Annotated in this window: 73 protein-coding genes and 1 pseudogene; 36 read left to right on the forward strand and 38 right to left on the reverse strand. The window is 71.6% G+C overall.

Annotation, left to right across the window (positions count from 1 at the left end; genetic code table 11):
• Positions 1-179: 179 nt before the first annotated feature.
• The 4 genes from B207_RS0115445 to B207_RS0115460 form a co-directional block, all read right to left on the reverse strand.
• Positions 180-1,406: a CaiB/BaiF CoA transferase family protein gene (locus B207_RS0115445; protein WP_018637451.1), complete on the reverse strand. Its 1,227-nt coding sequence runs from the start codon at positions 1,404-1,406 to the stop codon at positions 180-182.
• Positions 1,407-1,669: 263 nt separating this feature from the next.
• Complete coding sequence (locus B207_RS0115450) at positions 1,670-2,461, reverse strand: enoyl-CoA hydratase (protein ID WP_018637452.1); 792 nt, start codon at positions 2,459-2,461, stop codon at positions 1,670-1,672.
• Positions 2,462-2,470: 9 nt separating this feature from the next.
• Positions 2,471-3,646 carry an acyl-CoA dehydrogenase family protein gene (locus tag B207_RS0115455; RefSeq protein ID WP_018637453.1) on the reverse strand — a complete coding sequence of 392 codons (1,176 nt, stop codon included), beginning with the start codon at positions 3,644-3,646 and terminating at the stop codon, positions 2,471-2,473.
• Positions 3,630-4,628 carry an acyl-CoA dehydrogenase family protein gene (locus B207_RS0115460; protein ID WP_018637454.1) on the reverse strand — a complete coding sequence of 333 codons (999 nt, stop codon included), beginning with the start codon at positions 4,626-4,628 and terminating at the stop codon, positions 3,630-3,632. The genes B207_RS0115455 and B207_RS0115460 overlap by 17 nt, the downstream gene beginning before the upstream one ends.
• Positions 4,629-4,955: 327 nt before the next feature.
• Between B207_RS0115460 and B207_RS0115465 the strand changes: the two genes are divergently transcribed.
• Positions 4,956-5,705, forward strand: a complete 750-nt coding sequence (locus B207_RS0115465) for a TetR/AcrR family transcriptional regulator (protein ID WP_051102546.1) — start codon at positions 4,956-4,958, stop codon at positions 5,703-5,705.
• On the opposite strand, the gene meaB is transcribed toward B207_RS0115465, so the two are convergent.
• Positions 5,683-6,555 carry a methylmalonyl Co-A mutase-associated GTPase MeaB gene (gene meaB / locus B207_RS0115470; RefSeq protein WP_035740827.1) on the reverse strand — a complete coding sequence of 291 codons (873 nt, stop codon included), beginning with the start codon at positions 6,553-6,555 and terminating at the stop codon, positions 5,683-5,685. The genes B207_RS0115465 and meaB overlap by 23 nt on opposite strands.
• Positions 6,556-6,758: 203 nt before the next feature.
• On the opposite strand from meaB, the gene B207_RS0115475 reads away from it, so the two are divergent.
• Entirely contained in the window at positions 6,759-7,523 is a 765-nt protein-coding gene (locus B207_RS0115475; protein WP_018637457.1) for an SDR family NAD(P)-dependent oxidoreductase, read from the forward strand.
• Positions 7,524-7,602: 79 nt separating this feature from the next.
• On the opposite strand, the gene B207_RS0115480 is transcribed toward B207_RS0115475, so the two are convergent.
• From B207_RS0115480 to B207_RS0115490, 3 genes are read right to left on the reverse strand one after another with little or no spacing between them, the layout of a single operon-like run.
• Positions 7,603-8,691: an acyl-CoA dehydrogenase family protein gene (locus B207_RS0115480; protein ID WP_018637458.1), complete on the reverse strand. Its 1,089-nt coding sequence runs from the start codon at positions 8,689-8,691 to the stop codon at positions 7,603-7,605.
• The gene (locus B207_RS0115485; RefSeq protein ID WP_018637459.1) at positions 8,678-9,628 is read right to left on the reverse strand and encodes an acyl-CoA dehydrogenase family protein; all 951 of its coding nucleotides are present in this window, start codon (positions 9,626-9,628) and stop codon (positions 8,678-8,680) included. Before B207_RS0115485 ends, B207_RS0115480 begins: the two co-directional genes overlap by 14 nt.
• Positions 9,606-11,009, reverse strand: coding sequence for a class I adenylate-forming enzyme family protein (locus tag B207_RS0115490; RefSeq protein WP_018637460.1), 1,404 nt, complete (start codon positions 11,007-11,009; stop codon positions 9,606-9,608). The genes B207_RS0115485 and B207_RS0115490 overlap by 23 nt, the downstream gene beginning before the upstream one ends.
• Positions 11,010-11,154: 145 nt before the next feature.
• On the opposite strand from B207_RS0115490, the gene B207_RS0115495 reads away from it, so the two are divergent.
• Positions 11,155-12,186 carry a ferredoxin--NADP reductase gene (locus tag B207_RS0115495; RefSeq protein WP_018637461.1) on the forward strand — a complete coding sequence of 344 codons (1,032 nt, stop codon included), beginning with the start codon at positions 11,155-11,157 and terminating at the stop codon, positions 12,184-12,186.
• 258 nt (positions 12,187-12,444) lie between these two features.
• Here B207_RS0115495 and B207_RS0115500 read toward each other — a convergent pair whose 3' ends face one another.
• The 9 genes from B207_RS0115500 to B207_RS0115540 all read right to left on the reverse strand — a co-directional run bounded on the left by B207_RS0115500 (position 12,445) and on the right by B207_RS0115540 (position 21,597).
• Positions 12,445-12,780 (reverse strand): helix-turn-helix domain-containing protein, encoded by a 336-nt coding sequence (locus tag B207_RS0115500; protein WP_018637462.1) that lies wholly within the window; start codon positions 12,778-12,780, stop codon positions 12,445-12,447.
• On the reverse strand, positions 12,777-13,148 hold the full coding sequence (locus B207_RS0115505; protein ID WP_018637463.1) for a type II toxin-antitoxin system RelE/ParE family toxin: 372 nt from the start codon (positions 13,146-13,148) through the stop codon (positions 12,777-12,779). Before B207_RS0115505 ends, B207_RS0115500 begins: the two co-directional genes overlap by 4 nt.
• A 28-nt stretch (positions 13,149-13,176) precedes the next feature.
• Entirely contained in the window at positions 13,177-14,229 is a 1,053-nt protein-coding gene (locus B207_RS0115510) for a CaiB/BaiF CoA transferase family protein (RefSeq protein WP_018637464.1), read from the reverse strand.
• Entirely contained in the window at positions 14,226-15,182 is a 957-nt protein-coding gene (locus B207_RS0115515) for an LLM class F420-dependent oxidoreductase (protein ID WP_018637465.1), read from the reverse strand. The genes B207_RS0115510 and B207_RS0115515 overlap by 4 nt, the downstream gene beginning before the upstream one ends.
• A 69-nt stretch (positions 15,183-15,251) precedes the next feature.
• Positions 15,252-15,653, reverse strand: coding sequence for a cobalamin B12-binding domain-containing protein (locus B207_RS0115520; RefSeq protein WP_018637466.1), 402 nt, complete (start codon positions 15,651-15,653; stop codon positions 15,252-15,254).
• Positions 15,653-17,230 carry a methylmalonyl-CoA mutase family protein gene (locus B207_RS0115525; protein WP_018637467.1) on the reverse strand — a complete coding sequence of 526 codons (1,578 nt, stop codon included), beginning with the start codon at positions 17,228-17,230 and terminating at the stop codon, positions 15,653-15,655. The genes B207_RS0115520 and B207_RS0115525 overlap by 1 nt, the downstream gene beginning before the upstream one ends.
• A 108-nt stretch (positions 17,231-17,338) precedes the next feature.
• Complete coding sequence (locus B207_RS0115530) at positions 17,339-18,772, reverse strand: FadD3 family acyl-CoA ligase (RefSeq protein WP_018637468.1); 1,434 nt, start codon at positions 18,770-18,772, stop codon at positions 17,339-17,341.
• Positions 18,769-19,947, reverse strand: a complete 1,179-nt coding sequence (locus tag B207_RS0115535) for an amidohydrolase family protein (RefSeq protein WP_026311088.1) — start codon at positions 19,945-19,947, stop codon at positions 18,769-18,771. The genes B207_RS0115530 and B207_RS0115535 overlap by 4 nt, the downstream gene beginning before the upstream one ends.
• Before the next feature lie 117 nt (positions 19,948-20,064).
• Positions 20,065-21,597 (reverse strand): AMP-binding protein, encoded by a 1,533-nt coding sequence (locus B207_RS0115540; RefSeq protein WP_018637470.1) that lies wholly within the window; start codon positions 21,595-21,597, stop codon positions 20,065-20,067.
• Positions 21,598-21,712: 115 nt separating this feature from the next.
• Between B207_RS0115540 and B207_RS0115545 the strand changes: the two genes are divergently transcribed.
• Positions 21,713-22,444, forward strand: coding sequence for an enoyl-CoA hydratase/isomerase family protein (locus tag B207_RS0115545; protein ID WP_018637471.1), 732 nt, complete (start codon positions 21,713-21,715; stop codon positions 22,442-22,444).
• A gap of 63 nt (positions 22,445-22,507) precedes the next feature.
• Here the strand turns inward: B207_RS0115545 and B207_RS0115550 are convergent, their stop codons facing one another.
• The gene (locus B207_RS0115550) at positions 22,508-23,716 is read right to left on the reverse strand and encodes a CaiB/BaiF CoA transferase family protein (RefSeq protein ID WP_018637472.1); all 1,209 of its coding nucleotides are present in this window, start codon (positions 23,714-23,716) and stop codon (positions 22,508-22,510) included.
• Between the two features lie 306 nt (positions 23,717-24,022).
• Positions 24,023-25,066, reverse strand: a complete 1,044-nt coding sequence (locus tag B207_RS0115555; protein WP_018637473.1) for an NAD(P)H-dependent amine dehydrogenase family protein — start codon at positions 25,064-25,066, stop codon at positions 24,023-24,025.
• A 531-nt stretch (positions 25,067-25,597) separates the two neighbouring features.
• Here B207_RS0115555 and B207_RS0115560 point away from each other — a divergent pair.
• The 6 genes from B207_RS0115560 (at position 25,598) to B207_RS0115585 (ending at position 32,599) form a co-directional block, all read left to right on the forward strand.
• Complete coding sequence (locus B207_RS0115560; protein ID WP_018637474.1) at positions 25,598-26,362, forward strand: SDR family NAD(P)-dependent oxidoreductase; 765 nt, start codon at positions 25,598-25,600, stop codon at positions 26,360-26,362.
• 364 nt (positions 26,363-26,726) lie between these two features.
• Complete coding sequence (locus B207_RS0115565) at positions 26,727-27,944, forward strand: CaiB/BaiF CoA transferase family protein (RefSeq protein WP_018637475.1); 1,218 nt, start codon at positions 26,727-26,729, stop codon at positions 27,942-27,944.
• Positions 27,945-27,976: 32 nt separating this feature from the next.
• The gene (locus B207_RS0115570; protein WP_018637476.1) at positions 27,977-28,804 is read left to right on the forward strand and encodes an SDR family oxidoreductase; all 828 of its coding nucleotides are present in this window, start codon (positions 27,977-27,979) and stop codon (positions 28,802-28,804) included.
• Between the two features lie 89 nt (positions 28,805-28,893).
• Positions 28,894-29,685, forward strand: coding sequence for a PaaI family thioesterase (locus tag B207_RS0115575; RefSeq protein ID WP_018637477.1), 792 nt, complete (start codon positions 28,894-28,896; stop codon positions 29,683-29,685).
• Positions 29,686-29,766: 81 nt separating this feature from the next.
• On the forward strand, positions 29,767-31,392 hold the full coding sequence (locus B207_RS0115580) for a thiolase C-terminal domain-containing protein (RefSeq protein ID WP_018637478.1): 1,626 nt from the start codon (positions 29,767-29,769) through the stop codon (positions 31,390-31,392).
• Between the two features lie 19 nt (positions 31,393-31,411).
• Positions 31,412-32,599 (forward strand): cytochrome P450, encoded by a 1,188-nt coding sequence (locus tag B207_RS0115585; protein WP_026311089.1) that lies wholly within the window; start codon positions 31,412-31,414, stop codon positions 32,597-32,599.
• Between the two features lie 76 nt (positions 32,600-32,675).
• Here B207_RS0115585 and B207_RS0115590 read toward each other — a convergent pair whose 3' ends face one another.
• The 5 genes from B207_RS0115590 to B207_RS0115610 form a co-directional block, all read right to left on the reverse strand.
• The gene (locus B207_RS0115590) at positions 32,676-33,569 is read right to left on the reverse strand and encodes an SDR family NAD(P)-dependent oxidoreductase (RefSeq protein ID WP_018637480.1); all 894 of its coding nucleotides are present in this window, start codon (positions 33,567-33,569) and stop codon (positions 32,676-32,678) included.
• A 78-nt stretch (positions 33,570-33,647) separates the two neighbouring features.
• Positions 33,648-34,553: an LLM class F420-dependent oxidoreductase gene (locus tag B207_RS0115595; RefSeq protein WP_018637481.1), complete on the reverse strand. Its 906-nt coding sequence runs from the start codon at positions 34,551-34,553 to the stop codon at positions 33,648-33,650.
• A 160-nt stretch (positions 34,554-34,713) separates the two neighbouring features.
• Positions 34,714-35,424, reverse strand: a complete 711-nt coding sequence (locus B207_RS0115600; RefSeq protein WP_018637482.1) for a response regulator — start codon at positions 35,422-35,424, stop codon at positions 34,714-34,716.
• 216 nt (positions 35,425-35,640) lie between these two features.
• Positions 35,641-37,113 carry an FAD-dependent monooxygenase gene (locus B207_RS34050; protein ID WP_018637483.1) on the reverse strand — a complete coding sequence of 491 codons (1,473 nt, stop codon included), beginning with the start codon at positions 37,111-37,113 and terminating at the stop codon, positions 35,641-35,643.
• A gap of 253 nt (positions 37,114-37,366) precedes the next feature.
• A complete protein-coding gene (locus tag B207_RS0115610) occupies positions 37,367-37,549 on the reverse strand; it encodes a lasso RiPP family leader peptide-containing protein (RefSeq protein ID WP_018637484.1) in 183 nt (60 codons plus the stop codon).
• A 364-nt stretch (positions 37,550-37,913) separates the two neighbouring features.
• Here B207_RS0115610 and B207_RS0115615 point away from each other — a divergent pair, with 364 nt between their 5' ends.
• A complete protein-coding gene (locus tag B207_RS0115615) occupies positions 37,914-39,440 on the forward strand; it encodes an NAD(P)/FAD-dependent oxidoreductase (RefSeq protein WP_018637485.1) in 1,527 nt (508 codons plus the stop codon).
• A gap of 79 nt (positions 39,441-39,519) precedes the next feature.
• Here B207_RS0115615 and B207_RS0115620 read toward each other — a convergent pair whose 3' ends face one another.
• Entirely contained in the window at positions 39,520-40,659 is a 1,140-nt protein-coding gene (locus tag B207_RS0115620; RefSeq protein WP_035740833.1) for a glycerophosphodiester phosphodiesterase, read from the reverse strand.
• Positions 40,660-40,831: 172 nt separating this feature from the next.
• On the opposite strand from B207_RS0115620, the gene B207_RS39790 reads away from it, so the two are divergent.
• From B207_RS39790 to B207_RS34060, 7 genes are all read left to right on the forward strand, one after another.
• Positions 40,832-40,993: a hypothetical protein gene (locus B207_RS39790; protein ID WP_018637487.1), complete on the forward strand. Its 162-nt coding sequence runs from the start codon at positions 40,832-40,834 to the stop codon at positions 40,991-40,993.
• Positions 40,994-41,000: 7 nt separating this feature from the next.
• A complete protein-coding gene (locus tag B207_RS0115630; RefSeq protein ID WP_018637488.1) occupies positions 41,001-42,116 on the forward strand; it encodes a hypothetical protein in 1,116 nt (371 codons plus the stop codon).
• Complete coding sequence (locus tag B207_RS0115635) at positions 42,113-43,765, forward strand: substrate-binding domain-containing protein (protein WP_018637489.1); 1,653 nt, start codon at positions 42,113-42,115, stop codon at positions 43,763-43,765. The genes B207_RS0115630 and B207_RS0115635 overlap by 4 nt, the downstream gene beginning before the upstream one ends.
• On the forward strand, positions 43,752-44,546 hold the full coding sequence (locus tag B207_RS34055) for a hypothetical protein (protein WP_018637490.1): 795 nt from the start codon (positions 43,752-43,754) through the stop codon (positions 44,544-44,546). The genes B207_RS0115635 and B207_RS34055 overlap by 14 nt, the downstream gene beginning before the upstream one ends.
• Before the next feature lie 309 nt (positions 44,547-44,855).
• Positions 44,856-46,781, forward strand: coding sequence for a DMT family transporter (locus B207_RS41490; RefSeq protein WP_018637491.1), 1,926 nt, complete (start codon positions 44,856-44,858; stop codon positions 46,779-46,781).
• Between the two features lie 222 nt (positions 46,782-47,003).
• Positions 47,004-47,630: a MarR family winged helix-turn-helix transcriptional regulator gene (locus tag B207_RS0115650; RefSeq protein WP_018637492.1), complete on the forward strand. Its 627-nt coding sequence runs from the start codon at positions 47,004-47,006 to the stop codon at positions 47,628-47,630.
• Entirely contained in the window at positions 47,627-49,576 is a 1,950-nt protein-coding gene (locus B207_RS34060) for an MDR family MFS transporter (protein WP_018637493.1), read from the forward strand. The genes B207_RS0115650 and B207_RS34060 overlap by 4 nt, the downstream gene beginning before the upstream one ends.
• Here B207_RS34060 and B207_RS34065 read toward each other — a convergent pair.
• The gene (locus B207_RS34065) at positions 49,555-50,370 is read right to left on the reverse strand and encodes a winged helix-turn-helix transcriptional regulator (protein WP_018637494.1); all 816 of its coding nucleotides are present in this window, start codon (positions 50,368-50,370) and stop codon (positions 49,555-49,557) included. The genes B207_RS34060 and B207_RS34065 overlap by 22 nt on opposite strands.
• Positions 50,371-50,560: 190 nt before the next feature.
• On the opposite strand from B207_RS34065, the gene B207_RS0115665 reads away from it, so the two are divergent.
• On the forward strand, positions 50,561-51,388 hold the full coding sequence (locus tag B207_RS0115665) for a class I SAM-dependent methyltransferase (RefSeq protein WP_018637495.1): 828 nt from the start codon (positions 50,561-50,563) through the stop codon (positions 51,386-51,388).
• Between the two features lie 139 nt (positions 51,389-51,527).
• Here B207_RS0115665 and B207_RS34070 read toward each other — a convergent pair whose 3' ends face one another.
• Entirely contained in the window at positions 51,528-52,100 is a 573-nt protein-coding gene (locus B207_RS34070) for a methyltransferase domain-containing protein (protein WP_084692166.1), read from the reverse strand.
• Between the two features lie 240 nt (positions 52,101-52,340).
• Between B207_RS34070 and B207_RS0115675 the strand changes: the two genes are divergently transcribed.
• Positions 52,341-52,736 carry a hypothetical protein gene (locus tag B207_RS0115675; protein WP_026311090.1) on the forward strand — a complete coding sequence of 132 codons (396 nt, stop codon included), beginning with the start codon at positions 52,341-52,343 and terminating at the stop codon, positions 52,734-52,736.
• Positions 52,737-52,864: 128 nt separating this feature from the next.
• Here the strand turns inward: B207_RS0115675 and B207_RS0115680 are convergent, their stop codons facing one another.
• Together B207_RS0115680 and B207_RS0115685 are read right to left on the reverse strand one after the other, a co-directional pair.
• Positions 52,865-53,629, reverse strand: coding sequence for an alpha/beta hydrolase family protein (locus B207_RS0115680; protein ID WP_018637498.1), 765 nt, complete (start codon positions 53,627-53,629; stop codon positions 52,865-52,867).
• A 274-nt stretch (positions 53,630-53,903) separates the two neighbouring features.
• Positions 53,904-54,932 carry an Lrp/AsnC family transcriptional regulator gene (locus tag B207_RS0115685; protein WP_230205040.1) on the reverse strand — a complete coding sequence of 343 codons (1,029 nt, stop codon included), beginning with the start codon at positions 54,930-54,932 and terminating at the stop codon, positions 53,904-53,906.
• 198 nt (positions 54,933-55,130) lie between these two features.
• Here B207_RS0115685 and B207_RS34075 point away from each other — a divergent pair, with 198 nt between their 5' ends.
• Both B207_RS34075 and B207_RS0115695 read left to right on the forward strand, forming a co-directional pair.
• Positions 55,131-56,708 (forward strand): MFS transporter, encoded by a 1,578-nt coding sequence (locus tag B207_RS34075; RefSeq protein ID WP_018637500.1) that lies wholly within the window; start codon positions 55,131-55,133, stop codon positions 56,706-56,708.
• A 248-nt stretch (positions 56,709-56,956) separates the two neighbouring features.
• A complete protein-coding gene (locus tag B207_RS0115695) occupies positions 56,957-57,625 on the forward strand; it encodes an HD domain-containing protein (protein ID WP_084692167.1) in 669 nt (222 codons plus the stop codon).
• A 99-nt stretch (positions 57,626-57,724) separates the two neighbouring features.
• Here B207_RS0115695 and B207_RS0115700 read toward each other — a convergent pair whose 3' ends face one another.
• The 5 genes from B207_RS0115700 to B207_RS0115720 all read right to left on the reverse strand — a co-directional run bounded on the left by B207_RS0115700 (position 57,725) and on the right by B207_RS0115720 (position 64,773).
• Entirely contained in the window at positions 57,725-59,074 is a 1,350-nt protein-coding gene (locus B207_RS0115700; RefSeq protein WP_018637502.1) for an AAA domain-containing protein, read from the reverse strand.
• The gene (locus tag B207_RS0115705) at positions 59,071-60,618 is read right to left on the reverse strand and encodes a hypothetical protein (protein ID WP_018637503.1); all 1,548 of its coding nucleotides are present in this window, start codon (positions 60,616-60,618) and stop codon (positions 59,071-59,073) included. The genes B207_RS0115700 and B207_RS0115705 overlap by 4 nt, the downstream gene beginning before the upstream one ends.
• Positions 60,615-61,844 carry a hypothetical protein gene (locus B207_RS0115710; RefSeq protein WP_018637504.1) on the reverse strand — a complete coding sequence of 410 codons (1,230 nt, stop codon included), beginning with the start codon at positions 61,842-61,844 and terminating at the stop codon, positions 60,615-60,617. Before B207_RS0115710 ends, B207_RS0115705 begins: the two co-directional genes overlap by 4 nt.
• A 94-nt stretch (positions 61,845-61,938) precedes the next feature.
• On the reverse strand, positions 61,939-62,235 hold the full coding sequence (locus B207_RS40670) for a hypothetical protein (protein WP_018637505.1): 297 nt from the start codon (positions 62,233-62,235) through the stop codon (positions 61,939-61,941).
• 108 nt (positions 62,236-62,343) lie between these two features.
• Positions 62,344-64,773 (reverse strand): MMPL family transporter, encoded by a 2,430-nt coding sequence (locus B207_RS0115720; protein WP_051102544.1) that lies wholly within the window; start codon positions 64,771-64,773, stop codon positions 62,344-62,346.
• 507 nt (positions 64,774-65,280) lie between these two features.
• Between B207_RS0115720 and B207_RS0115725 the strand changes: the two genes are divergently transcribed.
• Positions 65,281-66,210, forward strand: coding sequence for an aldose 1-epimerase family protein (locus tag B207_RS0115725; protein ID WP_018637506.1), 930 nt, complete (start codon positions 65,281-65,283; stop codon positions 66,208-66,210).
• 40 nt (positions 66,211-66,250) lie between these two features.
• Here B207_RS0115725 and B207_RS0115730 read toward each other — a convergent pair whose 3' ends face one another.
• Together B207_RS0115730 and ligD are read right to left on the reverse strand one after the other, a co-directional pair.
• The gene (locus B207_RS0115730; protein WP_026311093.1) at positions 66,251-68,344 is read right to left on the reverse strand and encodes a VWA domain-containing protein; all 2,094 of its coding nucleotides are present in this window, start codon (positions 68,342-68,344) and stop codon (positions 66,251-66,253) included.
• A 431-nt stretch (positions 68,345-68,775) separates the two neighbouring features.
• Positions 68,776-69,569 (reverse strand): annotated as a pseudogene (gene ligD / locus B207_RS42580) (non-homologous end-joining DNA ligase LigD).
• A gap of 341 nt (positions 69,570-69,910) precedes the next feature.
• Between ligD and B207_RS0115750 the strand changes: the two are divergent.
• From B207_RS0115750 to B207_RS0115760, 3 genes are all read left to right on the forward strand, one after another.
• Positions 69,911-71,167, forward strand: a complete 1,257-nt coding sequence (locus B207_RS0115750) for a cytochrome P450 (protein WP_018637513.1) — start codon at positions 69,911-69,913, stop codon at positions 71,165-71,167.
• A 290-nt stretch (positions 71,168-71,457) separates the two neighbouring features.
• Positions 71,458-72,996 (forward strand): bifunctional aminoglycoside phosphotransferase/ATP-binding protein, encoded by a 1,539-nt coding sequence (locus tag B207_RS0115755; RefSeq protein WP_026311094.1) that lies wholly within the window; start codon positions 71,458-71,460, stop codon positions 72,994-72,996.
• Between the two features lie 133 nt (positions 72,997-73,129).
• Positions 73,130-74,857 carry a sensor histidine kinase gene (locus B207_RS0115760; protein ID WP_026311095.1) on the forward strand — a complete coding sequence of 576 codons (1,728 nt, stop codon included), beginning with the start codon at positions 73,130-73,132 and terminating at the stop codon, positions 74,855-74,857.
• A gap of 223 nt (positions 74,858-75,080) precedes the next feature.
• On the opposite strand, the gene B207_RS0115765 is transcribed toward B207_RS0115760, so the two are convergent.
• Positions 75,081-76,646, reverse strand: a complete 1,566-nt coding sequence (locus B207_RS0115765; protein ID WP_026311096.1) for an ABC transporter substrate-binding protein — start codon at positions 76,644-76,646, stop codon at positions 75,081-75,083.
• Positions 76,647-77,479: 833 nt separating this feature from the next.
• Here B207_RS0115765 and B207_RS0115770 point away from each other — a divergent pair.
• On the forward strand, positions 77,480-78,334 hold the full coding sequence (locus B207_RS0115770) for an SDR family NAD(P)-dependent oxidoreductase (protein WP_018637517.1): 855 nt from the start codon (positions 77,480-77,482) through the stop codon (positions 78,332-78,334).
• A gap of 48 nt (positions 78,335-78,382) precedes the next feature.
• Here the strand turns inward: B207_RS0115770 and B207_RS0115775 are convergent, their stop codons facing one another.
• A complete protein-coding gene (locus B207_RS0115775; protein ID WP_018637518.1) occupies positions 78,383-79,348 on the reverse strand; it encodes a LysR family transcriptional regulator in 966 nt (321 codons plus the stop codon).
• A 143-nt stretch (positions 79,349-79,491) separates the two neighbouring features.
• Here B207_RS0115775 and B207_RS0115780 point away from each other — a divergent pair, with 143 nt between their 5' ends.
• The 9 genes from B207_RS0115780 (at position 79,492) to B207_RS0115820 (ending at position 89,615) form a co-directional block, all read left to right on the forward strand.
• A complete protein-coding gene (locus tag B207_RS0115780) occupies positions 79,492-80,379 on the forward strand; it encodes an SDR family NAD(P)-dependent oxidoreductase (RefSeq protein ID WP_035740824.1) in 888 nt (295 codons plus the stop codon).
• Between the two features lie 174 nt (positions 80,380-80,553).
• Positions 80,554-81,327 (forward strand): SDR family NAD(P)-dependent oxidoreductase, encoded by a 774-nt coding sequence (locus tag B207_RS0115785; RefSeq protein ID WP_018637520.1) that lies wholly within the window; start codon positions 80,554-80,556, stop codon positions 81,325-81,327.
• An 82-nt stretch (positions 81,328-81,409) separates the two neighbouring features.
• A complete protein-coding gene (locus B207_RS0115790) occupies positions 81,410-82,558 on the forward strand; it encodes a sulfotransferase family protein (protein WP_018637521.1) in 1,149 nt (382 codons plus the stop codon).
• Between the two features lie 59 nt (positions 82,559-82,617).
• Positions 82,618-83,520, forward strand: a complete 903-nt coding sequence (gene cysD / locus B207_RS0115795; protein ID WP_018637522.1) for a sulfate adenylyltransferase subunit CysD — start codon at positions 82,618-82,620, stop codon at positions 83,518-83,520.
• Entirely contained in the window at positions 83,520-85,442 is a 1,923-nt protein-coding gene (cysN, locus tag B207_RS0115800; RefSeq protein WP_018637523.1) for a sulfate adenylyltransferase subunit CysN, read from the forward strand. Before cysD ends, cysN begins: the two co-directional genes overlap by 1 nt.
• Positions 85,439-86,188 (forward strand): 3'(2'),5'-bisphosphate nucleotidase CysQ, encoded by a 750-nt coding sequence (locus tag B207_RS0115805; protein WP_018637524.1) that lies wholly within the window; start codon positions 85,439-85,441, stop codon positions 86,186-86,188. The genes cysN and B207_RS0115805 overlap by 4 nt, the downstream gene beginning before the upstream one ends.
• 82 nt (positions 86,189-86,270) lie before the next feature.
• Positions 86,271-87,095, forward strand: a complete 825-nt coding sequence (locus B207_RS0115810) for an SDR family oxidoreductase (RefSeq protein WP_018637529.1) — start codon at positions 86,271-86,273, stop codon at positions 87,093-87,095.
• Positions 87,096-87,206: 111 nt separating this feature from the next.
• Positions 87,207-88,109: an LLM class F420-dependent oxidoreductase gene (locus B207_RS0115815; RefSeq protein WP_018637530.1), complete on the forward strand. Its 903-nt coding sequence runs from the start codon at positions 87,207-87,209 to the stop codon at positions 88,107-88,109.
• A 24-nt stretch (positions 88,110-88,133) separates the two neighbouring features.
• Positions 88,134-89,615, forward strand: coding sequence for an aldehyde dehydrogenase family protein (locus B207_RS0115820; RefSeq protein ID WP_018637531.1), 1,482 nt, complete (start codon positions 88,134-88,136; stop codon positions 89,613-89,615).
• The last annotated feature ends 688 nt before the right edge of the window (positions 89,616-90,303 follow it).

A 90,303-nucleotide genomic window follows, 5' to 3' on the forward strand; every position in this document is an offset into this window, starting at 1 on the left:
CCTCTCGATCCGTCAAGGCTCCGGGCAGGACGGACACAGGTGGCCCTTTAGGCACGCGAACGCAGCACTCGACCGCGCGGCGAGAAACCAGACACAGTGTCAGATCACCCGATGCGACCCACAGGTGTCGGACCACGACCAGCCAACCCGGCGCTGGAGCGCTCGTGACGGCCGCTCCGTCACACCACCTTGTCGGCACGGAGGGCGACGATCTCGTCCGCCGAGTATCCGAGCTCGGCCAGGACGGCGTCGGTGTGCTCCCCGAGCGCGGGCACCGCGCCCATCGGCGGGGACCACTCGGCCGCGATGGGCGGCGGGAGCAGTGCGCGCACGGTGCCGGTGGGAGTGGCCACGTCCTGCCAGCGGTCCCGGGCGACGAGGTGCGGGTGGTCCAGGACCTCCTGGACGCTGTTGAGGCGGGCGTTGCCGAGCCCCGCCTCGTCGAGGATCTCCTGCGCCCGTGCCAGGGTGAGGCTCTTCGACCAGGCCGAGATCACGGCGTCCAGCTGGGTGCGCTCGCGGACGCGGTCGGCGTTGCCGGCGTAGGCCGGGTCGTCGGCGAGGTCGGGGCGGCCGAGGACCTGGCGGGCCAGGCGCTGCCACTCCCCGTCGTTCGTGGTGCCGAGCACGACTGTCTGCCCGTCGGCCGTCGGGTACGCCCCGTAGGGGGCGACGGCGGGCGAGCCGACGCCGGCCGGCTCCTGCTCGACGCCGGTGCCCATGGTGAAGTTGAGCGGGTAGCCCATCCACTCGGTGACGACGTCGAAGAGGCTGACCGCGATCGCCGAGCCGCGCCCGGTCTCCCGCCGGGCGTAGAGGGCGGCGAGCACCGAGGTCAGGGCGTACATACCGGTGGCGAGGTCGACGAGAGGAATGCCGGCCTTCGCCGGCCGCCCGGGCTCGCCGGTGATCGCGCAGGAACCGCCCTCGGACTGCACCAGCAGGTCGTAGGCGCGCTTGTGGGAGAGCGGGCCGCCCTCGCCGTAGCCGGAGATGTCGACCGCGACGAGCCGCGGGTGGCGCGCGGTGACCTGCTCGGCGGCCAGGCCGCGCCGACTCGCCGCGCCGGGCGCCAGGTTCTGGATGAGGACGTCGGCGCGGCTGAGCAGGCGTTCCAGTGCCTCGGCGCCGCGGGGGTCCGTCCAGTTGAGGGCGAGCGACTCCTTGCCGCGGTTGCACCAGACGAAGTGGGCCGCCATGCCGTTCAGAGCCTTGTCGTAGTGGCGGGCGAAGTCTCCGCCGCGGGGGTTCTCGACCTTCACCACCCGGGCGCCCATGTCGGCCAGGTGGCGGGTGGCGATCGGAGCGGCGACGGCCTGCTCCAGTCCGACGACCAGCAGTCCCTCCATCGGGCGCCGGCCGCCCCCCGTCGCCCCGTGACGTTCCCGCTCGTCTGTCGCGGTCATGGCGGCCTCCTCGGGCTGAGCCAGCAGCGTCCGGATGACGCCTGGCGGGACGCACTGCCGCCGGCCGGGACGGAGGCCCTGCCCGGCAGCCCGTGCGATGGGACGCGTGGGGAAACCCTGGCGGCCAGCAACCCCCCTGCGGGGGATGCCCCGGGGCTGGAGCTGTGGACGCGGTCCCGGGCGGCGCGGTCCCGGGCGGCCTGGCGCCGGGCACCCGGCGCCAGGGACCGGAGCCGGGCACCCGGGACCGCGGAGGCGGGCGGCTAGTCGGCCTTCTTGATCGCCGTCTTCATCTGGTCGAGATTGACCAGCACCGGCCACCCGCCGACGCTCAGCGCGTTGCCGTGCCCGGTCTGGTGGATCTCGAACACGGACTGGATCGCCGCGTAGAAGCCCTGGACGTCCAGCGTCTGGTTGACCGCGCGCTTGGCCTGGCGCAGCCCGAAGCTCGGCATCGTGGCGATGTGCTCGGCGAGCGCCCGGACCTGCGTGTCCAGCTCCGCGCGGGGCACGACCCGATTCACCATGCCGACCTGCTCGGCCTCGGTCGCGGTCACGGCCCGGCCGGTGAACAGGATCTCCTTGGCCTTGCGCGGGCCCAGTTCCCAGGTGTGGCCGTGGTACTCGACGCCGCCGATGCCCATGGCCACGACCGGGTCGGAGAACAGCGCGTCGTCGGCCGCGACGATGAGGTCACACGGCCAGGCCAGCAGCAGCCCGCCGGCGATGCACCGGCCCTGCACCGCGGCGATGGACGGCTTCGGGACATTGCGCCACCGCAGCGAGAACTCGAGGTAGCGGCGCGCCTCGATCCGGTAGATGTCCTCCAGGGTGATCTTCTCGGGGACGGGCTCGTTCGACTTCAGGTCGTGGCCCGCCGAGAAGTGCTTCCCCTCGGCCCGCAGGATGATGACGGCGACGTCGTTGTCGGTGGCAGCACGCGTCCAGGCCTGGTCGAGCTCCTCGAGGAGCTCCGCGTTCTGGGCGTTCGCCGCTTCAGGACGGTTGAGAGTAATCGTCGCGATCCGGTCGGCGACGTCGTAGTCGATGTACACACCAGCTCCTCAGCTCCGGGGCAGTCCGAGCACCCGCTCGGCGATGATCGTGCGCTGGATCTCCGAGGTGCCTCCCGCGATGGTCCCGGCGAAGGAGCGCAGGTAGCGCTCGAACCACCCGGACGAGAAGGCCTCGAGGCTCAGGTGAGCGTACGGCGCGGCCACCACCGGATGGACCAGTGCGTCCGCCCCGGCGGATTCCATCGCCTGCTCCGAGGCCTTCTGCACCGCCTCCGAGCCCAGCAGCTTCAGCACCGACAGCGCGGCGACGTCCTGCTCGCCGCGCGCGGCGCGGGCCAGCGCCGCCGAGCCGAGCAGGCGCAGCGCCTGCAGGTCCATGACGAGGCGGGCGTAGGCGTCGGCGCCGAGGACGTCGGCCGGGTGGAAGTCGCGGGCGAGGTCCTCGAGCCGTTCGGCGAAGCTCAGCCACAGCAGGGTCCGCTCGTGCCCGAGCGAGCCGTTGGCGACGTGCCAGCCGTTGTTGAGCGCGCCGACGAGGTTCTCGGCGGGCACCCGGACGTCGTCGAAGAAGACCTCGTTGAAGTCGACGTCGTCACGGTCGACCACCGAGCCGAACGGCCGGCGGGTCACCCCGGGGGTGTCGGTCGGGATCAGCAGCACGCTGATCCCCTTGTGCTTCGGCGCGTCCGGGTCGGTCCGCACGAAGGTCAGCAGGACGTCGGCGTCGTGCGCGCCGGACGTCCAGATCTTCTGGCCGTTGACGACGAAGTGGTCACCGTCGAGGACGGCGCGGGTGCGCAGCGAGGCGAGGTCGGACCCGGCGCCGGGCTCGCTCATCCCGAGCGCCGCGGTGATCTCGGCGCGCAGGATCGGCACCGCCCAGCGCCGCTTCTGCTCCTCGGAGCCGAAGGAGAGCAGCGAGGCGGCGATGATGCCCAGGCCCTGTGGGTTGAAGCTGTGGTAGATCCGCCGCCGGCTGAGCTCCTCCAGGTGCACGTACTGCTCGACGATGGAGGCACCCCGCCCGCCGAACTCGGGGGTGTTGCCGGGCAGCAGCCAGCCGGCGTCGAACAGCAGCCGCTGCCAGCGCCGGGCCCAGTCGGGCACGTGGGCGCTGGAGTAGGCACGCTCGGTGGTCTCGGCCTCGGTGGGCAGGTTCGCGTCGAGGAAGGCCGCGAACTCGGCGCGGAAGCTCTCGACGTCGGCGTCAAATGTGAGCTGCACGGTACTCCTCGGCGATCAGTGCCCGGTGTTCGGCGGCCCCGCCGAGCAGCAGCCCGCCCGCCACCGCCCGCTTGAGCGCGAACTGCAGGTCGTTCTCCCAGGTGAAGCCCATGCCGCCGAACAGCTGCAGGCCGTTGCGGACGACGACGGACTGGCATTCGCCGGCCGCCGCCTTCGCCATCGACGCCGCGAGCCGGCGTCGCGGGTCGTCGGCGGCGATCGTCAACGCGCCGAAGTAGGCCAGCGCGCGGGCCCGCTCCAACGCCACGTGCATGTCGACGGCCTTGTGCTTGACGGCCTGGAAGGAGCCGATCGGCGCGCCGAACTGCTCGCGGGAGCGGATGTGGTCGAGCGTGAGGTCCAGGATGCGGCGGCAGGCGCCGACGATGGTGAGCGCGAGCCCGGTGAGGGCCAGGTCCCGGGCCGGGCGCGGGTCGACGGCCAGCCGCGCGTCGGCGGCGACCCGGACGCCGGGCAGCGTGACACTGGCGACGTGCAGGGTGGGGTCGAAGACCGGCAGCCTGGTCACGACGGCCTCGGAGCCGGGGATGGAGAAGACACCTGCCTCGGTGACCACGGCCAGCCAGTCGGCGCGGTCGCCGTCCAGGACGTGACGCGCCGAGCCGTGCAGGACCCAGCCGTCGCGGTCGCGGTGGGCGGTGACGCCCTCCAGCAGGGCGGAGCCGGTCTGCCCGGGCTCGGCGACACCGGGCGCGAGCGGCGCGAACCAGGTGGTCGTCGCGAGGAAGGGAGTGGGGTCGACGGCACGGCCGAGCTCCTCGAGGAGGATGGCCAGCTCGACGGCCTCACCGGGCTCGACCAGCTCCGTCCAGCCGAGGTCGGTGTAGGTGCGCCACAGCGGGGCGGGGTCGGCACCGTCGTCGGCGACCGCGCGGACCAGCTCCGGCGGGCACTCCCGGGTCAGGACCTCCCGGGCCGTCTTCTGCCACAGCCGCTGGTCGGAGTCGAACTCAAAGAGCATGCCCGGCTCCTCGGAAGAACGTCACATCGGCTCCTCGCGGTAGATGCACCCCGTCGTGTACCGCACCTGGACGTGCGCCCGCCCGCGGTGGGACCCGCGGTGGGATTCGGGCACGGCCCGGGACCGACGGCCCCCCGCCGACGTTCCCAACATCCCAGAGTCGGTTTGCAGGTTCCAGGTAAGGTCCGACCCGCCTGTAGCCATTCGGGGCGAACTGGTGCGAGAATACCATTCTCGCCGGCCGAAACCACGGTCTCGTAGCCAGTACGTGTGGCCTACCACCACGGTTGGCCGGATGTACCGGCAGCAGTGCAGTACGTTCTGAACATGGCCCAGAAGACGGAGCTGCCCGTGACCATGCCTAAGGAAGAGCCGGCCTGGAAGCAGCGCGCCGTCGAGCGCTCCACGCGGGCCGCCAAGCTCCGCGCCGAGCAGCGCGTCGTCCAGTTCCTGGACGCGGCCCAGGCGATCATCGCGGAGAAGGGCTCGCTCGACCTGACGGTACAGGAGGTCGTGGACCGGTCGCGCCAGTCGCTGCGTAGCTTCTACCAGCACTTCAGCGGCAAGCACGAGCTGCTGCTCGCATTGTTCGAGAACGCGCTCAGCGAGTCCGCCGAGGAGATCAGCGAGGCTGCCGCCGACGAGCCCGACCCACTGGTCCAGCTGCGCATCGCCGTCCGCCTCCTGTTCGAGCAGAGCCATTCCGACCAGGCCCGGCAGCGCCGGCCGCTGTTCACCGACTTCGCGCCGCAGCTGCTGATCTCGCATCCGGCCGAGGTGAAGGTGGCACACGCCCCGCTGCTCGCCGTGATCACCGAAATGATGACCCGGGCGGCGGCGAGCGGTCAGCTCCGCTCCGATCTCCGGCCGCGCCGCGCGGCGGCAATGGTGATGCAGACCGCGATGTTCCTTTCGCAGTCAAACGGTGTCGCCGCGGGTGAGCACGCCCACCCGATCACCGCCGACGAGGTCTGGGCATTCTGCCTGACCGGCTTCAACGGCTCAGCGAACAACTCCGTCAACGGCTCCGCGGCGTCCAACGGCTCCGCGGCGTCTAACGGCTCCGCGGCGTCCTGACCAGAAACTCGGCCGCCGAGTAGGGGTCGCGCCGGCCGGCGGCCACCTCGGCGGCGAGGCCGGCCAGATCGGGGTGCTCGCGCAGGCGGGTCTGCGCGAGCGACAGGATCTGGGCATGCGCCCGGGCCGTGCGCCTGGCCGGCGTGTCGGTGCGGTGGTGGGCGTCGATCGCCTCGGCCAGGGCGGCGATCCCCTCCCCCTTCGACGCGACCAGGGTCAGGACGGGGACGTCGATCTCCTGGTGCAGGTCACGGACGGTCTGGTCGGCACCCTCGCGGTCGGCCTTGTTCACCACGATGATGTCGGCGACCTCCAGCAGGCCCGCCTTGGCGGCCTGGACGGCGTCGCCGGCGCCGGGCGTCAGCACGACCAGCGTCGGGTCGGCGACCGCGGCGATCTCGATCTCGGACTGGCCGACCCCGACGGTCTCCAGCAGTACCAGGTCGTAGGACAGCGCGGCGAGGACCCGGACGGCGGCGGGGACCGCCGCGGACAGCCCGCCCAGGTGGCCGCGGGCCGCCAGCGAGCGGATCAGAACACCCGTGTCGGTGGTGTGCGCGGCCATCCGGATCCGGTCGCCGAGCAGTGCCCCACCGCTGTAGGGCGACGACGGATCGACGGCGAGCACCGCCACCCGCAGCCCGCGCTCCCGGTAGGCGCCGACCAGCGCGCCGATCGTGGTCGACTTCCCGGCGCCGGGCGGGCCGGTCACCCCCAGCACCCGGATCGGCGCCGATTCCAGCACCGCGAGCAGCTCGTCGCGCCCGACCCCCTCGACCATGGTGAGCAACCGGCCGACCGCGCGCAGTGAACCTGCGCGCGCGGCGGCCACAGTCTCCAGAATGGTCATCGGGCTGCGCCGACCCGGCCGGGGCACGAACCCGCCGCGCGCGGCCGGACCGACGGCCGCGTCAACGGCCGCGTCGCGACACAGTCCCGCGAGAACCGGGAACGACAACTGCCGTGAGGCACCGCTCTATTGATCGGGATCGCATTCATGAGAATGTTAGTGTTCCAGATCGAGAGCATGACTAGCAAGAGAGGGAAACGTTAATGCAGATCAGCGGAAACTCCGCCCTCGTCGTCGGTGGCACCGGCGGCCTCGGCGAGGCCACCGTCCGTCGTCTCCACGCCGCGGGCGCGAAGGTCGTCGTCGCCGACGTCGCGGACGAGAAGGGCAAGGCGCTGGAGGCGGAGCTGGGCATCCGCTACGTCCACGTGGACGCCACCTCCGAGGAGGACATCCTCGCCGCGATCGCCGAGGCGAAGACGCTGGGCCCGCTGCGGATCTCGGTCGACACCCACGGTGGCCCGGCCGGCGGCGGCCGCCTCGTCGGCAAGGACGGCTCGCCGCACAGCCTGGACACCTTCCAGACGACCGTCACGTACTACCTCACCGCGGTGTTCAACGTGACCCGGCTGGCGGCTGCCGCCATCGCCCAGGAGGAGCCGCTCGAGGACGGCACCCGGGGCGTCATCGTCAACACCGCGTCGATCGCCGGCTTCGAGGGCCAGATCGGCCAGATCGCGTACGCGGCCGCCAAGGGTGGCGTCATCTCCATGACGCTGGTCGCCGCGCGTGACCTCTCGCCGCTGGGCATCCGGGTGAACGCGATCGCTCCGGGCACCATCCTGACGCCGGCCTACGGCAAGGCCGGCGACAAGCTGGAGGCCTACTGGGGCCCGCAGATCCCCTTCCCGAAGCGCATGGGGCAGTCCCCCGAGTACGCGCTGCTCGCCGAGCAGCTCATCGTCAACGACTACCTCAACGGCGAGGTCATCCGCCTCGACGGCGCCCTGCGCTTCCCGCCGAAGTAGGTTTCGGCACCCCACGGCCCGGCCGGGGCCCCGATGCGACACCGGGGCCCCGGCCGGCGCGGTCAGGCCTGTCGGCCCGTCAGGCCTCCAGCCCGATGATCCGGGTCGCGATGATGTTCTTCTGGATCTGCGACGTCCCGCCCATGACGCTCTGGGACCGGCTGTACAGGTAGGTGCCCAGCAGCTCGGGGTCGCGGGTGCCCCCCGCGTCCAGCGAGGCGTGGCCCACCGACTGCTCGACCCAGGTCATCAGCAGCTTGTCCAGCGAGCCGTCCGGGCCGTGGCTGAGCCCGTCGAGCTGCTCGGACAGCCGGCGCCGCACGTGCAGGCGGAGCATCTCGGTCTGCACGGCGGCCCACCGCAGCGACTCGGACGGCTCCCCGTCGAGGCGCGCGACCAGGTTGCGCACGGTCTTGCCGTACCGCGCGGTGAACCCCAGGGTGGAGGGCTCCCGCTCGTGGCTGACGACCGTCATGGCCAGCTTCCAGCCCTCGCCGGGCGCGCCGACCATCTGGTCGGCCGGCACGGTCGCCCCGTCGAACAGGACCTGACCGAACTCCTTGGTCACGCCGCTGATCATCGGCAGCGGGCGCTGCTCGATGCCAGGCTGGTGCATGTTCACGATGAACCCGGAGATGCCCTTGTGCCGCGGGACGTCCGGGTTGGTACGGGCGAGCACGAGGCACCAGTCGGCGTCGTCGGAGTAGCTCGTCCAGATCTTGTGGCCGTTCAGGACGTAGTGGTCGCCCTCCAGGGTGGCCGTGGTGGTCAGCGAGGCCAGGTCGGAACCGGCACCGGGCTCGCTGAACCCCTGGCACCAGCGCTCCGTCCCGTTGATCATCCCGGGCAGGAAGCGCTGCCGCAGCTCCTCGCTGCCGTGCCGGCCCAGGCCGATCACCAGGTAGCCGAGGCTCGGCCGGGCCGGGGCGCCGGCGCGGGCCAGCTCCTCGTCGACGATCACGTCGTAGACGGGGGGCAGCTCCTGCCCGCCGTACGCCTTCGGCCACGACGTCCCGAAGAACCCGCCGGCATGGAGGGCCTGGTGCCACTCGGCCGCCTTGGCCCAGTACTCGTCCCCCGAGGTCGGGAACTTCTTCGCGTTCTCGCCCAGCCAGTCCTGCAGCCGCGCGCGGAAGGCGGCCTCCTCCGGCGAATCACGAAAGTCCAAGGCTGATCTCCTCCAGAGAGACGGGCAGCAGCGCGCCGGACGTCAGCACGCGACGCAGGAAGACGTGGGCGAGGCACTCCCAGGTGTTGCCGATGCCGCCGTGCACCTGGATCGAGGTCTCGCAGATGGTCCGCGCGGCGCGCTCGGTGTAGACCTTCGCGACTTTGCCGGCCCGCAGCGCCTCGTCCGGGCTGAGCTCGTCGACGGCCCAGGCGGCGTACCGCAGGACGCTGACCGAGCCCTCGATCAGCGCCAGGCTCTCGGCGAGCAGGTGAGCGACGGCCTGGAACGAGCCGATGGTCTTGCCGTACTGGGATCGCACCTTGGCGTAGTCGCAGGCCAGCGCGTACGTGCCACGGGCGGCGCCGAGGATGTCCGCGGTCGTGACGACGAGAGCCAGTGCCTCCCAGCGCTGCACCTCCTCCGCCGGGATCTCGCCGACGGGCTCGAACGGCCCGCTGACCGCGGCGCTGGTCCGGGTGAGGTCGATCCCGTACACCGGCTCGCCGACCGTGGCCGTGCCGACACCGACGCTCCCGGCAACCGCGCTCCCGGCACCCGCGCTGCCAGCGCTGGTCCCGAGGATGCCGAGGGCCGTGCCCAGACCGCGGGCGTCCACCGCCTCCCCGCCGACGGCGAGCGCGGTCGGCTCCCCCTCCACGCCCAGCTTCGCCCGCAGGTCATCGGCCAGCACCGGGCCGAGGAACGGGACGTCCACCAGCCCGCGGGCGAACTCCTCGACGACCAGGGCGACCTCGACCCCGGAGGCGCCGTCGGTGCGCAGCGACCGCCAGCCGGTGGCCGCGACCGCCTTCTCCAGCCGCTCGACCCGCTCGGTGTCCTCGAGGTCGAGGACGGATCCCGGGCCCAGGTCGTCGGCCAGCCGGGCGGCCGCGGTGCGCAGCTCACGCTGCTCAGTGGTCAGACGTACGTCCATAGCGCTCCTTGAGAACTCGCCGCAGTACCTTGCCCGAGGGCAGGCGGGGGATGTCGGCCACGAACACGACCTCGCGGGGTCGCTTGTAGGAGGCGAGCCGCTCGCCGACCCAGGAGACGAGCTCCGCCGCCTCGACCGGCCCGCTGGTCGTGACGGCGGCGACCAGGGCCTCGCCGTCGGCCGGGTCGGGAATGCCGAACACCGCGCAGTCGATCACCGCGGGATGGGCGTGCAGCACGCCCTCGACCTCGGCGGGGGCGACCTGGAACCCGCGGATCTTGACCATCTCCCGGACCCGGTCGGTCAGCCGCAGCCAGCCGCCGTCGTCCAGGCTGCCGACGTCGCCGGTGCGGTACCAGCCATCGTCGAACGCCTCGGCCGTGGCCTCGGCGGGCAGGTAGCCGGCCATCAGCGAGTCGGCGCGGGCCTGGATCTCGCCGGTCTCCCCGGGGCCGAGCACGGCCCCGCTCTCCAGCGACACCACCCGCAGCCGCACGCCGGGCACCGCCTGCCCGACGCTGTCGAGCCGGGCGCCGTCGAGCGGACTGCAGGTGATGACCGGCAGCTCGCTGGCCCCGTAGGCGGGGACCCAGCCGACGCCGGTGCGCCGGGTGACCGTCTCGGCGACGCTCGCGGTGACCGGGGTGGCGCCCCACATGATGTACCGCAGGGACGACAGGTCGTACGACTCGAGTGCGGGGTGCGAGGCGAGCGCCAGCGCGATCGGCGCGACCGCCATCTCCACGGTGATCCGGTCGCGCTCGATCGCGCGCAGCATCAGCTCCAGGTCGAACCGGCGGTGCAGGCGCAGCCAGGCGCCGGTCTCCAGCGCGGTGACGATGTTGAGCAGGCCGAGGATGTGCGACGGCGGGGTGGTGATCTGGATCCGGTCGGCGGCGGTCAGGCCCAGCGCGGTGCGCCAGTGACCGACCGCGGCGGCGAAGGAGCGGCCCGTGTGCCGGACGGCCTTCGGCAGGCCGGTGGTGCCCGAGCTGAAGACGAGCAGCGCGTCGGCGTCCGGGTCGGTGGCGGGGAACGGGCCGCCGGCGTCGGGGAAGGGCTCGTCCAGGTGCCACATCGGCAGCAGGGCGCCGAGCGCCTCCTGGTCGCCGATCGCCCGCTCGGCTCCGGTGATGGCCAGCGCGTGCTCGATCTCGACCTGTTTCCAGGACGGGCTGAGCAGTACGATGGCCGCTCCCAGCCGCCATGCGGCCCGGACCGCGACAACGAACTCCGGCCGGTTCGAGGCCATGAGCGCCACCCGCTCACCGGCCCGCACCCCGTGCTTCGCCAGCGCCGTGGCCATCCCGTCCGTCAGCGCCTCGATCCGTGCCAGGCTGTACTCCCGTTCGTCGAAGACGAGCGCAGTCCGTTCACTCACTGGCGCTCCTCTCGAACGGTCACCGCGCGGGTCGGAAGGTCACCACGCGAAGCAGCTGCGCACGGGGGCGCCGCTGCGGCCCCACTCGCGTTCGGAAATTATATTCTCACCCAAGTAGAATCTTCATACCAGAAGGAGGCCGTTGATGCCGAGACCCCCTCTGTTCCAGAGGGCGACCGTCACCCGGGTCATCCGCGAGACCGCCGACACCCGCACCTTCGTCATCGCCCCCAGCAGCGGGCCGTTCACCTACCGGGCCGGGCAGTTCGTCACCTTCCGGCTCCAGATCGACGGTGAGGAGCTGCTGCGCTCGTACTCGATGTCGAGCGCCCCGGAGACCGACACCGAGATGATGACGACCGTCAAGCGGGTGCCCGGCGGCCGGGTCTCCAACTGGCTGATCGACAACGTCTCCCCCGGCGACGAGGTCGAGATCACCGAGCCGCACGGCGTCTTCTGCCTGCGGGACACCGACGTCCCGCTGCTGGGCTTCTGCGGCGGCAGCGGCATCACTCCCGTGCTGTCGCTGGCGAAGAGCGCGCTGGCCGGTACGAAGCGCCGTGTCCGCCTGCTGTGCGCCGACCGCGACCAGCCGTCGATGATCTTCGAGGCCGCCCTGGCGGACCTGGTCGCGCAGTACCCGGACCGGCTCACCGTCGTGCGCCACCTCGACACCGACAGCGGGTACGTCGACGCCGCCGGCGTCGCCGCGTTCGTCGGTGCGGACACCGACGCCGACGTCTACGTCTGCGGGCCCGAGCCCTTCATGGACCTCGTCGAGAACTCCTTCCCCGGGCCGGGGAAGGTCTTCACCGAGCGTTTCGGCGCGGCCGCGGTCACCGCGCCCGCCACCGAGGCCGCGGTCGAGGCCGGTGGCCCGGCGGCCACAGCCACGGCGGAGCTCGAGGGCACGGTCACGATCCACCTGCGCCGCAAGAAGATCGTGGTGCCGCGCCGCCCCGGCGAGACGCTGCTGGAGAGCGCCCGGCGCGGCGGGCTGGCGCCGCCGTTCTCCTGCGAGTCCGGCACGTGCGCCACCTGCATCGCCAAGCTCGAGGAGGGCAGCGCCACCATGCGCGTCAACGAGGCCCTGACCGAGGAGGAGGTCGAGGAGGGCTACGTCCTCACCTGCCAGGGCGTGCCGGGCTCGGCGTCCGTGGTCGTCCGCTACGAGTAGTGACCCGACCGCCGCCGACCGGGCCGTCCGAGGCCCGGTCCGGCAGCGGGCGACCACGGCGCTGCGGCGTCGGCTGGCGATCCGCAACCGGGCGTGACGACGCCAACAGCGTCACCGTCTCCGACGACCTCCTGGAACGCTGCTTCGCCCACTTCCAGGAACCCGTGGGCGGGGGGGGAACGCGTTATCTTCCAGTCCAGCGTCCCCGCAGATCAAGGATGATCTGATCAAGGTGATGCCTGGTGCAGTTCGTGACTGTCACGCGGCAGGTGTGTCGGCGCCCCGCAGGATATAGATGTCGTCACCGAAGACGGCGGTGATCTGGATCTGTCCGCCGAGAGCCTGGACGTAGCGGGCGATGACGTCGACGGTGGAGACCTCGCCGCGTTCGATCTGGGAGACCCGGCTCTTGCTGACACCCATGCGCTCGGCGACGTCGGTCTGGGTCAGGCCGAGAAGTCTGCGGCGTTCGGCGAGCCGGTGGCCGTCGATGTAGGCCTGGTTACGCCGGTGAGCCTCGGACAGGGCCTGGTCGCCGCCGGCGTCGGCGACCAGGCCGGCGCGGACGTCGTCCCACCGGGGAAACCTGGTCATGAGCTGCCCTCCTCGGCTTCCCGTTCTTTCACGTACTCGACGTACAGCGTCTCCGCCTGTGGGATCGCCGTGCGGTACCACCCGGACCAGTTGCCCGACTTGTCGCCGCCGACCAGCAGAATCGCGGAGCGCCAGGGGTCGAAGACGAAGAGGATGCGGATCTCCGAGGAGCCCGCGGAACCGGGCCTGAGCTCCTTGAGGTTGTGGATCTCCGAACCGACCAGACGGTCGACCAGCGGTCGGCCCAGGCTTGGCCCGGCATCGGCCAGCCGGTCAATCGCGTCGACGACGAGGGCCTTCGACCTCGGGTCGAGCCCGCCGGCCCAGGTCAGAAACTCGTCGGTGACGCGGACCTCCCACTCGTCCACGACCGGAGTTTAGCAAATCCTCTACGCCCTATGCCGTGCCGGTGAAGTCGCCGTGTTCACCGAGGTGGGGTGGGGGGCCGTACTCCGGCTCGTAGCCGGCGACCCGGATGGGGCTGGCGACCAGCCGGAAGTCGCCGGCCTGCACGACCATGTCCGGGGTGCGTTCGAGTGCCTCGGGCAGCGAGCGGACCTTGGCCGCCGGGACGCCGAGGCGCTTCAGGCGCGTCTCCCAGCTCTCCGCCGTGTCGGCGGCGAGGGCCTTGGTGACCACGTCGAGCACCTCCTCGCGCCGGGCGGCCCGCTCCGCCATCGTCGCGAAGCCCGTCACGCCGGCCTCGGCGGAGAACTTCCTCCAGAAGCCGTCGTGGGTGACGAACAGCGCCAGGTGGCCGTCGGCGGTGGGGAACAGCTGCGCGGGCACGTAGTAGGAGTGCGCGCCGTTCGGCAGCCGGCGCGGTTCGACGCCGTCGTTGAGGTAGGCGGACGCCCGGTAGTTGAGCTGGGAGAGCATCACGTCGCGCAGCGAGACGTCCAGCTGCCCGCCGCGGCCGGAGACGATCTGGGCGAGCAGGGCGAGCGCCGCCGTCATGCCGGTCGAGTTGTCCGCCGCGGAGTAGCCGGGCAGGGTCGGCGGGCCGTCGGGATCGCCGGTCAGCGAGGCGACCCCGGTGGCGGCCTGGATGACGTAGTCGAACGCCGGGTCGTCGCCGGCGTTCAGCCCGAAGCCGGTCAGCGCCACGCAGACGATCTTCTCGTTGTACCGGCGCAGCGCCTCGTAGGTCAGGCCGAAGTTCCGGATGGCCGACGGCTTGAGGTTGACCAGCAGTGCGTGCGCGTCGGCGGCGAGCTCGCCGAGCCGGGCCTGCCCCTGCTCGCTGGTCAGGTCGAGGCGGATGCTGCGCTTGCCCCGGTTGAGGCTGGCGAAGTAGGCGTCGCTGACCTGCCGGGAGAGGTCACCGCCCGGCGGCTCCAGCTTCGTGACCTCCGCCCCGAGGTCGGCGAGCAGCATCGTCGCGTACGGGCCCGCGAGGATGTGGCCGACCTCCAGGATGCGGATGCCGGCGAGCGGTCCCGCGCTCATCTGACTTCGGCCGCGAGGGCGGCGATCACTTCCCGTGTCCGGCGCTTGGAGGCGACGAGCTCGTCGCGGTTCTCCCCGATCGGCAGCAGGCGCACGGACAGGTCGGTGACGCCCGCGTCGGCGAAGCTGCGGAACCGGGCCAGGATGGCCTTCTCGTCGCCGACGGCGGCGATGTCCCCGACGTTCGTCGCGTCGCCCTGGTCGAGCAGGCGCTGGTAGTTCGGGGAGACCTCGGCCTCGCCGAGGATGCGGTTGGCCCGCTCGCGGGCCCGGTCGACGTCCTGCGGCGCGCACAGGCAGACCGGGATGCCGGCGACGATGCGGGGCGCCGGGCGGCCCGCCTCCTCGGCCGCCTTGGTGATGCGGGGCGCGACATGGTCGGCGACCGCGCGCTCGTCGGCCAGCCACAGCACGGTGCCGTCGCCCTGCTCACCGGCGATGCGCAGCATGACCGGGCCGAGCGCGGCGAGGAACACCGGCAGCGGGGCGACCGGGCCGATCTCCATCGGGTTGTGGACGGTGAAGGTGTCGTTCTCGACGTCCACCGGCCCCGGCCCGCTCAGGGCGGCCTTGAGGACCTGCAGGTAGTCACGGGTGAACGCGGCCGGCTTGTCGTAGGGCAGGCCGAGCATGTCCCGCACGATCCAGTGGTGTGACGGGCCGACGCCGAGCGCGAGCCGCCCCCCGGTGGCCGCCTGGGCGGACAGGGTCTGGCGCGCCAGCGCCACCGGGTGCTGCGGCTGCAGCGGCACGACCGCGGTGCCGAGCTCGATCCGCTCGGTGCGCGCACCCATCAGCGCCACCGCGATCAGGGCGTCGAAGTCGGACGGCACCTGGGGGATCCAGGCCGTGTCCATTCCCGCGCCCTCGGCCCACAGGACGTCGTCGATCATCCGCCCGACCTTGCGCGCGGAGTCACCCCGCTCCGGTCCGATCATCACGCCGACCCGCACTGGACCCTCCCGATGTCATTACTTCGATGTCACGCCCACCCGCACGCCCGTCCGGCGGCACGGGGTGCGTCAGGGCGACGTGGACGCCGCGGTGAGTTCCCGGACCCGGCTGACGACCTCGTCCAGCGGGGTGCCGGTGGGGAAGACGGCGGCGGCGCCGGCCTCGAGCAGGCGCGGGACGTCCGCCGGCGGGATGGTCCCGCCGACCACGACGGCGATGTCGCCGGCGTCGGCGGCCCGCAGCGCCTCGACGGTGCGGGTCGTCAGCGCGATGTGCGCTCCGGAGAGGATGCTCAGGCCGACCAGCGCGACGTCCTCCTGCAGCGCGATCGTGACGATGTCCTCGATCCGCTGGCGGATGCCGGTGAAGACGACCTCGAAGCCGGCGTCCCGCAGCGTCCGCGCGATGATCTTCGCGCCGCGGTCGTGCCCGTCCAGGCCGGGCTTGGCGACCAGTACCCGGGCCGGCATCAGAACACCACCGGCTGCTGGAACTCGCCCCAGACCGCCTTGAGGGTGGCGACCATCTCGCCGACCGTGCAGTAGGCGTTGGCGCAGTCGATCAGGTTGTGCATCAGGTTCCCGGTCCCCTCCGCGGCGCGGGCCAGCGCGTCGAGGCTGGCCTGCACGGCCGCGCCGTCGCGTTCGTCCTTCACCTTGGCCAGCCGCTTGAGCTGCCGCTCGCGGCCTTCCGCGTCGAGCTCGTAGGTGGCCAGGTCGGGCGCCGGCTCGTCGGCGACGAACCGGTTCACGCCGACGACCGGCACCGTTCCGCTCTCGATGTCCTTGTGTAGCTGGTAGGCCTCGTCGGCGATGAGGCCCTGCAGGTAGCCGTCCTCGATGGCGCGGACCATGCCGCCGTGCTGCTCGAGATCGTCCATGATCTCGATGATGCGGGCCTCGGTGGCGTCGGTGAGCGCCTCGACGAAGTACGAGCCGCCGAGCGGGTCGACGGTGCGGGTCACGCCGGTCTCCAGCGCCAGGATCTGCTGGGTGCGCAGCGCCAGCGTCGCCGACTCCTCGCTGGGCAGCGCGAACGGCTCGTCCCAGGCGGCGGTGAACATCGACTGGACGCCGCCGAGCACCGAGGCCATCGCCTCGTAGGCGACCCGCACGATGTTGTTCTGCGCCTGCGGCGCGTACAGCGACGCCCCGCCGGCCACACAGCCGAAGCGGAACATCGATGCCTTGTCGGCGGTCGCGCCGTAACGCTCGCGGACGATCGTCGCCCAGCGCCGCCGGCCGGCCCGGTACTTGGCGATCTCCTCGAAGAAGTCGCCGTGGGTGTAGAAGAAGAAGGAGACCTGCGGGGCGAACTGCTCGATCGTGAGCCGGCCCCGCTCGATCACGGTGTCGCAGTAGGTCACGCCGTCGGCGAGGGTGAACGCCATCTCCTGCACCGCGTTGGCGCCCGCGTCGCGGAAGTGCGCGCCGGCGACGGAGATGGCGTTGAAGCGCGGCACCTCGGCGGCGCAGAACTCGATCGTGTCGGCGATCAGGCGCAGCGACGGCTCCGGCGGCCAGATCCACGTCCCGCGGGAGGCGTACTCCTTGAGGATGTCGTTCTGGATCGTGCCGGTCAGCTTCGCGCGGGGCACCCCCGCCTTCTCCGCGGCGGCCACGTAGAACGCCAGCAGGATCGCGGCGGTGCCGTTGATGGTGAAGCTGGTGCTGATCCTGTCCAGCGGGATGCCGTCGAAGAGCACCTCGGCGTCGGCGAGGGTGTCGACGGCGACGCCGACCCGGCCGACCTCCTCGGTGACCTCCGGGTCGTCGGAGTCGTACCCGCACTGGGTCGGCAGGTCGAGTGCGACGGACAGACCGGTGCCGCCCTGGTCGAGCAGGTAGCGGTAGCGGCTGTTGGACTCCTCGGCGGTGCCGAAGCCGGAGTACTGGCGGAAGGTCCAGGTGCGCCCCCGGTACCCGGACGCGTAGTTGCCGCGGGTGAACGGGAACCTGCCTGGCTCCGGTGGTTCGGCCCCGCGGTCGGCGGGCCCGTACAGCGCGCTGACCGGCAGGCCGGAGTTGGTCTGGAAAGAATCGCTCATCGTCGTGTCGTTACCTTCTGGAGACGGAACGTCAACACCGACCCCGGGCCCGGCGGGCGGCTTGCGCCGCTCCCCCCGGGCCCGCGCCTGGACCTCGGGCAGCTGGTGCTATCGCAGCTGGTCCTTCATAACTTTCCCTGACGCGTTCAGCGGCAGGCTCTCCAGGAACTCGACGGACCTGGGCACCTTGAAACCGGCCATCTTCCCCCGACTCCAGGTGATCAGCTCCTCCTGGGTGACCGGCCCGCGCCGGACCACGAAGGCCCTGCCGACCTCGCCGAGGCGCTCGTCGGGCACGCCGATCACAGCCGCCTGCGCGACCGCGGGGTGCTCCAGCAGGAAGCCCTCGATCTCCGCCGGGTAGGCGTTGAAACCGCCGACGATGAACATGTCCTTCTTGCGGCCGACGATCCGCAGGTAGCCCCGCTCGTCGAGGGTGCCGAGGTCACCGGTGTGCAGCCAGCCGTCGGCGTCGATCGTCTCCGCGGTGGCGGCCGGGTCGTCGAGATAGCCCTGCATCACCGTGTAGCCGCGGATCAGCACCTCGCCGTCGGCCGCGATCGAGACCTCGACGCCGTCGCAGGCCTTCCCGACCGTGGTCGCGATGTCCTCGAAGGAGTCACCGGGCCGCGAGGCCGTGGCGGTGCCCGCCTCGGTGAGCCCGTAGCCGGTCATGATCGACCGGAACGGCAGCTCCTCCTTCATCCGCCGGATCAGCTCGACCGGGATGTCGGCCGACCCGGTGACGGCGCACCGCAGCGAGGACAGGTCCGCGTCACCCTGGGCCGCGAGCAGCGAGTGGTAGAGCGTCGGCGGCCCCGGGAGCATGGTGATCCGCTCCCGCTCGATCAGCGCCAGCAGCCGGTCCATCTCCAGGACCGCCATCGGCACGATCGTCGCGCCCCGGATCAGGGCGGCGACGATCCCCGCCTTGTACCCGAAGTTGTGGAAGAACGGGTTGACGATCAGGTAGCGATCGCCCTCCCGCAGATCCGCCTGGTTGCACCACTCCTCGTACAGCCGCAGCGTCTGCGCGTGGTTCATCATGACGCCCTTGGGCCGCCCGGTCGTCCCCGAGGTGAACAGGATGTCGGCGATCTCCTCGCCGTCCACCACCACCGGCTTCTCCAGCGGCGTGCCCCGGTCGAGGAAACCCGACCTGATGTCGACCGCGGGAACGGCGGTGACGCCCTCGTAGGACTGGCCGAGGAAGCCCTCCTGCACCAGGACCATCTTCGCCCCGCTGCGGGTGAGGATGTCGTTGGCCTCCTCGGCCTTGTAGCGGGTGTTCACCGGGACGAGGACGCCGCCGGCGGTCAGCAGCCCGAAGGCCGCGATGATCCACTCGGCGGAGTTCGGCGCCCAGATCGCGACCCGGTCACCCTTGCCGACGCCCGCCTGCGCGAACGCGCCCGCGGCCGTGCGGACACGGCCGACCAGCTCGGTGAAGGTGAGGCGCAGCTCACCGTCGACGACCGCCTCGGCAGCACCGAAGCGGTCGGCGGCGCTCAGCACCATCTCCGGGATGGTCGACCAGGTCATGCGTCGATCAGCCTGGCGAGGTTGCCGCCCATGATCTTCGCCTTGTCCTCGTCGCTGAGGTTCGCCAGCACGTCGACGTAGCTCACCGGGTCACCCAGGCCCTCGGGGTGCGGGAAGTCGGAGCCGAAGAGCACCCGCTCGATGCCGAGCAGCTCGCCGAGCTTGGCCATGTCCTCCTCCCAGAAGGGGCTGACATGGATGTTGCGGCGGACGACCTCGACCGGGTTCTCGAGGAACTGCTGCGGGTACTTCTTGTAGACGTCCTTGAGCTCGCCGAGCAGCGGGGCGACCCAGGAGGCGCCGTTCTCGACGACGGCGATCTTCAGGTCCGGGAACCGGGACAGCGCGCCGTGGCAGACCAGCGCCGCCACCGTGTCCTGGATCGGGCGCCACTGGCCGATCATCCGGAACGCGTCCGGCTGGAACGGCAGGTACTCGCGGGTCTGGCCTTCCCAGTCCTGGGTGTAGCGGTTGTAGCCGCTGTCGGACGAGTGCAGGCCGACCAGGATCTTGTGGTGCACCACCCGCTCCCAGAACGGGTCGAACTCGGGCAGGCCGAACGACCGCGAGCCGCCGTAGCCGGGCACCGGCGCCGGGCGGATCAGGATGGCGCGGGCGCCGCGCTCGACGACCCACTCCAGCTCCTCGATCGCCTTCTCGACGATCGGCAGCGTGATGACCGGGGTGGTGAAGATGCGGTCCTCGTAGTTGAACTTCCACGTCTCGTACAGCCACTCGTTGAGCGCGTGGATGACGACGTGCGTCAGCTCCGGGTCGTCCCGCATGCGCTCCTCGATGAGGCTCGCCAGCGTCGGGAACATCAGCGTCCGCTCGATGCCCTGCTCGTTCATCAGCTCGAGACGGGACTTCGGCTCGCGGAACGCCGGAATGGAGCGCATCGGCTTGCCGATGATCTCACGGTAGGACTTGCCCTCGGGGTTGCCGAGGCGGAAGAAGTCCTCCTGCGCACCCGGGCGGGCGACGACCTCGAAGGTCGGGTTGGGGATGTACTCGCTGATCTGACCCCGGATCGCGATCTTCGTACGCCCGTCGATCTGGACGTACCGGATCGCACCCTTGAACTCCTCCGGGAGGTGCTTGGTGAACGCCTCCTCGGTCTCGTACAGGTGGTTGTCCGCGTCAAAGATGGGGTACGGCGGCACGCGCGTAGGCATGAGATCCTCCCTTACTGATAAGGAGAACCCTATTCTCTTCCCTGCCCCGCCGCAATGTCTACCGCCGGTGCCAGGGTCCTCCACGGCCACCGGGCCTGTCACTGGGCGCCACCGGGCCTATCGCCGGGCGAGGCCGCGGCGCAGGACGGCCTTCTGGATCTTACCGCTGGGGGTGCGTGGGAAGTCCGCCGTCCCGAGAACCTCCTCCGGCCACTTCTGCCGGGCCAGGCCGGCCCGCTCGAAGTGGGCACGCACCTCCTCCAGCGTGGGCAGGACGGCGCCGGCCTGCAGCCGCAGCACCGCCGCCGCGTGTTCCCCGAGCCGGGCGTCGGGTGCGGCGACCACGGCGGCCTCCGCGACACCGGGCATGGTCAGCAGCACCTCCTCGACCTCCAGCGCGCTGATGTTCTCCCCGCCGCGGATGATGAAATCCGCCTTGCGGTCGACAATGGTGAGGTAGCCGTCCTCGTCGAGCACGCCGACGTCACCCGTGCGGTACCAGCCCTCGGCGTCGAAGACCTGCGCCGTCAGCTCCTCGTCGAGATACCCCAGGCACAGGTCGGGCCCGCGGCTGAGGATCTCGCCGTCCGGCTCGAGGCGGATCTCCACCCCCGGCAGCGGGTCGCCGTCGGTGAACAGGCGCTTGGCCTCCGGGGCGGTGTAACGCGACCCGGTGATCGAGGGATGCTCGGTGCTGCCGTAGGAGCGGAACACCGTCATCCCCAGCCCGGCCAGCCGGGTGGTGACCGCGGCCGGAACCGAGGAGCCGCCGAGGCCCGCGTACCTCATCCCGGCCAGGTACTCCGGGGTGAAGTCGGGATGGTCGAGCAGACTCGTGACGAAGTAGGTGGCGCCGCCGCCGACGGTGAGGCCGTCGGTGCGCATCAGCTCCAGCGCCTTCCCCGGGTCCCAGACGTCCGCCAGGTTGATCGGGCGGCCGTCCAGCACCGGGATCAGGAACGCGTTGAGCATGCCGATGAAGTGCCCGACCGGAGCGGCGGTGAGCTGACGGCCGCGGTCGGGCGGGTAGAGCCCGGCGAGCTGGCGGGTCTCGAAGCCCAGGGTCTGGTGGCTGTGGATGACGCCCTTGGGGTCGCGGGTCGTCCCGGAGGTGAACGCGATCACCGCGGGCGACGCCGGGTCCGTCGCGACGACACCGGCCAGCGGCTCGTCGGCGAGCAGGTCGTCGAAGTCGCGGCCGACCACGCCGACCACGGGGACGCCGGCGCACAGGTCGGGCTGGAACTCCATCCGCCCGAAGCCCTCCGCCGTGACGAAGACCTTCGGCGCGGTGCGCTCCAGGATGTAGCCGAGCTCTTTGCGGCCGTAGAAGTGCACGACGGGGACCACAACCGCCCCGAGCAGCGCCGAGGCCCAGAAGGTCGCGGCCGCCTCCATCCAGTTCGGCAGCTGGAACACCACGACGTCGCCGGGGCCGACGCCCCGCGCGCGCAGCCCGGCCGCGAGCCGGCGGGCGACCCGCTCGACGTCGGCGAAGGTGCCGCTCCACGGCCGGACCGCCGAGTGCACGCGGAACTGCGCGTCCGGCGCCGCCGCCAGGCCCGCGGCGAGAATGTCGCCCAGCGTCTCCTGTGTCCACCAGCCTTCGGACTCGTACCGTTTGACCAGGTCGGGGGGGACCGTGCGCATGCCACGAGCTCCGATCTCTGCCGCGATCACCTGTGCACGCAGGGCGATAATGGTACTCTCAATTGTAAAGAATTCTATTCTCAGATAACTATATTCTCAAGGTGGAGCGGGGTCCATGATTGATCTTGAGCTCGAGGACGGGCTCGCCGTCATCACGATCGACCGACCCGAGGCCCGCAACGCCATCTCGCTGGCCACCATGGGCGAGCTGGAGAAGGCTCTCGACGCCGCCGAGGGCGCCGGCGCGCTGGTCATCCGAGGCTCCGGCGACCGGGCGTTCGTCTCCGGCGGTGACCTCAAGGAGCTCGCGGCCCTGCGGACCGAGGACGAGGCGGCCGCGATGGCGCTGCGGATGCGTGCCATCTGCGACCGGCTCGCCGACTTCCCCGCTCCCGTGATCGCCGCCGTCAACGGGCATGCCCTGGGCGGCGGAGCCGAGGTCGCGGTGGCGGCGGACATCCGCGTCGCCGCCGACGACATCAGGATCGGTTTCACCCAGTCAACTCTGGCGATCATGCCCGCGTGGGGTGGCGCCGAACGGCTCGCCGCACTGGTCGGCCCGGGCCGGGCCCTGCTCCTCGCCGGCACCGGCCAGACCCTGACCGCGCCCGAGGCGGAGCGCCTCGGCCTGCTCGACCAGGTCCTGCCCCGCGCCGACTTCGACGCCGGCTGGCGGGCTCTCGCCCACTCCCTCACCGCTGCCCCCGCCCGAGCGATCAAGCATGTCATCGGGCGTCCCGGTGCCCCGGTGTCCGCCGAGGAGGCGGCCCGGACGTTCGCGCGGCTGTGGGTGGACGACGCGCACTGGGCCGCCGTCGAGCGTGCGACCGCCAAACGCTCCCGCTGACACCGTCGAACAGCCTCGCGGCCGTGGGGGGACGGGGCCCGTCCCCCCACGGCCGCGTGCCGATCAGGTGACCGCGCCGGCGGTCTTCAGCTCGATGATCCGCTCCCAGTCGAGACCGAGCTCCATGAGGATCTCCTCGGTCTGCGCCGCGAACTCCGGCGCCGGGCCGAGCTGGGGCGCGCCGACGTCGAACTGCACCGGGCTGGAGACCACCTCCATCTCACCGGCGGCGGACAGCAGGTACTCGTTCGCCCGGATCTGCGGGTCGCTGCCGACCTGCAACGAGTCCTGCACCGGCGCCCACGGGCCGGACAGCGTGCCGAGGCGCTCGGTCCACTCCGCCAGCGTGCGGGTCGCGAACACCTCGCGGAGGATCTCGACGGCCTCCGCGGTGTGCTTCGCGATCTCCTCGGCCGAGGAGAAACGCGGGTCGTCGATCAGCTCCGGCCGGTCGATGTGCCGGCAGACGTCCGCCCAGTACCGCCCCGGCTGCAGCATCACCAGTGACAGGAAGCGGTCGTCCGAGGTGCGGTAGAGGCCGGACAGCGGGTTGCTCGGCGACCCGTGCCCGCCCGGCTCCGGTGCCTGCAGTGCCTCGTCCAGCAGCAGCGACAGCGCGATCGTCTGGCCCATGGCCCACAGACCGCTGCCCAGCAGGGAGACGTCGACGACCGACGGCTCGCCGGTGCGCTCGCGCCTGAACAGGGCCGCCGCGATGCCGCCGGCGAGGTTCGTGCCGGAGATCGTGTCGCCGTAGGCCGGGCCGGGCGGTGGCGTCATGCCCTTGTGGCTGCGCGGCGTGATGCTGGCCGCGGACGACGCCCGCGCCCAGAACGCCGTCATGTCGAAGCCGCCCTTGTCGGACTCCGGCCCGCGCGGGCCGAGCGCGCTGCCCCGAGCGTAGATGATCTTCGGGTTGAGGGCGCGGATGTCCTCGACGTCGATGCCGAGCTTCTGGCGCGAACGCGGCAGGAAGCTGGTGAGGAAGACGTCGGCGCGCCGGACCAGCTCGTCGAGGACCTCCTTGCCCTCCACGCTGGCCATGTCGAGGCCCAGGCTGCGCTTGCCGCGGTTGGCGTGCCAGATGTTCGGGTTCGGGCCGTCGCCGACCTTGAGGTTGCCGGTCTGCTTGAGGCCGCGCTGCGGGTCACCGGTCACGGCGTGCTCGACCTTGATGACCTCGGCGCCCCAGTCGGCGAGGACCCCGCCCGCCGAGGGCACGAACCCGTACATCGCGACCTCGAGAACGCGGATCCCCTCAAGTGGCTTCATGTGCCATCCTCCCCGATCGCCATGCTCAGCACGAACTCCTCCAGACCACCACTGCGACTCCCGGGCACCCGCCGACCGGCGCGCCACGGTGCCGGCCCCGACCACCACTGATCAGCGGTGGTCGACCCCGTGGGACGGGGCTCTGGCGGCACCCGGAAAGGATGCCCGAAAGTTACATTCTCAGAACACGGGAATCAACCAACAGCACTACGAGAACCACCGGCTCAGCCCGGGTGCCGGCGCCGTGCGGGGCGCCGTCCTGGGCGCCCGCACCCGGGTCCGCCGGTCGGCCGCGCCGCGGGCGTCTCAGCCCAGCCCGGTCGCGAAGATCTGCGGCAGCTCGATCGAGGTACGGATGCCCGGCGCGGCGGCCACGACGACCGGCACCGCGTTGACCGCCCGGTTGGCGGTGTACGCCGGGGAGACCTCCGCCATCCGTTCCAGCGGGGTCGGGAACCGCAGGTCGATGTCGAGCGGCGCGTCGCCCTCGACGGAGATGTGCCACCCGGTGTCACGCAGGTCCCACGCCGGTTCCAGGTCGGTGGTGCAGTACCAGTTGGCCCGGAAGCTCATGACCTCGCGGCCGCCCCGCATACCGGAGACCGTGAGCCGCTGGGCCGCGACCGTACCCGGCTCGATCGTCCCCGCGGCGATGTGCACGGGTCGTGGTGAGACACCGACCTCGCCGGAGCCCTCCACCGAGTCCAGCGGCATTCCCAGCGTCTCGGCGACGAGCTCCAGCGACGGCCCGAAACTGATCACGCCGTGGGCCAGCCGGGCCTCGTCGACGCTCGCCGGCGGCTGGCCGAAGCCCATGACGTCGAACAGCAGCCCGGGCGAGTTCCGCTTGGACAGGTCCGCGAACTCCTGGATGACGAGCCGGTCCAGCCGGCGCTGGATCGACGACAGCGCCAGCGGGATCGCCTCGGAGATGAACCCCGGGCTGCTCCCGGTGCTGTGCACGGACGTCCCGCCCTGCTCGCAGGCGGCCTCCACCTTCTTCCGCACATCCGGGTCGATGTTCGCCAGTCGGTGGAACTCTCCGCGGGTCGTGACGATGTTGGCCCCCGAGGCGAGGATCCGGCTCACCTCGTCGGCGTCGAAGTACCGGGGCATGTAGAGGACGCAGTCGGCACCGAGCGCGAGGATCTCCTCGACATCCCGGGTGGCTGTCACGCCGGTCGCGTCGACCCCGCACAGGTCGCCCGCGTCGCGGCCCGCCTTCTCCTCCCCGTGCACCAGCACACCGGCTAACGCGAGACCTGGGTGCTGGATCACCGCCCGCAACGCGTAGGTACCGATGTTGCCGGTGGCCCACTGAACAACCCGCAGCTGACCCACGTCTGCCATCCCCAATCGACTCGTCGATCTGTCGGACACGGCACCGTGCCCGACGCCAGCGGAACATCCGGGCATCGCGCGGGATCGGCCGAGCGCTGGCTGGCGGGCAGCACGGACCTGCGGTCGCTGTGGTGGCGCGGCGTCCGCCGGTGCGGCCGTCCTGGTGCGCTGGTGCGCTGCGGGCCGGCTGCCCCGTGCGCGGGCGCCTCGTGCATCGGCGCTTCACGCATCAGCGTTCACGCATCGGCACCCTGTGCGTCGCGGTGCACCATGCGTCGCGGTGCACCGCGCCGGGCGGCGCCCTGTGCTTTGCGCCACAGCCTAAGCTCGTTCTGACCTGGGCGTCAATATTGTCGACAGCGGCCGGCCACTGCCCTGTGGCGGGCCCAGAACCGGTCAGACCAGGCGGGTACCGGCGCGGCGTGAACGCCTCGGCGCTCGGCGGCCGCAGCAGACAATCCACCGTGTCGCCGTGGCCACCGGCGTGTGCGCACCGGGGTGCGCGACCGCCCGCCCGCGCATCATCACGCTGGAGGATTCGTGCAGCTCAACGGACAGTCGACACTGGTGACAGGCGGAGCGTCGGGCCTCGGCCTGGGCACCACGCGGGTCCTGCTGGAGCGCGGCGCGTCGGTCACCATCGTCGACCTGCCCTCCTCCCCGGGCAAGGAGGTCGCCGCGGAGCTGGGCGTGCGCTTCGTCGCCGCGGACATCACCGACACCGACCAGTTCGAGGCGGCGCTCGACGCGGCCGCGGCCGACGGCCCGCTGCGCGGGGTCGTCCACTGCGCCGGCCGCGGCGGTGACCGGCTGCGCATCCTCGACCGCGAGGGCCAGCCCGGCGCGATCGACAGCTACGCCGACATCATCCGGATCAACCTGGTCGGCACCTACAACGTCGTGCGGCTCGCCGCGGCGCGGATGGCGCGCAACTCCGAGCTCCTCGACGGCGACCGCGGCGCGGTCGTGCTGACGGCGTCGGTCGCCGCGTTCGAGGGCCAGATCGGTCAGACGGCCTACGCCAGCGCGAAGGCGGGCGTGCGCGGCATGACCATCGTCGCCGCCCGCGACCTGGCCAGCTGGGCGATCCGGGTGAACACCATCGCGCCGGGTGTCTTCGAGACGCCCATGCTCGGGCGGCTGCGGGACGACATCCGCGACGGACTGGCCGCCGGTGTCCCGCACCCGAAGCGCCTCGGCACACCGGCCGACTTCGGCCGCCTCGCCACCGACCTGCTGGAGAACGGCTACATCAACGGCGAGGTGATCCGCCTCGACGGCGCGCTGCGGATGGCACCTCGCTGACCGCGGCCCCTCGCTGACCGCGGCACCTTGTCGACCGCGGCACCTCGCTGACCGCGGCGTCCTGCGTCAGCGGTGCCTGGCCTCCGCGGCGCGGGCGTGAGAGTGTCGTCACAGACGTGACGACGGTGTGACAAGCCGGTCCTGACCGCACCCGTGCCAGGCCTGACCGCGGGCGAGTCCTCCGCCCGCACTGCTGGTGACCGCAGTTCGAGATCGCCAGATCAGCGGCTATGGCCCAGCCTCCCGCGGGCTGGGCGCGGCCCGCAGACCTGGACCGGCCCCTGCGAACCTGGTATCGACGTCAATGTTAAATATTCGTCGGCCGGCCGAACCCTCGACCGCGGGCGCGAGCAGGAGGATGGTCATGACACCGGTCATGCAGGGCGTCCGGATTCTCGAGGTCGCAGAGCACACGTTCGTCCCCGCCGCCTCGGCCCTCCTGGCCGACCTCGGTGCCGACGTGATCAAGATCGAGCACGTCGAGCGCGGTGACGCCATGCGCGCCCTGGCCTCCTCGGGGATCGCCGTCGTCCCGAAGGACGTCCACGTCCTGCTCGAGCACTCCAACCGGGGCAAGCGCAGCCTCGGCCTCGACCTCACCTCCGAGGCGGGGCGCGACATCCTGTACCGGATCGCCGCGACGTCCGACGTCTTCCTGACGAACAAGCTGCCGAGCGTGCGCACCAAGCTGCACGTGGACGTCGACGACATCCGCACCCACAACCCGAAGATCATCTACGTGCGCGGCACCGGTCAGGGTGAGCGGGGGCCGGACGCGGACCGCGGCTCGTACGACTCGCTGGCGTTCTGGGCCCGCTCCGGCGTCGCGGTCGGGATCATGCGGCCCGAGTACGGCCACGTGCCCGTACCGCCCGGGCCCGGCTTCGGGGACTCCATCGGCGCGATGACGATCGCCGGTGGCATCATGGGCGCGTTGTTCCACCGGGAGCGCACGGGCGAGGCCACCACGGTGGATGTCTCGCTGCTCTCCTCGGCGGTGTGGTCGATGGGCCAGGCCATGGCGCTGTCGCTGCTGCTCGGCGTGCCGTGGACGCCCCCGCCGGCGGACCAGCAGCGGATGAACCCCCTCAGTGGCAACTACCTGACCTCCGACGGCCGCTGGCTCTCCTTCACCTGCCTGCAGGCCGGAAAGTACTGGGCGCCGATGTGCGAGGTGATCGAGCGCCCGGATCTCGTCACCGACCCACGCTTCGCCGACCACGCCTCGCTGCTGGCCAACAGCGGGGAGGCGATCGCCATCCTGGTCGAGGTCTTCGCCGCGCGCCCGCTCGCCGAGTGGCGCGAGCGGCTGGCGACCTTCGTCGGCCAGTGGACCGTCGTCCAGGACACCCTGGAGGCCGCGGCGGACCCGCAGTCGATCGCCAACAGCTATGTCCAGGAATGCACGACCGCGGACGGGATCCCCTTCCAGCTCAGCACCGTGCCGGTGCAGTACGACGAGCAGCCGGCACCGCCGCGCCGCGCGCCGCAGTTCAACGAACACGGCGACGAGATCCTCGCCGAGCTGGGCCTGGACCAGGAAGCCGTCCTGGATCTGAAGATCCGTGGCGTCGTCGCGTAGCACTCACACCAGACACGATCAGGAGACAGAAGATGACGCTGTTTGACGCCTTCCGCTTCGACGGCAAGCGGGTCGTGGTCGTCGGGGGCGCGACGGGCATGGGTGCCGCGGCTGCCGAGCTGGCCGTCAGCGCCGGCGCCGAGGTAGTGGTGCTCGACTACGCCGACATCAAGCTCGACGGTGTCCAGGCGATCCACGTCAACCTCGCCGAGTCCGCCTCGATCGACGCCGCGCTCGCGCAGCTCGACGGGCCCGTGCACGCGCTGATCTCCGCCGCCGGTGTCGCCGACGGCACACCAGGCATCGAGAAGATCAACTTCATCGGGCACCGCTACCTCATCGACCGGCTGCTCGCCGCCGGCCAGCTGCCCAGCGGCTCCGCGATCGGTTTCATCTCCTCCGCCGCGGGTCTCGGCTGGGAGGCCAACCTCCCGCAGCTCAAGGAGTTCCTGGCCATCACCGACTTCGACGAGGCCTCGAAGTGGGCCGTCGAGAACGGCAAGGCCGACTACATGAACAGCAAGCAGGCCGTCTGCGCCTATGTCGCCACCCAGGCGCTGCCGCTGCTCAAGCAGGGCATCCGCATCAACGCGATCTGCCCCGGCCCGACCGACACCCCGCTGGCGCAGGACAACAAGGAGACCTGGCTGGGCTTCGGCGCCGACTACCGGGCCGAGGTCGGCATCGAGGCCGCGACCTCGCTGGAGCAGGCCTACCCGCTGCTGTTCCTGGTCAGCGCCGCCGCCTCGGCGATCAGCGGCATCACGATCGTCACCGACTCCGGCTACTTCTCCTCCGGCCTCACCGAGACCTACCCGGCGGCCACCCCCATCGTCCGTTACCTGTCCGGCCGCAGCTAGTCCAGCGGGCCGGTCTCCTCGGCCTGGCATGACGCCCGGCCGAGGGACCCGGCCAGGGGGCCCGGAAAGGGACCTCGGAAAAGGGACGGATGACGACAACAAGCAGTGACGGCCTGCGGCGCGACGGGCATATCATTCTCGAACTGGGATTCGAGGCCGCGCGGGTCGGCGACGAATTCCACGGAACGGCGGCCGTCGTTCCGGAAATGTTCGCGCCCGGCACGTCCAGCGTGCGGACGTCCATTCTCGCGACCTGGGCGGACGTGGTCGCGGGACGCACGATGATGGGTTACATCGCTCCGCGGGTCCCGGTCACGCTCGACCTCGACATTCACGTCCACCGTCCGCTGCGGGAGACCGAGCGGATCGACGCCACCGGCCGGCTGGTGAAGAACGGCCGGTCGGTCGCCGTCATCGAGATCGACTTCACCGGGGCGGACGGGGAGAGCCTCGCCCTCGGCGTGGCGTCCTTCATGGCCGCCCCGGATCCGTCCGTGCTGCTGACCCCGGAGATGTCCCGGGAGCCGGACGTCTCACTCCCCCGGCAGCGGCTGCGCGAGCCCTTCGCCCGGCGCGCCCGGTGCGAGATCCGTGAGCCCGGCGTCGCCGTGCTGCCGCGGACCGACGACGGGCTGAACGCCGCGCGGACCCTCAACGGCGGGCTGATCGCGCTCGCCGCCGAGGAGGCGGCGCTCTCGCTCACCCCGGGAACCTCCCTGTCGCTGCTGGCGCTGCGGTACCTGCGCCCGGTGCGCACCGGGCCCGCCGTGGCGACGGCGACCGTACGATCCGGTCTCGGCCGGGTCGAGGTCCGGGACGCCGGCGACGACCGGCTCGCCGTCTACGCGACCACCAGGGCCTTCCCCGTCTCGGCGGACTGATCGACACGAGCGGGACTGATCGACACGAGCGGGACTGGCCACCCGGGCGGGACCGACCACACGAGAGGACGAAGAGCAGGCATGCGCCCACTTCCCGAGATCACCCCAGCGACCGAGTGGTTCTGGAAGTCCGGGGCTGACGGGAAGCTGCGGGTCCAGGGCTGCAACGACTGCGGCCAACTCGTGCACCCCCCCGTACCCATCTGCCCGCGGTGCCGCAGCCGCTCGCACGCGCCCACCGAGGTCTCCGGCCGGGCCACCGTCGTCGGGTTCACGATCAACGCCCAGCAGTGGTCACCCGCGTTCAAGCCGCCCTACGTGATCGCGAACGTGGCCCTGACGGAGGACGCCGGAGTCCGGCTGACCACGAACATCACCGGCTGCGAGCCGACGGACGTCCACATCGGGCAGGAGGTGGCCGTCCGCTTCGAGCAGCACGAGGACGTCTGGCTCGCCCTGTTCGAACCGACCGGCGGCACCGACCCGACGGACCGCGTCGGCGAGCCCGACCTGCCCGCCCCCCGCGCGCCGCTGAGTGCCGACCGCTTCGAGCACCGCGCGGTCCTGTCCGGGATCGGCCGGTCCCGGATCGGCCGGCGGCTGATGGTCGATCCGCTGGAGCTCACCGTCGACGCCTGTCTGAAGGCCGTCGCGGACGCCGGCCTCACCCTCGACGACATCGACGGTCTGTCCACCTACCCCGGGCCGACCGCGATGGGGATGAGCGAGGGCGGCGTGACCGCCGTCGAGGAGGCCCTGCGGCTGCACCCCACCTGGACGAACGGTGGCGGTGACCTGCCCGGACCGGGCGGTTCGGTGATCGCGGCGATGCTGGCGGTCGCCTCCGGGCTGTGCCGCCACGTGCTGTGTTTCCGGACCGTGTGGGAATCGACCTACCGGGCCCTCGGGCTGGGCGCGCCCGGCGGGCGGTCCTCCAACTCCAGTTCGCTGTGGCGCGCGCCGTTCGGAGCGATGTCCGCCGCGAACTGGATCGCGATGAACGCGAACCAGTACTTCCACCGGTACGGCGCCGACCGGGAGATGCTCGCCGCGATCGCGCTGAACGGCCGCGCGGGCGCCGCCCTCAACCCGAACGCGATCTACCGCGACCCGCTCACCCTCGACGACTACATGTCGGCCCGGATGGTCACGACCCCGTTCGGCCTGTACGACTGCGACGTGCCGTGTGACGCCTCGATCGCGGTCGTCGTCTCCGACGCCTCCGTCGCCGGGGACCTGCCGAAGCCGGCGATCCGGGTGGAGGCCGTCGGCACACAGATCCTGGAGCGGGTCTCCTGGGACCAGGGGATCATCACCCACGAACCGCAGGTCCTCGGCCAGGCCGCCCACCTGTGGACCCGGACCGACCTGCGCCCCGCGGACGTCGACCTGGCCCTGGTCTACGACGGCTTCACCTTCAACGCGATCTCCTGGCTGGAGGGGCTCGGCTTCTGCGGCATCGGTGAGGCGCAGGACTGGCTGGACAAGGGCCGGCGCATCGCGCTGGACGGCGAGCTGCCGCTGAACCCGCACGGTGGCCAGCTGTCCGAAGGCCGCACCCACGGCTACGGCTTCTTCTACGAGGCGGTGACCCAGCTGCGGCACGAGGCCGGCGAACGCCAGGTGGCCGACGCCCGGACCGCGGTCGTCACCTCCGGCGGCGGCACCCCCTCCGGCGTCCTGCTGCTCCGGCGCGACGGCGTCTGACCCTGACATAGTGTGCGCCATGACGGAGTTAACCTGGAATCCCTACGACAAAGTGCTTCACCTCGCGCCCTACGATGTCTGGCGCGAGCTGCGCGACGAAGCGCCGGTCTACCGGAACGATGAACTGAATTTCTACGCGTTGTCGCGGTACGACGACATCGAGGCCGCCCACCGCGATCCGCAGACCTATAGTTCGGCGTACGGCACCGTTCTTGAGATCATGTCTCCGGAGCCGATGCAGACCGGCCACATGATCTTCCTCGACCCGCCGACGCACACCGAGCTGCGGACCCTCGTCTCCCGGGCGTTCACTCCCCGGCGGATCTCCGCCCTCGAGGACAGCATCCGGGCCCTGTGCGCGGAGATGCTCGACCCGCAGATCGGTGGCGACGGTTTCGACTTCGTCCAGGATTTCGCCGCCGAGCTGCCATCCAAGGTGATCTCCGAGCTGATCGGCATCGACCCGGCGGACCGCGAGGAGATGCGCCGCCTCATCGATCTGACCTTCCACATCGAGGAGGGCGCCGGCATGGTCAACGACGTGTCGTTCGGCGCCCAGATCGAGATGCATGCCTATCTGACCGAGCAGCTCGAACTGCGCCGCTCCCAGCCGCGCGACGACATGATGACCAGCCTGGTCCAGGCGGAGATCGTCACCGACAACGGGGTCCGCCGCCTCTCCAACCAGGAGGCCGCCGACTTCGCCAACCTGCTCATCAGCGCCGGCACCGAGACGGTCGCCCGCCTGCTCGGCTGGGCCTGCTCCGTGCTCGCCGAGCATCCCGACCAGCGGGCCGAGCTCGTCGCGGACCCGTCGCTGATCGGCAACACGGTCGAGGAGCTGCTGCGCTACGAGGCACCCTCCCCCGTCCAGGGCCGCACGCTCACCACCGACGTGGAGCTGCACGGCACCCGGATGCCGGCGAAGTCCCGGGTCCTGCTGATCACCGGCTCGGGCGGCCGCGACGAGCGCAAGTACCCCGACGCGGACCGGTTCGACATCCACCGCCGGTTCGACAGCCATGTCTCACTTGGCCACGGGGTGCACTTCTGCCTCGGCGCCGCGCTCGCCCGACTGGAGGCGCGGGTCGCCCTGGCGGAGACCCTGCGCCGCTTCCCCGAGTGGGGCGTCGACCACGAGCGCGCGGTGCGGCTGCACACCAGCACCGTGCGTGGCTACGAGAAGCTCCCCATCACCCTGGGTTGATCCCCCGGCGGGCACTGCCCGGCCGGCGCTGCCCGGCAGCCGGGCAGCCCGGCTGCCGGGCTGCCGGCCGGTGCCGTCACTCGTCGCCGAGAGCCACCGGCCTGCCGGTCGCGGGGTCGACCGCGGCGAGGACGTGCGCCGGGGCGTGGTTCGACCAGCCGACCTTGGGCCAGTTCAGCCAGCCGGACGACGCATAGGTGCCGCCGTCGGGGTGCAGCGTCGTCCCGGTGACGTAGGCGGACAGTGCGGAGGCGAGGAAGACCACGCAGCCGGACACGTCCGTGACGTCGCCGGGCCGGCCCATCGGGATCCCGACCCGGACACCGACGGGCGTCGAGTAGGCGTTGTCGCCGCCCCCGGACATCTTCTGCATGTTCGGGGTCGGGGTGTAGTCCGGGGCGACGTTGTTGACCCGGATGCCGCTCGGGGCGACCTCCACGGCCAGGGTGCGGCCGAACTGCTCGACGGCGGCCTTCGCCGCGGCGTAGACGGCGAAGCCGGGCGCGGCACGGTGCGCCTCGACCGTGGTCAGGTTGACGATGCTGCCGCCGCGCCCACCGGCCTGCATCCGCGGCACGGCCAACGAGCAGGTGTGCAGGATGTGCGTCAGGTTCTGCCGGATCAGCGCGTCCCAGCCCTTCGGCCGGGTCTCGACGAACGGCGCCCGGAAGGTGCCGCCGACCACGTTGACCAGGGTGTCGAGCCGGCCCCAGGCCTCGTCGACCGCGGTGAACAGCCGCGTGAGCTCCTCGGGGTCACGCGCGTCGCCGTGGTGCACGATCGCGTCGGCGCCCTGCTCCTTCAGCGTGGCCCGCAGCGCCTCGACGGCGGGCCCGTCGATGTCGATGACCGCGAGCCGTACGCCGTTGGCGGCGAGGTCCGTGGTGACTGCGCCCCCGATCCCGCCCGCTCCGCCACTGATGACGGCGACCGTGCCCGCCAACCCACCGCGATCCTCGAACCAGCCCACGCCGGACCTCGCCTCCACTCCATGTCAGATGCACATCGGTCGCGCCTGCGCGGCGCGGTCAGATCAGGTCAGGTCAGGTCAGGTCAGGAAGGTCTCGCCGAAGGCCTCGACGAAGGCGATGGTCTCGGCGGCGGAACGGGTGCGGGACGAGATCACCGTCCAGGTCACACCGGCCTTCTCGATCTCGGCGAGGGCCTCGCGATGGCGGTCCACGTCGGTGGTGACGGCCTCGGCGGAGGTCACGCCCGAGTAGGAGTAGGACACGTCGATCAGGTCGGTGCGGCCGTTCGCCGCGGCGGTGTCCCGCATCTCGCGGATCATGCCGCCGAGGTCCGCGAGAGACCCGATCGAGACCGTCCGGGCGGTGGTCGACAGCTCCGGGCCGCCGCCCATCGCCATCCAGCCCTGCCCGCGCGCGGCCACCCGCCGGCGGCTCAGCTTCGAGTTGCCGCCGATCCAGATCGGAATCGGGTCCTGGACGGGCCGGGGCTGTGCGATCACGTTGCGGGCGTCGAAGTGCAGGCCCTTGAAGCTGAACGGCTCGCCGGACCAGTGTAGCGGCAGGACGTCGAGGATCTCGTCGAACAGGGCGTTGCGCTCCTCGAAGTCCACCCCCAGCGCGTAGAACTCGGACTTCTGGTAGCCCGTGCCGATACCCAGCGTGAACCGGCCGCCGGAGACCTTGTCGACGGTCGCCGCCGCCTTGGCGAGCAGGAACGGGTTGCGGTAGGGGGCGACCGACAGGTGGGTGAGCAGCCGCAGCCGCTCGGTAACGGCGGCCACGTAGCCCAGGCCGACGAACGGGTCGAGGCTCTGGTGCCCGCCGTTCTCCAGCCAGCGGGCGCCGGGAACCGGGTGCTCGGTGAGGGACAGCGCGTCGAACCCGGCCTTCTCGGCGGCCCGGGCGACATCCCCGAGCGGTCCGGGGTCGAGGAAGTCGCCGCTGGTCCCCGACGTCTCCGGGTAATGAAAGATGTAGCGCATCGTGTCGTCGCCCTGTCCGTGCGTCGCGGCGTCCGTCTTTGCTCTGCCTCTCGTGTCTACCAGAAAGTAGACACCGACGTCAGAAATGCGCGCCCGACCGGGTAGGAGACAGGCGGGTGGGGGGCGGGCGGGCGCGAACCGCCGGGCGGATCGCCGCAGGTCAGGGCTGGAAGCGGTAGCCCATGCCGGGCTCGGTGGTCAGGTGGCGCGGCCGGGTCGGGTCCGGTTCGAGTTTGCGGCGCAGCCGGTTGATGTAGAGCCGCAGCGACGAGGTGTCGTCCGGGTAGGTCGGGCCCCAGACCTCGCTGACCAGCGCGCGACTGCTGACCAGCTTGCCCGGGTCGCGGGCCAGTGCGTCGAGCAGTCGCCATTCGGTCGGCGTCAGATGCACCGGCGGCACGCCGTCCCCGCGGGCGGTCACCGACCGGGCGGCGAAGTCGACGCGGTAGCCGCCGACGTCCACCGCCGGCCCGGTCTCGGCCGCCGGGGACCGCCGGCTCACCGCGCGCATGCGGGCGAGGAGCTCCTCGACGGAGAACGGCTTGGTGACATAGTCGTCGGCACCGGCGTCCAGAGCGGCGATCTTCTCCGGCCCGGACGTCCGGCCGGACAGCACGATGATCGGCACCCGGGTCCACCCCCGCAGACCGCGGATGACGTCGATGCCGTCCATGTCGGGCAGGCCGAGGTCCAGCACCACGAGATCGGGCGGATGCCCGGCGGCCTCGGACAGCGCCTGCCCGCCGTCGACCGCCGTCCGCACCTCGTAGCCCCGGGCGCGCAGCGTGATCCGCATCGCCCGCAGCAGCTGGGGCTCGTCGTCGACGAACAGCACCCGCACGCCGGGCCGCGGCCCGGACCCGTCGCCCATCAGCCACAGCTCCCGTCCCGCGCCCGTCGATCCAGCATGCCAGGGCGGCCGGGGCCGCTCACCCGACAGCTCGGGCTGGCAGGAGTTCGCGGAGGCTGTGGTCCGATGGCGAGGCCCGCAGGCCCGCAGGCCCACGGGCCCGACGGCCCGACGGCCCGGCGCCGCTGTCCTCGGGCTACGCCAACGCGATCAACCGCCGAGGCCAGGTCGTCGGCTTCACGAGCCCGCAGGGCGGGCGCCGGATCCCCCTGCTCTGGCAGGCTGCCGTCTGACGTCGCCGGTCGCGCCCGGCCCGGTCCCCCCCGGCGGCCCGGCCGGAACCACGGGCTCGGGCCGCCCCGCGGGCTCGCGCGACACCGCAGGTTCGGCCGGTTCGACCGGTTCGGCCGGCCTCCCGGACCCCGCCGGCGCAGCGGGCCGGGTCGCGTCGGCGGGCAGCGGGCGGGCGGGCAGGACCGGCTCACCGCGCCGGCGGGCCAGATACCACCGCAGGCCGGTGTCGAGCGCGCGCTGGGCCCGGCGCACCACCGGCAGCTGCATCGCCCGGTGGATCTGGTAGCGCCACGGGGGCTGGTCGCTCTGGCGGACCGCCATCGCGTACGCGAACTCGACCGGATCGGGGCCGCCCGCGCCCGCCGGCATCCGGTCGAGCAGCGCGTCGACCCGTTCGAACCAGGCCATGCTCGTCCGCGCGCGGGCCTGCAGCGGAGCGAGGGCGGCGTGGCCGTCCCGGTCGAACTGGGCGAGCGCCCCGGGGACGTCGTCGTGCTCGTAGAGCATCTGGGCGAGCATGACTCCGTCCAGCATCGCCAGCGCGGTGCCGGAGCCGAGGGTGAAGTGGGTGGTGTGGGCGGCGTCGCCGAGCAGCACCGTGTTGCCGGCGTACCAGCTGCGGTTGCTGATTTGGGCGAAACGCTGCCACCGGGCGGGGCGGCCGGGGTGGTCGATCAGGCCCTGTCCGCCGAGCGGGCCGGCGAAGATCTCGCTGAGGCGCCGGCGTACCTCGCCGGCGTCCGCGGTGGCGAACCCCAGCCGCTCCCAGGTACCCGGCGCGCATTCGACGATGCAGGTGCTGATGTCCGCGCTGGACGGGTAGGCGTGGAACCACACCCAGCCCGCCGGAGTGCGCTCGAAGGCGAAGGTGAAGTTGTCGAAGCGCCGCGGTGTCCCCAGCCAGATGTACTGGTTCGCGCCGAGGTCGGTCCGGGTGCCGAACTGGCCGTCGAACATCGTGCGCAGCTGGCTGTTCGCGCCGTCGGCGGCGACGACCAGGTCTGCGTCCGGGCGGGACGGCGTCCCGACCCCGCCGAGGGCTCCCAGGTCGGCCAGGTCGGTCAGGTCCGCGATCTCGCGCCGGTGTTCGACGTGCACCCCGAGCTCGACGGCCCGCCGGGTGAGGATCTCCAGCAGGGCCGACCGCTGCACGCTGAACCCGTAGCCGGCGAAGTGCGCGACCCGGCCCGGGCCGAGACTGATCCGCTGCTCCTGCCAGAGCGCGGACGCGGCCCGGATCTCCCGGGCGCTGTCCGCGTCGTTACGGAACAGGACGTCGAGCAGGTTGTCCCAGTAGACGACGCCCCAGCCGTACGTGGCGGCCGGGGAGTCCCGGTCGATCACCGTGATCTCGTGGCCGGCGTCCCGGCGCATGGCGGAGATGGCGAAGTAGAGGCCGGCCGGCCCCCCACCCACGCAGACGATCCTCACGAGCCCCCCTGACCTGCGTAGAAGATGCTGCCGAAGAAAGATGCCGCCACACAGCGATGAACAGAGACGGCAGCTGAACAGAGACGGCAAAGGCCGTGCAGCTCGGATGATGATCACCGACCTGCACGACCGTGGGCGGGCCGCGGGGAAACGGGGCCCGCCTCGGGGCTCACGCCCCTGACTCGCCTTCTCGGGAGAGTGCGGTCACGCCCGGGAGAGTGCGGTCACGGCGCCGGGCTCACCAGCCCCAGCCGCCGCCCCAGCCCCAGCCGCCCCAGCCCCAGCCGCCCCAGCCGCCCCAGCCCCAGCCACGGCCCCAACCGCCGCCGCCACCACCACCGACGATCAGCACGCCGGCACGGGTCGAGTCTCGGAACGAGCCCTGGGCCTGGATCGCCGGTGCTTCGTATGTCGCCCTCATCGCGTACTCCTCACGTCCGAGTCACCTCACGTGATCTCCGGCTGGCCGGGCACCCGTAGCCATCCGACCTCGAAGGCCGACGATGGGTAGCACCCGTCCGATCTCTATCGTGCCCCCATCCGGTTCAGTGACGGTTCAGTCTCGTGACGTCACCATTCCGGTTCTGGTGTCACCACAAGCGACGATTTCGCCGCCCGGGAATCCCCGGCTCCTCCGGGCCGGAGCACGGGTTGGGACCGGCCCTCCAGGGAAGGCCGTCGCGAACGCCGGAAACAACGCCGGGAACACTGCCGGGGACGCGACCGCTCGCCCGATCGCGACCACTCGCCCGGATCGCGACCGCTCGCCGATGAGGAGCGCTGCCATGAGGAACTCGCCGACCGTCGCCCGCCTCATCCGCCAGGCCGAGCGCTGGCGCCAGACCGGGTCCGGGCCGACGGCAGCGACCACGGCACGGACCACGGACACGAACGCCGCCCCCGCCGAGACCACGACCGCGACCGCGAGCCCGCGGGAGGCCGCCAGTTCGCGGGAGGTCACGACCTCGCGGGAGGCCAGGTCCGCCCTCGCCGGGCGCGGTTCAGGCCGGCCGCGGGTGGTTGTCGTCGGCAGCGGCTACGCGGGTCTCGGCGTGCTCCGCTACCTGGAGGCTCGGCTGCCCGCGGGCGCGGCGGAACTCGCCGTCGTCTCCCCCGTCGACCATCTGCTCTACACCTCGCTGCTGCCGCAGGTCGCCGCCGGGGACATCGAGCCGCGGCACCTGGCGGTGTCCGTCCGCGGGACCCTGCGGCGGACGGTGTCCCACCTGGGCCATGCCACCGAGATCGACACCCGCGGCCGGACGGTCACCGTGCTCAGCCGGGCGGGCACGCCGTTCACACTGGGCTGGGACCGGCTCGTCCTCGCTCCCGGTGCCCACACCCGGACCTTCGACATCCCCGGTCTGGCCGAGCACGGGCTCGGGATGAAGAACCTGGCCGAGGCCGTCTACCTGCGCGATCACGTCCTGCGTCAGCTCGCCTACGCCGATGCCAGCGCCCAGGAGGCCGAGCGCCGGGCGCGCTGCACCTTCGTCGTCGTCGGCGCCGGCTACACCGGGACGGAGCTGGCCGCGCAGATGCGCCGGTTCACCGTCAAGGCGCTGGAGCAGTTCCCGCGGCTGCGGGTCGACGAGGTGCGCTGGCTGCTGGTCGACCTCGCCGACCGGGTCCTGCCCGAGCTGGACGAACATCTGGGCGACGGCGCGTCGAAGGTGCTGCGGGAGCGGGGGGTGGAGGTCCAGCTGTCCACCTCGGTCCGCGAGGTCCGTCCGGATGCGGTCACGCTCACCACCGGCGAGGTCGTGCCGGCCCACACACTGGTCTGGTGCGCGGGGGTGACCCCGAACCCGCTGGTCCGCGCACTCGGGACGGAGACCGTGCGGGGCCGCATCGTCGTCGACGACCAGTTCCGGGTGCCCGGCCTGCCCGGGGTGTTCGCGCTCGGGGACGCCGCCGCGGTGCCGGACACGACCCGCGGCGGCGTCCCCGCCGGGCAGACCGCACAGAACGCCGTCCGGCAGGGCACCGCCGCGGGACGGAACATCGCCGCCTCGCTCGGCTTCGGCGAGATGCGGCCGTACCAGCACCGCGACCTGGGCTTCGTCGTCGACCTCGGCGGGGCGGACGCGGTCGCCAACCCGCTGGGCCTGAACCTCTCCGGCCTGCCCGCCGCGGCCGTCACCCGCGGCTACCACCTGATGGCGCTGAGGTCGGCGACCAACCGGGCCTACGTGGCCGCCGACTGGTTGCTCAGCGCCCTGCTGAAGCCGCGGACCGTCCAGCTGGGTTTTCTGCCGCCACCGCAGGCCACGATCGCCGAGGTGGAGCAGACCGAGCTCTACCCATCCTGAGTTCTGGCCGGCTCCGCGGGGCCGCGGGCTCGTTCCCGCGGGAACCGGGCCCGCGGGAACCGGGCCCGCGGGAACCGGGTCAGCGGCCGGCGACCTCGGAACGGGCGACGACGCCGATGTCCGGGTTGTCGGTGAACACCCCGTCGATGCCGGCACGCAGGTAGGCGACCTGCTCGTCGATGGCGCGGCCGTAGTCGCTGGTGACGGTCCCCCGGCGCAGGCCCGGCGGCAGGAACTGGTTCTCCGCCCGGAACGTGTACGGGTGGACCAGCAGCCCGGCGGCGTGCGCGTCACGGACCAGAGCCGTCGGGGCGGCGAGCTTGCCGTCCGCGCCGACCGGGATGACCTGGCCCTTCTCCGGGCCGACGCCGTTCGCGTAGGCCGCGATGCCCTTCAGCCCGGCGGGGGTGATCAGGTCGGCGTAGGTGCGCGGGTCGCCGGCGGCGGCCAGGTCGTAGGGCGCCCCGGCCGAGCTCAGCAGCTGCACCGCGTTCGTCCGCAGGCCGCGGCGGCGCAGGTCGCCGAGGTTCTTCGTCTCGAACGACTGGACGAACACCGGCGCGGTGCGGGTGTTCAGCCCGTTGCGGTGCAGGATGTCCAGCAGCCGCTGCTCGAGGGCCAGCCCGGCCTGCTGGAAGTAGGTCGGGTGCTTGGTCTCCGGGTAGACGCCGATCTCGCGGCCGAGCTCCGACGACAGGCGGCGGCGCAGCTCCAGGACCTCGATGAAGGTCGGGATCTCGTACCGGCCGTCATACAGCGTGTTCTCCTGCCGGACCGCGGGCAGTCGCTCCTTCGCCCGCAGCTTCTTCAGCTCGGCGAGGGTGAAGTCCTCCGTGAACCAGCCGGTGACGGCGACGCCGTCCAGCTGCTTCGTCACCCGGCGGGCGGCGAACTCGGCGCGGTCGGCGACGTCCGTCGTGCCGCCGATCTCCGGCTCGTGCCGGCAGACGAGATGACCGTCCTTCGTCACCACCAGGTCCGGCTCGACGAAGTCGGCGCCCATCCGCGCGGCGAGCTCGTAGGAGGCCAGGGTGTGCTCCGGGCGGTAGCCCGACGCACCGCGGTGGCCGATCACCAGCGTCCGGTTCCCGCGGCCGGGACCGCCGGGGCGCCCGTCCGCCGGCGCGCCGGACCCGGCCGGAGCAGCCGAGGCGGCCGAGGCGGTGGCCACGACCAGCGGCGCGGCGGCGAGACCGGCGATCAGTCCGCGCCGGCCCACCCCCCGCCGGGACTGCGCCGACGGGTCGGCCGAGGGGTCACCGGCCGGTTCGCTGCCGCGAACATCCTGCCCGCGAGGCTCCACAGATCCTCCAGCGCGGCGACGGCGTCCGTCGCCGGCGGCGCGCGCCACCAAGCGAAGCAATCACGGAGAACGCGGGAACGGATCAGACATGACGGCCCGGGGTCGGGCGGACGGCGACTACGCCAACCGCAACAACGGAGCCCCGACACAGGTGGCCGACATCCGCCAGACGGGTGTTCTGCATGACATTCAGGTGAACACCCTCCGTACTGTCGCGGCGGCGACACCGGCAGGCCGTTCCGTGCCCTGATGATCGCGTGGTGCGCCTGACCCGCGTCCTCGGACCCGCGCTGGCACTCCTGCTCGTCGCGGGAGTCGCCGCGCTCGCGGTCGTGCCTCGCCTCGGCGCGGGCGGCGGCGACGAGCTGGTCACCGTCCGCGCCCTGGTCGGATCGGAGAAGCGGTCGTTCCTGACCGATCCCGACGTCACCAGGGCGCTGGCGGACGCCGGCTACCGGCTGACCGTCGACATCGCCGGCAGCCGCGACATCGCCACCCGGCCGGACCTGAGCGGTTACGACCTCGTCTTCCCCGCGAACACCCCGCAGGCCGACCGCATCCGCCGCGATCACAACCTGACCCGCTCGCACCAGCCGTTCTACTCGCCGATGGCGATCGCCACGTTCGGCCCGATCGCCGAGCTGCTGACCCGGGCCGGCGTGGTCCGCGCCGAGGGCGATGTGCGCTTCTTCGACATGCGCGCCTACCTGGACCTGGTCGCGGCGGGCCGGCGCTGGTCCCAGCTGCCGGGCGCCGACACCGTGTACGCCACCGACCGCTCGGTGCTCATCGGGTCGACGGACGTCCGCACCTCGAACTCGGCGGCGTTGTACCTGGCGCTCGTCTCCTACGTGGCGAACGACGACCAGGTGGTCACCGATCCGGCCAGGGCCGACGAGATGGCCGCCCTCGCCGCCGATCTGTTCCTGCGGCAGGGCTATCTCAACAGCACCACCGCGGAACCGTTCGACGAGTACCTCTCCATCGGCATGAGCAAGGCGCCACTCGTCATGATCTACGAGGCGCAGTTCCTGGAACGGGTCCGCGCGAACGACGGCTCGATCACCAGCCAGATGCTGCTTCTCTACCCGACGCCGACGATCTACGCCCGGCACACCGTGGTGCCGCTCACCGACGCCGGGGACGCGGTCGGCCAGCTGCTGACCACCGACCCGGGGCTGGTGCGGCTCGCCGTCCGGCACGGCTTCCGGCCCAGTGACCCGGCCGCCGCGGGCCAGGAACGCGGGCAGAGCGCCGCGAACACCGGCTCCGGGCCGCCCGAGCTGATCGACGTCGTCGAGCCGCCCAGCCAGGAGATCTCCGAGCGGATGATCGGCCGTATCGAGGAACGCTACCGGGGAGGCACCGGATGATCCACCGCCCGATCCCGGGCCGGCTGCGGCGGAGCGCGGCCGCGTGCCTGGCGGTCCTCGTGGTCCTCGCCGTCCTCGCCGGTGCCGGAGCCTGCACCGGCGGGGACGAATCCCCCACCCGGCCGGACGGGACCGGCGGGCCCGGCCGGGTCGGCGGCACGCTGCGCATCCTGGCGGGTTCGGAGCTGCGGGACCTCGGCGGGATCCTCGAGGACTTCCAGCGCGAGAGCGGCGTCGAGGTCACCCTGGAGTACGCCGGGACCCTGGACGCCGTCGACCGGATCGCGGGCGGGCGGGCCGACGCCGACGCGGCGTGGCTCGCCTCCGACCGCTACCTGCACCTCGCCCTCGACGACCCGAAGACCGTCGTCGCCCGGTCGACCACGATGATGTCCCCGGTGGTCGTCGGCGTGCGACCCGAGCTGGCGCAGCGGTTCGGCTGGGTCGGCAACTCGTCCGTGACCTGGGCGGACGTCGCGGAGAAGGTCGCGGTGGGTGAGCTCACCTACGCGATGACCAACCCCGCCGCCTCCAACTCGGGCTTCTCCGCGCTGACCGGCATCGCCGCCGCCCTCGCCGGCACCGCCGACGCCCTCACCGTCGACGACATCCGGCCCGACGCGCTGACGTCCTTCTTCTCCGGGCAGGTCCTCACCGCCGGCAGCTCCGCCTGGCTGACGGACGCCTTCGTCCGGTCGGCGACCCCCGTCGGCGCGATGATCAACTACGAGTCGGAGATCCTCGCGCTCAACGCCGACAGGCTTCGCTCGACACCGTTGACGATCATCTACCCGCGGGACGGGATCATCACCGCCGACTACCCGCTGCAGCTCCTGCGGGCCGACCGCCGGGCCGCCTACGACGCGCTCGTCAGCTGGCTGCGCACACCGGACGTCCAGCGCCGCCTCGCGACCGAGACCCACCGGCGCCCCGCCACTCCCGGTGTGCGGATCGACCCCGCGCCGTGGCCGACCGGGCCGCTGCCCGCCGAACTGCCCTTCCCCGCCACCCGCGCCGTGGCCGACCAGCTCCTGACCGCCTACCTGGGCCGTTTCCGCCGCCCCGCGCACGCGATCTTCGTCCTGGACGTCTCCCCGTCCATGGAGGGGGAACGGCTCGCCCTGCTGCGCTCCACGCTCGCCGGTCTGGCCGGTGCCGACGACTCGCTGGCCGGGCGGTTCACCCGGTTCCGCGAGCGGGAGCGCGTCACCCTGATCACCTTCAGCGGGGTGGTGCACCGCACCCAGGAGTTCACCGTCACCGACCCGGCGCCCGGCTCCCGCGACCTGGCGGCGATCACCGCCGCCGCCGACGGCCTCACCCTGGGCTCCGGCACCGCGATCTACACCGCGCTGAACGCGGCCTACCGCTACGCGTCCGACGCCGTGGGGGACGACCCGAGCCACCTGACCTCGATCGTGCTGATGACCGACGGGGAGAACAACCAGGGCGAGACGGCGGACGCCTTCCGCGCCGCCTATCGGGCGCTCCCCGACACCGCGCGGGCGGTGCGGACCTTCTCCGTGGTCTTCGGGGATGCCCAGATCGACGAGATGCGCGCCATCGCGGACGAGACGGGAGGCGCGATGTTCGACGCGCGGTCGTCCTCCCTCTCCGAGGCGTTCCGTGAAATACGTGGCTATCAGTAAGCGCATTGCTTCCTGGCTGGGTTCGGCCCGGAACACGGCCGGCTGCGCCGCGGGGCTGTGCGGGATCGCCCTCGGTGCCACCGGTGTGGTGCCCGCCCCGTACTGGCCCCTCGCCACCGCCGCGCTCTACGCCGCGGGCGCCCTCGCCATGCCGGCCCGCCGCCCCACGCGCCCGGTCCCCCGCCCGCCAGACCCCCGCGGCCCCTCGGACGTGCCGGCGCGGCACGAAGCGGCGCGACACCAGGCGACACAGCACCAGGCGACACAGCACGAGGCGGAGCGGCACGAGGCGCGGGACAGCGGTGGACGGGCCCAGGTGCGGGACGTCCTGGACGCGCAGATCGCCAGGCTGGCCGGGCGGTCCACCCCCGTGGAGCCGGACCTGGTCTCGGCGGTGCGCGATCTCGCCGACGCGGTCCGTGAGTTCCTTGACGACCCCGGGCTCGCGGGCCGGTCCCACGGCCCGGCGGACAGCGCGGGCCGTGCCATCGAGCGAACAGTCCGCGATCATCTGCCGGGGGTGCTCGACGAGTACCTCGCCCTGCCGCGCCTGTACGCCACGCTGCACCGGCGCCCCGACGGCCGTACCCCGCACCAGGCCGCGTTCGACCGGCTCACCCTGCTCTCCGCGGTCGTCCACGCGGTCACCGCGGCGGCCTGGCGCGGCGACGAGGGGGCTGTCCGGGCCCAGGCGGAACGCCTCGCCCGGGAGCCGCTCCTGGCGCGGGACGAGCAGCCGCCGGACGGCGGCCCCGACGCCCCCGCGCCTCCCGGAGCCTGACGCGGCCCGGTTCCCCGCGCCCCGCGCCCCGTAACCCCGGACGTCGACAACCCCGGACGTCGACGCGGCAGCCGGCGCGCCCGACGGCGGGACGTCCCACGACCGCGCGCCCGCCGGCGGTAAACCCGAAGGCGCGCTGACCGGAGGCGCGCCTACCGGAGGCGGAGCGGGCCGGAAATCGGAGCGGGCCGGATCAGGCTGGGATCGTGTGATCTCACCGGTGCTGACCGGGAGGGCCCTGCCGGCTCCGCCGGGTGATCGGGCAGGATATGTACAGGTAGCGCCGCCCGGCGCGGAACGAGACCAGGGATGCTGACGACCTACCTGCTGGGCCTGGGATCCGCGGTGTGCTTCGGCGTCGCCGCAGTGATCCAGCAGCGCGTGGCCTTCCACGCGCCGCCCGAGGACGTGCTGCGGCTGCGGCTGCTGCTGTGGCTGGTCCGGCGTCCGATGTGGGACCTCGGTGTGCTCCTGTCCGCGGTCGGGACCTTCGCGTCCGCGGCCGCGCTCGCCCGGTCGACCGTCGCCTTCGTCGCGCCGCTGCAGGTCTGCCAGCTGCTCTTCGCGCTGCCGCTGGCCGCGTTCTGGGCGCGAAGACGGGTCCCGCGGCGGGACTGGCTGGCCGCAATGGCGACCGCGCTCGGCCTGGCCACCTTCCTCCTCGCGGGTGATCCGCACCAGGGCGAGGTCGAAGCGGCGACAACGCTCGGCTGGATCCTGACCGGTGGCTCGATCGGCGGCCTGGCCGCCTGGTCGGTGCTCGGCACCCGCCGGCTCGACCCGGCGCGCCGTGCCACCCTGCTCGCCGGCGGCGCGGGCCTGCTCTCCGCCCTGCAGGGCGCCCTCATCGGGAGCGTCGGCCGGCTGGTGGAGACGTCCGGCATCGGGGCCGTCCCGACGTCCTGGCAGACCTATGCGGTCGTCGTGGTGGCGCTGAGCAGCGGCCTGCTGCTGCAGAGCGCCTACGAGATGGCCCCGCTGCCCGCCTCCCTGCCCGCCGCGGTCAGCCTCGAGCCCCTCGGCGGCGTGGCGATCGGAGTCTTCCTGCTCGGCGGCATGCTCCGCCTCAACCCGCTCGCCATCGCCGGTGAGATCGCGGGTCTCGCCATCATGATCCTGGGTGTCCGGGCCCTGGCCGCCTCGCCGCTGGTCACCGGGCAGCTCTCCCGGCTGCGCGCGCGGACGTCCCAGGGCCAGCTCTCACGGCTCGAGGACCTGCTCCACCGCGATCTGGAACTGCTGCGCGATGACCTGATCCGTGGGCGCCGCGCCAGCACCGACCGGGCGCAGCGCCGCCAGTGCCGGCGGCTGCACAACGACCTGGACCGCATCCACTGCGAACTCGCCCGGCTCGTCGACGACCGGGACCATCTCGATTCCCGCATCCAGACGATGCGCGCGGGCGGGCGGTCCGACGGCCACTGCACCACGGCCGTGGCGGGCGTTCCGGGGACGACGCCGGCGGAAGACGCCCCTGCGGGCGAGACCGTTCCCAACGGATCCGTTCCCAACGGATCCGTACCAGGCGGGCTCGAGCCAGGCGGGCTCGAGCCAGGCAGCAGTGCACGATCAGCGGAACCCGGCACGCTCGGGACCTCGCTCAGACGGCTCTCGGCCCGGGTTCGGCTGCGGACGGCCCTGGCGGCCCCTCCCGTCGAGCCCACCCCGTCCCCGCGGGACACCACGCCCGCCCCCGGCGGCCGGACAGCGGCCATTGCATCCACCGGCGTCGCGGAGCCCAGCGAGGCGACCACCGGGATGAGAGGCCGTGGCCGGCGATCGGGCGCGGGTCGCCCGTCGGCCCGCGTCCCGCGCGGAACAGCACCCCGACCGGTCAGGACGCCCGGAGGCGCCACTCCCCCCGCCGCCCCACACCCGCACCGGGCCCAGCCGGTGACGCCGGGTTCGTCCGCCGCGCCCCCGCGGGCCGGTCGGGTTTCGGCCCGCGCAGGTCGGGCCGAGCCAGCGCAGCCAGGCAGTCCGCCCCGCCCGCAGCGCACCCCCACGGGCGCCTCCGCGCCTGGGCCGGCCGCCTCGCCGCCGCCCCCGGCGAACGGTCCGGCGGCCGGCCGGCCCGACGCGTCTCCGGATGTCGTCAGCGATCATGATCTCGCCGCCTCGCAGCGGGCGCTGGACGCCCGTGCGGACGCCCTGCTCTCCCAGGCCGAGGAGCTTTCGGTGAAGGCCGAGACCGTCCTGCGCTCACTGGCCGGACGTCCACCGGCGGCACCCTGATCCCGGACCGCGGATCCGCGGGATCGCGCGGGCCTGTCGCTGTGGTCCAGGTCACCTGAACGGCGCGTTACCGGAAGAAAGACCGGAGGCCGGACTAGTTGTATGCTGCAGCCAAATTGCCAGGACGAACGGCTTGGCGGATCATGCGACTGGACGGTACCGCGGCCCCGGCGGCGGCGGCATCCGTTCCAGCAGACCGACCTCAGGAAGAGCACCACGCGCATGGACGAGACCAAGGCACCCACCGACCAGCAACGTCCGGCGGGCCACGAGCATCCGGCGGGCCCCGAGCGCCCACAGAGCCCCGAGCATCCGGAGAACCGCGAGTACCAGGTGGCACAGCTCGCCGACGATCTCGCACGCCTGCTCCGGGGCCTCGCCCGCGCCCGCAGCCAGTACCTCGCCCGCGCCCGGGACGATGTCGAGTGGGCCGCGCAGATCCTGATCTCGCACCTGGCCGCGAACGGCCCGAAACGGCTCGGCGCCCTCGCCGCGTCCGTCCAGTCTGATCCGTCCACCGTCAGCAGGCAGGTCTCGGCGCTCGTCCGGGCCGGCTATGTCGAGCGGCGCGCCGATCCGGATGACGGGCGCGCCGTGGTCCTGGACGTCACCGAGGCGGGCCGGGAGGTCTACCGAGACCACATCGAGATCCGCAACCGGCGTTACGAGGACATGCTCGCCGGCTGGAGCAGCGAGGACCTGGTCACCTTCACCACCCTGCTGCGCAGGTTCGGGGACGAGATGGAGGTGCACCAGCCCACCTGGGTCTCCCGACCCGAGACCACTCGACTCAGCCGGGAGACGTCCGCCCAGGGCAGACCCGCGCCGCAGGAGGCACACCACATATGACCGCCGACACGACGACCGCGGCGCAGGCACCGGCACCGGCACCGGGCGGGCTCACCCACCGCCAGATCATGACCATCGTCACGGCACTGCTGCTGGGAACCTTCCTCGCCGCGCTCGACCAGACAGTGGTCACGACCGCCATCCGGAGCATCGGCGACGACCTGCACGGGCTGTCCGCCCAGGCCTGGGTCACCACGGCGTTCCTCATCACCTCGACGGTCACCACCCCGCTCTACGGCAAGCTCTCGGACATCTACGGGCGCAAGCCGCTGTTCATGATCGCCATCTCGGTCTTCATCGTCGGCTCGGTGCTGTGCGGGATCGCGTCCGACATGTACGTGCTCGCCGGCTTCCGCGCCTTCCAGGGACTCGGCGCGGGCGGCCTGTTCTCGCTGGCGATGTCGATCATGGCGGACATCGTGTCGCCGCAGCAGCGCCCCAAGTACATGGCCTACTTCATGGGGACCTTCGCGACCTCCAGCGTCGCCGGGCCACTCATCGGCGGGTTCCTGTCCGGTCGCGACAGCCTGCTCGGGCTCGCCGGATGGCGCTGGATCTTCTGGATCAACGTCCCGATCGGACTGGCGGCGCTCGTGGCCGTCAACCGGGTCCTGCGGGGAGGCCGCAGCCGGGGCGACTCCCGCATCGACTGGTGGGGAACCGTCGCGATCATCGCGGCGGTCGTGCCGCTTCTCCTCGTCGCCGAACAGGGACGCGACTGGGGCTGGGGCTCCCCCCTCTCCATCGCCTGCTATGTCATCGGCGTACTCGGCCTCGCGTGGTTCATCGTCGCCGAACAGCGCATGGGCGACGACGCACTGATCCCCCTGCGGCTGTTCCGGGCCCGCGCGTTCTCCGTCGGCTCGGCGCTGTCGGTCGTCCTCGGCATCGCGATGTTCGGCGGTCTCGCGACCATTCCCCTCTACCTGCAGATCGTCAAGGGCGCGTCACCGACCGAAGCCGGCCTGCTGATGCTCCCCCTGATGACCGGCATCATGACGGCGTCCATGATCTCCGGGCGCCTGATCGCCCGCACCGGCCACTACCGCCCCTACCCGATCATCGGCGCCGCGGCGATGATCGCCGCGTTCCTCCTGCTCTCCCGGATCGGCGCCGACACACCGCTGTGGCAGACGAGCCTCATGATGGCGCTGTACGGCCTCGGGCTCGGCCAGAGCATGCAGACCCTGGTCGTCGCGCTGCAGAACTGCGTGGCCCCCCGGGACATCGGCGTGGCGACGGCGTCCGCCACCTTCTTCCGGCAGATCGGCGGCACCCTGGGAACCGCGGTCTTCCTGTCGATCCTCTTCGGCGCGGCACCCGCCCAGATCGCGGACGCCTACCAGGACGCACAGGGCAGCTCCGCGTTCACCGCGGCCGCCGCCGCCCACCCCGACCAGCTCCGCCAGGTCACCTCCAGCGGATCCCTCGACGACTCCGCGTTCCTGCAGGAGATCGACAAGGCGCTCGCCCACCCGTTCATGGTCGGCTTCTCGAACTCGATGGACCTGGTGTTCCTGGTCGCCGCCGCCGTCATCGCGGTCGGCCTGGTGCTGGCGGTGGTCCTCCCCGAGGTCCCGCTGCGGACCGTCTCCGGGCTCGAGGCCGCCCGCGCCGAGGCAGGCCGCGCGGCGGCAGCAACCGCAGCCACGGCGGTCGCGGAAGCTGGCAGCGCCTCAGCCGCGGAGGCGACAGGTGACGCAGCGGGCCGCACGGCGGTGCCCGGCTCCGACCCGACCCCGACCCCAGCCCCGGCCCCGGCCCCGGCCGAGAAGACCCTCGTCGGAGGGACCTCGCTGGGCGGAGCGGCCCGGCCATCCCGCGAAGCCGGAGGAACCGAGGAACCGGCAGGAGTCCGGGAGCCAGCGGAATCCGAGGGAGCCAGCGGCGCCGCGGAGGCCGGGGACGTCGCGCCGCGTGGTGCTCAGGCAGGAAGCGCTTCCTGAACCGCGGGCAGCGTCTCCTGCGCTGCCGGCACACCCTGCCGCACTGCTGCCGGCACGACGTCCCGCGCGGAGGGCGCGGAGGGCGCGGAGGGCGCGCTGGTCTGGGTGCGGCGTTGCCGCCCCCGGCCCAGGCTCTCGGCGAAGACGCCCGTGTTGAACCAGTCCGGGAACTCCCGCACCAGGCCGGCCGGGCCCAGCATGCGGACCTGCCCGTTGGTCCGCAGCTCCCGGAAGGACGCCATTCCCATCAGCCAGCGGAGCAGATGCGCCGTCTCGGCCTCGAGCGTCAGGTCGTCGTCACGGCCGGGAGCCTCCCGGCACACCGTGACCGCACCGTCATCGATGTCAAGCCAGCCTTCGGCCGCGCCCGCGCCGGTGAGCACCAGGTGGACCACGGTCCGCCGCTCCGGCAGCACCCCGGCGATCGCGCACTGGTGCAGACGCCACATCAGGCCCAGGCCGTCGCACTCCTCGTCCGTCGGATCGCCGAACATCCACTCGGCCGCCCACTGGCCGATCGCCCACACCACCGGTGACAGCGCCTGCCCCGCCTCGGTCAGCGAGTACCGCACCTGCTGGCCGCGCGGGGCCGGCGCGCGGCGGACCAGCCCACGGCGTTCGAGCATGCGCAGCCGCTGAGCCAGCAGCGTCCGGCTCAGCCGGGGCAGCCCACGGTGGATCTCGTTGAAGCCGCTAGCCCCCACACCCAGCTCGCGGATGACCAGGGGCGTCCAGCGGTCACCGACGATCTCGACGCCCAGCGCTATCGGACAGTACTCGACGTGGCGGCCCATGCCCCGATGCTCGCACCGCCTCCCCGCCGCAGGGAGTACACATCCGGTACCGGACAACACAGAGCGACGACTGTCGCCCGGCCGACTCCGACCAGTACGAGATCCGTACTCGTCGGCCGACCTCCACCCGACGCATGCTGGCTGCGTGCGCCGCCACCATCACGGACGGCGACCGACTCGAGGAGTTGGCATGCCCACCACCCAGACCTCACCGGACCTGGCCGCCGTCACGGAACGCCAGCGGCAGACCTGGTCCAGCGGGAACTTCGCGAAGGTCGCGGCCCGCATCGTGCTCAGCAGCGAGCTGCTCGCCGACGCCGCCGACCTGCACGCCGGCTGGCGCGTGCTGGACGTCGCCTGCGGCACCGGCAACGCCGCGATCGCCGCCGCCCGCGCCGGCGCCCAGGTCGTCGGCATCGACTACGTTCCCCAGCTGCTGGCGGACGCCGAGGCACGGTCCCGCGCCGAAGGTCTCGACGCCGAGTTCCGGGTCGGCGACGTCCAGCACCTGCCGGTGCCCGACGGCAGCTTCGACGCGGTCCTCAGCGTCTTCGGCTCGATGTTCGCGCCCGACCACCGGCGCACCGCCGCCGAGATCGTGCGCGCGGCGCGCCCCGGCGGGATCGTCGGCCTCGCCTCGTGGACGCCCGACGGCTTCGTCGGGGAGATGTTCCGGGTCATCTCCACGTTCGTCCCGCCGCCGGCCGGAGTCAGTTCCCCGCTGCTGTGGGGAACCCGCCCACACCTGGACGACCTTTTCGGCAACGCGATCGCCACGGCGGAATCCGTCGAACAGACGTGTACCTTCCGCTTCGCGTCCGCCGAGGAGTTCGTCGCCTTCTTCCGCCGCTGGTACGGCCCGACCTTCAAGGCCTTCGAAGCCCTTGATCCGGCCGGGCGCGACCAGCTCGCAGCCGAGCTCACCGACCTGGCCCGCCGCTGGGACCGCTACGGCGGAAGCGAGAACGCGGTCGCCCTGCCCTCGACCTATCTCCAGACAGTCATCACCCTCCGTTAGTCGCGTGGACGGGTCTGACCGGCCGGGTGCGTCTCCTCAAGGCCGTGCGAGGGCCTCGCCGTCCGCAGGCCGGTCAGGCGGCGGCCCAGCACCGGCCCGCAGCAGTCCGCGGCGGCCGCTGGCTCGGCCCGGTCACGCCTCATGGCTTCGACGCCACCACGACAAACGCCGTCTCAGCGAAGAAGAACTCGCCGGCGGCCCGCGCCGTGCACAGCTGTTCCTGCCATTCGTCGACCTCGCTCACGGTGACCGAACCGAGACCTCGTTCGGCACTTCGACGGACCGCCGTCATCACCTCGTCCAGGCGGGCACTCCTCGCTTCGGACAGTTCGGCGTGAACCGTCGTGAAAGCCCGTACCGATTCGAGACTCAGCGGACTCCGCCGAACCAGTCCGGCCAGCTTCCGGCCCATCCAGGGATCAGCGGCGGCCATGTGCTCGTAGAGCACCGGCAGATCCGCATAGGTCTGCAGCACCCGGCGGGTGAGATCCCGACTCTCGACCGCTACCACTATCGACTCGAAGTCGGTATGGCCCAGCACCGCCCGCCCGCCTGGTCGCAGAACCCGGGCGACATCACGGAGCAACGCCGACGGGTCGACCAGGCACTCGAGCACGTTGTGCGACACCACGCAGTCGCAGTGTTCCCCCCGAAAGGGCAACTCCGGAAAGGACGAGATCGACGAGGAGGCTGTGCAGCGATCCGCCCGCATCCGAACATTCACCCGTCACAGTCGCCCCAGTCTCGGTCAACGGCCCCGCCCAGCAGCGTCACCTTCAGGGCCTACTACCAACCCCGGCGTCGATCTGCCCACCGGCGACATCCTCCTCGCCTCGTCCGCGACGCGCTGACCGACCCGGAAACTCTGCTGGGAGCGGCCAGCGCCGGCCGGACCTGCGGTTTGATGGAAAGGCCTCCGCGCGGAGCACGCGGGGTCTACGCTCAGCCCTCGATGGCGATACGCGACAAACTTGCCTCTCGTGCCCAGCCCTATCTGGAACCCGGTGAACAGGTCCGGCAGGTGTTCAGAGCCCAGACTCGATCGCAGTTGCTGGTCGTTCTGATTCCCGTGTTCCACTTCATGATCGGCCGCCGGATCGTTGTCGTCACCGATCGCAGCGTCACAGTGCTGCGTGCCCGGCGCCTGATGCCCAGCAGACCCACGGGCGACACACCACTGGCCCGGCTACCGCGGCGAACCCGCTTCGGTGAGATGGAAGGCGTGTTCTGGGGCAGCACGTCCGCGACGGGCGAGCAGCTGTGGATTGCCAGCCCCTTCCACAAGGACGTTGCGCAGGCGGACCGGGAACGACACCGACCTCCTCGTCACACGCCCCCTGATCCCTGACCCGCGTCAGCTGCAGGCCCGCCTGAGTCGAGAAGGTGTCACCCGGGTTGGCAGTACCCGAAGGCGCTGACCGTCAGCGTCCGCAAGGGCATCCCTAGCGGACGCCGACGGCGTCATCCCTGCAGCGGTCAACGTGCCCCGGCCGCGACGGCATCGCCGACGAGATGGCGGGCGAAGAAACGTTCAGCGCTGCCCATTTCGAATCTGGGCAGGTCGACATGCCGACCGGAGTTGGCGTGCAGCGTCTTCTCCGGGGAGGCTATGGTGTCGAACAGGGCGAGGCCGGCCGCGCGCGGCACGATCTCGTCGTCCCACTGGAGCAGAAACTGCACGGGGATGGTGAGGCGCGAGGCCGCATCGGTGAGGACGTCGTAGCCGACGAGGCCGAGAACGGCCGCGGTGATCCGCGGTTCGGCGGCGACCAACGGCATGCCGATCATGCTGCCGAGCGAGACGCCCCAGTACCCCACTGGTCCGTCGGCGCCGATCCGGTCGAGGCTCTGAAGAGCGTTCAGGGTGGCCTGCCACTCGGGAACAGCCTGCGCGGCACGGACGGCGTTGTCCTGAGCGATCAGCTCGCCGACGGGCTCGCCAGCCGTCATCCGGCTACGCAGCTGCACGGCGAACTGCTCGTCCTGCGCGGTTCTCGGGCGGTCGCCGTGTCCGGGAGCGTCGATCGCCGCCGCGGCGAAACCGAATTCCGTCACATACCGGTGGGCACGGGCCAGCAGGCCGGGGGCACACTTGTGCTGACCGCCGCCGTGCCCGAGCAGTATCAGTGGGCGCGGGCCGAACGCGTCAGCCGGCGACCAGAGCACACCGGGAATGCCGTCAAGGACGAACCGACCTTCCGAAACACCGGTCGAGGTCGTCGTCTCCGAGGTGAAACGCATGAATTTTATTGCCTTTCGGGATGCCTTGGGCGCTCCCGACGGCCACCTGGGTCAGATGAACCATTCCGCGGGACGGAAGGAGAGCACCCGGTCGGATTCAGCGGTAACGGGTCTCACCTCCTCAGGCCGATTCACGGACGCTGTGACGTTACCAGAGAACAGGGGGTGCCGGGAACGATGTGCCGGGGACGAGAAACGTGTGCCGGGGACGAGAACGGTGGACCGCACCCGCAGCGTCCACAGGGCCGCCCCCACCCCCGCCGCCGACCACCGGTCAGGCCGGCTCGCGGCGCGGGCGGTGCGCGAGGGGCGGTTCGACCAGACGGCCGCCGTCGGTCCAGGCCCCGGACTGCTTGACCGTGCGAAAGACCGGTGAGATCTCCAGGGTCTGGATACCGTCGAGCTGGCCGACACGGCGGGTGGTGAAGGCGTAGAGATCGGCCAGATCGCGGCAGGCGACGGAGGCCACCAGGTTGTGCCGGCCGGACCTGGCCGCGGCGAACGCGACCTCCGGCAGGTCGGCGAGCGCCTGGCCGGTCTCGTGCAGCCGTGCCGGGCTGACTCCCAGGTAGAGGTGGGCCTTCGCGTGGTAGCCGAGCCTGGTCATGGCCAGGTCCATGTCGAGGTGCATCGTGCCGCTCCGCAGCAGCGCGCCGAGCCGGCGGGTGACCCGGCCCTCGCTCATCCCCGCCGCGGCGGCCAGCTCCGCGTAGCTCGCGCGGCCGTCGCGGGCCAGTGCGGCGACGATCGCCTCGTCGGCTGGTTCCAGCGGCACGGGCCGCGGCGCGGGGACGGCGGGCGACGGGGTGGCGGCAGCACGCAGCGCGGCTGTCTCACCGGTGTCCAGATACCCGGCCAGCGCCCCCCAGTCGTCGGAGCGCTGGCCGGCGAAGTAGTGCAGCAGCACGGAGGCCTCGACGTTCAGGACATGGGTCGCGCGGGGCAGCCGGTGGGTGAGCAGGGTGTCGCGCTGCTCGGCCGACAGCGACCGGATCGCGAATGTCACCTCGGACCCGCCCGCGGACAGGACCACCCACGCGATGTCGTCGCGCCACGCCAGCGCCGCGGCCAGCGCCTCGGCGCTGTCCGGACGGCAGTGCACCCGGACGCTCCACGGGTGCTCGCCTGTCGTGGCCGGGTTCAGCACGCCGAAGATCCGCAGGATCCCGTCCCGGCGCAACGCGCCGTAGCGTCGGGCGACCGTCCGTTCGGGCAGGCGCAGCGCGGCGGCGATCCGCGCGAAGGGCGCTCTCGGCGCGAGCTGCAGGGCACGGATGATCCGGAGGTCGTCTGGGTCGGTCACCTCGTTTCGAACCAGTGCCGTGTCGGATTCCCGCAGGACAGCCGTCATCACGGATGGAAATCTACACAACGCACCCCGTCGGACGGTTCGTTCCCAGGCGGTGGGCAGAGTGGGACCGGCGTCGCGGGGCGGTCCCGCGGACGAGGCCGCCCCGGTCACGGGGCCGGCGCCCGGCCCGGAGGGGACGTGTGAGGGTCGATGGAACGCAGATGGTGGACGCTGGTCGCGGTGCTGGCGTCGACGTTCATGCTCCTGCTCGACATCACGATCGTCGTCGTGGCGTTGCCCGACATCCAGCAGGAGCTGAACACCAGCTTCAGTGACATGCAGTGGGTCGTCGACGCCTACGCGCTCACCCTCGCCGCGCTGCTGCTGACCTCCGGCTCGCTCGCCGACCGGTACGGCCGCCGACTGCTGTTCCTCATCGGCCTGGGCGTCTTCACCGCCGGCTCCGCGCTGTGCGCGGCGGCGCAGACGCCGTTGATGCTGATCGGATCCCGGGCACTGCAGGGTGTCGGCGGGGCGATCCTGTTCGCCACGTCGCTCGCGCTGCTCGCGATGAACTTCCACGGCCGGGAGCGCGGCATCGCGTTCGGCGCGTGGGGCGCGGTCGCCGGCGTGTCGACCGCGCTCGGGCCGATCCTCGGCGGTCTGATCACCAGCGGAGTGAGCTGGCGGGGCATCTTCTGGGTGAACCTGCCGATCGGTGTGGCCGCGATCGCGATCGCGCTGCGGAAGGTGGACGAGTCGCGCGCCCCGCATGCCCACCGGCCGGACCTGGCCGGGTTCGCGACGCTGACCTCGGGGCTGGTCGCGCTCGTCTACGGGCTGGTCCGGGCCAGTACGGACGGCTGGGGCGACGCCGGCGTGATCATCTGTCTCGTCCTGGCGGCGGTGCTCCTCATGGCATTCACCGTGGTCGAGACGCGGGTGGCGCACCCGATGTTCGACCTGTCGCTGCTGCGGATCCCGACGTTCCTCGGCGGCTCGGTCGCCGCGTTCGCGATGAACGGCTCGCTGTACGCGATGCTGCTCTACCTGACGATCTACCTGCAGAACGACCTCGGCTACTCGGCGCTCGGGGCCGGCCTGCGGATGGTGGTCCTCTCCGCGACGGCGATGGTCGTGTCGGCCGCGGCGGGGCGGTTGTCGACAGTCGTGCCGGTCCGCTGGCTCATCGGCCCGGGCCTCGCGCTCGTCGGTGCCGGGCTGCTGCTGATGGCGGGCCTGGATGCCGGGTCCGACTGGACGCACCTCGTTCCGGGTCTCGTCGTCGCGGGCGCCGGGTCGGGTCTGGTGAACCCGCCACTGGCCTCGACGGCTGTCGGCGTCGTGCACCCGTTCCGGTCCGGCATGGCGTCGGGAGTGAACACCACGTTCCGCCAGGTCGGTATCGCGGTCGGCACCGCCGTCTACGGCTCGATCTTCACCGCCCGGCTCGCGCACGGCCTCGAAGACCGGCTCGCGGGCGTCCCGGCGCTGGCCGGGCAGACGGACCAGATCGCCGACGCGGTGCACGGCGGCGGCGCGGGCCAGGTGATCGGCGCCGCCCCGGCAGCGGCCCGGCCCGTACTGACCGACGCGATCCACGCCAGCTTCGCCGGCGCGCTGAACGACCTGCTCATCACGGCTGGCGTCCTGGCGATCCTCGGCGGTGCCCTGGCCCTCGCCCTGATCCGCGGCAAGGATTTCGCGACCGTCCCCCAGCAGGCCCCGAGGACCGGCGTGGGCCCGCCCGAGAGCGAACCACAACAGAACATCACGTCGATCCGTTAAATAGCTACAAAGAACCGCCAGATTGATCGATGATTGTCTCGTTGTCAACCCGAAGGGTGATCGGACTCTGTTCACATCGCAAGGTGACGCCTGTGGCGGCGATTCCGCGCACACTGAGGGCACGATGCACCCCGCAACCTGCCAGCGGATCACGAGACTCCGCGGGGAGCGGGCACACGACAGGTGCGTCATGCTGTGGCGTCGCGGCGCGAATCCACAGCTGGCGTAAGGCGATACGAGGAGGTCAGGTGTCGACGCAGTCCCCGCCCCCACTGGATGCGGCGTCACACGCGGGGCCCGGTGAGCCCGTGGTGGTCCTGCCCTCGGTGGCCGACTCCCGGCTCGCGCGGCAGCTCGCGTTCATCCTGGAGATCGACAAGCTCAAGTCGGTGGTCCGGCGCAGCCGCCTCGCCGACGGCTCCCGAGCCGAGAACGATGCCGAGCACTCCTGGCATCTCGCCATGATGGCCGTGCTTCTCGGCGAGTACGCCGAGGAGGAGGTGGACACCGGCCGAGTGCTGCGCATGCTGCTCGTTCACGACCTCGTGGAGATCTACGCCGGGGACACCTTCGTCTACGACGCCACGGCCATCGCCGAGCAGGAGGCCCGGGAGCGGGCGGCGGCCGACCGGCTGTTCCCCCAGCTTCCCCGCGACCAGGCGGTCCAGCTCCGCTCGCTGTGGGAGGAGTTCGAGGCCCGCCGCACCCCGGACGCGCGCTTCGCCCGGGCGTTGGACCGCCTCCAGCCCCTGATCCTGAACTACGCGACGGGCGGCGGAAGCTGGCTGGCGCACGGGGTACGCGCCGAGGACGTCCTGGCACACCAGCGGGTCGTCTCCGAGGGCTCGCAAGCCCTGTGGGAGTACATCACCCACCTGGTGGGTGACGCCGTCCGCCGCGGGTACCTGGCGGCCTAGCCACGCCGAACACAGGCGGTGGGCCGACGCCGGCCGCACGGCGCCACCTGGTGCTGTGCGGCCGCGGAGCGCGCGTGCTGTGCGGCCGCGGAGCGCGCGTCAGGCCTGGACGCGGCTGGACGCCAGATGAGCGAGAACAGCCTGGTTGGCGGCCCAGCCGTCCGGGAACCGAACCGGCTCCCCGAGGTGCACGGGATCGCTGGTGGGGTGGGCGTCGAGCAGGTCCCGGATGCCGGCCCGGGCGACGACCAGGCAGGCCTGCCGATGCCGGGAGGCCAGGACGCACAGCCGGCCGGCTTCCAGGTGGAAGGCGGTGGCGTCGCGCCGGCCGGAGAGCGGATGCAGGATCACGGTGACCTCGTACTCCCGGCCCTGCAGGCGGTTGGCGGTGTCCACCACGATCCGGTCGTCGCCGAGAGCCGCGCGGATGGCCACCACCTGATCCCGGTGGGCGGCTCCGACCGCGACCCGGTCCGCGGTGACCAGGGTCTCCTCGCCACCGGATCGGGCGACCGTGCCCCGCTCGAGAACCCGTCGGGTGAGGGCCGCGACGGCCGCGACGGCTTCGGCGTCCGTGCGCACGGTGTGGCGGGCGGGGAGTTCGAGCAGCCCCCAGCCGGTGCCCGCGGCGATGTCGAGGACCTCGTCCACCGGCCGGTCGCCCCGCCCGGGGAGCACCAGGCCACGTTCCCCGAGGTCGGTGCCTGTCCGGAACCCGGTGAACGGGTAGAAGGCGTCGGCGACCACGGCCTGGGCGGTGCGCGGCAGGCGCCACGACACCGGCAGGCGGTGCACCGGCAGGTCGGGGTTGGTTCGCTGCAGTACGGCGACGGCGCTCTGCATCGGGTTCCAGACCAGGCCGTGCCAGCGGTCGTTGGTGACCGTGGAGAACGGGTCGAGCTGACCCGGGTCGCCGACGAACAGTGCCCGTTCGAACCGGGAGGCCATGGCCAGCAGCGTGTCCGACCGCATCTGGTACGCCTCGTCGATGATCGCCCAGGGCCACGTCCCGTCCCGGACGTACGTCCATTTCGCCGCTGTCGAGATGGTCACGGCCGGTTCGCCGAGTCCACCGACGTCGCTCGCGGTGACCACGTTCGTGAGCTCCGCCAGGCGGGGGGACGGGACGTAGCCGGCGCGGCCGAGGCGTCCGATCCGGGCGCCGGGCAGCTCCGCGGCAAAGCGCGCCGACAACCGCTCGACGAGGTCGTCGACCTGTTCGTTGGTCTGGGCGACGATCATCAGCGGTTCGCCGGAGGCGGCGAGGACAGCGGCGGTCCGGACTACGAGGGTCGACTTCCCGGCACCGGGCGGCGAGTCGACGATGACGCCACGGTGACACCCCGACGCCAGATCGTCCAGGATCCCGCGGATGGCCTGCTCGGCCTCGGCGGCCGCCGAACGGCCGGCCGCCGCCGAGCGCCCAGGCCCGGCGGAGAGGGTCGTCATTCCCAGACCTCCGCGGTGTCACGTTCGGTCGGCTCGTAGGGCTCGGGCGGACCGCCGTGCGTCCACGGGGTGTCCGCGGCGTCCGGCATGGCGACGGAGCGGACTCCGTCGGCGAGGACCGCGCTGTAGCAGAGGGTCTCACCCGCCTCCGGAACCGAGCCCGGGGCGGGAGCCGCGGACCGGCCCATTCCGCTCTGCGCCTCCAGAGTGATCAGAATCGCGCCCGTGGCGCCCCGGCCGCCGTCCGCGCCGGTGCCGATGTCCGCGACAGTGTCGCCGCCATCCCCAGGGGAATCAATCGCGACGATGAGGCATTCCTGCTTCCGCCGGCTGCTGGCGACGACGCGGGTACCGAGGGCGAGGCGGACCGGGTCCTCCGTCCGCACGGTGAGCAGGGGGCGGGTGACGAGCCGGCCCTTGCCCCGGCCGTTGGGGACACGCCGGTCGCGGTCGACGGCGAGAACGGTGCCCTGGAAGGCCTCGCCGGTGACCCGATGGTCGGCCATGACCAGCGGGTCGTCGAAGGCGCGTTCGGCGTCGTAGGCGGACTGGGCCGCTTCGATGCGGTTCAGCCGCCGCGCGGCCGCGACCGCGCCGTCGAGGCGGGCCTGCGGCAGGCCCTCCTCGGCCATGTAGGTGTGGAATCCCGTGTAGCGGGCGCGGTCGGTCTCCCAGCGGCCGGCGACCGACGCGCCGGGCGGTAGCTGGCGGAGCAGGTCGAGGGCGCGCCAGACCAGGTCCCAGGTCGGCTGGAGCTGGCCGCGCAGGACGTCCCGCAGACGTGCCAGCACCGTCGGCAGCGCGGCGGGATCGGTCACCGCGTCGTAGGCGGCGATCGCGGGGGCGAGGATGTCGTTGTCGAAGCCGGGGTCGGTGGTGGGGCCCGCCGGCGGGCTGTGCGCCGGGTCCTCGGCGAGGCGGGCGGACGTCGGACCGTCCCGGCCGGGAGGCGGGTCGATCCAGCCCATGGCGGCGGCGAGGTTCGCGTCCTCGAGGGCGCTCTGCCCGGTCGCCCAGTGCAGGGAGAGCAGGTCGGTGACGGCCCGGGCCAGCGAGGAGCCGGGGATCTCCGCCCGCTCGGCGAAGAAGGTGAGCCACCGCCCGAGCAGGGGAACGCTCGGCGGGACGGCGTAGTCACCGTCGGTGGCACGGAAGCGGGTGGAACGACCGAACAGCCGCAGGAAGGCGAGGCCCGCCGGGTTGGGCAGGATCAGCTGGGGGGCGTCGTGGGCCCGCGGCCCGTTCGCGAGCTCCTCGGCGTCGGCGGCGAAGCCGAGGACGTGCGGCAGGACGATCTCGGCGAGGTCGGCCGCGAAGGCGAAGCGCAGGTCGCGGTTGCGCGGCTGGGGCACGACGAGGAGGGTCGGGTCGGCCTGGCGGGTCCCGACGAGCGCGGCGAGCGGGGCGTTCGCCTCACCGGCCAGCGTCAGCGGGACGAGGACGAGCGGACGCTCGGACAGGTGCACATGACGCACGGTGGCGATCGGCGCGGCCGTCCCGGTGGCGGCGGCGAGCGCGCGGGCGTACGAGCTGATCGCGCTCACCCGTCGGCACCGCCGAGCGGCAGGGGCGCGCCGGCCAGCGCCTCGGCGTACATCCTGGCGGTGATCCGCAGGCGTTCGGCGGCTTCGGCCTGGTCCTCGGCCGGCGCGCGGGTGCCGTGGGCGAGGCCGAGCGCCTCGGTGACGGTGTCGATGCCACCGAGGTCCTCGCGCACGCTCGCGCCGAGGGCGGCCGTGCGGCCGGCGGCCTCGTGCCGGCAGCGGAACGCGAGCTCGCAGGTGGACAGGCAGTCCGGTGTGTAGCGGGCGTCGAGCAGGTCGAGTCCCGCGGTGAGCTCGGTGGCGGGCCGGGTCGGCGCACCGTCCGGGCCGGCGGCGAGGTCGAAGGTCAGGCCGGCGGGCAGGTCGTCGAGCAGAGCCTCGATGGTGGCCAGCCGGGTGAGCTGATGCTCGAGTCCGAGCAGCTGCCGCCGGACGTCGACCCTGGTCGCCAGGGGCGCGTTGGAGAAGTCGCGGGGGCACACGAGGACCACATCGTGGGAGACGGTGGCCGGCGGGACGACCGGCATCATCGGCACGGTCGGGACGACCTCGCGAGCGCGCAGCATCCGGCGCAGTGCCAGCACGTAGACGGCGGCCTGGACCGCGGCGGCCGCGACCTTCTCCCCGTCGGCCTGCCCGTCGACGACCGGGAACGACTTGATCTCGACGATGTGGAACTGCCCGTCGGGGCGGATCACCAGCAGGTCCGGTTCCAGGTGGACGTCCTGCCCGCCGACGGGCAGCGCCAGCAGCGGATGGGCGACGAGAACGATCCCGTGCGGGTCCGGGCGCAGCGCGGCGACCGTCCGGTCCAGCCGGTCCGCGAGGTTCTCCGCGGCCGGGCGGACCCCCCCGCCCTGCTCGGCGGACGCGCCGAGGTCGACGACGGTGACACCGGGGGAACCCTCGGGGCCGGGATCGAACCCCAGGCAGTCCGCCAGGAGACGGAGCAGATCGGTGCCACCGTCGTTCCTGACCCGGGCCTCGAAGGCGTTGCCGCGGATGATCGCGAACTGGGACTGGCCGAAAGGGGCCGCGAAGCCGATGTGGCGGGACAGGCCGTCCTTGTCCACCCCGGCGGCGTCGAGGACGGCCCGCCGGTTGCACCCTGGGTTACGGGTCAGTGCCGCGATGGTGCGCGCGTCGTGGCGCCGGCGGGCGGCGGAGCCTCGGATGAGGTCGAGGCGCGCCTCGGTCCGGTTCTGCTCTGACCCCCGGTTCTGCACTGACCCACCTTCGTGACGGCCGTCGTCGCGGAGCAACCGCGGGCAACGATGCCGTCGACGGGGGCGTCCGTCCAGTCTTGTGCCGGCATGTCGGTCAATGAGTTCGTGGCCGGGGCCGGGCGCAGGCGTCCTTGAGGGCGTCCGCGAGGATGCCGAAGGAGTCGAGCGTGCCGCCGGGCGCGCCGTCGATCTCGGGGAGGTTGTCGGTGGTGACCCTGCGCTCGCCGAGGACGCCGCGCAGGTCGGCGACGAGCTGGTTGCGCCCGCCGGCCTGCGTGAACAGCGTGGTCCCGGTGAAGTAGGGTCCGCTATCGCCTTCTTTATCTTGTCCTGATCCTTCGCGGCCACCGGTGATTCCTCTCCCATAGGACGACGAGTACGGGAGGAGCATTACCGAGGTCCAGCGAGATCGCCGACCCGGAACAATGCGCGAGATCCGGGAGAACAATGCGGGACGAGCTTTCTCCCGGATCACGCGGCGACATCTCCGGAAAGGATTTCAACGGACGAGCGGCGCTCCGGATCCGCCGGCGACGCGCCCGCCGTCCGAGCCGCCCGAGGCGGCGGAACCACCGGAGGCGGCCGACCCGCCGGCCCCGGACCCGGCCCCGGACCCGGCGGTGGTCCCCTTTCCCTTACCGGCAGGGGCCCCTGACGCGCCCTGCCCGCGACGGGTGGTGCGCTCCGCCTGCCAGCGCTGGCCGAGGTGGACGGAGGCGGGCAGAATCGCCGCGCGCACCAGGACTGCGTCCACCGCCAGGCCGATCGCCAGGCCGAAGCCGAGCATCTTCAGGGTGCGGGGTGGCTGCGCGACGACGGCGAGGAACACGAAGACCATCACGAAGTTCATGGTCAGGACGACGTGGCCGAGGTCGGCGTGCCCGCGGCGAACGGCGTCGCGGCCGTCGCGGATCGGGTCGGGCCGGGCGCCGTCCCGGCGGCGGGCGACCAGCCGGGCGGCACGCCGAAACGCTCCCCCGTCCCCGGCGCCGGTCTTCGCGGGCGGATCCGCGGAGCCGCCCTCACGCAGCCGCATGAGCAGGATGAGGTTCATCGCCGGCCCGAGCCCGAACACCGAGATCATGACCGGGACGAGGACGAACGGCTCGACGGGGCTGGTCATCACCCCCAGCCGCCGGGCCAGGTCGGGGTCCTGGAACAGGACCCGCAGCAGGCCGGCGGAGGCGAGGACGCTCAGCACGCCGGCCGCGCCGAGCACGACGGCGAGCACCGGCGAGCCCGCCACGGCGTACACCACCAGCCCGATCGTGAGCAGGACGATGGCGAGGAACAGCGGCAGGGTGGACCGGAACTCGTCCGCGGCGTCGTCGAACATGGCGGTCGGGCCACCGACCGCGGCGGTCGTGACGGTGCCGCGCAGCGCGGCGGGCAGCACCTCGTCCCGCAACTGTCGGACCAGGTCGCTGGTCTGGGTGGTGCGGGGGCCGTCGGCGGGCAGCACCCGGATGACCGCCGGTCCGCGTGTCGGGTCGTCCAGGGAGACCTCCGACGTCCGCACGCCCGGCACACCGCGGAGCACCGCGGCGACGGTGCGCGGTTCGGTGGTCCGTTCGGTGGGGTCGCGGGGCTGCCCCCTGTCCACGGTGACGAGGATCGGGCCGTTGATGCCGGCGAAGAAGCCTTCGCTCGCCAGGTCGTAGGCGCGCCGGGTGGTCATCGAGGTGGGGTCGGTACCCGAGTCACCGCCACCGATCCGCAGGCCGGACGTCTGGTTGCCCAGCGTCATGAGCAGGACGCCCGCCGCGACGACGATGAAGGCCGGGTAGCGGCCGACCTGCGCCGCCCACCAGGACCGCAGGCCGGGCCGCCGGGCGAGCCCGGCGCCGGCCATGGCCAGGTAGTGCCGTTCGGCCCAGCCGAGCAGCCGGGCGCCGCCCGTCGCGAGCAGCGCGGGAAGCAGGGTGAGCAGGGTGAGCACGGCCAGGGCCGTGCCTCCCGCGGCGGCGAGCGCCAGACCGCCGAACGGGCTGGGGCGCAGGGCCGCGAGGGCGAGCATCGCGAGACAGAAGCCGAACCCGCCGACGACGACCGCGGCACCGGAGCGGGTGGTCGCGACCGCCGCGGCCTGAGCCCGGTTCCTGCCGCTCAACAGCGCCGACTGGGCCCGGTGCACGGCGACGATCGCACCGCCCAGGCAGGTCCCGAAGGCGAGAACGGCGGCTGTGACCGGGGCGAACGGGGTCAGCTGGGTGACATGCGAGAGCCGGGCGGTGAGCGCGACGGCCAGCAGCGCGCTGACCGCGGCGGGCAGCACGCACACCAGGACAGCCAGCCGCGAGCGGAGGGTCACCCCCAGCAGCACGATCACGGCGAAGGCGGCGACGGCCAGCGGCGCGGGCTGGAGATCCGAGGACTCGATCATGGTCACGCCGGGACCGGACAGCTCGACCTGGATCTCCGGCCCGTCGTAGGCACGGGCCGTCGCCAGGAGCTGGCGGACGTCGTCGAGGTCCGGGGTGAGCGCGTCGTCGTCCATGAGCACGGAGACGAGCGCGGTCCTGCGGTCGGCGCTGACCGGGTCGATGCCGGCGGTGGCGGCACCGATCGGCCCGGCGGGGTCGGCGACGAGGACGACGCCGGGAAGCCGGCCCGCCTCGGCGACCAGAGCGGTGATCCGCTCGCGGGCCCGGCCGGCGTCGACCGTCCCGAGCCGGGCCCGTACCACGATGGTCTCGACGTCCGGCAGCTGTGCGTTCGGCGAGGACCGGGCGACGCCGTCCATGGCGCGCGCCGCCTCGGAACCGGTCGGGGCGACCTGCTGGGCGTACCGGGCGCCGCCCTCCCGGATGTACTGGACCGCGGGCACGAACGCCACCAGCCACGCCGCCAGAACCAGCCAGCGATAGCGTGCGCAGCAACGCGCGAGAAGCCCCACGACTCCGGTGAGTTTCTCGGGCCTGTCGGTCATTCGAACACCCTAGAACGGGAAATTGCCCCCTATTCCGCCGTTGGTGGGGTCGGTAGCAATGGTCCGTATGCTCCATAGTTCCGGGGCTGGGAAGGCCCGCCTTCGGCCGCCACGCAGCGCAATGGCAGACCCCACGAAGATGCCTTTCTCGCGGACGGATCCAGGGGTCGATGGCGGCAGTGGCGTATGACGGCACCCGTTTTCTCGGCGGCCCGGCCGTCACGCGGCCGGCAGGTGCCGACCGCCGTGACAAACCCCACCGCCAGCGAGGATTCGGGGTTTCCCACCACCACGCGGCCCCCGCTATCGGACGCCCGGCCGTCGAAAGTTCCCCGCCGGCGGTGGGAGGTGCCGCGGCCCGGGGCGGAAGGTGCCGGCCCGAGGTGGGTGGGGACGCCGCGCCGGGCGGGCCGCGCGCCGGGCGGGCCGGCGCGGCGGCGATGATGAACGGGTCCGCCGCGACGGCGGGCGGGCCGCATCCCGCGGCACGAGGACGGAGGCCAGGCGATGGGGACGAGCGCGCCGTCGGGGCGACAGCTCGAGCTGGTGCACGGCGAGAGCAGCGCGGTGATCACCGAGGTGGGTGCCGGACTGCGCGAGTACCGCGCCCACGGGGTCGCCGTGCTCGACGGCTACCCGGCCGACGCGATGGCGACCAGGGGCCGCGGCCAGCTGCTGCTGCCCTGGCCGAACCGCGTGGACGGGGGCCGCTACACCTTCGGCGGGGCCGGGCATCAGCTGCCCGTGAACGAGGTCGCGCTCGGCAACGCGAGCCACGGCCTGACCCGCTGGCTGGCCTGGGACCTCGAACGCCTCGACGAGGCAGCGGCGCGGGCCCGGGTCGTCCTGCACGCCCAGTCGGGCTACCCGTTCACCGTGGGGTTCACCGCCCTGTACCGGCTGGACGACGGCGGGCTGACCGTCACCGTGACCGCGACGAACCTGGGCGCGGCCCCGGCGCCGGTCGGCATGGGTGCCCACCCCTACTTCGTGCTGCCCGGGGCGGACGGTGCCCTGGTCCAAGCGGACGACATCACCGTGACGGTGCCGGCGAGGACCCGGCTGCTGGTCAACGACCGCCTCATCCCCACCGGTGCGGAGCACGTCGCCGACGGCCCGTTCGACCTGCGCGAGCCGCGGCGCCTCGGGGATCTCGTCCTCGACACCTGCTTCACCGATCTCGCCCGCGACGACGCCGGGCGGGCGACCGTCACGCTGACCTCCGCGGGCGGTGGTCTCGCCATCTGGCAGGACGAGACCTGGCCCTGTGTGCAGCTGTTCACCGGAGACACGTTCGCGCCCGGTGAGCGGCGGCGCAGCATCGCGGTGGAGCCGCTGACCTGCCCGGCGAACGCGTTCAACAGCGGCGCCGGGCTGCGCGTCCTGGATCCGGGCGAGTCGTTCGGAGGTTCCTGGGGGGTGAGCCCGCGGCGCTGAGCGCCGCGGCCCCGGCCCGCTCGCGTGAGGTCGCGTGAGGTCAGCGGGCCGGGAGCAGGTCGAACTCCGCCTGGGCGGTCTCGGGTGTGACCCGCAGCAGCCGGATGAACCGCCGCACCGGTTCGATGCCGCCGTCCTGGTACAGCCGCTCCAGGATGTCGGCGCCCCGGTAGGGCCAGGTCCGGTGGCTTCCGGACCGGATGTAGTGGGTGCACTCCTGCGCCATCCGCGGGTTGTCGCGGTAGAAGTGCGCCTGCGCCCAGGCGGCCAGCGCCTCGTTGAGCCGGGTGCCCGCGGCCCAGGCGGACGTCCCGGCGGCGGCCGCGCGGGCACCGTGCTCGTCCAGGCCGGTCGCGATGGCGGCGTGGGTGTGCTCGTGCACGAGCGCCAGCTCACAGAACGCCGCGGCCCGTTCCCAGGTCGGCTCGTCGAGGACCGCGTCACCGCGCAGCGCCGCGGCCACCTTGCCGAGCGCGCCCGCCCCCATGAGCACAGCCGGCGCGGACGTCGGCACCAGCATGCCGGACCGCCCGAAGCGCCCCGCGCCGCCGGAGTACCGGAAGACACCGAACACGTTCGCACCGGAGCGCAGGAACTCGGAGGCGACCGGGTCGCGGGCGTCGACCATGGTGCGCAGGTCGTCGAGCGCGGCACCGAGGCGCAGGCGGAAGTCCTGGTCGATCGGCGGGTCGGCGACCACCCCGCCCACCGACCGCTCGATCGCCGCGGCGGCGCGCGGCCCGAGCTCGGTCACCAGCCGTGCGCGCACCTCGGGGTCGATGCGGTTGCGGGAGTGGGCGCGGATGTGCCGGTCGGTGTAGCGGGTCACCAGCTCGCAGTAGAGGCCGGCGAAGCTCGGGAAGTCCTCCGCGCACCGCTGGCGCCAGATCATCGGTGGCTCGGGGAAGGACGGCCCCGCGCCGCTGTCCTCGTCCAGGGAGGTGGGACGCCCCGCCAGGTAGCGGCGGACGTTGCCGGCGAAGCCGCCCAGCGCCTCGCGCCGGACGTGGACCAGGTCGGTGTCGGGACCGACGTCGAGCACATGCTCGGTGAACGTCACCAGCAGCGCGCGGACCCGGTCGACCGCTGCCTCCTCGTCGGCGGCGAGCGCGCCGGACGGAACGTCGCCGGTGTGGTCCTCGGTGGTGAACCGCGCGTCCGGCTCGCAGGTGCGGCGCAGATGGGTGACCGTCGTGTCGTCGGTGACGTAGGTCGGCGGCGGGTAGTAGCGCAGGCCGGTGAGATCCTCCAGGAACGGGACGATCGTGCGCAGCGACTCCCCGATGCGCTCGACGTTGCCGTTCGCGACCGTCGGGACGAGGGTGAACACCGGGAAGGTGACGTCCACCCGGCGCGGGGCCGGGCGCCGGCGCCCCGGCGGCTCCTCCCCGCCCGCGCCCTCCCCGCCCGCGCCCTCCCCGCCGGCGTCTCCCGCGCCTCCCGGAGCCGCGGTGGCCTGCTCCGGAGCGTCGGGCCCGCGGCCTGCCGCCCCACCCGCTCCCGGCTGCGCGCCCGCGGACTCCTCCGCCTCGGCTCGCACGGCCTCACCGGCGGGTGCGTCCGCGGGCTCGGCAGGCGCGGGCTCGGCAGGCGCAGGCTCGGCCGCCACCGACTCGGCGGACGCAGGCCCGACCTCCACCGGACGGGCGCCCGCCTCCAGCGACTGCAGCGCGGCACGGCGGCCGGCGGCGGAGATCGCCCGGCCGAGATCGCCTTCGCCCGGGGCGGCTTCCCAGCTCCCGCCGGTGACACCGACGATCACCTCGGCGAGCTCGCCGGCGCGCGGGGACGTGTCGAGCACGACGACGTCGACCGTGATCCCCGAGTGCGCGCAGTCATAGGCGGCCTGGAGCAGGTCGCCAGGAGCGGTGAGGTCGTCGGTGACGAGCAGCAGGCGGGCGAAGGGCGGCTGTTCGGGCAGGCCGGCGAGGTGCAGCCGGGCACGTTCCAGGGCGGAGGCGACGTCCGCGCCGCCGCTGTCGCCGGTCGGGGCGACGGTACGCAGCGTCCGTTCGAAGGTGGCGCGGTCGCCGGCACGACCCTCGTAGACGACATCCGCGGAGTCGGTGAAGCCGACCAGGACGGTGGGCATGGCCGGCGGCAGCTCGGCAAGCGCGTGGGAGACGCTCTCCACCGTGACGTCGAGTTTGCCGCGCCCGGACTCTCCGTGCTGTGTCGAGCCGGCTCCGGGCCGGCTGCCGTCAGCGCTCTTCCCCTCGTCGGAAAGATGTGGACCGGAACGCGGGCCCGAGCGAGGCCCGGAACGTGAGTCGGCCGGTGTGCGGCCATCCGCGGAACGCCGGTGCCGAAGACCACCGAGGTTCGGGAATGACCGCGTTCCCGCACCCGTGCGGTCGCCTCGACGGCGGCCGAAGCGGGTGTGCGCGGAATCGCTGCCGAACGGCCGCGACATGGACGCCGAATGGTCCAGTAGAACAATCCACACCGCGCCGACTCCCCCCTGACCGACGGCAACCGGAACGGGACCTCGGGTATGTGGATCAGCGTACGCGACCAGCCGGCGGCCAGGCGGTTACGGGCGTCCCCCGAGACATTCGGTGGGCTTCAGGTGGTCTTCTTCGCGCGGCTGGGCTGTACCCGGCGCGGCTCGCCGGCCATCTTCGGATGGTCGGGCGGGTAGGGCAGATCGGCCAGACCGTGCTCGGCGACGTCCCGCTCCCACCACTGCAGCAGCGGGCCGAGATCATGGTGGGTGTCGTCGATGCCGGCCCACAGGTCGCCGAGGCGTTCGAACCGCTCCGGCACGGAGCGGACCGTGAAATCGCGGGGCTCGACGTCGGGAAGCTCGTCCCAGCGCACCGGGGTGGAGACCGGCGCTCCAGCTCACGGGCGAACGCGATGGCGGCGTGACGGACCTGGGTGAACGTCCACCGCGGCTCGATGCGGACGTAGATGTGCAGGCCGCGGCCGCCGCTCGTCTTCGGCCAGCCGATCCAGCCCAGCTCGCCGAGCAGCACGCGGGCCTCGGCGGCGACGACCGCCGCCTCGGTCACGCAGATCTCGTTCGCGGTCCGGCCGCTGGGGAAGGTGATCCGTGCTGTCTGCACATAGTCCGGAGCGTTCCTGGGCACCCGCTTCTGCTAGAAGGCGTCACTCGGTGTCCCGTCGCGCTGGGTCGGCTGGGCTCCCTCGACCACGCCGTCGGGCCAGCGTTCCAGGGTGGTCGGTCGTGCCCGCAGGGCGCGGACCGCGCCGTCGGCGACCGCGAGGTAATAGCGGACAAGATTGATCTTGGTGACGCCCGCCTCGGGAAAGTAGACCCGCTCGGGGTTGCTGACCCGCACCGCCCGCCCGCCGACATCCAGCTCGAGGGGTTCGCCATACCGTGACACCGCCATCGTGTGACGGTATGGCGGCCTTGGTCAGGGCACGGACACTCTCGCCGGGTCCTCCTGCCCGGAGTTCTCGGCCGCAGCCGAGGAGGATCGGTCCGCCCCCCGGCGGAGATCATGTCGTTCCCGACGACGATCACCGATGGCCGGCCGATGCCGCGGTGACCGCGGGAAGCACCACTCTTAATCACCCGATAGAAGACAGAAATGGCGGTTGACGTTTCCGCCGATCATTCTCGAAGATGGGGAGAACGCACCGCGCGAGGTCGCAGCCGCGCACCGGGAAAGGCGGTGGGAGGAATTCGTTCCCGCCGGACCGGCTGGCCCACTGCTCGGAGGAGTTCGCGATGGAGAATGCGGCGACGCCAGCACAGAAAGCCGGGCAGCCGCCGGCGATACTGACGGCTCTCGAGGCGGTGAGCCGGCCCGACCCGTACCCCACCTACCGGTCGATACAGGAGAGCGGAGCATTCATCCGGTGTGACGTCGGGGGCTGGGTCACCACCATGGTCACCGGCTATGCCGACTGTTCCGCCACCTTTCAGAGCCCCTCTTTCGGCAGCGGCTACTCGGCGGGGATCCATGCCGACGCGCACCGCGCGCCCGGCTCGACGGACAGCGGGCTGAAGTCGCTGCTGCGGAAGGACCCACCGGAGCACACCCGCCTGCGCGGCCTGGTGAGCCGGGCGTTCACCCCGGGCGTCGTCGCGACCCTGACCGAGGAGATCACCTCTTTGGTCGACACGCTGCTCGACGCCGCTCTCGCGGCCGCCGAGGTCGACCTGATCGAGGCCTTCGCCCGCCCACTGCCACTGTTCGTCATCTGCCGCCTGCTGGGCGTCCCGGCGCAGGACGAGCCCGTCTTCAGCGAGTGGATCGTCCCGATGGTGCGCGGCCTGGCACCCGACATGACGCTGACGCCGGAGGACCTGCGCGCCCGCACGGAGGCCACGAACGCCATCCACGACTATTTCCGGGAACTGGTCGCCGAGGTCCGGGCGAGACCACGCCACGACCTGCTGAGCCAGCTCGTCGCCGCCGCGCGGGACAGCGACGATCTCCCCGAGCAGGAAATACTCGACCTGTGCGTCCTGCTGCTCGTGGCCGGTTTCGAAACAACTGTGAACCTGATCGGCAGCGGTACGGTCGCGCTTCTACGGAATCCGGACCAACTGGCCAGGCTACGCGCGGACCCCGATCTCGTTCCGGCCGCGGTAGAGGAAATGCTCCGGTATGACCCGACGTTCCCCTTCACCGTACGCACGGCGCTGCGGGACACCGAGGTTAACGGGCGCCCGTTCAGGCGGGGAGACGGCGTGGTGCTGCTCCTCGCGGCGGCGAACCGCGATCCCGGCGCCTACCGTGAACCCGACCGGTTCGATGTCGCGCGGTACGCGGATTCCACGGACGTCCCCCGCCATCTCGGGCTGGGCCTGGGTGTGCATTACTGCCTCGGTGCCCCGCTGGCCCGCGCGGAGGGGGTGATCGCGTTCCGTGCCCTGCTCGCCCGGGCCGGGCGGATCACTCTGCTCGACGAGCCCTCCTACCGGACCAGCGCCTGGGTGCGGGCGATGAGTCAGCTGCCGATCGGGCTGTCGGGGTAGTCCCCCGCGGCGGCGGCACATTCGGGACCGGCGACGCATTCGGGACCAAAGACCCGCGCCGCGGGCCGCCGGCCGGGGCACGGATTCCCGGCCGACGGTCAGGCGAAAGCGTGTCCCCGGCCCGTCCAGCGCGCTGACCTGGACGGGCCGGGTGGCGTCAGGCGCATCACACCGAACGCGGCCGCCGCCCGCCCAGGTGACCTTCCGCCCCTGAGGGTGCGACTTTCGGACGCCGGTAGCCCGACTCACGCACGCTGTGATCTCCGGGGGTTGACCGGCAGTCTCATTCCATGCGTATGGCGACGACCGGCATCACGGTCCCCGCAGGCACCGGGCCAGGTCTCGGCGCCATGCCGGGCCTGCCCGCCGCGCTCTCCGAGACGCTGACGTCCGTGCTCGTGTTCCTCGGCGACCGGGTCTACAAGATAAAGAAGACCGCCGACCTCGGGTTCCTGGATTTCCGTACCCGTGAGGCACGTCTCGCCGCCTGCCAGGCCGAAGTCAACCTCAACCGGCGCCTCGCCCCGGACGTCTACCTGGGCGTCGCCGACATCCAGGGCCCGGACGGGGTGCTGCTCGACCACATGGTCGTGATGCGGCGCCTGCCGGCCGACCGCAGGCTGTCGTCGCTCCTCGCCGCCGGCAGCGACGTGACCGGCCCGCTGCGCGCCGTCGCCCGGCTGCTGGCCGACTTCCACGCCCGCTGCGCCACCTCGGAGCGGATCACCGAGGCTGGTTCCCCGGCGAACCTGCGCTGGCTGTGGGCGGAGGTCCTCGACAGCATCGAGCCGTTCCTCGGGCCGGTGCTCGACACGAACACCATCGACGCCATCCGCCACCTCGCCCACCGCTACCTCGACGGCCGCGGTCCCCTGCTGCACGAGAGGCAACGTGACGGACGCATCCGTGACGGCCACGGCGATCTACTGGCCGACGACATCTACTGCCTCGACGACGGCCCGCGCATCCTGGACTGCCTGGAGTTCGACCAGCGGCTGCGGGTCGGCGACGTCCTGTCCGACATCGCCTTCCTCGCCATGGACCTGGAGCGCCTCGGCCGCCCGGACCTCAGCCGCTTCCTGCTCGACCAGTACCGGGCCTACACGGCCGTGACCCACCCGCTCTCCCTGGAGAACCTCTACATCGCCTACCGGGCCTTCACGATGTGCCGGATCGCCTGCACCCAGTACGCGCAGGGCTGGGCCTCGGCCGCGGCCGAGGCCAGGGCTCTCGCCTCGCTCGCGCTCGCCAGCCTGCGGCGCGGCCGGACCCGGCTCGTCCTCGTCGGCGGCGGCCCGGAGACAGGGCGCTCGGCGGTCGCCGGCCGTCTCGCCGAAAGCGAGGGCTGGACGCTGCTGCGCGCCAGCTCCGTCGAACGCGAGCTGGGCCGCCTGCCCCGTGGCGACGGCCACCCGGACAGCCACCTGGACGGCCATCCGGACGGACGGGTCGACGGACGGGCGGACAGGCGGACGGACGTGGCCGCAGCGGTGCGGGACGAGTTGCTGCGCCGGGCCAGAACCGCCGTCGAGCGCGGTGAGACCGTCGTCCTCGACGCCTCCTGGACCCGGCGCCAGGACCGGCAGGAGGCTGCCGCCCTCGCCCGTGCGACCTTCACCGATCTCGTCCAGCTTCGCTGCGCGCCCCCGGGACCGGCGGCGGGGAGCCTCGCCCGCGCCGAGAGCGACGCCGGTTCCCCCGTCGCCTGGTCGACGCCGACCGGGCCCGAACACCCCTTCCACACCGACCCGTGGCCGGAGGCGAAGACCCTTGAACACGGACCCACGCCGACCGACATCCACCGGGCGGCACGGCGGGCGGCACGGTGAACCGCCGGCCGCCCGGCCGGCGCCGGAGGCCACCCACCCTGCCGCCGCACCGGCCGCCCACCCGGTCCCGGGCCCACTCACGGCCGCGGCCGCGGCGCGGGCCGCCATACCCGCGCCCCCCGGCGACGGGCTGATGTTTCCCACCGTGGCCCGGTTGGAACTCGACGACCTGCTGACCCAGCTCGTCGAACGCGCGCAGGACGTCCTGGCGACCCAGAGTCGCCTGCGCGGCCTGCTGCAGGCCAACCGGATCATCGCCACGGACCTGCGGCTCCCCGTGCTGCTCCGGCACATCGTCGAGGCCGCGACCGACCTGCTCGGCGCGCGCTACGGCGCACTCGGTGTGGTCGCCCCCGACCGGACGCTGGAGGAGTTCGTCCACGTCGGGATGTCCGACGCCGATGTCGCGCGGATCAGGTACCTGCCGACCGGCCAGGGCATCCTCGGCCTGCTGATCGACGACCAGCGCCCGCGCCGCGTCGACGACATCGCCGAGGACCCGAGCGCCTACGGGTTCCCGCCGGGGCACCCGCCGATGCGCACGTTCCTCGGCGTACCGATCATGGTCCGGGCCGAGGTGTTCGGCAACCTCTACCTGACCGACAAGCACGACGGCGCGCCGTTCACCGCCGAGGACGAGGAGCTGGCCCTGGCCCTGGCGGCGAACGCCGGGGTCGCCATCGAGAACGCGCGGCTGTACCACGAGTCCCAGCAGCGGCACCTGTGGATGACGGCCTCCGCCGAGATCACCCGGCTGTTCATGGCCGGGGACCCAGACGCGCTCCAGCGACTGGCACAGCGCGTGCTCGAGATCACCGACGCCACGTTCGTCGCCCTGGCGCTGCGGGCGGAGGAGCCCGCGGGCGACCAGGCCCGGGTCGCCATCGCCGTGACCGCGCCGCCCACCGGCCGGAGGCCGGCGCGGGACGGGTCGGACCAGAGCGGCGAGGAGGCTGTGAGCCGGGCGGGGCGACGGATCCCGCTGGAGCACACGCTGACGGGCCGCGTGCTCACCGAACGCCAGGCGCTGCGGGTCGACAACGCCCAGCTCGACGCCCTGCCCGACGAACGCACCGAGCACACCGGACCGCTCATGGTCGTGCCGCTCGTCGCCGGCATCGACCAGTGTGACGGGGCGCTGCTCGTCGGGCGCGACCACGGCTCGCCCGCGTTCACCGAGACCGACCTGACCCTGGCCACCAGCTTCGCCGGCCACATCGCCATCGCCCTGGAGCTCGCCCACGCCAAGGCGGACCAGGAGCGCCTGCTCGTCCTCGCCGACCGCGGGCGGATCGCCCGGGACCTGCACGACCACGTCATCCAGCGGCTGTTCGCCGTCGCGCTCGGCATGCAGGACCTGGCGCAGTACGAGAACCCGTCCAACAGCGACCGCATCACCAGCTACATCGAGGACATCGACGCCACCATCAAGGACATCCGCCGCACCATCTTCGAGCTGCGCAGCGCCCACCCGACGCGCGCCGCGCGGCTGCGCACGGCGCTGGAGGAGATCTCCGAGGACATCCGGCCCGCGCTCGGCTTCGCGCCGACGATCACGCTGAGCGGCCCGCTCGACTCCGTCGTGGACGACCGGCTCGCCGACCATCTCCTCGCGGTCGCCCGTGAGGCCCTCACCAACACCGCCCGCCATGCCCGGGCCGGCACCGCGGAGCTACGGCTCGCCGTCGACGGCGACGCGGTCACCCTCGACGCGGTGGACGACGGCGTCGGCATCGGGGACTCGACCCGCCGCAGCGGGCTCGACAACCTGCGCACCCGCGCCGAGATCGTCGGCGGCAGCTACACCATCTCCACCCCACCCGGCGGCGGGACGCACCTGCACTGGTCCGCCCCCCTGTAGAACGCGAACCACCTCCACCTCCACCTCCACCTCGAGCTTGAGCTTGAGCTTGAGCTTGAGATCACTGTCTGAAACCTTCGTCGTCCTCCGCGCGGCCCTCGATTCCCCGTGTCGCCCGTTCTCGCTCCCGAGGAAAAGTCGAGCCCCACGAGGAGGAGGGCACACCGCATCCCGGTTCGATCCGGAATGCGGCGTTCCCCCAGCGGGCCCTCAAGAACGGTGGCTAATTTCCGATCCAGAGCTCTTCGGGCTGCAGCGAGCCGGAACCGTACTGGGTGATTCCGCCGACGTTCTTCCCTGCGATGACCCCAGAGGCGGTCCGCGCCAGAAAGACCACCGGAACCAGTTCCTCCAGTCGCTTCTGCACGGTCTCGTAGGCAGACCTACGCGCCTCGACGGTGCTCTCCGTCCGGCCAGCCTGCAAGGCCTCGCTGAGCTCGGCGTCCTTCACCCCGGACAGGTTCGCCGAGGAGTCCTGGTGGAAGGCCGTCCACAGCCGTGGCTCGGGGTCCTGGAAGAACGCCGAGGAGATGACCGCGTCGAAGTCATAGGTCGTGCGTATCGCGGCGACCTGGGAGAAGTCGATGACCTTCACCTCGGCCTTGACGTTGCGGAAGCCGCTGAGCTGGGTCTGGACGTTCTCCGCCATCACCCGCCCCTGACTGGTGGGGAAGGTGGAGAAGGTGAAGGTCACCGGCTTGCCCTCGGCGGCGAGCTCGTCGAAGAGCTCCTGGGCCCTCGCCTTGTCCGCCGTGTGCAGCGGAATGTCCGCGTAGAACGAAGAGGCTTCGTTGAAGAGCTTCTCGGGAAGCTCTTCCGCGGTGCCGTTGAAGGCGGCGAGGTTGAACACGTCCAGATCGATCGCGGCGGAGACGGCCTGCCGGGCGCGGACGTCGTCGAACGGTGCCCGCCGCGCGTTGAGCGTCATGAAGTTTCCGCCGTTGAGCGGCAGGAGGTCGGTGGGCAGGCCGGCCTGGGTGGCCTTGTCGAGGTTGACCCAGTCGGCCTCCACCGCGACGTCGGCACCACCACTGACAATCGTGTTGTAGCGCTGGCTGCTGTCGAGTGCGGAACGGATGGTGAGCCTGTCCAGGTACGGCTTGGGCGCATCCCAGTAACGCGGGTTCTTCACCAGTCGGATGTCGGCCTGGCGGGTCCAGTTCTGCAACGTGAACGGGCCGGCACCGATCGGACGAGCGTCGAAGCCCTGTGTTCCCCCGCGCAGGGCCTCCGGCGAAGCGATCCAGTTCAACGACGAGTTGAGGACCGCCTGGGCGTAGGCCGCCACGGGAGCCGCCATCGTGACCTTGAGGGTGACGTCGTCGACCACCTCCGTGGAGGCGATCATGGATGCCTCAGCCATGTAGGAGGAGCCGACAGCCGGATCCTTGGTTCGGTCCCAGTTGAACTTCACCGCCTCGGCGCTGAGCGGGCTGCCGTCGGAGAACACCAGGTCCGGGCGTAGCTTCAGCGTGAAGGTCGCGCCGTTGTCGGTCGTGTCGAACGACTCGGCCATCGTGTAGGAGACCTTGCCGGTCTTGTCGGTGGTCATCAGGGTGCCGTACAGGGCGTTACCGAGGACAGCGGTGATCGGGGCGGTGTTGCCGAGGGTCGCCGGGTCCAGGCTGCGCGGGTCGCTCAACATCAGGATGCGTCCCTCGCCACCCTGCACCGGCTCGCCCGATGGGCCCGCCGAGGACGACGAGGAGTCACCACCGCCGCAGGCCCCGAGGGCGAGGACCACGCTGGACAGGACGACAGCAGCCCCTAATCGTGTTCTACGGATCATGGTCGACCTTTCTCGGATTCTGTCTGGATCATGCGTTGTTGAAAGCCGCGGGGACTCCGCGCCCAGGCCACAGCTGCGCCTGGCGTGCTGAGACGGGGTTGGTTGGCGGCGACCGCGTCAGGTGATGACGCCGCCGTTTCTCTCGGCTGGACGCTGGAACCGGCGGGTCGGGGCATCAGGACGAGCCCGGCCAGAGCCGCGATCTTCGGCCAGGAGGGCGGACCTCGAAGTCCTGCCGGCCGGCTACCACTACCCGGAACGAAGTACCTGGTCTCGGGCGTGCGATGGAGCCCCGGGCGTTGACAGCGCGGCCCGCGGACCGGCAGAGATCCTGGGCGTGGAGCTCATCGCCGCATGGAGCTCATCGCTCCGCGCCGAGAGGACAGCACTGTCCGAGGAAGCCGCGGCGGGGTGGGCCACCAGCGACGATCCGCACGGTACCAGGCCGGTTCCGGATGCGCCACGGAGCTGCCGAGCATCGGCCTCGTCCGGGCCGCTGGGGCGTGTACCGCCCCAGCGGCTCGACGGCCCGATCGCAGGATGACCAGCCGGCCGGCCAGGCACCGGGGCTGCTGTCGCGCCTTGCCCTCGCCTGGACCAGGCGTCTACGGTGACATCAACTTCGGAGAGGGCGGTGGCTCGGTCCGCTGACAGGCGGGCCCGCGGTCCGGGAACAACCGATGCCGAGCCTGCCGATGCGTTCAATCAACGCCGGCTCAGGCGGACCGTCGACCGCGTCGGTGTCAACAGGCACGTGACCGGAACGTACGCAGAGGCGTGGCCATCACCTGCCTCACCGCGAACGCGACGGTCAGACGATCATGGGAGGGGACGTGGGCGAGCTTGATGGCCTCGGCTACCGAGGCCGGACAGTGGTGGTGACCGGCTGTACGTCGGGCATGGGCAAGGCGGTCGCGGAGATTCTGAGTGATCTCGGCGCCCGCGTGCACGCGGTGGGCCGGCGCGCGCCGGCCGTCGCGCATGCCGCCTTCTACCGCACCGATCTCGTGGAGCCCGACCAGATTGCGGCGACAGCGGCCGCTCTGCGGCGGGTGGGGCCGATCGACCACCTCTTCAACTGCGCCGGGGTACCGCACATGATCGGCGGTCCGTTGCACTGCATGCTCGTGAACTACATCGGCACCCGGTTCCTCACGGAGCAGGTGCTGGCATCGCTGGTGGACGGCGCTGGCATCGCCAACGTGGCATCGAACGCGGGGATGGGATGGCAGCGCCGACTTCCGGACATTCTCGAGCTGCTGGCGGTGACTGACCCTGTGCAGGCTCGGACCTGGTGCGAACAGCACATGGAAGTGGTCGCCGACGGGTATTCCCTGTCCAAGGAGGCATTGATCGTCTGGACGCTGCGGCAGGCTGTGGCATGGGGCCAGGACCGGGGAGTCCGCATGACCTGCATCGCGCCCGGCCCGACCAGAACGGCATTCATGGACGAGGCGGTGCGGGACATGGGGCAGGCGTACTTCGACCGGTTGCCCTACCCGACGCTGGGCCGTATGGCCACCCCGCACGAGCAGGCGTGGCCGATGATCCTGCTGAACAGCTCACTGAACGCAGTGGCTTCCGGTAACGTCCTCTACACCGACCAGGCGGTGGCGGGCGGAATGCTCACCGGTGCCATCGACGCAGCGGTGTTCAGACGCGATTTCGTGGCCGAGACGGCCACCTGACCGTCCCCGCGGGGAAGAGCCGGCTCGGCCCCTTGCTCGGCGGCCGCCCTACTGCTGAGGCTCTTCGGTCGGCTCGCGGCGCGGTGCCAGCTGGGCGGTCCAGACGCCGGACCTGACCAGCCGTTCCGCCTCCTCCCGGATGATCTGGCCGACCCTGGTGGCGAACCCTCTCGGCAGTTCGAGGTGCGACGTGACAGCGATTCCCAGCTGCTGGGTCAGCGAAGGGTCGCGCAGCGGCGCGTGGCGCAGCCTTTCCGTCTCGAATTCGGCGACGCAGGCGGACCGCGGCAGAACGCTGTGGCCGTGACCTGCCCGAATGAGGTCCTTCGCCACTTCCAGTGAATCGGTGGCGAATCTGGGAATGATCCTCAGCTTCAGCCGCAGCGCTGTGTTCTCGAGACTGTGCCGGATTCCGGTCAGGGAGACGGGAAGAATCAGCGGCAGGTTCGCGAGCTCGGCGAAATCAATGGCGCGCCCAGGGTGGAGAGCGGACGTTCTCCCTCCCACCACGACGAGTTCTTCGGAGAGAAGGTCGCGGTAGAAGAGCCTGCCGTCCTGCACCGGACCGATGACCGAGATGTCAATCGCTCCCCTCAGCATGCCCTGGACGAGGACATCGGTGCTCCCGACGCTCACCTGCAGCTCGACCTTGGGGAATGCGGCACTCAGACCCTCGAGCAGCGGTGCCGCCAGGATACCGGCGGCGGTCGACGGAAGGCCGATGTGTAGACCCCGCTCGATCCGCGCCAGCGGGGAACCGGCGTATCGCATGGCGAGTTCGAGCTGACGCAGCGGCGCGGCCGTGGTCGCGCGCAGCCTTTCCCCCTCCTCCGTCAGTTGCACACCGCGAGCTGTTCGTTGGAAGAGCGTGATGCCGAGGTCCTCCTCGAGGAGCCGTATCTGACGACTCAGCGCCGGTTGGGCGATACCCAGCGCCGCCGCGGCCCGGTTGATCGAGCCTTCCTCAGCGACCCGGAGGAAGTACCTGAGGCGATGCGTGTCCACGTCCCGCATGCTACCCACACCCGGGCTATATAGATCTTGTATACCTCGGCGCCGAAATTTGTATTGGTGTGGCCTGACAATCTGGTCGTAACATCACTCGAAGCAGTCACGACAGGTGCCCTGCCGTTCTGGCCGCACCTTCCTTGTCGGACATGACAGGAGCTCTCGTGAGTACGGATGAGCAGGACTGGACCGAGATAATGGGGCTGAACCGGCTCCCCACTCACATCATCGAGAAGCGGGTGAGCGACCTTCTCGACCTGAGCGGCCAGAAAGCGATCGTCACCGGGGCGGGGGGTGACGGACTGGGTCAGGCAGTGGCAAATCGCCTCGCCGGCTCCGGGGCTGATGTCGCCCTCATCGGCCGGACTTTCGAGAAGGTCGAGAGGCGGGCCGCGGAGATCGAGAAGCGGTGGGGAGTCAAAGCCGTCCCGATCCGGGCAGACCTGTCGGACTGGGATCAGGTGCATCAGGCCGTACAGGAAAGCAAGGATGCGCTCGGCGGCCTCGACATTATGATCAACAATCCGGTCATGGCGGTTGGCGGTGCCTTCGAGCAGCACACGAAGGACGAGATCGACCAGACCGTGCTGGGCAGTCTGACGATGATGATGTATGGCGCACACGCGGCGCTGCAGCACCTGGTTCCCCAGGGATCCGGTCGGATCATCAACATCGGCGCGGTCGGGGGGCGCGTCCAGCAGCCCGGCCTGACCGTCTACTGCTCGTGCAAGGCGGGCGTGATCGGGTTTACCCGCAACCTCGCCTACGAGTTCGCGCCGCGAGGCGTGAATGTTCTCGGGGTCGCCCCCGGAATCATGATCAAACCCGACATGAAAAAAATGATCTTCACGCCGGAGAACGAAGGCCAGATCGCCGGCCGAACCTCCATCGCGAACGCGCTGAAGAACCAGGTTCAGCTGGGCCGCGTCTGCCTGCCGGAGGAGGTCGCCAACATGGTTGCCTACCTCGCCTCGGAGGCTGCCAACTACATGTGCGGTCAGACCATCGACGTGGCCGGCGGGCAGTGGATGGGCTGAACACCGGAAATGTCTTCCTGGCGACACGCCGAGGATGGTGGGATCCTCTCGCGATGATGCCAGAGAAATGAGCAATGAAGGGGTCCCGGGCCCTTCCGCGCCTTCTTTGAGATGATCACGGAAGGCCCCGCCCCGGCAACATCTCCCGTGATCGTAAAGTGCTGGAGCAGAGAGATGCGTGGGCTGACAGGAAAGACGTTCGTAGTAGCGGGCGGAGCGACCGGAATCGGAGCGGGGGCAGCGATAAGGCTCGGCGAGGAGGGCGCCAACGTCGTCGTCGGCGATATCAACATCGCGGGGGCCACATCGACCGTCAACAAGATCGTCGAGGGCGGTGGAAAGGCGGTGGCCACCCACTTCGACCTCGCGGACGAGCTCTCCGCCGAGGCGCTGGTCGACATGGCGATCGCCCAGTTCGGCACCGTCCACGGCCTGTTCAACGTCGGCGCCGATCTGTCACCCGGCAACCTCGGGCGGGACAGGTCGCTGCTCGACACCGATCTCGACGTGTGGCACCGCACGCTGGACGTCAATGTGGTCGGTTTCGTCCGGACCTCCCGTGCGGTTCTGCCGCACCTGCTCGCGAACGGCGGGGGCAGCATCGTCAACACGTCCTCGGGCGCCGCGGTCAGCGGAGGTGATCGCCTGCGTCCTGCGTACGCGGCGTCGAAGTCGGCCGTGAACGCTCTGACCCGACACATCGCCGGGAACTGGGGCCCCAGGGGAGTCCGGTGCAACGGTGTCATGCCCGGCCTGGTGATGGGGGAGACGCAGGAGCAGCAGAACGACGTCGCCCTTCAGGAGAGGTTCCTGCGGGAGGTCCCCACGACCCGGCTGGGCCGTCCCGCAGACCTGGCGGCGGTCGTGGCGTTCTTGCTTTCCGACGACGCCGAATGGGTCAACGGCCAGGTGTGGGCGATCGACGGCGGCGCCAACATGCGCGCCTGAGCCGGCACCGCGACCGGCACCGGCGCCGTGACCGAGCCCCTCGGTGGGCCGACGCCGAGTGCTCTGCTGAAGGGAGCCACTGATGGATGGACACGACGAGCTGCTTGACGCGGCCCGGACCGAGACCGGGCTCGGGGATTTCGGGAACGACTCCTTCCGGGACGGGCTGGAGCGGCTCACCCGCTCGCTGCGGGTGGAGGCGCGGCTGAACTCCGCCGGCGAGAGCGTGCTCCGCAAGCTCCTCGTGGGGCTGCTCTCCCAGCGGCTCCAGGTCGAGGACTGGTACCGGCGCCATCCGGAGATCGACGACGAGCCGATCGTCGCGCCACTGATCGGTCTGGGGCTGCCGCGGACGGGTTCGACCGCGTTGTCGTTCCTGCTCGCGGAGGATCCGCAGGCCCGTTCGCTGCGCACCTGGGAGGCATCGCGGCCCTGTCCGCCCCCGTCCACCGGAGACGGGCTGGGCTCCAGGATCGACGACAGTCGTTCCGAGGTCGCCTTCCGGACCAGGACCTCGCCCCGGCGTGGTGCGCTGGTGCCGGCCAGCGCGACCGGGCCGACCGAGTGCCAGAGCCTGATGGCGCTTGATTTCAAGGCGCACTACTTCCAGGCCTTCGCGTACGTCCCGTCCTACTCGAAGTGGCTGCTTGACAGCGCCGATCTCACCACGACCTACCAGTACGAGCGTCGCGTCCTGAAGCTTTTGCAGTGGGGCTACCCGGCGGTGCCGTGGCGGCTGAAGTGCCCGACGCATCTGCTGTTCCTGGAACAGCTCGACCAGGCGTTTCCCGATGCCCGTTTCGTGATGACCCATCGGGATCCGGCCGAGGTCATGGTCTCGGCCGCCGACCTCTACGCCGCGGTCGCCCGCTCCTACTCCGATGACATCGACCCGCGTTATCTCGGCGCGCTCAACGTCGAGCACTGGTCGGTCGGGATGGAACGCGCTCTTGCGTTCCGCGACAAGGGCCGGGACGACAGGTTCTACGACATCGATTTCCGGGCCATGCAGCGGGATCCGGTCGGTGAGGTGCGTGGGCTGTACGCGTGGCTGGGTGAGCCGGTCACCGACGCGTTCGAGGCCGGGATGGCGCGGTGGTGGCGGGAGAACGCGGAGAAGCGGGCGGCCAACGTACACCCGGACCCGGCCACGTTCGGCATCGACGTCGAGGAGATCCGCCCGCTGTTCGCCGAGTACACAGCGCGCGCGGCGCGGTGGACCACTCGCTGAGAGCGACACGAGGAAAGCCCGGCCCCGCGGGGCCCCGGGGCGAGAAGGGTAGGACGGCCATGGGCCGGCTGACACATCTGCAACGCCTGGAGGCGGAGAGCATCCAGATCTTCCGGGAGGCCGTTTCGGAGAGCGAGCGGCCAGTGATGCTGTACTCGGTGGGAAAGGACAGCTCCGTCCTGCTGCACCTGGCGACGAAGGCGTTCTACCCGTCGAAGCCCCCGTTCCCGCTGCTACACGTGGACACGACGTGGAAGTTCCGGGCGATGTACGAGTTCCGGGACAGGGTCTCCGCCGACCTGGGTGTGGATCTGATCGTGCACCAGAACCCGGAGGCGCTCGCGCGGGGCATCAATCCCTTCGATCACGGTTCGGCCACGCACACCGACGTGTGGAAGACCGAGGGCCTCAAACAGGCGTTGGACAAGTACGGGTTCGACCTGGCATTTGGCGGGGCGCGGCGCGACGAGGAGAAGTCGCGGGCGAAGGAGCGTGTGTTCTCCATCCGCTCGGCGGCGCACCGCTGGGACCCGAAGGCACAGCGCCCTGAGCTGTGGCACGTGTACAACGCGCGTAGGCAGCAGGGACAGAGTGTGCGGGTGTTTCCGCTGTCGAACTGGACCGAGCTGGACGTGTGGCAGTACATCCACGCCGAGCAGATCCCCATCGTGCCGCTGTACTTCGCCGCGCCCCGGCCGGTGGTGGAACGCGACGGTACGTTGATCATGGTGGACGACGAGCGTATGCCGCTTCGTCCGGGCGAGGAGCCTGCGCAGCGCTCCGTCCGGTTCCGCACGCTGGGCTGCTACCCGCTGACCGGCGCCGTGGAGAGTACCGCCGCGACCTTGCAGGAGATCATCCAGGAGATGCTGCTGACGACGAGTTCGGAGCGGCAGGGCCGGGTGATCGATCACGACTCCTCCGGCTCGATGGAGAAGAAGAAGCAGGAGGGGTACTTCTGATGGCGCACGCGACCAACGACCTCGTCGCGACCGACATCGGGGCCTATCTGGCGGCGCACGAGAACAAGTCGATGCTGCGGTTCATCACCTGCGGCAGCGTCGACGACGGCAAGTCGACGCTGATCGGCCGGCTTCTCTACGACTCGAAGCTGGTCTTCTCCGACCAGCTCGCCGCGTTGGAAAGCGACTCGAAGAAGGTCGGCACGCAGGGCGGCGAGCTGGACTTCGCGCTGCTCGTCGACGGCCTGGCCGCCGAGCGCGAGCAGGGCATCACGATCGACGTCGCCTACCGCTTCTTCTCCACGGAGCGACGAAAGTTCATCGTCGCGGACACCCCCGGTCACGAGCAGTACACCCGCAACATGGTGACCGGGGCGTCCAACGCGGACCTGGCGGTGATCCTGATCGACGCGCGCAAGGGAGTGCTCACCCAGACCTGCCGGCACAGCTATCTGGTCTCGCTGCTCGGGATCCGCCACGTCGTCCTGGCCGTGAACAAACTTGACCTGGTCGGCTACGCCAAGGAGGCTTTCGACGCCGTCGAGGCGGACTATCGCCAGTTCGCCGCCGGGATCGGCCTCACCGACATCGTGTGCATCCCGATGTCGGCGCTGGCGGGTGACAACATCACCAGTGCGAGTCCCAACACTCCCTGGTACACCGGACCGACGCTCGTGGGACACCTCGAGACCGTCGAGATCGCGGACGATCTGGAGAGCGGCCCGTTCCGCCTGCCGGTGCAGTGGGTCAACCGGCCCAACCTTGACTTCCGCGGTTTCTCCGGGCAGATCGCCGGCGGGGTGGTCCGCCCCGGGGACCGGGTGCGGGTCCTGCCCTCGGGTCAGGAGAGCACCGTCTCGCGGATCGTCACGGCCGACGGCGACCTGCCCGAGGCCGGTGCCGGCCAGTCCGTCACCCTCACCCTCACCGACGAGATCGACGTCAGCCGCGGCGACGTTCTCGCGACCGCCACCGATCCGCCGGAGGTCGCCGACCAGTTCGAGTGCCACCTGGTCTGGATGGCCGAGGAACCGATGCTGCCGGGCCGGCCCTACCTGCTCAAGCTCGGCACCCGCACCGTCGGCGCGACGGTCACCCAGCCGAAGTACAAGGTCAACGTCAACACGCTGGAACACCTGGCCGCGCGTTCGCTCGAGCTGAACGAGATCGGCGTGGTCAACATCAGCCTCGACCGGCCGGTGCCGTTCGACCCCTATACCGCCAACCGCGACATGGGCGGGTTCATCCTGATCGACCGGTTCACCCATGCCACGGTCGCCGCCGGTCTGCTGCACTTCGCGCTGCGGCGCGCGCACAACGTGCACTGGCAGGCGGTCGAGGTCGACAAGCAGGCCCGCGCCGTCAGCAAGGGCCAGCGGCCGGCGGCCGTGTGGTTCACCGGTCTGTCGGGCGCCGGCAAGTCGACCATTGCCAACCTCGTCGAGAAGCGGCTGCACGAGCAGGGCTTCCACACCTATCTGCTGGACGGCGACAACGTCCGGCACGGCCTGAACAAGGACCTCGGCTTCACCGAGGCCGACCGGGTCGAGAACATCCGCCGCGTCGCCGAGGTCGCGAAGCTCATGGTTGACGCCGGCCTCATCGTGCTCACGTCGTTCATCTCGCCGTTCCGCGCCGAACGGCGACTGGCCCGGGACCTGTTCGACGACGACGAGTTCGTCGAGGTCTTCGTCGACACCCCGCTCGATGTGGCCGAGTCCCGCGACCGCAAGGGCCTCTACGCCAAGGCCCGCCGCGGCGAACTGAGCAACTTCACCGGCATCGGCTCGCCGTACGAGCCCCCCGTGACACCCGACCTGCGCCTCGACGCGAGCGGTGCCGTCACCGCGGAGGTCTCCGCCGAGCTCGTCATCGCCCATCTGCGCCAGGCAGGTGTCCTCACCCCACCGCCCGTATCGTGACCAGCCTCGACGATCTCGACGATCTCGACGGGTTGGACGATCACGCTCTCGCGGCCCGGCTGGCCGAGCTGGCCGGTGCCCTGTTGCTCGCCATCCGCTCCCAGGGCGGCAAGGAGGGCGACCGGCAGTCGAACGAGCTCCTGCTCGGTCTGCTCGCGCGGTCCCGGCCCGGTGACGCCGTCCTGTCCGAGGAGAGCGCGGACGACCCCGTGCGCCTCGACCGGGAACGGGTCTGGATCATCGACCCTCTCGACGGAACCCGTGAGTACGGCGAGCCACCTCGGGAGGACTGGGCCGTCCACGTGGCTCTCGCTCTCGGCGGGCAACCCGCCGTCGGCGCCGTCGCCCTGCCCGCGGCCGGGCTCGTCCTCCGCACCGGCGCTCCGCCGACCTCCCCGCCGGGGACGCCGGGGCCGGTCCGCCTCGTCGTGTCACGCACCCGGCCGCCGGCCTGTGTCGACCTGCTCCGTACCCACCTGGACGCCGAACTCGTACCCATGGGTTCGGCCGGGGCGAAGGCGATGGCTGTCGTGCGCGGCCAGGCGGACGTCTACGCCCATTCCGGTGGCCAGTTCGAGTGGGACTCCTGCGCCCCCGTGGCCGTCGCCGCGGCCGCCGGCCTGCATGTGTCCCGGCTCGACGGCAGCCCACTGCGCTACAACCGGCCCGACCCCTATCTCCCTGACCTGCTGATCTGCCGGCCGGACCTCGCGGCCGCGGTCCTCAGCGTTCTCCAGGAGAGCTGAGCGCGCCGAACCCCATCCGGTGGGCCTGGGCCGTCCGCCGGACCACGGAAATTTGATCATCGACGGGAGGAGACGGACGCACATGTCCCTGTTTGACGCGTTCCGATTCGACGGGAAACGGGTTCTCGTGGTGGGCGGCGCCACCGGAATGGGCGCCGCGGCTGCCGAGCTGGCGCAGAGCGCCGGTGCCGAAGTCGTGGTGATGGACTACGCCGACGTCGCCCTCGCCGGCGCGACGGCGATCACCGTCAACCTCGCGGACGTCGCCTCCATCGACGCCGCCGTCGAGGAGTGCGGCGGGCCGGTCCACGCGGTCCTGGCCTGTGCGGGTGTCGCCGACGGCACCCCGGGCATCGAGAAGATCAATTTTCTCGGCCACCGCTACCTGATCGAACGGCTGCTGTCCGCCGGCGCCCTCCCGCCCGGGTCGGCGATCGGTTTCATCTCCTCCGCGGTCGGTCTGGGCTGGGAGAAGAACCTCCCGGAGCTGCGCGAGTATCTCGCCATCACCGACGTCGAGAAGGCCTCGGCCTGGGCCGTCGAGCGTGGCCGGGCCACCTACCTGTGGAGCAAGCAGACCGTCTGCGCGTACGTGGCCAGCGAGTCGCTGCGCCTGCTCAAGCTGGGCATCCGTATCAACGCCATCTGCCCGGGGCCGACCGAGACTCCACTCGCGCAGGCGAACAAGGAGACCTGGCTCGGATTCGGTGCCGACTACCGGGCCGAGGCCGGCGTTGAGGTGGCCACCTCCCTGGAACAGGCCTACCCGCTGCTCTTCCTGTGCAGCGACGCCGCGACCGCGATCAGCGGCATCACCCTGATCACCGATTCGGGCTACTTCGGCGCCGGTGTCACCGAGTCCTTCCCCGCCGCGGCGGCAGCGGTGAAGTTCGTTCTCAGCCTCTGAGCATCCGGGGAGACTCCGGGCGTCTGCAGTTCTCCACGCGCTCGGGATCTCTTCCGCCGGCCGGGTGGCCGGAACGTCGAGCACCTTTCGAAACTGGACGGTTGGCTTTCCATGCGATTCGTGTATCACTATCCCGAAACCAACGGCCTCGAGCGCGACATGCTCGACGCCGGGGCCATCGGTGCGGTGGCGGCAGCGGCGGAGAAGGCCGGGTTCCACGGCCTCTGTCTCAGTGAGCACCCCGCACCGAGCGCACGCTGGCTCGCCTCCGGCGGTCATCAGAGCCTCGACCCGTTCGTCGCGCTCGGGCACGTCGCCGCCGTGACCACGCGGCTCCGGCTGCACACCAATCTCTCGGTCGCGCCCTACCGCAACCCGTTCCTGCTCGCGAAGGCGGCGGCCACCGTCGACAAGCTCTCCGGCGGACGGCTCGTGCTCGGCCTCGGGGCCGGATACATGAAGACCGAGTTCTACGCGCTCGGGGTGGACATGGCCGAGCGCAACGTCCTGTTCGACGAGGTGCTCGACGTGCTCCCGCTGCACTGGAGCGGTGAGCCGTTCAGCTACCAGGGCCGCCACTTCGACGCCCGCAACGTCATCGCCCGGCCCCGGCCGGTGCAGAACCCCATTCCGATCTGGATCGGCGGCAACTCGAAACTGGCACGGCGCCGGGTCGCCGAACGGGCTCAGGGATGGATGCCGCTGGTGGGACCGCCCGAGCTCAGCGCCGCCGTCCGCACCACCGCGATCGGTTCACTGGCGGAACTGGGCAGCATGATCAGCGAGATTCGCGAGACGGCCGCGGCCGCCGGGCGGACGGACCCGATCGACCTGCAGTACTCCTACAAGGACCGCTCCATCGCCACACCGGCGGTCGAGGCCGACCGCCACCGCGCCGCTCTGGCCGAGATCGAGAAGGCCGGCGTGACCACGGTGATCGTGTCCAGCCCGTCGGTGTCGCCCGAGGCCACCTTCGAGTTCCTCGAAGCCTTCGGCGCCACCTACCTGTCCTGACGGCGCGACCGGGAAGAAGCCGCGATGATGGTGGGAACGCGCACAGTCAACCCCGAGCACAGGATGCTGATCGACGGTCAGCTGATCGACGCCGACTCGGGAAGGACCTTCGACAACATCAACCCGGCGACCGAGGAGGTACTCGGTCAGGTCGCCGACGCCTCGAGTGCGGAGATGCACCGGGCGATCGCCGCGGCCCGCCGGGCCTTCGACGAGACGGGCTGGTCGACGGACCGAGCCCTGCGCCGTCGCTGCCTCGAACAGCTGCAGGACGCGCTGGAGTCGGCCCGCGAGGAGCTACGCGAGCAGGTGATCCTCGAGACGGGCTGCCCCCGTCTCCTCACGAACGGGCCGCAGCTCGACGACCCCCTCTCCGAGGCGATCCGCCACCCGCTGAAACTCATGGAGGAGTTCCCGTGGGAGGTCGATCTTCCGGATGCCCTCACCCGCGGAACGGTGAACCACCGCCGGATCCGGAAGGAGCCGGTCGGGGTGGTCGGGGCCATCGCGCCGTGGAACTTCCCCTTCGAGATCGCCCTGCACAAGCTCGGCCAGATCCTCGCCACCGGCAACACCGTGGTCCTCAAACCGGCTCCGGACACACCCTGGAATGCCACTGCGATCGGCCGGCTGGTCGCCGAACAGACCGACTTCCCAGCCGGCGTGATCAATGTCGTGCCGTCCGCCCAGCACCTGGTCGGAGAGGAACTGACACTTTCTCCGCTGGTCGACGCCGTCTCCTTCACGGGATCCACGGCTGTCGGCAAAAGAATCATGGAGAAGGGTGCGGCGACGGTCAAACGGGTTTTTCTGGAACTGGGCGGCAAGTCGGCGACCGTCGTGCTCGACGACGCCGACTTCCCGAAGGCGCTCATGGCGGGTCTCGGCGTCTGCGTCCACGCCGGCCAGGGCTGCGCGATCCAGAGCCGCATGCTGCTCCCCCGCTCTCGTTACGCCGAGGGCGTCGCGATACTGAAGGCGGCCATGGCGGCGGTTCCCTACGGCGATCCGCAGCGCCCCGATGTGATCATGGGGCCGGTGGTGTCGAGGAAACAGCGCGACCGGGTGCTCGGCTACATCGAGAAGGGCGTCCAGGAGGGCGCGACGCTCGCCGTCGGAGGCGGTCGCCCCAGTCACCTGCCGAAGGGCTGGTACGTCGAGCCGACCCTGTTCGTGGACGTGGACAACTCGATGACGATCGCCCGGGAGGAGATCTTCGGGCCGGTGCTCGTCGTCATCCCCTTCGACGACGACGATGACGCCGTCCGTCTTGCCAACGACAGTTCCTACGGCCTCGGCGGAGGGGTCTTCTCGGGGTCGCTGGAGCGATCCTTCGCAGTGGCGCGCAGGATCCGCGCCGGCAGTGTCGGTCTGAACGGCGGGATATGCTACGGCGCCGATCTCCCCTTCGGCGGCTACAAGCACAGCGGCGTGGGGAGACAGAACGGAAGCATCGGTTTCGAGCAGTATCTCGAGACGAAGTCGCTCGCCTGGCCGGCAACCTGAACCGTCGTCTCTCAGCGGGCGGGACGGGTGCCCGAATTCGCCAGTGATCAACTGTGCCGGGAAATCAAGGTGGTAGGGAGCGATCACAATGACCCTTGAGAAAGATCGGCAGACCCGGCCGGTCCTGGCGACGCCGTCGCAGATCCTCGCCGAGGAGACCCTGCTGGAGATCCTCGAGGACACCCCGCTCAAACGCCTGCAGGCCGACCTGCGCGACCAGCTCGCCGCGACACCGCGCGGGCAGTCCCCGGCGGGCGCGGCCACCCTCGACGAAGCGGTCTCCCAGTGGTCCAACTCTCTGATCATGGCCGAGATCGCGAACTTCCTGCCGCTGCCCTCCCAGCTCTGGGTCACCGACGACACCCCCCGCGAATGGCTCGGCCACACCCTGCCCGGCGTCGGCACCTCCGGCGACAACCCGGACGCGATCTACCGGATCGCCTCCATCGACGGAGACCGGCGCTTCGAGGTCCTCGGCCGGTTCGACCCCGCCCACCGACCCGCACAGNTCAACATCGAGCTGCACCGCGGCACCAAGGTCACCCCGCCGAACCTGNTCAACAACACCGACCTGACCCCCCTCGCCAGCATCACCGACCGTGACCTACAGATCGCGCCGGACGGGTCCTTCCGCATCACGATCGGCCCGAAGGAGGAGAGCCCCGTCCACCTCCTGTCAGCGCCCGGC

Origin of the sequence: Parafrankia elaeagni (genome assembly GCF_000374165.1) — a bacterium.
GTDB classification, from domain to species: Bacteria; Actinomycetota; Actinomycetes; order Frankiales; family Frankiaceae; genus Parafrankia; species Parafrankia elaeagni.

Coding starts and splice junctions, on each gene's coding strand:
- B207_RS0115635 (WP_018637489.1), top strand. CDS start 42,113: ATGATCCACCGCCCGATCCCGGGCCGGCTGCGGCGGAGCGCGGCCGCG.
- B207_RS0115540 (WP_018637470.1), bottom strand. CDS start 21,597: ATGCGCACGGTCCCCCCCGACCTGGTCAAACGGTACGAGTCCGAAGGC.
- B207_RS0115700 (WP_018637502.1), bottom strand. CDS start 59,074: ATGACGACCCTCTCCGCCGGGCCTGGGCGCTCGGCGGCGGCCGGCCGT.
- meaB (WP_035740827.1), bottom strand. CDS start 6,555: ATGACCATTCTGGAGACTGTGGCCGCCGCGCGCGCAGGTTCACTGCGC.
- B207_RS0115500 (WP_018637462.1), bottom strand. CDS start 12,780: ATGACCAGGTTTCCCCGGTGGGACGACGTCCGCGCCGGCCTGGTCGCC.
- B207_RS34075 (WP_018637500.1), top strand. CDS start 55,131: ATGGAACGCAGATGGTGGACGCTGGTCGCGGTGCTGGCGTCGACGTTC.
- B207_RS0115665 (WP_018637495.1), top strand. CDS start 50,561: ATGCCCACCACCCAGACCTCACCGGACCTGGCCGCCGTCACGGAACGC.
- B207_RS0115580 (WP_018637478.1), top strand. CDS start 29,767: ATGCGCCCACTTCCCGAGATCACCCCAGCGACCGAGTGGTTCTGGAAG.
- B207_RS0115550 (WP_018637472.1), bottom strand. CDS start 23,716: ATGAAGCCACTTGAGGGGATCCGCGTTCTCGAGGTCGCGATGTACGGG.
- B207_RS0115570 (WP_018637476.1), top strand. CDS start 27,977: ATGACGCTGTTTGACGCCTTCCGCTTCGACGGCAAGCGGGTCGTGGTC.
- B207_RS41490 (WP_018637491.1), top strand. CDS start 44,856: ATGCTGACGACCTACCTGCTGGGCCTGGGATCCGCGGTGTGCTTCGGC.
- B207_RS39790 (WP_018637487.1), top strand. CDS start 40,832: ATGACGGCCCGGGGTCGGGCGGACGGCGACTACGCCAACCGCAACAAC.
- B207_RS0115575 (WP_018637477.1), top strand. CDS start 28,894: ATGACGACAACAAGCAGTGACGGCCTGCGGCGCGACGGGCATATCATT.
- B207_RS0115610 (WP_018637484.1), bottom strand. CDS start 37,549: ATGAGGGCGACATACGAAGCACCGGCGATCCAGGCCCAGGGCTCGTTC.
- B207_RS0115820 (WP_018637531.1), top strand. CDS start 88,134: ATGATGGTGGGAACGCGCACAGTCAACCCCGAGCACAGGATGCTGATC.
- B207_RS0115585 (WP_026311089.1), top strand. CDS start 31,412: ATGACGGAGTTAACCTGGAATCCCTACGACAAAGTGCTTCACCTCGCG.
- B207_RS0115465 (WP_051102546.1), top strand. CDS start 4,956: ATGGCCCAGAAGACGGAGCTGCCCGTGACCATGCCTAAGGAAGAGCCG.
- B207_RS0115780 (WP_035740824.1), top strand. CDS start 79,492: ATGACAGGAGCTCTCGTGAGTACGGATGAGCAGGACTGGACCGAGATA.
- B207_RS0115545 (WP_018637471.1), top strand. CDS start 21,713: ATGATTGATCTTGAGCTCGAGGACGGGCTCGCCGTCATCACGATCGAC.
- B207_RS0115530 (WP_018637468.1), bottom strand. CDS start 18,772: ATGACCTGGTCGACCATCCCGGAGATGGTGCTGAGCGCCGCCGACCGC.
- B207_RS0115750 (WP_018637513.1), top strand. CDS start 69,911: ATGGAGAATGCGGCGACGCCAGCACAGAAAGCCGGGCAGCCGCCGGCG.
- B207_RS34060 (WP_018637493.1), top strand. CDS start 47,627: ATGACCGCCGACACGACGACCGCGGCGCAGGCACCGGCACCGGCACCG.
- B207_RS0115755 (WP_026311094.1), top strand. CDS start 71,458: ATGCGTATGGCGACGACCGGCATCACGGTCCCCGCAGGCACCGGGCCA.
- B207_RS34065 (WP_018637494.1), bottom strand. CDS start 50,370: ATGGGCCGCCACGTCGAGTACTGTCCGATAGCGCTGGGCGTCGAGATC.
- B207_RS0115680 (WP_018637498.1), bottom strand. CDS start 53,629: ATGCGTTTCACCTCGGAGACGACGACCTCGACCGGTGTTTCGGAAGGT.
- B207_RS0115760 (WP_026311095.1), top strand. CDS start 73,130: ATGTTTCCCACCGTGGCCCGGTTGGAACTCGACGACCTGCTGACCCAG.
- B207_RS0115495 (WP_018637461.1), top strand. CDS start 11,155: ATGCCGAGACCCCCTCTGTTCCAGAGGGCGACCGTCACCCGGGTCATC.
- B207_RS0115775 (WP_018637518.1), bottom strand. CDS start 79,348: ATGCGGGACGTGGACACGCATCGCCTCAGGTACTTCCTCCGGGTCGCT.
- cysN (WP_018637523.1), top strand. CDS start 83,520: ATGGCGCACGCGACCAACGACCTCGTCGCGACCGACATCGGGGCCTAT.
- B207_RS0115650 (WP_018637492.1), top strand. CDS start 47,004: ATGGACGAGACCAAGGCACCCACCGACCAGCAACGTCCGGCGGGCCAC.
- B207_RS0115600 (WP_018637482.1), bottom strand. CDS start 35,424: ATGGGCGACGGGTCCGGGCCGCGGCCCGGCGTGCGGGTGCTGTTCGTC.
- B207_RS0115475 (WP_018637457.1), top strand. CDS start 6,759: ATGCAGATCAGCGGAAACTCCGCCCTCGTCGTCGGTGGCACCGGCGGC.
- B207_RS0115785 (WP_018637520.1), top strand. CDS start 80,554: ATGCGTGGGCTGACAGGAAAGACGTTCGTAGTAGCGGGCGGAGCGACC.
- B207_RS0115555 (WP_018637473.1), bottom strand. CDS start 25,066: ATGGCAGACGTGGGTCAGCTGCGGGTTGTTCAGTGGGCCACCGGCAAC.
- B207_RS0115720 (WP_051102544.1), bottom strand. CDS start 64,773: ATGACCGACAGGCCCGAGAAACTCACCGGAGTCGTGGGGCTTCTCGCG.
- B207_RS0115765 (WP_026311096.1), bottom strand. CDS start 76,646: ATGATCCGTAGAACACGATTAGGGGCTGCTGTCGTCCTGTCCAGCGTG.
- B207_RS0115520 (WP_018637466.1), bottom strand. CDS start 15,653: ATGCCGGCCCGGGTACTGGTCGCCAAGCCCGGCCTGGACGGGCACGAC.
- B207_RS0115485 (WP_018637459.1), bottom strand. CDS start 9,628: ATGGACGTACGTCTGACCACTGAGCAGCGTGAGCTGCGCACCGCGGCC.
- B207_RS40670 (WP_018637505.1), bottom strand. CDS start 62,235: ATGCTCCTCCCGTACTCGTCGTCCTATGGGAGAGGAATCACCGGTGGC.
- B207_RS0115675 (WP_026311090.1), top strand. CDS start 52,341: ATGGCGATACGCGACAAACTTGCCTCTCGTGCCCAGCCCTATCTGGAA.
- B207_RS0115815 (WP_018637530.1), top strand. CDS start 87,207: ATGCGATTCGTGTATCACTATCCCGAAACCAACGGCCTCGAGCGCGAC.
- B207_RS0115790 (WP_018637521.1), top strand. CDS start 81,410: ATGGATGGACACGACGAGCTGCTTGACGCGGCCCGGACCGAGACCGGG.
- B207_RS34070 (WP_084692166.1), bottom strand. CDS start 52,100: ATGCGGGCGGATCGCTGCACAGCCTCCTCGTCGATCTCGTCCTTTCCG.
- B207_RS0115525 (WP_018637467.1), bottom strand. CDS start 17,230: ATGAGCGATTCTTTCCAGACCAACTCCGGCCTGCCGGTCAGCGCGCTG.
- B207_RS0115810 (WP_018637529.1), top strand. CDS start 86,271: ATGTCCCTGTTTGACGCGTTCCGATTCGACGGGAAACGGGTTCTCGTG.
- B207_RS0115445 (WP_018637451.1), bottom strand. CDS start 1,406: ATGACCGCGACAGACGAGCGGGAACGTCACGGGGCGACGGGGGGCGGC.
- B207_RS0115460 (WP_018637454.1), bottom strand. CDS start 4,628: ATGCTCTTTGAGTTCGACTCCGACCAGCGGCTGTGGCAGAAGACGGCC.
- B207_RS0115615 (WP_018637485.1), top strand. CDS start 37,914: ATGAGGAACTCGCCGACCGTCGCCCGCCTCATCCGCCAGGCCGAGCGC.
- B207_RS0115510 (WP_018637464.1), bottom strand. CDS start 14,229: ATGAGCGCGGGACCGCTCGCCGGCATCCGCATCCTGGAGGTCGGCCAC.
- cysD (WP_018637522.1), top strand. CDS start 82,618: ATGGGCCGGCTGACACATCTGCAACGCCTGGAGGCGGAGAGCATCCAG.
- B207_RS0115725 (WP_018637506.1), top strand. CDS start 65,281: ATGGGGACGAGCGCGCCGTCGGGGCGACAGCTCGAGCTGGTGCACGGC.
- B207_RS0115565 (WP_018637475.1), top strand. CDS start 26,727: ATGACACCGGTCATGCAGGGCGTCCGGATTCTCGAGGTCGCAGAGCAC.
- B207_RS0115595 (WP_018637481.1), bottom strand. CDS start 34,553: ATGCGCTACATCTTTCATTACCCGGAGACGTCGGGGACCAGCGGCGAC.
- B207_RS0115535 (WP_026311088.1), bottom strand. CDS start 19,947: ATGCCTACGCGCGTGCCGCCGTACCCCATCTTTGACGCGGACAACCAC.